At 45.4% G+C, this 115,343-nt stretch carries 101 protein-coding genes and 2 tRNA genes (1 of these 103 running past the window's edge); 53 read left to right on the top strand and 50 right to left on the bottom strand.

The window, feature by feature from the left end:
- Positions 1–68 (top strand) — tRNA-Thr (locus tag FCN51_RS00515); it begins 7 nt to the left of the window's first position.
- Between the two features lie 146 nt (positions 69–214).
- Positions 215–613, top strand: coding sequence for a hypothetical protein (locus FCN51_RS00510; protein WP_124297611.1), 399 nt, complete (start codon positions 215–217; stop codon positions 611–613).
- Positions 614–702: 89 nt separating this feature from the next.
- Here the strand turns inward: FCN51_RS00510 and FCN51_RS00505 are convergent, their stop codons facing one another.
- The 3 genes from FCN51_RS00505 to FCN51_RS00495 all read right to left on the bottom strand — a co-directional run bounded on the left by FCN51_RS00505 (position 703) and on the right by FCN51_RS00495 (position 4,722).
- Positions 703–1,038, bottom strand: coding sequence for a helix-turn-helix domain-containing protein (locus FCN51_RS00505; RefSeq protein WP_099542142.1), 336 nt, complete (start codon positions 1,036–1,038; stop codon positions 703–705).
- Between the two features lie 178 nt (positions 1,039–1,216).
- Complete coding sequence (locus FCN51_RS00500; RefSeq protein ID WP_160256010.1) at positions 1,217–2,104, bottom strand: hypothetical protein; 888 nt, start codon at positions 2,102–2,104, stop codon at positions 1,217–1,219.
- A gap of 56 nt (positions 2,105–2,160) precedes the next feature.
- A complete protein-coding gene (locus FCN51_RS00495; RefSeq protein WP_160256009.1) occupies positions 2,161–4,722 on the bottom strand; it encodes a hypothetical protein in 2,562 nt (853 codons plus the stop codon).
- A gap of 222 nt (positions 4,723–4,944) precedes the next feature.
- Between FCN51_RS00495 and FCN51_RS00490 the strand changes: the two genes are divergently transcribed.
- The 10 genes from FCN51_RS00490 (at position 4,945) to FCN51_RS00445 (ending at position 16,036) form a co-directional block, all read left to right on the top strand.
- Positions 4,945–5,640 carry a DotI/IcmL/TraM family protein gene (locus FCN51_RS00490; protein WP_160256008.1) on the top strand — a complete coding sequence of 232 codons (696 nt, stop codon included), beginning with the start codon at positions 4,945–4,947 and terminating at the stop codon, positions 5,638–5,640.
- Between the two features lie 298 nt (positions 5,641–5,938).
- A complete protein-coding gene (locus FCN51_RS00485; RefSeq protein ID WP_160256007.1) occupies positions 5,939–7,300 on the top strand; it encodes a DotH/IcmK family type IV secretion protein in 1,362 nt (453 codons plus the stop codon).
- A 10-nt stretch (positions 7,301–7,310) separates the two neighbouring features.
- On the top strand, positions 7,311–8,696 hold the full coding sequence (locus FCN51_RS00480; RefSeq protein ID WP_160256006.1) for a DotG/IcmE/VirB10 family protein: 1,386 nt from the start codon (positions 7,311–7,313) through the stop codon (positions 8,694–8,696).
- Position 8,697: 1 nt separating this feature from the next.
- Positions 8,698–10,002 carry a hypothetical protein gene (locus FCN51_RS00475; RefSeq protein ID WP_160256005.1) on the top strand — a complete coding sequence of 435 codons (1,305 nt, stop codon included), beginning with the start codon at positions 8,698–8,700 and terminating at the stop codon, positions 10,000–10,002.
- Between the two features lie 82 nt (positions 10,003–10,084).
- Positions 10,085–10,867, top strand: a complete 783-nt coding sequence (locus FCN51_RS00470; RefSeq protein WP_160256004.1) for an HNH endonuclease — start codon at positions 10,085–10,087, stop codon at positions 10,865–10,867.
- Positions 10,868–10,954: 87 nt separating this feature from the next.
- Positions 10,955–12,367 (top strand): hypothetical protein, encoded by a 1,413-nt coding sequence (locus FCN51_RS00465; RefSeq protein ID WP_124296435.1) that lies wholly within the window; start codon positions 10,955–10,957, stop codon positions 12,365–12,367.
- A gap of 161 nt (positions 12,368–12,528) precedes the next feature.
- On the top strand, positions 12,529–13,560 hold the full coding sequence (locus FCN51_RS00460; RefSeq protein ID WP_160256003.1) for a hypothetical protein: 1,032 nt from the start codon (positions 12,529–12,531) through the stop codon (positions 13,558–13,560).
- Positions 13,561–13,611: 51 nt separating this feature from the next.
- Entirely contained in the window at positions 13,612–14,382 is a 771-nt protein-coding gene (locus FCN51_RS00455; RefSeq protein ID WP_160256002.1) for a hypothetical protein, read from the top strand.
- Positions 14,383–15,109: 727 nt separating this feature from the next.
- The gene (locus tag FCN51_RS00450; protein WP_160256001.1) at positions 15,110–15,607 is read left to right on the top strand and encodes a hypothetical protein; all 498 of its coding nucleotides are present in this window, start codon (positions 15,110–15,112) and stop codon (positions 15,605–15,607) included.
- A 138-nt stretch (positions 15,608–15,745) separates the two neighbouring features.
- On the top strand, positions 15,746–16,036 hold the full coding sequence (locus FCN51_RS00445; RefSeq protein ID WP_160256000.1) for an HU family DNA-binding protein: 291 nt from the start codon (positions 15,746–15,748) through the stop codon (positions 16,034–16,036).
- A gap of 91 nt (positions 16,037–16,127) precedes the next feature.
- Here the strand turns inward: FCN51_RS00445 and FCN51_RS00440 are convergent, their stop codons facing one another.
- The 9 genes from FCN51_RS00440 to FCN51_RS00400 all read right to left on the bottom strand — a co-directional run bounded on the left by FCN51_RS00440 (position 16,128) and on the right by FCN51_RS00400 (position 25,671).
- Positions 16,128–16,535: a flagellar biosynthesis regulator FlaF gene (locus FCN51_RS00440; RefSeq protein WP_124298006.1), complete on the bottom strand. Its 408-nt coding sequence runs from the start codon at positions 16,533–16,535 to the stop codon at positions 16,128–16,130.
- 75 nt (positions 16,536–16,610) lie between these two features.
- Positions 16,611–17,360 carry a flagellar hook assembly protein FlgD gene (locus tag FCN51_RS00435; RefSeq protein WP_160255999.1) on the bottom strand — a complete coding sequence of 250 codons (750 nt, stop codon included), beginning with the start codon at positions 17,358–17,360 and terminating at the stop codon, positions 16,611–16,613.
- A gap of 47 nt (positions 17,361–17,407) precedes the next feature.
- Entirely contained in the window at positions 17,408–19,627 is a 2,220-nt protein-coding gene (locus FCN51_RS00430) for a flagellar hook-length control protein FliK (protein ID WP_160255998.1), read from the bottom strand.
- A 39-nt stretch (positions 19,628–19,666) separates the two neighbouring features.
- Positions 19,667–20,536 carry a flagellar motor stator protein MotA gene (gene motA, locus FCN51_RS00425; protein ID WP_160255997.1) on the bottom strand — a complete coding sequence of 290 codons (870 nt, stop codon included), beginning with the start codon at positions 20,534–20,536 and terminating at the stop codon, positions 19,667–19,669.
- The gene (locus FCN51_RS00420; RefSeq protein WP_160255996.1) at positions 20,536–21,660 is read right to left on the bottom strand and encodes a flagellar motor protein MotB; all 1,125 of its coding nucleotides are present in this window, start codon (positions 21,658–21,660) and stop codon (positions 20,536–20,538) included. Before FCN51_RS00420 ends, motA begins: the two co-directional genes overlap by 1 nt.
- A gap of 78 nt (positions 21,661–21,738) precedes the next feature.
- Positions 21,739–22,554 carry a hypothetical protein gene (locus FCN51_RS00415; RefSeq protein WP_236661105.1) on the bottom strand — a complete coding sequence of 272 codons (816 nt, stop codon included), beginning with the start codon at positions 22,552–22,554 and terminating at the stop codon, positions 21,739–21,741.
- Positions 22,555–22,760: 206 nt separating this feature from the next.
- Positions 22,761–23,228 carry a FliJ family protein gene (locus tag FCN51_RS00410; protein WP_160255995.1) on the bottom strand — a complete coding sequence of 156 codons (468 nt, stop codon included), beginning with the start codon at positions 23,226–23,228 and terminating at the stop codon, positions 22,761–22,763.
- The gene (gene fliI / locus FCN51_RS00405; RefSeq protein ID WP_160256145.1) at positions 23,221–24,549 is read right to left on the bottom strand and encodes a flagellar protein export ATPase FliI; all 1,329 of its coding nucleotides are present in this window, start codon (positions 24,547–24,549) and stop codon (positions 23,221–23,223) included. The genes FCN51_RS00410 and fliI overlap by 8 nt, the downstream gene beginning before the upstream one ends.
- A gap of 273 nt (positions 24,550–24,822) precedes the next feature.
- Positions 24,823–25,671, bottom strand: a complete 849-nt coding sequence (locus FCN51_RS00400; protein ID WP_099542162.1) for a DUF1217 domain-containing protein — start codon at positions 25,669–25,671, stop codon at positions 24,823–24,825.
- 144 nt (positions 25,672–25,815) lie between these two features.
- Here FCN51_RS00400 and FCN51_RS00395 point away from each other — a divergent pair, with 144 nt between their 5' ends.
- The gene (locus FCN51_RS00395) at positions 25,816–26,568 is read left to right on the top strand and encodes a glycosyltransferase family 25 protein (protein WP_310255050.1); all 753 of its coding nucleotides are present in this window, start codon (positions 25,816–25,818) and stop codon (positions 26,566–26,568) included.
- Between the two features lie 18 nt (positions 26,569–26,586).
- The gene (locus FCN51_RS00390) at positions 26,587–27,048 is read left to right on the top strand and encodes a hypothetical protein (protein WP_236661102.1); all 462 of its coding nucleotides are present in this window, start codon (positions 26,587–26,589) and stop codon (positions 27,046–27,048) included.
- A 141-nt stretch (positions 27,049–27,189) separates the two neighbouring features.
- Here the strand turns inward: FCN51_RS00390 and FCN51_RS00385 are convergent, their stop codons facing one another.
- From FCN51_RS00385 to FCN51_RS00375, 3 genes are read right to left on the bottom strand one after another with little or no spacing between them, the layout of a single operon-like run.
- Positions 27,190–27,696, bottom strand: coding sequence for a hypothetical protein (locus FCN51_RS00385; RefSeq protein ID WP_160255993.1), 507 nt, complete (start codon positions 27,694–27,696; stop codon positions 27,190–27,192).
- A gap of 2 nt (positions 27,697–27,698) precedes the next feature.
- Positions 27,699–28,034 (bottom strand): rod-binding protein, encoded by a 336-nt coding sequence (locus tag FCN51_RS00380; RefSeq protein WP_099542166.1) that lies wholly within the window; start codon positions 28,032–28,034, stop codon positions 27,699–27,701.
- A gap of 40 nt (positions 28,035–28,074) precedes the next feature.
- The gene (locus FCN51_RS00375) at positions 28,075–29,166 is read right to left on the bottom strand and encodes a flagellar basal body P-ring protein FlgI (RefSeq protein ID WP_236661167.1); all 1,092 of its coding nucleotides are present in this window, start codon (positions 29,164–29,166) and stop codon (positions 28,075–28,077) included.
- A gap of 277 nt (positions 29,167–29,443) precedes the next feature.
- On the opposite strand from FCN51_RS00375, the gene FCN51_RS00370 reads away from it, so the two are divergent.
- Positions 29,444–30,352, top strand: a complete 909-nt coding sequence (locus tag FCN51_RS00370; RefSeq protein ID WP_160255992.1) for a transglycosylase SLT domain-containing protein — start codon at positions 29,444–29,446, stop codon at positions 30,350–30,352.
- A 757-nt stretch (positions 30,353–31,109) separates the two neighbouring features.
- On the opposite strand, the gene FCN51_RS00365 is transcribed toward FCN51_RS00370, so the two are convergent.
- Positions 31,110–32,744, bottom strand: a complete 1,635-nt coding sequence (locus FCN51_RS00365) for a tetratricopeptide repeat protein (RefSeq protein WP_160255991.1) — start codon at positions 32,742–32,744, stop codon at positions 31,110–31,112.
- Positions 32,745–33,043: 299 nt separating this feature from the next.
- On the opposite strand from FCN51_RS00365, the gene flhA reads away from it, so the two are divergent.
- Both flhA and FCN51_RS00355 read left to right on the top strand, forming a co-directional pair.
- The gene (flhA, locus tag FCN51_RS00360) at positions 33,044–35,239 is read left to right on the top strand and encodes a flagellar biosynthesis protein FlhA (protein WP_309402409.1); all 2,196 of its coding nucleotides are present in this window, start codon (positions 33,044–33,046) and stop codon (positions 35,237–35,239) included.
- Positions 35,240–35,313: 74 nt separating this feature from the next.
- Positions 35,314–36,249, top strand: a complete 936-nt coding sequence (locus FCN51_RS00355; RefSeq protein WP_160255990.1) for a P-loop NTPase family protein — start codon at positions 35,314–35,316, stop codon at positions 36,247–36,249.
- A 102-nt stretch (positions 36,250–36,351) separates the two neighbouring features.
- Here the strand turns inward: FCN51_RS00355 and fliP are convergent, their stop codons facing one another.
- The 11 genes from fliP to flgG form a co-directional block, all read right to left on the bottom strand.
- Positions 36,352–37,140 carry a flagellar type III secretion system pore protein FliP gene (gene fliP, locus FCN51_RS00350; protein WP_124296493.1) on the bottom strand — a complete coding sequence of 263 codons (789 nt, stop codon included), beginning with the start codon at positions 37,138–37,140 and terminating at the stop codon, positions 36,352–36,354.
- Positions 37,141–37,193: 53 nt separating this feature from the next.
- Complete coding sequence (locus FCN51_RS00345; RefSeq protein WP_160255989.1) at positions 37,194–37,667, bottom strand: flagellar biosynthetic protein FliO; 474 nt, start codon at positions 37,665–37,667, stop codon at positions 37,194–37,196.
- Positions 37,667–38,056: a flagellar motor switch protein FliN gene (fliN, locus tag FCN51_RS00340; protein ID WP_124296455.1), complete on the bottom strand. Its 390-nt coding sequence runs from the start codon at positions 38,054–38,056 to the stop codon at positions 37,667–37,669. Before fliN ends, FCN51_RS00345 begins: the two co-directional genes overlap by 1 nt.
- Positions 38,057–38,090: 34 nt before the next feature.
- On the bottom strand, positions 38,091–38,810 hold the full coding sequence (locus FCN51_RS00335) for a FliH/SctL family protein (protein WP_160255988.1): 720 nt from the start codon (positions 38,808–38,810) through the stop codon (positions 38,091–38,093).
- 2 nt (positions 38,811–38,812) lie between these two features.
- Complete coding sequence (locus tag FCN51_RS00330; protein ID WP_236661160.1) at positions 38,813–39,934, bottom strand: flagellar motor switch protein FliG; 1,122 nt, start codon at positions 39,932–39,934, stop codon at positions 38,813–38,815.
- An 11-nt stretch (positions 39,935–39,945) separates the two neighbouring features.
- Positions 39,946–41,580 (bottom strand): flagellar basal-body MS-ring/collar protein FliF, encoded by a 1,635-nt coding sequence (gene fliF, locus FCN51_RS00325; RefSeq protein WP_124296457.1) that lies wholly within the window; start codon positions 41,578–41,580, stop codon positions 39,946–39,948.
- Between the two features lie 593 nt (positions 41,581–42,173).
- Positions 42,174–42,644: a MotE family protein gene (locus tag FCN51_RS00320; RefSeq protein ID WP_160255987.1), complete on the bottom strand. Its 471-nt coding sequence runs from the start codon at positions 42,642–42,644 to the stop codon at positions 42,174–42,176.
- A 359-nt stretch (positions 42,645–43,003) separates the two neighbouring features.
- Positions 43,004–43,552, bottom strand: a complete 549-nt coding sequence (locus FCN51_RS00315) for a bactofilin family protein (protein ID WP_160255986.1) — start codon at positions 43,550–43,552, stop codon at positions 43,004–43,006.
- Positions 43,553–43,755: 203 nt separating this feature from the next.
- Positions 43,756–44,487 (bottom strand): flagellar basal body L-ring protein FlgH, encoded by a 732-nt coding sequence (gene flgH, locus FCN51_RS00310; protein ID WP_124296461.1) that lies wholly within the window; start codon positions 44,485–44,487, stop codon positions 43,756–43,758.
- 1 nt (position 44,488) lies between these two features.
- The gene (gene flgA / locus FCN51_RS00305) at positions 44,489–45,583 is read right to left on the bottom strand and encodes a flagellar basal body P-ring formation chaperone FlgA (protein WP_310255029.1); all 1,095 of its coding nucleotides are present in this window, start codon (positions 45,581–45,583) and stop codon (positions 44,489–44,491) included.
- Positions 45,584–45,595: 12 nt separating this feature from the next.
- Entirely contained in the window at positions 45,596–46,381 is a 786-nt protein-coding gene (gene flgG, locus FCN51_RS00300; protein WP_167384165.1) for a flagellar basal-body rod protein FlgG, read from the bottom strand.
- A gap of 345 nt (positions 46,382–46,726) precedes the next feature.
- Between flgG and flgF the strand changes: the two genes are divergently transcribed.
- From flgF to FCN51_RS00265, 7 genes are all read left to right on the top strand, one after another.
- Positions 46,727–47,476 (top strand): flagellar basal-body rod protein FlgF, encoded by a 750-nt coding sequence (gene flgF / locus FCN51_RS00295; protein ID WP_124296463.1) that lies wholly within the window; start codon positions 46,727–46,729, stop codon positions 47,474–47,476.
- Positions 47,477–47,636: 160 nt separating this feature from the next.
- Positions 47,637–49,196 carry a flagellar hook-associated protein FlgK gene (flgK, locus tag FCN51_RS00290; protein WP_160255985.1) on the top strand — a complete coding sequence of 520 codons (1,560 nt, stop codon included), beginning with the start codon at positions 47,637–47,639 and terminating at the stop codon, positions 49,194–49,196.
- Positions 49,197–49,221: 25 nt separating this feature from the next.
- Positions 49,222–50,307 carry a flagellin gene (locus tag FCN51_RS00285; RefSeq protein WP_160255984.1) on the top strand — a complete coding sequence of 362 codons (1,086 nt, stop codon included), beginning with the start codon at positions 49,222–49,224 and terminating at the stop codon, positions 50,305–50,307.
- A gap of 216 nt (positions 50,308–50,523) precedes the next feature.
- A complete protein-coding gene (locus FCN51_RS00280; protein ID WP_160255983.1) occupies positions 50,524–51,039 on the top strand; it encodes a flagellar basal body-associated FliL family protein in 516 nt (171 codons plus the stop codon).
- Between the two features lie 67 nt (positions 51,040–51,106).
- The gene (gene fliM, locus FCN51_RS00275) at positions 51,107–52,168 is read left to right on the top strand and encodes a flagellar motor switch protein FliM (protein ID WP_236661156.1); all 1,062 of its coding nucleotides are present in this window, start codon (positions 51,107–51,109) and stop codon (positions 52,166–52,168) included.
- Positions 52,169–52,237: 69 nt separating this feature from the next.
- Positions 52,238–53,224, top strand: a complete 987-nt coding sequence (locus tag FCN51_RS00270; protein ID WP_160255982.1) for a hypothetical protein — start codon at positions 52,238–52,240, stop codon at positions 53,222–53,224.
- Between the two features lie 300 nt (positions 53,225–53,524).
- Positions 53,525–54,460, top strand: coding sequence for a flagellin N-terminal helical domain-containing protein (locus FCN51_RS00265; RefSeq protein ID WP_160255981.1), 936 nt, complete (start codon positions 53,525–53,527; stop codon positions 54,458–54,460).
- Between the two features lie 223 nt (positions 54,461–54,683).
- Here FCN51_RS00265 and flgC read toward each other — a convergent pair whose 3' ends face one another.
- The 4 genes from flgC to FCN51_RS00245 all read right to left on the bottom strand — a co-directional run bounded on the left by flgC (position 54,684) and on the right by FCN51_RS00245 (position 58,722).
- Positions 54,684–55,094: a flagellar basal body rod protein FlgC gene (flgC, locus tag FCN51_RS00260; RefSeq protein ID WP_099542187.1), complete on the bottom strand. Its 411-nt coding sequence runs from the start codon at positions 55,092–55,094 to the stop codon at positions 54,684–54,686.
- Between the two features lie 20 nt (positions 55,095–55,114).
- Positions 55,115–55,531: a flagellar basal body rod protein FlgB gene (locus FCN51_RS00255; RefSeq protein ID WP_281854472.1), complete on the bottom strand. Its 417-nt coding sequence runs from the start codon at positions 55,529–55,531 to the stop codon at positions 55,115–55,117.
- 45 nt (positions 55,532–55,576) lie between these two features.
- Positions 55,577–58,384, bottom strand: coding sequence for a hypothetical protein (locus FCN51_RS00250; protein ID WP_160255979.1), 2,808 nt, complete (start codon positions 58,382–58,384; stop codon positions 55,577–55,579).
- Positions 58,385–58,476: 92 nt separating this feature from the next.
- Positions 58,477–58,722 (bottom strand): hypothetical protein, encoded by a 246-nt coding sequence (locus tag FCN51_RS00245; protein ID WP_160255978.1) that lies wholly within the window; start codon positions 58,720–58,722, stop codon positions 58,477–58,479.
- A gap of 298 nt (positions 58,723–59,020) precedes the next feature.
- On the opposite strand from FCN51_RS00245, the gene FCN51_RS00240 reads away from it, so the two are divergent.
- From FCN51_RS00240 to FCN51_RS00220, 5 genes are all read left to right on the top strand, one after another.
- On the top strand, positions 59,021–59,371 hold the full coding sequence (locus FCN51_RS00240) for a flagellar hook-basal body complex protein FliE (protein WP_124296474.1): 351 nt from the start codon (positions 59,021–59,023) through the stop codon (positions 59,369–59,371).
- 20 nt (positions 59,372–59,391) lie between these two features.
- Positions 59,392–59,670: a flagellar biosynthetic protein FliQ gene (locus tag FCN51_RS00235; protein WP_124296475.1), complete on the top strand. Its 279-nt coding sequence runs from the start codon at positions 59,392–59,394 to the stop codon at positions 59,668–59,670.
- The gene (locus FCN51_RS00230; protein ID WP_160255977.1) at positions 59,671–60,531 is read left to right on the top strand and encodes a flagellar biosynthetic protein FliR; all 861 of its coding nucleotides are present in this window, start codon (positions 59,671–59,673) and stop codon (positions 60,529–60,531) included. It begins immediately after the preceding gene.
- A 6-nt stretch (positions 60,532–60,537) separates the two neighbouring features.
- Positions 60,538–61,623: an EscU/YscU/HrcU family type III secretion system export apparatus switch protein gene (locus FCN51_RS00225; RefSeq protein ID WP_160255976.1), complete on the top strand. Its 1,086-nt coding sequence runs from the start codon at positions 60,538–60,540 to the stop codon at positions 61,621–61,623.
- 161 nt (positions 61,624–61,784) lie between these two features.
- Positions 61,785–63,515 (top strand): flagellar hook-basal body complex protein, encoded by a 1,731-nt coding sequence (locus FCN51_RS00220; protein WP_124296478.1) that lies wholly within the window; start codon positions 61,785–61,787, stop codon positions 63,513–63,515.
- Between the two features lie 231 nt (positions 63,516–63,746).
- Here the strand turns inward: FCN51_RS00220 and FCN51_RS00215 are convergent, their stop codons facing one another.
- From FCN51_RS00215 to FCN51_RS00205, 3 genes are all read right to left on the bottom strand, one after another.
- Positions 63,747–65,207, bottom strand: a complete 1,461-nt coding sequence (locus FCN51_RS00215) for a methyl-accepting chemotaxis protein (protein ID WP_160255975.1) — start codon at positions 65,205–65,207, stop codon at positions 63,747–63,749.
- A 177-nt stretch (positions 65,208–65,384) separates the two neighbouring features.
- Positions 65,385–65,666 carry a DUF2312 domain-containing protein gene (locus tag FCN51_RS00210; RefSeq protein WP_099542024.1) on the bottom strand — a complete coding sequence of 94 codons (282 nt, stop codon included), beginning with the start codon at positions 65,664–65,666 and terminating at the stop codon, positions 65,385–65,387.
- Between the two features lie 235 nt (positions 65,667–65,901).
- Positions 65,902–66,801, bottom strand: a complete 900-nt coding sequence (locus tag FCN51_RS00205; RefSeq protein WP_160255974.1) for a MucR family transcriptional regulator — start codon at positions 66,799–66,801, stop codon at positions 65,902–65,904.
- A gap of 525 nt (positions 66,802–67,326) precedes the next feature.
- On the opposite strand from FCN51_RS00205, the gene FCN51_RS00200 reads away from it, so the two are divergent.
- Positions 67,327–68,082: a hypothetical protein gene (locus tag FCN51_RS00200; RefSeq protein ID WP_310255006.1), complete on the top strand. Its 756-nt coding sequence runs from the start codon at positions 67,327–67,329 to the stop codon at positions 68,080–68,082.
- A gap of 30 nt (positions 68,083–68,112) precedes the next feature.
- On the opposite strand, the gene FCN51_RS00195 is transcribed toward FCN51_RS00200, so the two are convergent.
- Positions 68,113–69,222 carry a cell division protein ZapB gene (locus tag FCN51_RS00195; protein ID WP_160255972.1) on the bottom strand — a complete coding sequence of 370 codons (1,110 nt, stop codon included), beginning with the start codon at positions 69,220–69,222 and terminating at the stop codon, positions 68,113–68,115.
- Between the two features lie 358 nt (positions 69,223–69,580).
- Between FCN51_RS00195 and FCN51_RS00190 the strand changes: the two genes are divergently transcribed.
- The 3 genes from FCN51_RS00190 (at position 69,581) to FCN51_RS00180 (ending at position 72,318) form a co-directional block, all read left to right on the top strand.
- On the top strand, positions 69,581–70,504 hold the full coding sequence (locus FCN51_RS00190) for a hypothetical protein (RefSeq protein WP_160255971.1): 924 nt from the start codon (positions 69,581–69,583) through the stop codon (positions 70,502–70,504).
- A 152-nt stretch (positions 70,505–70,656) separates the two neighbouring features.
- Positions 70,657–71,553: a 3'-5' exonuclease gene (locus tag FCN51_RS00185; protein ID WP_160255970.1), complete on the top strand. Its 897-nt coding sequence runs from the start codon at positions 70,657–70,659 to the stop codon at positions 71,551–71,553.
- A 120-nt stretch (positions 71,554–71,673) separates the two neighbouring features.
- Positions 71,674–72,318, top strand: coding sequence for a LabA-like NYN domain-containing protein (locus tag FCN51_RS00180; RefSeq protein ID WP_124296485.1), 645 nt, complete (start codon positions 71,674–71,676; stop codon positions 72,316–72,318).
- Positions 72,319–72,393: 75 nt separating this feature from the next.
- Here FCN51_RS00180 and FCN51_RS00175 read toward each other — a convergent pair whose 3' ends face one another.
- Both FCN51_RS00175 and FCN51_RS00170 read right to left on the bottom strand, forming a co-directional pair.
- Positions 72,394–73,350 carry a hypothetical protein gene (locus FCN51_RS00175; protein WP_160255969.1) on the bottom strand — a complete coding sequence of 319 codons (957 nt, stop codon included), beginning with the start codon at positions 73,348–73,350 and terminating at the stop codon, positions 72,394–72,396.
- The gene (locus FCN51_RS00170) at positions 73,289–76,372 is read right to left on the bottom strand and encodes a hypothetical protein (protein WP_160255968.1); all 3,084 of its coding nucleotides are present in this window, start codon (positions 76,370–76,372) and stop codon (positions 73,289–73,291) included. Before FCN51_RS00170 ends, FCN51_RS00175 begins: the two co-directional genes overlap by 62 nt.
- Before the next feature lie 328 nt (positions 76,373–76,700).
- On the opposite strand from FCN51_RS00170, the gene FCN51_RS00165 reads away from it, so the two are divergent.
- Positions 76,701–80,714 (top strand): bifunctional DNA primase/polymerase, encoded by a 4,014-nt coding sequence (locus FCN51_RS00165; protein WP_160255967.1) that lies wholly within the window; start codon positions 76,701–76,703, stop codon positions 80,712–80,714.
- Between the two features lie 68 nt (positions 80,715–80,782).
- On the opposite strand, the gene FCN51_RS00160 is transcribed toward FCN51_RS00165, so the two are convergent.
- The 6 genes from FCN51_RS00160 to FCN51_RS00135 form a co-directional block, all read right to left on the bottom strand.
- Entirely contained in the window at positions 80,783–81,196 is a 414-nt protein-coding gene (locus tag FCN51_RS00160) for a hypothetical protein (RefSeq protein WP_160255966.1), read from the bottom strand.
- A 67-nt stretch (positions 81,197–81,263) separates the two neighbouring features.
- Complete coding sequence (locus FCN51_RS00155) at positions 81,264–81,824, bottom strand: hypothetical protein (protein WP_160255965.1); 561 nt, start codon at positions 81,822–81,824, stop codon at positions 81,264–81,266.
- 1 nt (position 81,825) lies between these two features.
- The gene (locus FCN51_RS00150) at positions 81,826–83,049 is read right to left on the bottom strand and encodes a DNA methyltransferase (RefSeq protein ID WP_160255964.1); all 1,224 of its coding nucleotides are present in this window, start codon (positions 83,047–83,049) and stop codon (positions 81,826–81,828) included.
- A complete protein-coding gene (locus FCN51_RS00145) occupies positions 83,042–83,350 on the bottom strand; it encodes a hypothetical protein (RefSeq protein ID WP_124296569.1) in 309 nt (102 codons plus the stop codon). The genes FCN51_RS00150 and FCN51_RS00145 overlap by 8 nt, the downstream gene beginning before the upstream one ends.
- 89 nt (positions 83,351–83,439) lie before the next feature.
- Entirely contained in the window at positions 83,440–84,036 is a 597-nt protein-coding gene (locus tag FCN51_RS00140) for a guanylate kinase (RefSeq protein WP_124297636.1), read from the bottom strand.
- Positions 84,037–84,097: 61 nt separating this feature from the next.
- Positions 84,098–84,670, bottom strand: a complete 573-nt coding sequence (locus FCN51_RS00135; RefSeq protein WP_124296567.1) for a hypothetical protein — start codon at positions 84,668–84,670, stop codon at positions 84,098–84,100.
- Here FCN51_RS00135 and FCN51_RS00130 point away from each other — a divergent pair.
- A complete protein-coding gene (locus FCN51_RS00130; RefSeq protein WP_160255963.1) occupies positions 84,669–85,508 on the top strand; it encodes a hypothetical protein in 840 nt (279 codons plus the stop codon). The genes FCN51_RS00135 and FCN51_RS00130 overlap by 2 nt on opposite strands.
- 1 nt (position 85,509) lies before the next feature.
- Positions 85,510–86,127, top strand: coding sequence for a hypothetical protein (locus FCN51_RS00125; protein ID WP_160255962.1), 618 nt, complete (start codon positions 85,510–85,512; stop codon positions 86,125–86,127).
- Positions 86,128–86,302: 175 nt separating this feature from the next.
- Here FCN51_RS00125 and FCN51_RS00120 read toward each other — a convergent pair whose 3' ends face one another.
- Positions 86,303–86,914 (bottom strand): hypothetical protein, encoded by a 612-nt coding sequence (locus FCN51_RS00120; protein WP_124296564.1) that lies wholly within the window; start codon positions 86,912–86,914, stop codon positions 86,303–86,305.
- Between the two features lie 478 nt (positions 86,915–87,392).
- Here FCN51_RS00120 and FCN51_RS00115 point away from each other — a divergent pair, with 478 nt between their 5' ends.
- From FCN51_RS00115 to FCN51_RS00070, 10 genes are all read left to right on the top strand, one after another.
- Positions 87,393–88,577, top strand: a complete 1,185-nt coding sequence (locus FCN51_RS00115) for a hypothetical protein (protein WP_160255961.1) — start codon at positions 87,393–87,395, stop codon at positions 88,575–88,577.
- Between the two features lie 33 nt (positions 88,578–88,610).
- On the top strand, positions 88,611–90,218 hold the full coding sequence (locus FCN51_RS00110) for a pentapeptide repeat-containing protein (protein ID WP_124297641.1): 1,608 nt from the start codon (positions 88,611–88,613) through the stop codon (positions 90,216–90,218).
- A gap of 61 nt (positions 90,219–90,279) precedes the next feature.
- Positions 90,280–90,726: a hypothetical protein gene (locus FCN51_RS00105; RefSeq protein WP_160255960.1), complete on the top strand. Its 447-nt coding sequence runs from the start codon at positions 90,280–90,282 to the stop codon at positions 90,724–90,726.
- A 371-nt stretch (positions 90,727–91,097) separates the two neighbouring features.
- Entirely contained in the window at positions 91,098–91,982 is an 885-nt protein-coding gene (locus FCN51_RS00100; RefSeq protein ID WP_160255959.1) for a hypothetical protein, read from the top strand.
- Positions 91,983–92,035: 53 nt separating this feature from the next.
- Complete coding sequence (locus FCN51_RS00095; protein WP_124297644.1) at positions 92,036–92,431, top strand: RepB family protein; 396 nt, start codon at positions 92,036–92,038, stop codon at positions 92,429–92,431.
- 711 nt (positions 92,432–93,142) lie between these two features.
- A complete protein-coding gene (locus FCN51_RS00090) occupies positions 93,143–94,501 on the top strand; it encodes a secretion/conjugation apparatus DotM-related subunit (protein WP_124296558.1) in 1,359 nt (452 codons plus the stop codon).
- A 337-nt stretch (positions 94,502–94,838) separates the two neighbouring features.
- Complete coding sequence (locus FCN51_RS00085) at positions 94,839–96,035, top strand: hypothetical protein (protein ID WP_124296557.1); 1,197 nt, start codon at positions 94,839–94,841, stop codon at positions 96,033–96,035.
- A gap of 30 nt (positions 96,036–96,065) precedes the next feature.
- Positions 96,066–97,250, top strand: coding sequence for a polysaccharide biosynthesis/export family protein (locus tag FCN51_RS00080; RefSeq protein ID WP_160255958.1), 1,185 nt, complete (start codon positions 96,066–96,068; stop codon positions 97,248–97,250).
- Between the two features lie 2 nt (positions 97,251–97,252).
- Positions 97,253–99,568: a glucans biosynthesis glucosyltransferase MdoH gene (gene mdoH / locus FCN51_RS00075; RefSeq protein ID WP_160255957.1), complete on the top strand. Its 2,316-nt coding sequence runs from the start codon at positions 97,253–97,255 to the stop codon at positions 99,566–99,568.
- A gap of 92 nt (positions 99,569–99,660) precedes the next feature.
- Positions 99,661–99,750, top strand: a tRNA-Ser gene (locus tag FCN51_RS00070).
- A gap of 6 nt (positions 99,751–99,756) precedes the next feature.
- On the opposite strand, the gene FCN51_RS00065 is transcribed toward FCN51_RS00070, so the two are convergent.
- A complete protein-coding gene (locus FCN51_RS00065; protein WP_160255956.1) occupies positions 99,757–100,428 on the bottom strand; it encodes a RusA family crossover junction endodeoxyribonuclease in 672 nt (223 codons plus the stop codon).
- A gap of 252 nt (positions 100,429–100,680) precedes the next feature.
- On the opposite strand from FCN51_RS00065, the gene FCN51_RS00060 reads away from it, so the two are divergent.
- The 5 genes from FCN51_RS00060 (at position 100,681) to FCN51_RS00040 (ending at position 106,985) form a co-directional block, all read left to right on the top strand.
- Positions 100,681–101,394: an exonuclease domain-containing protein gene (locus tag FCN51_RS00060; RefSeq protein ID WP_124296553.1), complete on the top strand. Its 714-nt coding sequence runs from the start codon at positions 100,681–100,683 to the stop codon at positions 101,392–101,394.
- 427 nt (positions 101,395–101,821) lie between these two features.
- On the top strand, positions 101,822–102,703 hold the full coding sequence (locus FCN51_RS00055) for a thermonuclease family protein (RefSeq protein ID WP_160255955.1): 882 nt from the start codon (positions 101,822–101,824) through the stop codon (positions 102,701–102,703).
- A 282-nt stretch (positions 102,704–102,985) separates the two neighbouring features.
- Complete coding sequence (locus tag FCN51_RS00050; RefSeq protein ID WP_124297888.1) at positions 102,986–104,107, top strand: replication initiation protein; 1,122 nt, start codon at positions 102,986–102,988, stop codon at positions 104,105–104,107.
- On the top strand, positions 104,100–105,308 hold the full coding sequence (locus FCN51_RS00045) for a hypothetical protein (protein WP_310254971.1): 1,209 nt from the start codon (positions 104,100–104,102) through the stop codon (positions 105,306–105,308). The genes FCN51_RS00050 and FCN51_RS00045 overlap by 8 nt, the downstream gene beginning before the upstream one ends.
- Before the next feature lie 141 nt (positions 105,309–105,449).
- A complete protein-coding gene (locus tag FCN51_RS00040) occupies positions 105,450–106,985 on the top strand; it encodes an AAA family ATPase (protein WP_160255953.1) in 1,536 nt (511 codons plus the stop codon).
- Positions 106,986–107,877: 892 nt separating this feature from the next.
- On the opposite strand, the gene FCN51_RS00035 is transcribed toward FCN51_RS00040, so the two are convergent.
- Positions 107,878–108,171 carry a hypothetical protein gene (locus FCN51_RS00035; RefSeq protein WP_309402391.1) on the bottom strand — a complete coding sequence of 98 codons (294 nt, stop codon included), beginning with the start codon at positions 108,169–108,171 and terminating at the stop codon, positions 107,878–107,880.
- A 369-nt stretch (positions 108,172–108,540) separates the two neighbouring features.
- On the opposite strand from FCN51_RS00035, the gene FCN51_RS00030 reads away from it, so the two are divergent.
- A complete protein-coding gene (locus FCN51_RS00030; RefSeq protein WP_160255951.1) occupies positions 108,541–111,933 on the top strand; it encodes a DEAD/DEAH box helicase in 3,393 nt (1,130 codons plus the stop codon).
- A gap of 185 nt (positions 111,934–112,118) precedes the next feature.
- Entirely contained in the window at positions 112,119–112,733 is a 615-nt protein-coding gene (locus tag FCN51_RS00025) for a hypothetical protein (RefSeq protein ID WP_124297910.1), read from the top strand.
- 52 nt (positions 112,734–112,785) lie between these two features.
- Here FCN51_RS00025 and FCN51_RS00020 read toward each other — a convergent pair whose 3' ends face one another.
- Genes FCN51_RS00020 through FCN51_RS00005 form a run of 4 tightly spaced genes read right to left on the bottom strand, consistent with a single transcriptional unit; the run spans position 112,786 to position 115,221 of the window.
- Positions 112,786–113,028 (bottom strand): hypothetical protein, encoded by a 243-nt coding sequence (locus tag FCN51_RS00020; RefSeq protein WP_124296545.1) that lies wholly within the window; start codon positions 113,026–113,028, stop codon positions 112,786–112,788.
- Positions 113,029–113,044: 16 nt separating this feature from the next.
- Positions 113,045–113,671: a hypothetical protein gene (locus tag FCN51_RS00015; RefSeq protein WP_160255950.1), complete on the bottom strand. Its 627-nt coding sequence runs from the start codon at positions 113,669–113,671 to the stop codon at positions 113,045–113,047.
- 60 nt (positions 113,672–113,731) lie between these two features.
- Positions 113,732–114,442, bottom strand: coding sequence for a hypothetical protein (locus FCN51_RS00010; RefSeq protein ID WP_160255949.1), 711 nt, complete (start codon positions 114,440–114,442; stop codon positions 113,732–113,734).
- Entirely contained in the window at positions 114,439–115,221 is a 783-nt protein-coding gene (locus FCN51_RS00005; protein WP_236661153.1) for a ParA family protein, read from the bottom strand. The genes FCN51_RS00010 and FCN51_RS00005 overlap by 4 nt, the downstream gene beginning before the upstream one ends.
- Between the last annotated feature and the right edge of the window lie 122 nt (positions 115,222–115,343).

Here is a 115,343-nt window from a genome sequence, read left to right as displayed (position 1 = left end):
TAGCTCAGTGGTAGAGCAACCGCCTTGTAAGCGGTAGGCCGGGGGTTCAAATCCCTCCTGCGGCACCAAATAAAATGCCAAATACATATATAGTCTCGATTGGGAAATTTGTTTTCACCAACACTGAAAACACTTGTCTCTCGCTTGTTATGATTATAACCGAAACATTGCAGTTAAAAAAACATTTTCCATTATCATATCGAAGGGAATGCTGATGACATCCTCCACTTTATCAGCATTTCACGTAACACCTGCCGAAAACCTGCCAAGCATTATGAGGAATGGTTTAGAGCCCAGGATAGGCCCTAGATCAGAAGATCTGGGCGAAAAGTATAAAGCGATTTACCTTTTCCCTAATGTTGAGGCCATGGAAAATGCCTTAGGGAACTGGATGGCCGAAGCTTTTGATGATGATGAAACCCTCGCTGTAATTCATGTCTCCCTCCCTTCTGGCACTTTTCAGCACAACACTGGATATGAAATTGAAGTCACTGCACGGATCCCACCAGATAGGATAGAGATCATATGTGAAAATGACGCCTTATTAGACCGGGAGATGCTGAAAAAATATGATATCGAAAATGGAAACTGCCTTTTCACTAATTCACCTTAATTTATGTTGAACTTCTGTCAACGACAGCCTTTCCACCCAACAAGTGAGCAGAAAGGAAAGAAGATGTCTTTTGTCTTTATTCAATCGCCTTAAAAAAGACGATTCTTTTTTCTCGCATCACGCCGAGGTGCCCTATCTGGGACCCTGCCCAAAACCTCAACTTGAAGTCCTCGATCATTTTGGATGTCAGCAGCAAGTGGCAGGTTTTCTACTATCCCCAACGCATGCATGACAGCCGCATAGAGGCCGATACCGACATTCACGTCGCCTCCCTCTATTCGTCCCAAAGTGCCTCTTGTGGTATTCGCCTGATCGGCGATCTCTTGCTGCGAGATGCCTCGGAGAAGGCGAGCTGCTCGAATATTTTCACCAAGCGCTTTCACCGCACCAATAACAGCGACTGAGGGTGGTTGTGGAGCTGGCATACTGCAAATACCTTATGTCTTAAAGATTGAACGTTTAATGCGTGTAAATGTATCACCTCTGATGCATTAGTGTCCATAAAGGAAATCCACTTTATGCTCATATCGGCATAAAGTGGACGCACAAGGCCTGATAATATCCCCAAAACAATATCGGTTTTCGTCTTTTCAGTAGCCAGTGTTAGGGGGCAAGTGAGCGAATGAAACTCCTGATTTCACACTCTTCTCTCGGCACCCTTTTTACGCTGAATATCGTCTGGAATGAGGGCCAACCGATATGAGGGGATACAAGCATGCCATTTTTTTTGGGGGCATAGATCACTCCCCATCCCGATCGGATTTTTTCAATCAACTTGGGGGTGATGGACAGATCATGGCAGTAATCACACAAAGTGATGGGTGGTACAGGCATCATTTCCTTGCCCCCATCCACAGTTAAATTGGCCACGATGGTAGGTGGTATCACCTCTTCTGTCTCAAAACCTGCAGGCCTTGATCGAGGGAAGAAATTCCGAAATATGGTCGCTATTTTCTTAAATACGTCTTTCCTATAGAATTGCCCCTCCGCTTGCCCTCCAAAATAAAATTGAGAAATTTCAAGATCATCCAGAAAGCCAACACTTTGCAATCTGCTCAACAAATCCCTGTTGAAAAGATGCCAATTAGATGTCGGATCCGACAAGACAGTCTGACAGCCGATGTGATGTTGGGCCGTATAATCTTCCAGACCTGACTTAATCAGAAGCTCATTGGAGGATAATAAGCAAATCGTAGAAAAATCGATCCCCAACTTCTCGGCCAGCAGATAATTTGCATAGTGTGCCTGAAAGATACCACTATGACCGTCACCCGTATCAACCCTATTACCTTCATCGGCGTTTAAAATAACACCATCTAACCCCTCAATAGCCTTTTTGAATAAAGCAAGATCGTCATCATTGTTCACACCTTTAGATAGGTGCATAACGACAACCGAACTGGGACAGAATTTCAGGATGTTTATAGCCTGATCTCGAATGATATCTGGGCGCTCATGAACTGGTATCGAAAAAAGAATTCTGTTGGCCATGATTTACACCTTGCGAACGCTTAAGGATATTGAACACTTTTCGGTCAAGGCCGAAACTACGTGTGAGAAGAATGTTTGGTGCCTTTATTCTTTCCTGCCGATACCACGCCCTCAGACTTTGGCTGCTTAATTTGATTGGGCAGTATGACAGGAGTATCCTGTTCTTTCGCAGTAGAGTTATAAGCGTCCAGGTTGTCAGTATCGATCCCTAGACCTTCCAAATCCCCGTACACACCATTACTCGGCATATACATTTTCACATCATCAAATTTCGCCATTCTAGCCCCCCCTTGCGCAGTTTTGCTTGATGACTGAAGGCTGTCCACTTCTGCTGCTGGAACCATTCCCTTAGGGAGTTGAGGGGTAGAGGCTATTCTATCAACAGGATGGATATCGTCTTTGGGCGCAGTTTTATCCGTTTTATCCATCTGCGATTGGATTTTGTTGGCCTTGTTGGCCTCTGCCTCACCATCTTCCCAAATTTTTTCTATCGAATCACCTGTACCATTAACGATCGGTTGAGAGTGCTGTAATTTTGAAGGCGTATCCTGATTTTGGGTATGGGCGGCATTTGGGATATCAGCGCCTTTAATATGATTGCCGGTGTTAGAGACAGGACGATTAGCGGCAAGCTTCTGGTTCACGCTCCCACCCTTACCCCCCTCAAATTCCTCGTTGGGGTCTACTGCTGGCCGATCATCGTATTCATCAGTGATAGCTTTTTGAGGAATAGAAGATACCGGGGTGTCTACTACTGGCAAATCATCGTGTTCATCAGTGATGGGTTTTTGAGGAATAGAAGATACCGGTAACGACTGATGCTGGCCCCAGAAAGTCTTTGTTATTACGGCAAGTCCGCAGAGGCCCATACAGATAAGAAGTAATTTTTTTTGTGATCTAGACTGGAGTGGTGATGCCTTTTTATGCTTTTTCTTCTTCAGCCCATATGAATTGAGCCATGAGGGAGGAATGATTTCTCCAACCAAACCGCCATTTCGCTGCTTACCTCCGCCACCTTTATGCGAAGAGGATTTCTTGGCTTTCTGGTGATTGGGGATTACCACCCTCTCTTTGATGGATATCTCTGCTTCGCCAATTACATCTTCATCATCCTCAATCTCCCTTACTCTTATCGTGCTCGCTTTTGACATTTTTGGCTTTTCAGCGATATCAGCATTTTCTTTTAATTTTCTTTTCTTGTTAGTCTGAACTCCTTGCGCATTTTCGCATTCCCGAACCAACAATGCCCTCTGCACAGTGCTGGAGGTGTCTTGATGAGGTTTGAGGCTTAACCCCATCGACTGGGCAGATTGAGCTGCCTTAGGGCCGTGATCTGGTGACGCTTTGGGATTGGCAGCGAGGTCATTCTTTTGCCCCGCCCCCTTTAAAGGCGCACCAACCCCCATTTGCGGCGATGGCACAGTAGGAGGCATCTCTATGCCTTCTTTAGGAATGGGAGGCTGCGCAGCCCCCCCTCCGATTACAACCGAAGGTTCTGTCTCGCTTTGAACCTTGGAAGGGCTAGATTGCTTCTGCATGGATGGATGCCGCACGTATCCCTTTCCCTGTTGACCTTCAGGAAGGGATACGGGTCGGACAATGACTTTATCATCTTCAACTTTTATATTGGCAGGCGGCTCAGTAGATTTTTTAGGGTCAAAATAAACATTTATCCCCCCACTCCTTGCTACGAGCCTCATGGGATAGATTTTGGGCCTTCCATTGGGCAGTTTTGGTGCCCCGCTGAGTGGACTTTGAGGATCGGGAGCAGATGAAGGGGATGGCTCTTTTCTAGGTGACGCCCCAACGAGTTTAATCGTGGCTTTGCCGGGTGTTATTCGAGTGATTTGTGACGATGGAGATGGTGGCTTTGTTAGGCTACCCGCCGGTCGAGAGATAGTGGATGTGGCGCCAGTTGAAGGTTGATCGCCCTCCGGCTTAGGCTCCTTCCCTTTTGTCAATATTTTCGTAGGTGCAGGGATCTGTGCGCTAGATTGAACTGCTGCTGATGAACTTGCACCTGATACAGCTTTCGAAGAATTCAAATCACCCCTGTCACCCAATCCTTCAGTCCGACTTTTTATGGAACTTAAGAGACTGTCAGGCGCCACCTCTAATTCGGCATCCTTTGGGGCTGGTGAAATTTCATGCTGATCAGCCACAGGCACATGGGCCTGTGTTGGCATTTGCTCGTTAAGATCAATAACCTTCACGCGGTTATTGAGTTTCATGTTTCCAGAGCGAGCTGCCTCTACTGCGCTACGTACGCTTGATGATGCATCTTCAGGAAGAAATCGCATTATCTCATCAAGGCCAGAAAAGTCGTTGCCACTTATTGCGGGCTTTCCCATCGGTTGTGCAGAGGATACGCCTGTCGGAGGGGGCTGAATAACTCCAACACCTGCAGCATCAGTATTGTCTAAATTCTTCCCATAAGACTCATTGGCAAGCATTCTCTCTACATCCTGAAGAGAGAGATCATGGCCCATAAAATACTGATCTTTTTCTGTCATGATATGCTGCACATCATTTGATAATGGAAAGGGAGAATTATCCGTGGTCGACATATCAGTTGCTCTATCTTCCACGGAAAGCCTATCCTTTCGCGTATCAGTCATACCACCATCCCTGCCGACTATCGGGGTAAACTTCAGAAAGCCTTAATTAGCCTTCATGGAATTTTTACCATGGATAACCATAACGATCAGAATAAGGCCAGTCCAATTTGTTTAATTATGGACTTATCCATATCCATTCGTTTTACTTTCTGTGAAATTGAAAACCGCACTGTTTGCGGTAGTCCACATATTAACATAAAGTTGTGAGTAAGGGTTAGCTTAATGTCTGAAAGTAAGAAAACAAAGCAGGCACGAGGCAAACGTCCTAAATCTACATCGAAAGCAGCAGAATGGGCGCGCTCAACCCTTGCTACGCTTATGTCCAGAAATTATGGAGACACGACGGCCCTTATCAATGTAACGCGCATTGCCGTGGCTGAAGCCGGGGTAATTCTCGCCCTCATTGCAGCTCTGGTCTACACAGCTACCAGGCCTCCTATCATCCGCTATTTCGCCACCGATCCACGAGGGAAAATTACGGCTCTAGTCCCACTGGACCAACCAATCATGACTAAAGATGCCCTCTATCAATGGGTGACATCTGCTGTGATTTCGCTTTACACAAAAGATTACGTGCATTGGAGAGACCAACTAAATAGCGACCAAGAAAACTTTTCGTTAGCTGGATGGAAGTCTTTTAGAAAGGACTACGAAAAGCACTTTATCGAACCTGTTATTGAAAATAATTACATTACTTCTGCCGTCCCCACGAAGGCTGTAGTGCTTGTTGATCGTGGGGTGCGCGATGGGCGCTATGCTTACAATTTACAACTCGGAATCACGGTAACATTCGCATCAGGAATCCACGAACGCAGTTCGTCTCAAAATTACATTGTCAGTGTCCTCGTAGTGAGAGAGAGCGACACGGAGAATGAAAATGGCAGAGGTCTGGCTATAGCGCAGATTGTTACTCAGTAATCTTGTTTTGCCGCCCCGAAACAGCTTTTGATCTCAAAAAAGACAAGGCCATTTTCATTGTAAAAGGCCTTAATATTCACTTTTAATCTAAGGTTCGGGATTTTTTTCTCGAAACCTTATCAGTCAGACCATAACATTGCCTTGAATGGTTAAATTCCTGGCATATGGAATTGGATTGGATGCGATTACAGATTGATATCTATCCAGGGGATTATTTTAGAAGGGCACAGCCTTCCACAAAGGCCAGTTGTGCTAAAATAATCTATATCTTGGACTCAGTCGCAGGATCTTTGTCTATATGACAAGCCTCTATAATAACGTTCAATGTGTGTTGAACAAATATCTTCGTCAGCGCCACACAGTGAGCAGGCTTATAGCAGTGGGTCTTATGCTGCCTTTGTCCTTGCACGCAGAAGATCTTCCTGATGGCTTTCTACCGGCCTCACCGGTTTCTCCAGTATCTGCAAGAGTGGCGACATCACCGTCTCCTACACCTTCAGAAGCTGACAAAGATAGCGCCATTCACCCTGAAGATCCTACGCCTTCCCCACCAGTTCTAACGCCTTCCGCACCTTTGGAAGGCAAAGAACAAAATATGGTTCCGAACAGCACAAGGCGACCAGCACATCACTTGAATCCTTTAGAACACCCCCCTGTTCCCGGCCGAATGTCGGAGGGGGGCCGAGAAGGTGATGCTGAAACCGATGGAGATGTGCCGGGCGCAGGGAGAATAGGCCATGCCGGACTGCCTCCCGCTGTTGATGGCAGTACGGAGAATGCTTACGGAGCTTCATCACCACAGAAAATGTACGCAAATCCACCATCAGACTATGGCAATGATGGCCCCAAAGGCACTCCAGATGAGGAAGCTTTTGAAAAGACAATAAAGCAACTCGCCCCTATGAATGCCGATCAAATTAGAAAAGAGCGTTCACATATGGATACGGTGGAGAGGGTCCAATCAGAACCAGCAAATGGTGTGATCCCCACCCCTCACTCTGGAACTATATCTCTGAGCCTTAAACCCGGAGAAGCATCTCCAAGAATTGGTCTGGCTGCTGGAAATGCGACTGTCTTAACGTTCTATGACCAAACAGGCGCACCCTGGCCGATCACCTCAGTTACGTCTGGGAATTCTGATGCTTTTACTTCTTCGAAGGCAGGGCAAGTTGGGAAAACCAACATGGCGGTGATCGCCCCCAAGGCTAATTATGGATACGGAAACCTAGTAGTCACTCTAGAAGGACTTCCCGTTCCTGTAATATTTTCAGTCGTTTGCGGAAGCGGGGTTGTTGATTACAGAAAAGATATTCGGATTAGAGGCAGAGGGCCGAACGCTCAGGAAAATATAACAGAGGGCTCATCCCTGCAGCCAACCAATGATAAAACGATGAATGATTTTGTCGATGACTTGCCACCTAAAGGTGCTGTCAGCATCAAAACAAATAATCCAGAAGTCGAGGCCTGGCGCTACAAGCACGGGATTTATGTCCGCTCTCGCCTCCAAATGGTCGATCCAGATTGGATTGATGATCAAAAAAGTCCTGAAGGCGACCGTGTCTATGAAATTGATGAGAACACCCTGCAGGGATCTCCCATTCTGGAATTCCTAATAGACGGCAGAAGTGTCTACGTCGATCTAGATATCAATATGCAATAGGGCAAATCTCATGACGGAAGAAAATGAAGAAAAAAAGTCATTTGCCCAGCGCTTTATGCAGGACAAAGTCGGTATTAAAATAACGGCTATAGGCATTGCTTTTGGGGCTGTTGTGCTTGGATATAGCCATTTCGAGAGTGGCCATGTCCATAATGAACAGGTCAAATCTGACGAGGAATCCAGCACAAGACAAGTAGCCAGTATCAAGGAAAGCGGGCGGCGCAAATCTATGACGCCGGAGGACGCCAGGCTTTCTCATGAGCAAACAAGATTAGAAGTGAAAAATGCAATGAGTACTGGTGGAAGTGAAACGCCACCTGTTCTCCCACCTATCGATACGGCACAGGCCCTACCCGCGCATTTGCCTTCGGATAAAGATGAAACGCCCTCTGAAGATCCGAGCAAAGCCAAACTTCCCGAAATGCCTATGCCCGATGAGTCTCCTGGCGTTCCGATGCAGAAGAAGAATTTGGCTTCAAATGCCAATGTCCAGGTCAAACACCAACTCGATCCTGACCTGCTCAAGGCGTACGAGCATCAAGCATCCCTCCTACAAAAATCCAAATTCCCTTCCATCACCACAGTTTCATTTGAGGATCACCATTCTGACGGATCCTCTGGAAGCAAAGGAGGTATCTCAGGTAAAGAAGGGACGACTACATCTTCTGGAAGAGGAGTGGGAGATGGGCATTATCTCGACTTGAATGGCCGTTGGCATGATGAACAAGGAAGCGATCCTTGGGCAGAAGGCCACTCAAAATCTCTCGCCGATCACCCATCTAACGGTAACGGCCAAACAGATAATCCTAATAGCGATAATTCCACTGAATTCGAACTGCCAGCACCTGGGACGATGGTTTATGCTGTACTCCTCGGCGCTGTGAACAGTGATACGCCAGGTGTCGTTATCGGAGAAATTAGACAAGGGGCATTTAACGGATCAAGAATTCTTGGCTCCTTCGATTTTACTCGTGAAGGGGTCATGATCAAATTCAAAACCATGACCGTTCCCTACACTAATGAAAATGGCGTCAAAAAAGCCAAGCCGATATCAATCAATGCGGTAGCTCTAAATGAAAAAGATCTCAGCCCTGCTATGGCGACAAGCATAGATCGTCACATGCTTGAAACCTTCGCCGTCTCTTTTGCTTCTGGCTTCCTACAAGGACTGGGTCAGGCGGCAGAAAGTTCTGGCTCAACGGCAACATATGGGGTTGGTGGCACAACACTCTCAAACGCCAAACTCAGCACTACCGACCAGTTGCTTTATGGGTTTGGGCAAGGCGCAAATCAGCTTTCCAGCCAGTTCCAAAGTAAATATGGCAACCTGCGGGATACGATAAAAGTCAAGTCACAGACACCATTCGCCCTACTTTTCCTTGGTGGAGATCAATAAAATGAGCAAGAACCCTAAGAACAGAGGCTTTAATGAAGATCTGCCGGGTGACGAAGACGAGCTGAATCAGGGGGCACAAGATCGCCACCATGATGATATGGGGCCTGATGAAGTGGAAGATGAGATAACGGAAGAGGTTGTTACAAGGCGACGTCGTCGCTCCAATAAATCGAGCAGAGATGACGACGATAATGAATATGAGGATGGCGAAGACGACATCGACAAAAAAAATAAGAAAATAGTCTATATTGCTGTTGCGGCAGCAATCCTTGCATCTGGTTTGTGGTGGTCAGGATACGCAGCCAAAGGGTATCATATGATAATGGGTGGAGAAGATCCGGCTCCGACAGTAGCCCATAAATCGCCCCGGCCACATCTCGCCTCTCGCACCCAACACAAACAACCTATTCCAGATCAAGATCGGGCAGCTTTTGGCGATGGCGATACTCCTGCGGAGGCTAATCCTCAGTTAGAGCAATCTGATAGTCAGGAAAGCATTCCCGCACCACGGGGAAGACGTCGAACCACTTCCTCTGCACGCAACTCTGTTCCAAATAACACCATGGGTACAGTTGACGTTGCCGGCACAAGCCCTTCAGATATCCCCTTATCTCAACGGGCTCAAGAAATGCCCGGCTCGGAAGCCCCTGAGGCTTTCCCAACAAATACAAGACGTATTCATCCTCCCATCCCTTCTGCCGGAGGGTTAGGAAGCGCGCAAGGGCCGTCTGATCCTGATCAAATCCCCGCCAAGATTGCTTCCGCACAGCAGCCCAGCAATCAGGAAGTAATGAACAAACTCAATACTGTTTTGGAGCATTTGGATGACCTGAATAAAAAAATCGCGTCCTTGGAAGAGAAGTCCAAAAATGCAGCCAACAATGACGGGATTTCCAGTGTAAATGGCAAATTGGACGCGATAAATGGCCGGCTAAATGATGAGGAAGCCAGCATGGCCTCACTGAAAGATGCTATCCTTCAGCCTAAAAAAGCCTCCAACTTACACAAATCAGATGACGATAGTGCATCAGATGATGACACTCCAGTCATAACCACTCCCCATAAAAGCAAGAAGCATGATGCACAAAACAAGAAAATGGCCTTGCATGCACTTCGCGGATATCTTTTGATAGGTGTGTCGGAAGGGGACAACCCGTCATCTGTATTTATTCGAACCCCCGGTGGCACAGTTATGAAAAATTTGAACGATGACCTTGGGTCAGATGCAGGTGTTATCAAACAGATCAAGATGTCAGGCAAGTCATGGGAAGTTATTACGACAAAAGGCATCATACCCGCAGGTTGATTATGCCTTGATCACAGAATTCGGAAAGTCTGGTGTGTAATACTAAAAGCACCAGACTTTAGACAACTGGACAAGGTGATTTATGGCTAAGCGCAAAACTGATCAGCCACTTTTGCCACTAATCCTTTCTGTAAAAGCGGCAAATTGGCGCATGAATGACCAAGATCAGGATCATGCAGATAGAGAATTTCAGAAAATAAGAGAAAAGGCTTTGCAAAGAGACGGGTACCGGTGCCGTTTTTGTAATTTCTTCTCAAGAAAATTCCAGGAAGTTCATCATAAAGATGATGATCACCACAATAATACACTGGATAACCTTGTTACCGCCTGTTTCATGTGCCATTCAGTGCAGCATATTGGCCTTTCAGGCCACATGAAGGAAAGCGTTCTTATTTGGCTTCCTGAAATTTCTCAAGCCGCACTTAATCATTTGATCCGCTCTTGCATTGTGGCTCGTTTCACCTGCACAGAAACTCCACTTTCTCCTCCGGGAACTCCCCCCAACAGAAAGATCGCACCCTACGCAGATGGAGGAGAAATACTGAGTGCTGCAGAAAGTGTGATGGCTGCCCTACAGGATAGATCTGCTGAAGCTGCCAAACTGATAGGAACTTCAGACCCTAAAGAGCTAGGTAGCATTTTACAGGACATCGCGATCCAGAGACCGGATATTTATGAGACACGTGGTGAGATCCTTAACGGTATTCGTCTTATGAATCTTGGAAAGAAAATGTCCAATGATAAAGATGTATTGGTAGAGCACGTTAGAGCATGGATAGATCCCAAGACTAATGGCCCTTACTCTAGTGGATTAAAAGCTGATTCCTGGTCAGAGATTATGAGAGATGTCCTTGGCATCTCATAGTGGCCCTTTCTTTGAAGATTTTATTTTGTCATAATATAATATCTATGAATGGTGAGAATTGTTATGGTCGGGTCATCCCCAGTAAGATTGCATAATCAGGAAGATCTGCGTTTTGGCGCTGTCCTTTTCGATGACATCGAAAGCCCTTCTTCAGGCTGGATGTCTATAGAAGGAACACAGGTCAAACGTATTGATGACATCCACCAGATGCCAAGTGATGTTATTTTTTGGACAAACATAGCTTATGGCCCATTTTTTAGTGGCGCAGGAAGAACCAGAAGCAATCTAAGGCACGCGGAATATCTGGTGTGTAAGCCCACGGAAATTCTGGGAGAGTGGGGATACCCTGAAAACACCCCTCAGACTTTTACTCCTGTACTCATGTCAGTGATGTTTTCTAGGATCGCTCGACTAACTTTTGGTATAGCTTCGAAATGCAATCCCCAGCTTCGTATGAGTGAATTTTTCACCAATACGACATTGCAAGGTGATGTTGGAATATTCCTGCCTGAAGCTGAATTTCCAGAAGACGAAGCTGTTGAAACATGCACCGCCAATAAAGGGTTCGTAAGATTTACAGTGACTAATGGTGTGCGTGGCCCGAAAGGCGGAGCAATGATAAAACTGCGGCCTCCGCGGCTTTCATACGCTCGCAAACTATTAAACGGGATGACGCCTGTCGGTCCATTTGAATTCATCAATCCACAAGAGGCTAGTGGTGGTCGGCGGAACTTGGCCGCTTGGCTCTGTAGTCAACCGCGCCCATTTGTTGCTGAAATCGCGGTAGATGATGGCGATCCCGATTCAGCAAGCATGTACGGATATGGAAATACCACTGATCGAAAGAAGGTAATGCGAACTTGGGTAGCCGCACCCGAACTAAAAGCCCTCTTGACGATCTATAAAAAGATTTCTGTTAGAAGCGTTTGGATGGGGAAAGAGTACAAAAAACTTTCAGATACTCTTCCTGACCCAATTATGAAATTTCTAAATGCCAAAATAAGCTTCGGATCTTGGTCTGCTGGAGTGGTCGCTGAAACAATTTGGCGGGCGGCATGTGCTGGCGATATCCGGCGGAAAATGCCTGGAGAACCGCGAGCAAACACAAGTTGGCGGGGAGCATGGCTCTTCGCTGAAGACAAAGTAGAGGGATATCAGGCGGCGAAAAGCCTCTATGATTTTGGGCATGTGGTCACGATGTATGGGCCTGGTTGGCTGAATAGTGTTGTCGCGTCCGAAAATGTCGAAGACCTCATCAGAGATGGTCTAACATGTGGCCTTATACCGCCTATGGTAGACGTACCAGACAATATGATGAGAAAAGATGAATCCTTTGTATGGGGCGGGAATGAGGATGCATTGACCCTTGTAGATTGCATACTCAAGAAACGTCAGCAACTGGCATGGAATACTGATGAAGTGCGAGTTCTTCCCCCTGGAAAGGAAAGGAATGATCTTAAGCAAAAAATAATGGATGGTCTAAATAAAGGGGTACTTTAATTTTTACCCATCTAATTTTGAATGGAGTAAGGCTGAAGTTAGCATCATTCAGCCCCTCCTCTCCCTTGCATCGCTATATGATAAAATCCTCCGCAAAGACGTTTTAATCGATACATCACAGTGTCTTTCTATAATTGTGATGTGATTGCGGAGATCATGATATGACTGTTTCACAATCCCAAGCCGATCATGTTGCTGAATCGCCGACTTCGGCCGCGATCAATGAAGAAGTAAATCCGCAAACCATCACAACGCCAGAAGCAGAAACTGCAGAAACTCAAATCGCCCCTAACTCCCCATCGCCGGCGGGTAGTTCTGCAGAAAGAGTATCCGATGAGCGGGCTCGTCAGCAGATTGAACAACGTCTCCAGCAGCGTATCAATTTGATGCGCACAATGATGCTGCAAGCAACCGCACCAGAAATATCTGGGCAGACGCCTGGCATGCCCACTCCTCCCGGATCCCTAGTTAATATTCAGATGCTTAATTTTCGTCTGCCGCAATTTCGTGGGCTGGGATTAAAACGCAAACTTGCAGAACGTCGTGTCGAACGAGCTCTCGAAAACTATACGATGATGCTTTCATCGATGGATCGCATTGCATATGCAGCCAATGAATATAATAGGACGGTCTCCGAAAAATACCCTGAATATGCAGGACAACTCAAGCATTATGCCGAAGAGTATAATGTGACAGAGGATCGCATTGCCCAGATGCTAAAGGATCCGAGCGTGGATCAGGCACAGTTTGTCTCTTCAGATGGGACGATGACCCTTTCTGAAGAGATGCAACGTGTGGCGAATGACCGTGAACTCGATGGCATGCGCAAGGACATGAAAGTTGATATTGAAAGACTTGCGACTAACATGAATGATTTTACCGCATGGTCAGAACACATAAAAAACAAGCCGTCCTCTCCTGAACAGGAGGCATGCCTTACTGGCATTATGGATACGATCAATCGAGATATTCGCGAACCTATCGCCGCTATGGACACGCTTAATGCTGAAGATCCAGAAGAACCCGGCATGATAGAAAATATGCGGGACAGAATGCGGAATATGTTTACCAAGCTATTGCAGACTGTTGGCAAATTCATTGGATTTAAACCCAAAAATCCGCATTCAGGGCCTGAAGTCGCCGAAGCGCCTACTGTTGCAGAAGAAGCTCCCGCCCCCACACCCGGCGGTTAAATACCGCCAGCAGTCCATTACCTTGTTCCCGTTGGGAACAAGGGGACAAATGTGGAAAGAAGTAAACGCACAGGCAAGGAAAAGAATATGATTGTCGGATACGTAACAACAACCATGCCCAACAAGCTCCTCCATATCGCTTATACCGGACTTTCAAATTGGGATTTCGGACGAATGCTTGATATCCCAGATCCGGTGGAAATAACAAAAAGAGAACTCTCATCCTTGACGGAGGGTGTCTTTCATTTCAAATGCCCCAAAGAAACTGACTACCGTCGGATGATGACAAATTTGGGGAATGTAATCAGAAATGGTTCGACCCCTGTAGCATCGGCATCAGCTATTGCGACTGACACAAAAAACGGCAAAACGAGATTTGACAATGAATCTCTAACTTTTAGCGGTTGGGTGGATTGTAAGATCATCCCAAAGGCAATGGTGGGAACACCACGGAAGATTGAACAAGCTCAAATGGAAATTATCGCTCTAAATGAAACAATTAATGCGACAATAGGTACAGTTGATCACCCAACGAATTGGTTGGAGTTCAGCAACGACAGGAATTTGCCCAGTGTGGCTGTAGTTCTTTCGGATGAAAACAATCGCGTTGTTCGTAAGTTCTCTACTGATATTAAGATCAACACAATACAACTCCGTAACGGTAGAATGGATTATCCACAAGGCCTTATTAAATTGGAAGATATAGCTCCTGCATTGAGGGAAGCAGGAAAAATTCTGCATGATGGATTTGAAAAGCGTCAGCAAATGCGGGAAGAAATGGAAATAAAAAAAATATGGGAACAAGATGCACCTTCACCATAAGAATTCGAGATCCTAAAGAAGCCATCAAAACATAACAGACCACTAAATGATAAAGCCTTTTGTAGTTGAACAAGGCCTTCTGGCCTTGTTCCCATCTCATAATTTTACGGTTATACAATTTGAGTGTTAAATTTACGTCTTTAGAAGAGATATCATGCAAAGTCACCAACATGAGATTCCTATGCCTCAATCCATACGGATAGCGGCAACTTTATTGAACCATGTAAAACGATCTTCCTGGGCAGACAGTAAAAGACTTGTTTTTTTTCTGAGCGCAGAGCTTAAGCAGGTTGAAAAAAAAATCCGCGATGAATTGCACATTTCCTCAGAATTCATGTGCCTTCATTCATTGCTTAATGCCGTACAATTCTGCATTTCAGATCAAATAACCAGATTGGAATTCGCTAGGGGGACACAAATTAGGCTTAATGACCTAACCCTGATGCACGAAATTAAGGGGTCTATTAATGTTCTTGTTGATATGACATCACGTCTACTCATCGAGAAGATGTAGGTGTTCCCATTTAATGGATAACCCACCCTCCTCCTAATCTCTTAACAGGCACCGAGAAGAAAGGGTAAGGCGGCAGTACGATGCAGAATGGGCCGAATTTTTAGGGATATGATGAATATAAATAGGACGTTCTTGTATTGTTCCATACCCGTAAAACAAGCACCATGATATAATCATTTCATCATAAGGATTGCGAACTAGAAGAATTTGATCATGACCAGCTTCTTATATAATGGAATAACGATCCCTGAACGCATGAGACATCTTCCAATTATGGAAAATGGCATGCCTCTCCCTACATTTGCTTCCGAAGCAAAGACGATTTTACCCCTCAATCTACACACGGCCAGCGCCAGACTAAGCGCGATGGCAAACCGTCGTTGTTATATTTGTGGAGATAAGTTGCCTGACCTTGTGTCCTTTATAGGCGGCCCAGATGAAGCAATGTCCAAGCTATATCTGTCTCCACCTGTTCACCCCGAATGCGCTGACTTCATCATGCAGGCTTGTCCTGAGATCTCAGATGCATTAGCCCCCGGCAACCCAGGCTTCTTTGCCGTGAGCACAACTGCTAACTATGAATATGATGCTGAGAAGGGTGTGTTCTTAATTTCTGATGCAGAAGAAGTTTGGTGGAGCAAAGGGCAAAGGGTTCCAGGAGATGTAATGGACATACTCCATGAGCTCACACAAACCCTAAGAGCGATCTGATCTGATACGGAAATTGCACCTAATTAAACATTTCCATTGCTGCTATTGATGGTTATGTCTTGACAATTATCAATTGGCCTTGATTATGAAATTGTCTCTTATAGAGATTTAACAATTTCCAAAAGGTTTCTGATTCTTATGAATACAAAAGAACTTTGCCAGACCGTCGCTAAAAAACTTTCCTGCTCCGAACAGGAGGCAAAAGCGGCGGTAGAGGCAACTTTCGATGCTATCCGTGAAACCCTTGCTCAGGCGAGTGACGAGGGCGAAGTGTCTGTGCACGGATTTGGGAAATTTTCCGTAAAACCCACTAAAGAGCGCATGGGCCGCAATCCACGCACAGGAGAAGATATTATCATCCCTCCTGGAGCGAAGGTTCAGTTTACTGCCGCAAAAGCTCTAAAGGATGCAGTCTCTCCTGAAAAATAACGGCACTAGAGCCAACCGAGAGACGCTACGCATCTAATGCTGCTGATATCTCAGAATGGAAGGCTATCGGGCCTTCCATTCAAAAATGCACCTACATTATACAATCACCACCAGACTCAACTTCCTCATGAACTTCAGGTGCTTTGTAGGATAGCCCATCAAGCACATTTTGAGCACAGATTATTAAGGGTTTAATTGAAAGATCCTTATTCAGTATTGCTCGAATTCCATAACGCTGAGCCTGATCTGCCATCCTTACAAATAACAGCCTATCTTCATTAGGAATCCGCCCTGCATCAACCGCATTCGCTTTTTGTAGGAGACCCCACAATCTTTGACTTTTCAGGATAGCATTATTTCTAGCCTGTACAGAACTGGAGTGCTCTACGGCTTGGAGCTCCGCCAAAAGTTTGCTGAAGCACAGAGCATCCATTTCTCTATCACTCATTGCCTGAGACGCTGCGCTTTTGTAGGCATTCATACCGCGATTAGGATTCATCGATTATTTACTTTCTGCAAAGTAATATATGTGTCCTGGATATTCTTACCGGGACAAAGGCAACTCATAACTTCCTTAGGATGAAGCTGAGATCGATGAAACGGAAGAGAGCGGGACTTCAGCTTCCCCCATTTCTGCTTCCATGTCTGTTGACCCTTTTGTTATGCCGGTAATGGTGCCATTTACTGCGAAACTGACATCAGAAGTGACACCTGACGAGTTCATCGTTTTAACTGCTACACTATACGCACCATCGGAAAGTTGATTACCGCTATTGTCTGTGCCATCCCAGGACCATGTATTTGATCCATTCGAGGCTGATACCAAGTCATCCTTAACAACCTGACCAGCAGCATTAGCTACAGATATAGCCACAACCTCACCCGATGTTCCTGTAAAGGTCAATGAAGCCTTACCTGACTGTAGAGGCAGCGTTGAGGAGGAAGCAGACGCCTTTTCACCTACCAAAGCTTTGTCAGAGGTAAGTTGCCCCTCTTCATTCAAGGAAATCAATGATTCAAGGTTTTGATTGGTCTGCACCTGTTGTTCAACACCCGCGAATGTCGCCAGTTCCGATGTCATCGCATTCGTATCCATCGGACTACTTGGATCCTGATTTTTTAATTGAGTTGTAAGAAGGGTTAAAAAATTTGATTCATTGGTAGCTAGGGAAGCAAAAGCACCTGCGGAGGCAGTTGAAGCTGTGCTAGTTCCAGAGCTGCCAGCAGTTGAAATTGATGTGGCACCAGTTTTGGCAGCGCTTTCAGAGGCCTGAAGAAGTGAGGCAAGTTGCGATGTGGATGAAGTTGTCGCTGTTGTGGACACGTTAAAGCCTCCGCTTACAAAAAAACAAATTAACCATAAGCATAAGATCAGGCGGTTATATTAACTCTTCCAGATCTATGACTCACCGCGATGGCGGCCTCTTCACCTGATAAAACAGCAGGCGAACCAAACAACCTACTGGACACACTTAAATTATCGCGTGAAGGCCATTCCTCTCTATTTTTTTCTTCATCTTGGGCCGAAGCTCCTTCCCCTCCACTACTTCCCCTCCGTCCGAAGCTTTCGCTGCCGGCATCATTGGGGAAAGCCTCCTCGTTTAGATGGGAGTTCTCACTTGATGAAACCACTTCGACTTTCATGTCAGCTATATCAAGACCCGCCAAGCTTAGTGAGTCCAACAACTCAGAATGATGTCTTTTCAGTGCCTCAGTTGCTTCATGACTATCAGCCTGGAGGGTAACTGATGATACGTCCCCATTCGCTTTTTTCTCCACTCTAATTTTTACAGGAGAAAAATCATTTGATTCAATAATCATAGATAGTGAAGATCGCGTTCCAAAGGAATTTCCACTCACTGAAACAGAATTGCCTGAAATATCGTATAGACCATTATCTATATCATCATCCTCGTTACCTGAACCTAGGCTTCCACGCACAGAAGAAGCATCTTTACTGGTTCCCCCCTCCGGGCCACCGTTATTAGCGATCTCTTTGATGAAGCCAGAAGAAATAGTAGACTCAGATGAGTGGCGCTGGCTATCAGACAGTTCAACCTCGGCCAGATCATCCTTCCTATCAGAAGGATCATTCGAATATCCCCCTTCTCCACTCTGTGAATCATTTGATAATGTAGATCCAGAAATGTCAGAGGAACCTTCGGCTGTACCCGCTTGTAAGGTGGAACCATCTGAGGTCTTCCCCCCATATTGAGGCGAATAATCGTCAAGCTTATCAGTGTCGGCTTTAGCCTTAGCTAATATCGATTGGTGGATATCTGAAGTGCCTTGCCCCGCAAGATCAATTCCTGATGCTGAGCCGTTTGTAGCCAGAGAGCCTGAATAATCCGACTGCACCTCATCACTTGCATCACTGATCTCATCACCAACATCGGAGGAGAATATATGTCCTCTGCTCCACAAACCGTTAGCCACCGAATGTTTTGTCGGCTGGACTGAGACATCTTTGATTGTGATACTTCGGTCTTGACTTAGCTTGTCCTCGGAAGAAGTGAATGAGGCGCTTTTTGCTGTTAAATGGCTAGGTTCGAGACCATCTGTTGAATTAAGGTGTGAGCTTATATCAGTTTGGACTTTATCCACATTATCATTTTGGACCTGTTTTGTCGGCGTCCCAGTCGCAGTATTCAGAGGATTTGCAACTAAATTTGTTCCGCTGCTGATGCTGCTGATATCGCCATGTGAAATATTTCCCCATTGAATTGAGGTATCATCAAGACTATCTGTTGCCGATTGTGGAATTGACTTAGATTCTTCAGAAACCGTTGAAGTAATATCATCGCCACTTTCATCATTATTTTTCTTATCTATTGAGGCTTCTAACGTTCCATCGCTTTTCCCGGACGGCTTTATTGATTTTTCTATTAGAGAGGTATCGTCAGAACCAGATAAAGAATTAGATATTAAGGTAAGATCACTACCAAAGGCAAAGAAGGATGATTGGCCAGAACGGGACGAATTACCGAGGATTGCCAATTCCTCGCCATCTGAATCCGTAATAGAATTTTGGCTGCCACCCTCATCCTGACTATGCGCGCAATATTGGGGACCTTGCTCCCCTTGGCAACTAACGGCGATCGCATTTGCCAGGGAAGCAAGCAATTCTGGTGTTATCGATTGGGAAGTTATCTGCTTATCATCGTTCGGGGCATCACTTGCATCTGTTAAAGATGTAGAAGAATTGTCTGACCCTGAATTGGCACCCCGCATTGGAGTGTCATCTGTATCCGTTTTTTTTGACAAAACCTTCGCTGAAGTAGGCTCTGCCCCTTTCAAAGCGCTGATTTTTTTTAAGCTGTCGCTCTGAACAAACTGACCCTGGTCACTAGCGGCACCAGTGTCTTCTGATGGATTGTCCTCTTGTCCACTTTGCCCGCCCGATGTCGTCTCATCATTCTTTTCAACTTCGGCCGAAGTTATGGGAGATCCATTATCGATGAGAAGGTCTGAGAAAGAGCCCGACTGTTCCCCAGATTGCAAAGAAGTCTGCTTCTTAGAAGAGATCCTTGAGGGCTTGGACACAGCAGAAGAAAGGTCGGATTTACCAATAATTATGGAATTAGACACCATTGCTCATCGACCTTTCAATGTAGATACCATTCTCTGTGGTTAATTCTTGATCTCAGAGAGCATGGAATCTAGCTCCGAAAACTCAGGCATAATGTCTTCAGGTATGTCTTTTCGGCCGATTTCTGCACACACTTCAGGGGACTGACCCTGAACGAATGCCACCAAAACAGTTTTAACGATATCTTGGTACCTGGCGTCTTTCTTCACAAGCTCCTGCATCTTAGCAGAGAGAGGGGCGAAGATACCGTAAGCCATAAGAACGCCCAGGAATGTGCCCACCATAGCGCCTGCAATCATCTCACCCAGCACCGCTGGAGGCTTGCTGATTGAGGCCATAGTTTTAATTACCCCAAGCACTGCAGCCACGATACCTAGAGCTGGAAGAGCATCTGCGAGGCTCTGTAGGCAATGGGCTATATGGAGATCCTCGGAAAGATTTTTTTTGAGTTCACGTTCCATGGCAGCATCAAGAAGATAGGCGTCATCTCTTTCCACTCCCATACCGATAAGTCTCAGATAGTCGCAGATGAAATCCCTTGTACGAACATCATTCAGCACAGTAGGAACTGATTTAAAAATCTCACTGTCTTCAGGATTTTCGTAGTGCTGCTCTAGTTCTGTAGAGCCTTTAGACCTGCTAAGCTTCATCAACCTGAAAAGAAGGTTTAGCAATTGCATATAGTCTTCTTTTCCGTAACGCGCACCTTTCAATACAAGCTTGATATACGATGGGACTTGCTTGAGTGAGTCCTTTGTGTTGGCCATCACAAAAATGCCGAGGCCTGACCCTAAAATCGTCAGCAACTCAAAGGGCATTGAAGCTATGAGCGGTGCCAGTGCCCCACCCGAAGCCGCAAATGAGCCAAAAACGCAGAGAAGAGCAAAAATCAATCCACCTACGAATAGCATTAGTTTTGTTTCTCCGCCTTAATATCGCGCCCATCATGCTGTGCGGACATTGGTGCTAGTTTGTCGCGTTGTAACAAAGAAGAAGAAATCGGATTTCTCCGATGCAAAATGATCACTATGCGGCGGTTTTCTGGGGCATCTGGATGCGAGGGATCCGCCAGATTGCGATCAGCCAGTCCTGAAACACTTTCGATATTTTTGTCAGGATAGCCCGACTTCACCAATATCTCTCGGGCCTTATCAGCCCTCATTTCAGATAATGTCCAATTAGAAAGCCCAGAAGCATTACCTTTCCGCACATGATAGGCGATGCCATCAGTTTCACCGAGTATGGAGACCTTTTCAGGTAGAGGAGAGAGCCATTTTCCTATCGCTGCGAGCATGAGTGATGCTGTCTTGTTAGGTGCAACGCTTCCAGTATCGAACATTGCCTGATGATCAGTGTCGGTCAATTCTATCCTTATTTCATCTGACCCGACCTCAAATCTAAGGTTCTTCTCTACATCTTGGATATTGGGATCTTTTTGGATATCAGACTTAATTCCTTCTATAGCGACATCAATAGACTTTTGCTCTTGAATTGAAGCAGCAGTTTCAGAGCCATTTGAAAGACGATCTTGGGAAGAAGACCCGACTTTGCTTCCCAATTTGGCAGCACCTGTCTGTGGGCCACCAATCGGAATTATTGAGGGAGATCCAGGTTGCAAAATGGAAGTTAGACCACTGGTTATATCGTCTGAAGTATTTGCACCAGTAGATGGGGCACTTTGTTCCGTGGAAGATCCATCATTCGTTTTGCCGCTTCCATTTCCAGAAGAATTAGCTTCAACATCAGAGTTCTTTGCAAGCTTAATTGAAGTAGGTGACGTTAAAGGAGAGGCTTCAAGCAATGAATCTGTAGTTGCAGTGGAAGCGGATTTGTCCGCCATGGGGTTGAAAAACTGAGCAATCCCCTTTTTTTGTTCTTCGGAAGTCGCGTTAATCAGCCACATAAGCAGAAAGAAGGCCATCATGGCTGTCATGAAATCAGCATAAGCGATTTTCCATGCGCCCCCGTGATGGCCTTCTCCTCCGCCATCTTCTTTTTTGACTATAATAATTGGCCTTTGTTTATCGTTCGGCATATGGCTTAGGCTTCTTCCAATACAAATCTTTTTATTTTAGGCAGCAGACAGGCCAAGAACCGTTTACGGGGGAGGATTTTAACTTTTGACTGTCCGCCGATTATGGTTAATGCCAAGACGCACAAAGGGATTGCCAAAGAATTTGGCTCGGCCCGTATGAGAAAGGTCGATGGACATATCCAACCACACTTCACCACCGATTTGGCGCCATCTTCTGCAAAAAGTGAAATCTTCGCTTAGATAGGTTCCATCATCAGGATCAATGCTCCCATCAAAAAGGGCATAATTTCGCATCCCAGACTGGTCTTCAGCACAGTTGATCTTTTTATATTCTGTTTCAGGATATGCTTTGATCATCGCCTCTACTGCCTTGCGACTGATCATCATAAATCCAGTCCCAACAAATGGAACTTGAACCAAAGGACCCTTTTCCCAAGAGTCATGGATTTCCTTTGTCTCTCCAACGTAACGCAAGGATGCGGTCCGTTGGGCTTCCCCGGCCAGAATATTATTTTTGGTTACATTATCCCAAAATCTGTCCCGAATAGGATATGTCCCGGCGATCACATCTTTGCCGGATTTAAGCAACCTTTCCGGTGCGTTATGATCAAAGCCTATGTCTGCATCCACGAACAGAATATGAGAACAATTGGAACGATAATAAAAATTCGCTAACAGGGTGTTGCGAGCACGCGGAATCAAAGCGTCATCACCCAACGTCATCAGCGTAACAGGCACTTTGCCTGCTGAACATCCGATAACAGAAGTCATAAATTCAGTCGTGACCATTCCACCATAACAAGGTGTGGCCAAAAAAATCGTTTCTTTGTTTTTTTTCTGAATATCTTCTTCAGAAGTTCCGGCTGTAGTTGTGTGGCTGACATTGTTTTTCATGACATTCCCGGCAGACAATGATGCCGCATTATGCCTTGAGGCCAACCATTCAGGGCCTTGGCTTTAATACGAACCTACTTAATCGATACCGACCGGATTTATCATTCTCAAGGATGATCTTAATCTAAAGGTTTTAACGCAATACACTTTCCACGCAGCCAGGGCATCTGTTTTGGGAATCTTCTAAAATGGTTAAATGTTAACGACTAAACAATATTACGTCTTTTCTTCAAGAATTGAGTTCGTGATATATCGTCAATCTCAGCTTGCTGCTTTCTTTCTTGGTCTATCTTTATTTCTTGCAATTCACTTTCTATAAGCGATTTAACAGCCTCGTGAGAGGCGTTCACTCTTATTAACTCTGAACGCCTAGCCTCTGTGTTTTCTTTTGCTACTTTCAGATCATCCTGAAGTTTTTCTAATATGTCTTTCGCCTTTGGAAGCCATTCTCGATATGAAGCCTCTAATGCCTGGATGCCACTCGATGCTTCGCCTGCGGGATTGTCATATACAAAGCTTGCGTTTTCAGTAATATCCTTCTCTTTCTTAGCGATCTCAAGCTGAATATTTTTTTCCACCTGAAGGCTTTGTGCTACTTGAATTCTAGCCTTGTCCACCTCAGCCAAACGCAACTTCTCAAGAACACGTAAAGACCGTATTCGATCGCTACTCATTCATATTGCCCATTATTGGAGACATTACCGTTTGCAAGTCTAGAAAGGACTCTTCCAAACCTACCTTCTCTTTCTTAGACTGTCGAAGCATGTCCTCTATCGCAGGGGCAATTTGGATAGCCGCGTCAGCAACAGGATCAGATCCTTCCTGATAGCCACCAAGCCTGACCATATCTTTGACTTCACCCCATGCAGATAGAAGCTTCCTTGCCTCTCTTGTGAGAAGGTTTTCTTCATCTGAATTGCATCCAGGTACTGCTCTGGAAAGTGATTTCAGAACATTGATAGCAGGATACCTGCCGGATTCCGCTATCTTTCGCTCCATTACAACATGACCATCGAGAATACCCCGCACAGAATCTGCTACCGGCTCATTTTGGTCATCGCCTTCAACAAGGACTGAAAACAAAGCTGTTATTTGGCCTGCCGTCCCATCTTCCATCATTGGACCAGGCCCTGCCCTTTCCAGCAATCTTGGCAGTTCTGCAAATACACTAGGAGGATAGCCCCTTGTGGCTGGCGGTTCTCCTGCTGATAGGCCTATTTCTCTCAATGCCTGACAAAATCTTGTCACGCTATCCATCAGCAACAAGACTGACTTACCTTCATCACGAAATGCCTCTGCCACAGTTAAAGCAGCATAGGCAGCTTCTCGCCGCATGAGAGGAGATGTGTCGGAGGTTGCCACTACAACAACTGACTTGCTTAGCCCCTCCGCTCCAAGATCATCCTCAATAAACTCTCGAACCTCTCTCCCTCTCTCCCCCACAAGAGAAATGACAGCGACATCACAAGCGGTGTTGCGGGCCAACATGCCCATCAAGGTGGATTTTCCAACGCCAGAACCTGCAAATAAACCAAGCCTCTGCCCTTTACGACATGTCGTAAAAAGGTTCATGGCCTTAACCCCAAGATCAATTCTGGAGCCCAATCTTGCCCTTGTGGCCGCCAATGGAGGTTGGGCGTGTAATTTGCGTGTCCGCCCTCCAGGAGCCAGATCACCTTTACCGTCTATAGGTGTGCCGGAAGGATCTACCACCCTGCCTATCCAGGAGTTATTAACCTGGAGAGCCCCTCCAGACATTAGTCTTCTTTGTTCTGCATCATAAACTGGGAAACTGACAGAACAGCCGGCACCAACCCCTTCTAAGGATCCGAAAGGCATAACAGTCGCTAGTTCGCCTTGAAACACCACGATCTCGGCCTGAAGATCGCGACCATCCAACGAGCGAATAGTAACTCTGTCACCGATACCCGTGATGTTAAGCATTCCGCTGACTGAAGCTGTTAGACCTGACACGCTAACAACTTTTCCTGTCATCTTGGCAAATGGGGTGCTGGAGAGAGATGGATTTATGATGCCAGATAGAAATCTGATTTCTGTGTTGATCTGAGAAATCAGAGCAGAATTTTCGGAAGCTTCAGACTTAACGAATTTAGCAAAATCATCGGGGCTAAATGACTGAACAGTGTCCCCCGGAGGGGTAATAATGTCACTAGAGGCCATTTGCACCCTATCTCAGCGGTTAAAGAAGATAGGTGCGTAAGGGGGTATTAAGCCCATCACCCTCATATTCCGCACCTATCATCACCATTAGAACAACTCTGAAACCATCTCGCTTTCAGATGAATCAGTGCTGCTGTCGCCGAATAACGACAATATGTTGTTATCGTCATTTCCACCAAAAAGATCAATCATCGTATTATCTGAAGTGTCGTTATCGAGATAAGAAGGATTAACTTGAATTAGAGCGAGATATTGTTCGGCATATTTTTGAATTCCTGATGGAGATGAGAACTTTGTCATATCGACTTTTTTCGACAAAATCCTAGTTTGCTGATCATAATCCAAAGCCCCAAACTGATCCGGGTCATAGCCACTGACTACCTCAGCCACCTTTAAGAGTGTCGGATCCGACATAAGTTGGGAAATCGTTTTTATGCCACCGGCTTCCATAGTTCTGGTGAAATAGAGAGCATTCCCAACCCCGTTGTCCTGCAAATCATCGCTACTTTCATACCGAGACATCTCAAATGACGAAACTGTGGAAGCTATCATTGTTGATGTAAAGGGACTGGCAGCAGCAGTACCATGGCCACTTCCCATCGCCTGAAAAGCATCAGCAAATTTTGCCCATGTAGCATTGCTAGATGTTTTTGCCAGAGCTGTAGATGAGGTTGGATCTTGAGTGAGCAGATCCTTTTCAAGGGCTTTTTCATTGCTTAATGAGCTGAGATTGTATGCCCCCAAAACTACTTCATTGGAAGAATAGTCGCCCATCAACTGGTCAGACGTTGTGATTGTTGCGGCTTTCTTCTCAAACTCTGACACCTCACGTGCCGTAGTCGCATCTGTCTTGGCGTAATTAGCGGCTGTAGTGCTTTCGTCCTTTTCCGCCGTAAGATATTGGGTCACAGGCGATAGACCAGATATCAAAGACATTGCCTTTTTTCCTCGACTGCATGGTGAGATTGACCTGAGCACAAGCCACGCCATCATAAATGGCCTTGGACATTCCTAAAATCAGTCCATACCCTAAAAAGGTAACAAAACCATTACGCCTTCTAAGGCTTATTTGAAGACTTAGTGGCTACCGACAGAGGCAAGCTATTGATGCAAAAACATTACATAAGCCTTCTTCGCACTCCTGAACGACAGGAAAGATTCCTTCGGGTAAATGCTCATGTCAATGGATTGCTACATAGCCCTGGCATCGATGGAAAAACCCTCGACCTTGATGAAATCCGCCAAAAAGGCTTTTTGGGTGATGGTTGCGAGTTCACAATGGGCGCGGTCGGATCCGGCCTTGCTCATGTTTCCCTGTGGGGAACGATCGCCAAAAGCGGTGAGCCCGGTCATATATTCGAAGATGATGCGTTCCTCTGCAAAAATTTTGAGGAGGAAAGTCAAAGGATTATCTCTTCCCTTCCGAAAGACTGGGATATCATTCTTTGGGGGAATAATTCTGATACAAGTCTTCAATTTGAGATGATTCCTGGCATCGGCGATTGCATAGCTCACTTCTCTGAAGAACAGGTGCGGCAGGGCATTGATACGTTTCGCGATATTGATGTGAAATCTCAAGCATTTCGCCTGAAAGAAACTTTTGGGATATGTGGATACGCTGTCTCCCCAAAGGGTGCGCGCAATCTAATCGAGAGATGCCTGCCATTTACAACCACTCTACACCCACATTCATGCCTGAATAACCGCCTTATCAAGACTGGCAGTGTCGATGTGATAATGAATAAGCACTATCGGCATATGAAAGCCTTCACGTCTTTCCCGCCCCTGTGCCTGACTGACAATATCAAGTCACGTAGCCTTAACGCGAGCTGATAAGAAGGAAAAATGGATATGGCTTTCAAATCCTTCCTAGGCAGAATATCAGTTATATCTTTAGCCTTGACACTAGCCGGTTGCGGGCAGCCGGCCAAAGTCTATCTGGATAAAGGTCGCTCACTGTCACAAGCCGGGTTTGTCGCACATTATGCAGACACTACTGCTCGGTATTCGATGATGAATCTCCTCCCTCCTGGGCAGATTACTTACCGCCCGGCACCTGAGGGTGGGAATATCTATCTTTATGCTGACCCCATTGGCTGCGGCTGTGTGTATATGGGCGATCAAAATGCGTACGACACATTAAAGGCGCAGGATAAAACCATCAGTAAAAATCATTCCCAGCAGGATCCATCACTGACAGAAATGGTGTTTGAAAACCGGAGGGACACCACAGCATGGGATTGGAGTTCTTGGACACCAGCAGCAGATCCTGGCTCCAACCAACCCAAACACATGATAGGAAGCTATTGGTAATAGCGTTCTATATCGCCTTATCCCCTGTCAGCCTGACAGGGGAATGATACATGTGCATTCAATTAAAAAGATAATCGGATCCGAATACCTTTTGCTCGGCCGACAACAGGGATCTCTCGATACCAAAATTAGAGAAAATGGCTAAACTTTAGGTCTAAGAGATATCGCCAATCGAGATTTATCAAAATCTCTCCCTCCCTTGGCATTATACCCCACGGAAGCGTCTTGGGTGGCACTCTGGATAATTAGCTCCAGAACTATATTCTGGGATCTAATGGATTGACTTAGAAGCCCCCTATTGACCTCCGCCGTTTCATTAAATTCTTTGATTGCTTCCTTCAAAACCGGGGATGGATCTTCCGCGGAAGATACAGGTCTTTGCTTGTATGCTTTCAAACATTCAGACAAACCCTGAAAAGCAGCAACCTTCTTTTCTACGTCGGCTTTATATCCAACAAAGTTATTGGCTTTAAGCAGATCATTTTCATGCAGGATTATTTTTGTCGCATTCTTAAATGCATACACCAATTCGTCCTCAGGAGAGGATTCTATTCCATCTCCTTTATCGTTATCCTTTTTTCCGGTTATCGCAGATATTTTTCTTTTGCCACTCTTGATCAAACCACTAATTGATAAGCTACCGTTCATACCTACCCCTTTCCACCATGCTTTTGTCGATCAGACTGCATTTCAATCATTTTTTTGTAGACCTGATGAGCAATACCTACGCCGCCGGCATTTGAGATTTGCTTTCCAAGCTCCAACACCTGAAGGGATCGAAATTGCTTTTCAGCATTCCCCCCACCAAAAGGCCCTTTTGAGTTATCTATTGTATCGAACATCGGCTGGAGCATTTCTCCGATTGCCACGGACTCAAAATCCTTAGAAGATTTTTGGATCTTCTGCTCAACTTGCGGGGAAATTGTTTCTGGACTTGCCCTGTTAACTGAAGAGATATGGCTGACACCACTTTGAATGGGGGACATACTTAAAAACCTACCAAACCCTTAGATGTGATCGTCTGAATCACCGAACTTCAAGATCTGCCTGAAGTGCCCCGTCAGCCTTGATGGCTTGCAACACACTGATCATATCACGAGGCCCCATCCCCAAGGCATTCATACCTGCGACAAGACTAGCCAATGTGGGGCCTTCCTTAAGTATACCCAACTTGTGCCCGTTATCTGTTGTCGCATTGATCTGCGTACGAGGCGCCACTGCAGTTTGACCTCCGCCCATCGGGTTTGGTTGCACTACTTGTGGGGTTTCAGTGACTTGTATGGTCAGGTTGCCCTGAGCTATGGCCACTGTCGTTATACGAACATTGTCACCCATCACAATCGTGCCTGCAGCCTCATCGACAATCACTTTGGCCATGGTGTCAGGCTCAATGGTTAAATCACCAATTTCATATAGCGTCTGCGCTGCATTCCTTCCGGCAAGGTTAACCGCTACCGTCCTTGGATCATCTACCTTTGCGGCACCTTTTCCCAGATGACGGTTAATCACTGCGGCTATTCTGGTGGCAGTAGTGAAGTTCGGGTTCTTCAGCGCCAGATGAATAACGCCAGAAGATCCAAGAAGCACTGGAACCTCTCTTTCTACCACTGCCCCATTGGCGATATGCCCACTTGTTGGCACATTTCTTGTTACTGCAGCGGCTGCCCCGCGCGCGGAGAAGGCATTCGTTACAAGGGAACCCTGAGCAACTGCATAAACCTCTCCATCTGCAGCCTGGAGAGGCGTAACTATCAATGTGCCGCCTGTCAGACTTTGTGCATCACCTACGGCTGAAACAGTTACGTCAATACGACTTCCCCCATGGGAAAAAGGTGGAAGTGTAGCGGTGACCATAACTGCTGCGGCATTGTGAGTCTGAAGCTGTATCGCCTTATCACGAATATTTACACCGAGGCGGTTCAACATCCCTATAAGAGTTTCTCGGGTAAATAAGGTATTTGTCAGCCGATCGCCGGTACCATTCAGCCCTACTACAAGGCCGTAACCGACCAATTGGTTATCTCTGACGCCTTCATAGTCAACTATGTCTTTTATGCGCACAGGAGACGCAAAAGAGCGTTCAACACCGAACACTAAATTCAACATCACTGCTGCCATAAAAATTGATAGCATTCGCCTCAAAAACTGAGGGGAATAACGTAGGAATGACAGACTTTCGCGATGGAACATTAAGAAACCCTGATTGAGATACGTCTGGAGACCATAGGAACAAAACGGTTAAGGCTTTAACAAGTCTGATGATCTGGATAAGGCCAAAAATTTGTATTGAAAAATCCTTGGCATCAACCCTTAAAGGATATGAACCCACAAGGTACAGTTCAACATCAAAGCGAAATACTTTGGAACGAAGCGTTCGATCTAATATATCCTAGCTATGATTTGCCATCGTTTTCATAGACGTCTTCCTGACTTTCAGTGGAAAGCCTTTGCATTTGGATTTTTATCCTTGTTTGGTGCATTTGCCCCTCACACACTGCTGGCAAAATCACCTGAAGCGATGCGATGCATCGCCGCTACAAGCCAGGCTGAAAGGTCTTTACATATCCCAGATGGGTTTCTTTCCGCCATGAGTAGGGTGGAAACCAGTAAGCCTGACCCAGATGGAACACTCGCACCTTGGCCATGGACTGTAAATGCCGGAGGTGTAGGGTACCACTATGCATCCCGTGAAGAAGCTATTGAAGCTGTTTACTCATTTAAGGCCCGCGGCATCAATTCGATTGATGTAGGGTGCATGCAAGTTAATATCATGCATCATCCTGATGCTTTTTCATCACTGGAGAATGCTTTCGATCCACTGCCAAACAGCCTTTATGCTGGGCGCTTTCTAATCCAAATGTATAGCAAAATGGGTAGTTGGCCCAAGGCTGCTGCTGCATATCACTCCCAGACGCCTGGCGTTGGGGAACCTTACCAATGGAAAGTGCTCGAAGAATGGTCAAAGCCGCAGGACGGAAGAGCGAATACGGATGGCAAACCGCATCCATTCCATGAATTAAGGACTAATTTAGCTTCAATTCACCCCACAACTAAGCCTCGGCCCATGTTTGTGTCCAAGGTAGAAAAAGATGGCAATTTGGACGAAGAACAAACTCACAATAACCCGACACCTCACCCTGTTAAGATGTTCCGCCCTTTTAAGGGGAATCAGAAGTTCTCGGAAATTAACAGCCCAAAGCATTTTGATGGGCTTCAAAAAGGTCGAACACTGGCTTCATACCGAGCCATGCCGGTAAGGATCACTACAACATTCCCAGTTAACTCGCCTGTCGCTCAACCTTAAAGCCGGCGCCACAAGCCTCCCACTAACGGCCGCTTGCCTAACCTAGCACTTCACATCTTGTCATTCTCCCCGTCCTGAAGGACGAGGTTATAGGGAGCGCTTGATAAGAGGTCGGCAGGATACCAGACATATATGTCGCGTTGAATATCAATGTGATTTGAGGTCCAGTATCAGCTTTCCTCCTTTGGACACCCCAGACTTTCTCCATCCTGCAGCAATAAAGCAAAATCCCGGATTGGAACTCCTGACTGCCGCCGGATCGACGAAGGTGTAATGCCTTTTACCAGGCCAGCAGTGATCAGCGATGGCGTCAGCCTGTCGCACAAGCTCGGACGAAAGGAGCGAGCTCTCGTTTCGGAAGAGTGAGCATTCGACACCTTTCTGGCCGTCCGCCCGGTACACTGCATATCGCCAAACAAAGACAGCGTCTCCGAGATCGGTTCGGAGCACAATGTGTTCTCCCGGTCCGACAAACTGTGATTGCTTAGGGTTCCTGTTCTTGCAGGAATAGTGCCGTCGGAACAGTTCGAGACAGGATCTGTCACCATCTTTGGTCAAATACCAGAGCGGTTCATTTCCCATCCTGGCCCCCATTTCAATATTAGATTTTAATAAATTTAAACAGACAACTCTAGAGATTCAAAAACAAAATTGATCTCGAGAGCACCTGTTTACCTTTCCTCGCACACGAGAGGAGACCTCTCATCATGCAGGGAAAGGAAAAAAGAAGTGGCTAAGACCAATAATTCTTAGAGAGTTAAAAAACTGGATGCTCAGAATTTTGGAGAATAACTTGAAGAGCCTTCCCGACCTCCGCCAATACAGGCAGGAAAGAATTCTCCTGCGCCCGGAAAACTCTCATTGTTGGATACCACACAGATCTGTCACCCTTATCTCCCCACCTCCAGCAAGCATCCCAGCGACTAACCATCCAGATAGGGCGGCCGAGTGCACCGGCCAAATGAGCTGTGGAAGTGTCAACAGATATGATTAGATCCAGGTTCAGCATGATAGCCGCCGTATCTTCCATATTCTCGACTTCATTCATAATATCGATGATCGGCACCCCATGCCATTCCTTAAGCTCGGACCTTCTGCGCCCAAACTGCAAATTGTAAATTTCGCATTTACGAAGATCAGGACAATGAGCTGAGACCGCGCCCATCATATCCAACAGGGTAGTCGAACGTCTCTGATCCGCAGCAACGTCAGCAGCCTTAGTGCGCTTATCACCAGCCCAAACAATCCCGATACGGGCCAAAGGAGATGCGGAGTCAGAAGACCCACAAATATCCTTCGCCTCCTCTCTCATAATTTGGGAAAAGCGATTGCCTTCTACACCGCTAGGGAGCAAATAAGGAGTCGAATGAGGGATATTTTTCTCTGACTTGACCCCACAAACAAATGGAAGGTCAGGGATTGGGCATGAAAAATCAAATTCAGATCTTTGCGCTGACGACATTGAAGCGACATCAGATATCAACATGCAATCTGTTTGTTGGTAATTGAGTGCTATAAGGTCAAGCAACTGGATAGGAAGTGCGATTGTTAACTTAGCCCCTTTACTGAGCAACCAAGGGACAAAACGAATAAACTGGATTGTGTCACCTAACCCCTGCTCTTGATAGAGTAGAATGTGCTTTCCTTCCAGATCAACCTGATCAGAGAGACGAGGAAGTTCCAGGAACCAAAAGTTTCGGTCATTTACCAAAGGTGCACGGCGTACATATTTCTTAAACCCTTCCTCAAGTCGCCCTGCCTTGAGCAATGAGACACTGTGCCCGAATGATACAACCGGGTTTGTGGGGTCAAGTTCTAAAGCCTTCTCATAATATGGGAGCGCTTCTTCTGATCGATTCATTCTCTCCAATGCGCAGCCCATATTATTGTAAAGTGGCACTGAAACGAGAGCGTCAGATGAAGAAAAGCACGCATCTAGAACTGTGAAGGCTTCCTTCGGATATCCGGCCTCAAGTAGAGCCATCGAGATATGCTCTAAAGCAGTAACACGCAATGCAGGACACTCTTTAAAAATGGCTTGGAAGATGTCCATTGCTTCCTTTTTACGCCCCATTGCCATAAGCGCATCGGCAAGGAAAATGTGCATTTCTGATTTAGAACGAGCAAGTTCTGCCGTGCCATCTGGAGTCAGATGGATAGCTTTTTTAATAAGAGTGGCGACAATATCATGACGATTAGTATATTTAGCCAGAAGCCCGGAAGCGGAAAGAATAAGAGGGACTTCTTGAGAGGCCTGACCTACCTGCAAAGCCATCTGAATAGCTTTATGCCCCTCTCCAGCGGCAAAAAGATGTTCGCATGCGATCGTGAATTCAACGGCTGTAATCTTAACAGCCTGTTGCTTTGCTTCTGCATTTGGTTCCAATGCCACTTTTCCCATTCCTAAATTTATAGTCTAGAATTTAAGGCCAAATCCGATCTACAGCCTCATAATCCCTCCGAGTTAATACAAAGGATAAGGACTGAGCCTTAAAGACTTAAAGGACAAATATTTTTGGCCTTATTTTCCACCGCTGACAATGCCCTTATCCTTGAAGGTTATCATCAGTTCCTATAGAAATTTTCTAGATTTAAAGTCTTATGGCCTCTATTTATCCATCAAACCAATGGGTGGCGCCTGCCTCATTGGATCTTAGAGGTCATAAATTTTGCCAATGCTAGGGGTACGCTTTGAGCGACACAAATAATTCCGCTCCAGAAAAAGATGTCTCTTTCGGCAAAGCGGCAGGCATTAAATCTGCAATATTAAATCGTGCAAGAAACTTCTCGATGCTGGGAAATGTGGTCAAGAGTGGAGGTTGGAAAACCTTCGACCTTCACAGAATATTCCCAGGGACCGACATTCTTCTCGCCGGGAGTGTTTTGCTTATTATCGCAGCGATGTTCATCCCGCTGCCGATCTTCCTTTTAGACATCGGGCTGGCCATCTCAATCACATTATCAGTGCTCATCCTTATGGTCGCACTTTTTCTCGAAAAGCCACTCGATTTTACGTCTTTCCCCTCCCTTCTACTTCTGACTACAACATTCCGGCTTTCTCTTGAAATATCGACGACCAAGGCCATTCTTTCACGAGGTAATGAAGGCCCTTACGCAGCAGGTCACGTTGTTGCTGCCTTTGGCGGCCTTCTTATGGGAAATGACGTCATTATCGGAGGGATCGTTTTTTGTATCCTTATGGTAGTGAACTTCATGGTTATTACCAAAGGATCCGGGAGAATTGCAGAAGTTGCAGCCAGATTCACCCTGGACGCAATGCCTGGCAAGCAAATGGCAATTGATCAGGACATTGCCTCAGGCGCCCTAAATGAAAGGCAGGCCAGGGCCAAAAGAAAAGAACTTGAAGCCGTCAGTAACTTCTTTGGTGCTATGGATGGTGCTGCAAAATTTGTGCGCAATGATGCTATAGCGAGCATCATCATTATCGCCATTAACATTATCGGCGGCCTGGCCATTGGCGTAATCAGGTACAGCATGCCTGTCGCAGATGCAGCAAAGACTTTCACTACATTAACCATCGGGGACGGCCTTGTATCTCAGATCCCCGCCCTTCTTGTCTCACTTGCTGCAGGTATTGTTGTTACCAAAGGAAGTACGGATGAGAAAACCGATGTTACCTTGTTCAAACAACTTGGTGGCACACCAAAACCCTTAGCAATTGCATCTTTTCTAGCTGGCATATTCGCCTTTATGCCCGGCATGCCTATGGTGCCTTTCCTCATTATTTCAGGCTTAACGGCAGCAGGCGCCTGGGCCAGACACAAGGCTCCACAAGTTGACAGTGATGGTGACATCACTGAAGTAACTCCTCCAGCTCCTTCAGTGCCTCCCATCACAGATCTGCTAAAAATAGACCTCATCCAACTTGAAATAGGTTTTGGTCTATTAACTTTGGCAAACGGCGATGACTCTCCTCTTACTACCCAGATTAAAGCTCTGAGACGTCGTATCGCCCTGGAGCTTGGCTTCATACTGCCATCTATTAGAATTAAAGATGACATGGCTTTAGATAACGACACGTATTCTATTAAGATCAAGGAAATCGAAATTGGCTCAGGTCAGGTAAAACCCGGAAGATTACTCGCCATTTTACCTATGGGTGCAAATATTCGGGTTACTGTTCCAGGCGAACCTGCTAAAGAACCTACATTCAATTTGCCTGCGCGTTGGATTGAGCCAAGTGATCAAGCTAAGGCTATCGCGGAAAAATGCACCGTAGTCGAGCCCAGCACTGTTATTATAACTCATCTTTCAGAGTCCCTACGCTCTCATATGGGAGAACTTCTCACCTACCCTGAAACTCAAGCTTTGCTAGATAACTTGCCCCATTCAGAACAGAAGCTAGTAAATGACATCATTCCATCCCAAGTTTCACTGATCACAGTGCAACGTGTGCTTCAGGCGCTCCTCCAAGAAAACGTTTCTATACGTGATTTACCAAGCATACTCGAAAGCATTCAGGAAGGTGTCGCTCAAAACCTAAAGGGTATAATGGCACTTACTGGTTATGTTCGCCGTAAACTCTCACGGCAAATCAGCAGCAGTCTTACGACGCCATCAGGCTATATCCCTATCATTACCATTTCCAGAAAATGGGAAACTGATCTGATGAACAACACAACAGGTGCAGGCGATGAAAGGGTTATTGCCATGCCACCCAAGATGCTGAACCAGTTTATCACATCGTTAAAAGAAGCCTTGCACCAAGCTTCACAAAGAGAAGAAAATCCTGTTTTGATAACCATATCCACCAATAGGGATATTGTCAGGCAGGTAGTCGAAAGAATCAGCCCCTCGACACCTGTTGTATCTCAGGCCGAGCTCTATCCTCGATGTGTCACCAAAACCATCGCGACAGTTGCCTAACATCTAGCCCGATGATAACAGTTAAACATTATTGATTAGGTTTATATGCATATTCCTAAAAGAGGTTTTTAAGAATGTCTGAATCCGTGACTTCCAGCGAAATGACGCATAATGGCGGTACAGACATATCTATATCCCAGAAAAATCTGACCGCTCCATCACTTGAAACGAGTGGCAGGGATCCGAAGTGTCAGCAACCGTCAGTACTTGATAAAGACGAAGAAACTAGGGTTGATGCTCAGACTGGAACAAGAGGGGATTTAGAAGTTCCCTCTTCAGACGAACAGGATAGTCTCCCATTACCAAGCCTTATGATCGAAGATGTTCTGAAATGGCACTCCATCCCAACTCCTATTATCGAAAGCCTTGCAGGATCTGACCTCACTACTGGTATTGATCGTGTTTTAAACTTCGGAGATCTGCCGCTGAATGATGGCCGTCCTATAGCATTTTGTGGCGCATCAGGCTCAGGCAAAACACTGTCTCTCTCAAAGTTAATAGCAAACAATATATGCACGACATCCACCAACGCATTGGTCTTAGCCTGTGATAGGACACCGGGTAGCTATGCCAAGATTTCATCATCTTTGTACGGGACGTCTGCTGAAATAGTTGATGCCTGCTTTCCAGAGGCAGTAATTGAACCTTACCTAGATAATCCGGCTGGCCGACAAATCCTGATCGATCTCCCAGGTGTTTGCATCTATGCCAAAAAGCAAATGTCTGAGGTGATGGATATAGTCGACAGAACAAAGGCTCACCTTGTTCTAGTCATTCCCGCTGGGATGGATCCTGAAGAAGCCGCTGACATCTCGGCCGCGTTCATCGAAAAGGGTGCCACTCATATGATCGCAAGCCGTCTGGAACAATCAGGCAGGATAGGAAGTGTTATCACAGCCGCCGCTTGTGGTCTGTCTCTTACTTATGGGAGTTATTCATCAAGCCTAAATAAGGGCTTTTCCCTTCTTTCTCCCGGCATACTCGCAAGAAGACTTCTTAACCTCCCTTAATGCATATTGAATGCAGTTAAAAAGGGGCATGACTCAGCACATTAATTAGAGAATTGCTTTAGGAGCGAACTATTCCTAGGCGCCACATAAAGGGGGAGAATATCAGCCCCCGAAACTTCTCACCAAACCTCCCGCGACCATTTGCCAACCATCTACCAACACGAAAAATATCAATTTAAATGGCAGTGATATTGTGGCCGGTGGCAACATCATCATCCCCAAACTCATCAAGACACTTGAGGTGACGAGATCGATCACCAGAAATGGCAGGTAGAGCAAAAAACCAATCTGAAACCCCCTACTTAACTCCCCAACCATAAAAGCCGGGATGAGCACGCGCCATGGGGTCTGATTGACAACTGTAGTTGGTTGGATGTTGGCCAAATGAAAGAATGTCGTGAGATCTGTTGGTCTGGCATTTTTTACCATAAATTCTCGAAATGGTTCTGCGGCCGCTTGCAGCCCTTCCATTTCTTCAACCCGACCGTCCATTAAAGGGACAATGCCTCTTTCCCATGATTGCTCAAGCGTAGGCTGCATCACAAAAAGTGTAAGAAACATGGCCAGGCCGATCAGCACCATGTTAGGCGGAGCACCCTGAGCTCCTACAGCACTTCTCAATATGGAAAGACTTACAATAATTCTTGTAAATGCAGTCACCATAACCAATAGGCTCGGCGCAAGGGATAGGACGGTTATAAGTGCCGTAAGTTGAACAAGCCTGCTCGTCGTGCCTGCTTCACCAATACCTCCGCCTTTACCAAGATCAATATTGATCGATTGGGCGAAGCAATCAGTAGGAAACAAGAAAGCGGCACAAAAGACTGCTGCGCTTATTAAGACAATTATCGAGAAGGCGATCCTATTAAGATGCGCCTTATTTTTGTTCATTGTCACCAATTCGATCACTTGTCTTCATCTCACATTTATACAGCCGCCATCACCTAATGGAGAGGTAGACCATTATGCCCATTTGTATCATTAGAATCAGTCTTGGTAGCCTCTGGAGGGCGATCAGCATGGATAAACCCAAGACAAATATCAGTAGGTCCACCTAGCAAAATTAAAGATGTTCCTAGCTTCCCTTCACTTCCGCTTACTTCAACAGATACAATTTTTCTTTTAGGATCAATCGGTAGAACGCTGATGATCTCCAATTTCTGATCCTTGAACGATCTCCCAGCTTTTGCCTTCCAAGAGGAAAAATGTTGAATCGCCTTTGTTGCAAGGAGAAGGAGACAGACCACCAGTAAGAGTGAAAAGATAGCCCACCCGACCCCCGGCATACCCACCTCACCAGTTGATCCTTGGGGATAATCAGCAACTACAGGAAATATTATCTGCTTTGATGACCCAATCGCGTCAGGAGAACCTCCGAGATGAAAAGGAGTGACATCTTGGATCTGCGATGAAGACATCAATTATTCCCAGTCATAATTTCCGTCATATTCACTGCGATATGATCTTCATCGACAATGAGTATTTCACCACGAGCAATAAGGCGATCATTGGCATAAATGTCTGTAGACTCGCCAAGCCTTTTATTGAGCTTTACAATCGCCCCTCTACCCAACTTGAGTAGATCCTTGACGGGCATACTGACATTACCCACTACGGCCGTGATTTTGACTGGAACATCTAAAATGGCCTGTCGCTGATCGATGGCAGAGACATTTATGACTTCTTTATCCCCCCCAATCCCAGAGTCATTGGGTTCGACATCGGTTTTACCCACATCAGAGGCAAAATCTTCCAAATTGATACCACCTGCAGCATTTCCAGGGGCGGAATTTTCAGAACCAGACATGTCAAAACTCACTTCTAGTGATGGGGTTGGTTAACTAGGATGAAAGTGGAAGTTTGAGGTTGTTTAAAACACCCAAGATTTTTTTTCTCACTGACTCAAGCCAAATCGCTCTATCCAACAATATCGAATTTGCATCAGTTTTTACGGTCAATTGTCCTGTAGACAAGCCTTTTTGCTCCACAACCTCCAAATCTGGAATATCGGCCAATTTATCCTTCAAAACAAAGCTATCTACAGGCGAACATTCAACAATGATCTTGCCTTGTATTTCTTTAGCTAGGTCACGAATATCTGTGGTTAAATCTTTTTGAAGGGCTTTGCACAACTCAACACTTTGCGGATCTACCAAGTCTCTGATCACAGCAGACAAGACCGTAAGAAAGACTTTAGAAGAGTCTAAAAGACTAGCATTCCGACGATCATTTTCACTGGCTAAAGCGGATATAACGGTATGGATAGACTGAGCCATTTCGGCGCGAAGATTATTTGTTGTGTCTTCTATTCCTGCCTTGCGACCAGCTTCAAAAGCTGAACTTTTAATGCTTTCCAGTTCCTCTGGTGCCAGCCTTATTGAATGATCAACTACTGGTACTGGCTCTTCTGTAAGAGTCAGTCCTTCCTGATCATCAACAATAGCTTCACCTTTACCCTCGCCATGAAGAGATGAATTCGCATTGCCCATGGAGAAGTCAGGCAATGCGTCACCAAACATTCTCCGCCTTTTATCAATCATATTCCCTTGAATCACTTCCATGATTACTCAATCAATTCATCATCTGACGAATTTGGAGAAATATCTATTTCACCATCGTTAGACAGATCTTTGATGATTGAAATGATATAGATCTGCGCGCTCTCAGCATCCTTCATTCTTACTGGGCCAAGATTAGCGATTTCATCATCTAGAATCCCGCCTGCCCTCTTAGACATACAATCAAGGAATATTTTCTTAATATCCTTACTTGAACCTTTAAGAGCAAGAGGAAGTTTCGCCTTTGCCTCAGGATCTTTATTGATCGCGTTCATAACGCGCATCATATCCTCATGCATAAGTCTTTTAATATCGTCAAAGGTGAACTTCAGTTTGTTCACCTTCTCCATATCATCATGATTTCTTTGGCCCAGAATTTCAGTGAGTGTCGTTTCAGTCTTCCTATCGAAATTATTGAAAACCTCCGCGACAAAGGCGTAACTATCCCTCTTTGTCGAACGCCCAAAGGTAGAGACGAGATCTCTACGGAGGGTATTTTCTAAGCTTTCTAGGACATCCCGACTGACACTAGACATATGTAGGATGCGCATAATCACATCCATGGCGAAATCTTCGGAGAACTGCGTTAGCACTCTAGATACATAGGCTGGCGGAAGGTAGCTAAGAATAACTGCCACAGTTTGAGGTTGCTCATTACGCAGATAATTGGCCAATGCCGTTTCCGGCATATTCGCCATTTTCTCCCATACGCTTCGGCCAGATGGCCCACGTATATCCTCCATAATCTTTTCAACAAGATCTGAAGGGACACCTACCCGCTTAAGGTATTCTTCTGTGGTCTCATATGTTCCAACGATACCGTCTGACACTTCAAAATTACGACTGAAGTCCGCAAGCACTGCCTCAACAAGGTCGGCTTTCACCATACCCAGTTGTGACATGGCCACTGATATATCTCTAATCTCATCTTCATGTAGGGATTTGAAGATTGCTGCAGACTTCTCTTGCCCAACAGCCAGCATCAATATGGCTGCCTTTTGTTTACCTGTAATGCTGTTAAGCAGCGCTTGGGCCTGTTCAGTTATAACTGGTGGGGCTGGGAGGCTAGAAGAGTTGTCATCTACTCCAGGACCACTGGCTTGAGGCATTGATGCTTCATCAGTCATTGTCAGTGTCCTTATTTTTGGAGGCTAGAGTTTGATTTCTGTTTGTCAGGCGTCGCAAGCCATGATCGAACAATCATCACAGTTTCTTCGGGATGTTCACCGACAAGATTGCCTACCCTATCCAGGGCCTCTCGTCTCATCATCCCATCCATGCCAGCAATACCGACCTTATCCTCATGTCCTCCACCGTGAAGAGCTGATGACACAAGAGCAGCCCCTTCTGAAGCGATCTCAGAGATAAGACCATGCCTTGCCTCTCCGTCAGCTTCCCCCTCTTTCCCTTTCCGAATTATGGGGAGGATGATCATTAGGGCGGCCCCTGCCACCAACCCGATAGGAATGATCCACTTAGCGAGGTAGATCAACATATCGCGTGTGAAGATGCCGCTGCTTTCAGTTGGGAATTCGATCCCACCATCATTCCTGAAGGGCATAGAAACGACACTTACTTCATCACCCCGGCTCTTTTCGTATCCAATAGCAGCCTGAGCCAACGTGGTTAACCGCTTAATTTGCGCATCATCTAAAGGCTTCCAGACTGATTTACCGTCCTTATCCTTTTCAATGGTACCATCCGCCATCACAGCCAGGCTTATCCGTGCCACACGTGGTCTTGTCTGGCTTACAACCCGCGTTCTTTTGCCAATTTCATAATTATCAGTTTCTTCAGATTTATCATCGGAAGAACCAACCTTGTTATTTTGGCCGGCATTCGCATTTGGCAGGTTATTGGAAACGGAAGTATTCGGGTTAGCTTCGGTATTTACGCTTTTAGCTGATGAAGTCTTTTGAGAACGCAGAACCTGCTGATCTGGGTCATAAGTCTCTTCTGTTTCTCTTACATCATCAGCATTCATACTTACTGCCGCACGCACTCGCACATGGCCACTCCCAAGTGTAGGTGTGAGCATATCCTCGACGGCCTGAGCAAGCCTTTGCTCTTCTGCATGTCTAAGTTTTTCGAGGGATGACTCCTTTCCCGCCAAGCTATCTGGATCACCCGGCTTGGCCAGTACGTCACCTCTTGTGTCAACGATGGAAATATTGCCCGGCTGCAATCCTGGCACTGCCGCAGAAACCAAATTCTGTATGGCCTGGATAGCTTCAGGCGAAACTGTGCCTACTCGACCGACATCAAGGATTACACTGGCCTGTGATGGGCTTGTTTGAGTAGAAAATAGATCTCTGTGAGGAAGAACTAAATGCACACGTACATTGCGAATTCCATGAAGAAGTTTGATAGACCTCTCCAGTTCCCCTTCCATAGCTCTTGTCTCGTTAATCCCCTGTTCAAATTGTGTGCTTGTGAGAGTGCCACTTTTGTCAAAGAGTTCATAACCAACAGCCCCCCCGCTTGGCAGGCCGTCCTTCGCCAATAGGAGCCTGGCCTCGGCAACCTTATCTTTTGATACATAGATGCTATGGCCATCAGGGCCAGAAGTGCTCGGGATATGAGCCTTGGTTAAGGCGTCAACCATTTCAGCAGCTTCAGAAAGCTCTACATCTCCATAGAGAAGAGAGTTTTTATCTGAGCCACCCCAAAATGCTAGAACACCAATAGATGTCAGCAATAGAGCAGCGACAACGCCCAGAGCGGCCAGCTTTGTGCGTCCCAGACCTTTCAGTCCATCTAGTAACTTCTGCATCCAGCGACTATCTACCTACAATCCTGATTTCGGGACTACGCCAATAAGCCCGTAAATTGGGCGCTATGACGATATGATGTGGCCAATTGTTACCATCTTATTCCATGATAATGGTGCAATTCACGTAATGAAGAACAAATTACAACCCTATCAGTTTGGGCTCTTTATTTTGAAAGCATGACACTCAAAATAAAGAGCCACACGAACGGCTACTTCGGCTTGATTTTATGGCGGAGGATATTGAGTAGTCGGAGGGATCTTATCGATCGGCATATTTAGTCGTTGAGCATTTTGATCCTGCGTAAGCCCACGCGGTCCCTCATAGGTTTCACGTGCCATATTTGGGGTAAGATCTGGCCTTTCCCAACAATCAACTCCGTTCCAACTTTGTGTGCAGTAAGGTTGTGGTGGTGGCGTCCTCTCAACAGGTGTGCACCAATCCTCGCCCTCGGCAACATACCCCGCGTTACACACCCTACCTGTCAGCTTATGCCCGATATAATCAGGCGAACAGCCAGTCAAAATGCCCATTAAAGACAGAGACAATAAAATTGAGAAATTAAAGCGCCGCATGCACTATCGACCTTTTACATTCATTGTCTAGATGGAAGGAGCGGAGAAGCTGGAGATGACATCTCACCTTCTGCGGAAGGAGATGAGGAGTATCTTACCATTTGATGGCTCGGGTTTGATCGTTGATCCATTGAAGTGGATAATACTGGGTCCGATTTATGAGAATGAAAAGAACGCACGCCAATCATGTATTGGGAAACAATGTTCACCCTATCGGGCGACATGTGTGCCATGATAGCTGATAACTTCCTCGTATTCATGGCGCCTGCCATGGCCACTAGGATATGAGTTTCCATAACATCAAAAACTGAGGCTGCTTCACGAGGGGGCATATTCTCATAAATACCCACCAATCTAGCGACTGCTTCTGGGCTTATAGATTTAGCGGCCTTCTGTTCGCGGCTATAAACTTCCTCTGTCGCACTGACATTCTTCAGTCTGGCCTCGACAGCTTTTTTTGCTGATTCCAGGATGCGTTTTTGCTCTGTCACATCCCCATTTGGATCTCCATTCCCATAATCAAGGCCGGCATCTGAGGGAACCGGGAATGCTGAATCTGACTTTATATCAAGTTTCGAAGCAGAAGATGACGCATTAGAAGGGGGAATGAAGTCTGCAGTTTGGGTTCGGGCTGATGTAATCGCAACAGTTGAGCACAAGGCAGAAAGAGACGTGATTATTATGGAACGCCTTAAAGCGGGGCAATTTAATCGCATGATTTCCCGCAAAAAAAACATTCCGCACCTGCGCTCTGCAGCAATTTATTAGAAATGACAGAAAACGAAATTCTGCTTCTGCATTGGCTCCTTCCACGACTGTTAAGTCGCGGCCGGAACCAATGGATTATTTATTAGTCGTCACCAAGAGGGATGGAGAGCTCAGGTGAGTCTCCGAGGTCTCCTCCAGAAGAAACTGGTTCGTTGGGCTTTTCTTCTTCTGAGGAAGGTGAAGGCTCAACAACCTTATTCTCAGGCGCCGGGATTGGTTTACCCTGACCTTTCGATGCCGTAGCCGAAGGAGTTTTTCGTCCAATCATAATCTGAACATCACCTTCGAGGTGCGCTTCCTCAGCAATGGCGCAACCAGTTGCATTTGCCATTACCAGCTTTGCATCCATAAGACGGGCTTGCTCTGTAATAATAACGCGGCCAGCATTAGCTATAACTGATTTTGCTTCACCTTGGATGATGATTGTATCAGCATCAATCTTAGACTTTACAATTTCCCCATGGCAGCCAAGGATAAAAGTAGTCGCAGAAATTTCAGCCTGATCAACCTGACCATTGATAATAAGAGTACCGGGAACACTTCCCCGCAACTCCCGTATACTCAAACCATGCGGAATTACGCATTCCGGGGACTGTTCCTGACCTTTATCTGCGGCCTGATTTTCGCTCATAAATTCATCCAATCCGATTCATGCGCTTTTGAGCCAAAAAAAAGAAATATTGGCCATATGCCAGCACATACATGATATGACATTAGCTTTTTCATTCACAAGGATTATTAAGTCAAGGCTATTTGCTATTTTAATCCTTGCCACAAACTAACCTTCCTTGAAAAAGGCCTTGTACATATCACATGCCTCAACAGAATAATAAACTAGAAAGGCAAGACGTTATCCAAAACTTCCTGACCATATCGAGGCTCTTGCAAATGGGACAACTGCCCCCTTCCACCATATGAAATTCGAGCCTCGGCAATACGATCATGTGTGACAACATTATCTTCAGAAATATCTTGCGGCCGCACAACACCGCTAACCATTATCTGGCGCAGCTCTCCATTGATCCGCACCTCCTGTCTAGCAACGACAACAAAGTTCCCATTAGGGAGAACCTGCGTGATTGTTCCACCAAGAGTAAGTGTGACAGCATCAATACGTCGAATAGTGCCAGAGGCTGCATTGGCACTAGAACTGCTTGTATTTAGCGCATCTGCACTCGTTATATGGGAAAGGCCTTTCCCTTTAAAGCCAAGCAAACTTGGTATCCCAAAATCTTCTGAACCACTTCCTGATGCACTTGTATCGTTAGTAACATCAGCGTTGTCAGCAACTTCAACTTTTATGGTCAATAGGTCACCCACCTGAGAAGCTCTTTGATCTTTAAAGAATGCCCGACTGCCCGGCCTCCATAGGCTCCCGACTTCAGTTGGGGGTGCCTGTGTAGGCGGCATAGGCATCGTCACAGGTCTATAGTCTGGAGCCAATGTCGGATCAGATGTCTTTGTCATCCTTGGAGGGTGGCCCATCTCACTTAAATTAGAAACACCACTACATGAGGTTAAACTCAACAGGGTAAGAGCAATCCCGATTTTCAGCTTAACCTGCATCTTAATTACCCTCACCACTATCCATTATCACTTGGGAAGCCCTAAGCTTTTTAGCCTCACTAGAGTCCAGCCCGACAGCGGTAGATGTTGAATCGACAGAAATCTCGCCGTTTCCGTTTACTCGGCCCAGAAGGATCATCTTTGTTCCCATATTTATCGCATGGACCAATTGGCCTTTCCCGCCATCAGCCAAGGCCTTACCAGTCGTAGTGATGCGTATGCCAGGAGAGTTGTAAGAAATTATGACCGGATCGCCTCTATGTACAAGGATCGATCTTCTCAAATCACCCATTATTACGGGAGAACCTGAAGCGACTGGCTTTGAAAGCGACATCCCAACCACATCATCTGGCGAAGACGGGCCTGAAAGGCCTAGAGGCAACTGACCATCAAAAGCCGAATCAATATGAAAATCCGAATCAGTAAGGACATATCCTGCTGGCAGAGATCTATCATACACCATAACTGGTGAAATTTTCTTAATTTCCCCCTTTAGATTGATTGCGTCATCTTCACCATCACCTGTTTGATTGCTTCTATAGGCTGTCGCGGAAAATTGTCCGGTTTTTTTGTCCCATTTTACATCACTCACAACAAAGGGAGCCCGATCATCACTAGCCACGACAACAGGCTTTAGGCCTACGATATTAACAAGCAACGACCCTCCGGTTTCAGAAGAAGAAATCTCTTCCTTAACCAGATTGGCAAAATAGTCTTTGCCGAGAACCTTACCATCTCTGGTAAGGGTTAATGTTATAGAGGATGACTGGTCATCCCAATCGACACCATACTGATCTGCGATTGCTATAAGTTGGTAACCGCTGATTTGAATAGATTTCCCTGGTGATGGTGATGGCCCCAGCGCCCTATCCTCAGACCTTGAGATGCCATCAAAAATATCAGACAGATGTACAGTGTCTGAGTATATTTTACCTGATGACCTTAATGTTGCGGCATAAGATGCACATGATAAGCTTTCTGCAATTGAGGCCGACAAAATAAGCCCAAAAACAGCTTTTTTGAGAAAACTCATTTTACCCTGACAAAATAAAAAAGGCTCTTGCTGAGACCGTATTGACCAGTCAACTATGGTCAATACAGGCCACGATCATTTCAGGTTGGTAAGAGTTTCCAACATTTCATCTGAAGCCGTAATAGCTTTGCTGTTCATTTCATATGCACGCTGGGCCGTAATAAGATCAGTGATTTCTGTAACAGCATTAACTGCTGACTCTTCAAGGAAACCTTGCCTAATCGTGCCGAAACCAGTGCTTTCTGGAGTACCTACGATTGGATCTCCTGATGAAGTCGTTTCAGTAAAAAGGTTCTGACCCATTGCGGCCAAGCCATTTTCGTTCTGAAACGTGGTAATCTGAATTTGCCCAGCAACCTGAGATGTAGTCTCACCAGAAACTGTATATTGCACCTGACCAGTTTGGTCGATGGTGATATTTTCTGCATTGTTGGGGAGCGAGATATTCGGGGTCAGAGGATAACCGTCTGCAGTGACGATTGTTCCATCTTGTGAGAGCGAAAAAGAGCCATCTCTTGTGTAGGCATATTCGCCTGACGGGAGAAGTATTCTGAAATACCCCCTACCTTCGATTGCCAAATCCAGATCATTATTAGTCTGCTCAAGTGTTCCTTGCTCATTGATGCGATAGATAGCCGCAGTTCTCACCCCCAGGCCTATCTGGGCGCCAGCAGGAACCCGATATCCTGTATCGGAACTCATTGTGCCGACCCGGCGAATATTCTGATACATAAGATCTTGGAATTCAGTACGTCGCCGCTTAAATCCTGTCGTGGTCATATTCGCTATATTGTGCGAAATCGTTTCGACATTATTTGTCTGCGCCTGCATACCAGTTGCGGCGATATCCAAAGATCGCATCATGAGAATTTAATCCCCCCGGATGAGCCGCCTATAAGGCCTATCATATGACCCCATGCGACCAAACCATTAGTTGATATGCCCAAAAATCAGCGCCTCATCTATTTTTAAGCATGATGAACAAGACGAAAGAAAGGTTCTTATCAGGCAAGCACATCTTAGGCTAAGTGCTAAAAATACCTTTCGCAAGGCGTTTTTATTGTGCGTTAAGAGCTATCGTGCCCTATATTTGGCCGAAGAAGGCCTTTCGGATCCTGCAATAGGGCTTTTATTCCTGCCCTTTCGTCACTCTCGAATGCTATCGGGGAGAAACGGGGATCAATAAGGCGCGCTTTGGAGGCTGCTTTGGACAATACCAGTTATATCGCCCTCTCTCGGATAGACGCACTAACACGCGCATTGGATGTTACCTCCAACAATTTGGCAAACGCCAATACCGATGGCTTTAAGCTCTCTAGAGTTCAGTTCTCTGACTACCTATCGAAACAGAAAGATGCTCAAGGTACAGGGGCCGAAAAGGTAATCCATTACGCTCAGGATCGCGCCACTTACAAAGACCAAATGCAAGGAACACTTCGCCAGACTGGCAATCCCCTTGATTTGGCTCTTAACGGAGAGGGCTATTTTACTGTCAGAACGCCAAATGGCATCCGGTTGACAAGGAATGGTCAGTTCCATCGCAGCAATGACGGGACAATTGTTAATGGAGACGGAGATCCTGTTCTAGATGACCAGAATAGGAATATTGTTCTTGACCCTCAAGACCAGATACTGCCGTTAGGCGTTTCCTCTGATGGCACCATATCAACGGAAAAAGGAACCATAGCCTCCTTAAATGTTGTCGATGTTGACAATGAGAATACCCTTAAGGATGAGGGTAACCATCTCCTTAATCCGACCACGCAGACACATCAGGTAACGGCAAAGGAAGTTAGGCAGGGCATGCTTGAATCCAGCAACGTAAATGCGATTGCTGAGACCACCAACATGATCAGAATACAGCGCGCGTACGACCTTAACTTTCAACTCGTTCAAACAGAATCCACACGCCGATTGAATGCCATAGACAAGATTACCGCTGATGCATCTTCGTGACATTGAACACGTCTCAGACCTACTTATTCGAGCCAGGTAATCTTCCTGTAACCATTATCGCTCAAAATCGGCAGAATGTATCACCCCTCAAATCTCTCACCCAACGGCAGGGTCTAACCAACGCACCCCCCTTAATTCTTCCCGCGCAAAGGAAATAGCAATGGATCTCGGCCTTTCTCTGTCCATAGCCACAAGTGGTCTTCACGGCATTGATTCCGAACTCGCTGTGACATCAGAAAATGTGTCAAATTCAGGCACTGATGGTTACGTGAAAGAAACCGCCGTTGTGTCCTCTGTCGTAGCGGGGAAGGTGGGCACAGGCGTCTCAGTTGGGAACACCACCCTATCCCTCTCTGCCGGCCTTCAGAAAGCGTTGTATTCGCAGAATGCGAAGGTTTCTGCACTTACCACTATGGATAATTCACTCGCGAGCCTTTCTGCAGTGCAGGGCACCACAACTTCTGACTCGACAGACACAGACACAGATGACACTACTGGCACGCTTTCTGACAGCCTTCAGGGAGTAGCAAGTGCCATAACATCCCTCTCGGCAACCCCAACAAATACGGCCGCCCAGTCTGCTGTTATATCTGACGCAGAGACACTTACGTCACAGATCAACACTCTTTCGTCAGTTTACGACACTCAAAGACAAACCGCCGAAAATAACATCGCATCCAATGTGAGCGATGTGAACTCTAGCCTGACAACAATTGGCGAAATATCGAAAAAAATCATGCTTCTGACTGCTGCTGGGCAGGACACGGCAGATCTTCAAAACCAGCGCCTTGAAGCGATGGACAGCCTCTCCCAAAAACTCGATGTTACCTTCAATACGTCAAGCAATGGTGATGTTACTGTCCACACGACCAATGGCACTCTTCTTCCAACCCGACCAGATCAAATCGGCCTTTCTGATTCAAACACAGAACTCCCCTCCTCCTCTTGGCCTCTTACTTATGCCGCCACCACCATATCTTCGAGCATGTATTACAAGGAGGGGGATACCTCCGGCGGCATCTCAGGCATCATGCTTAATGGACAAGATGTCACCTCCGACCTTTCCGGTGGTTCACTAGGCGCCAACATCACCCTGCGCGATACAACATACCCGAAAATGCAGGCTCAGTTAGATTCCTTTTCTTACACATTGATCAACAGGTTTGATAACGCAGGTACGCCTCTATTTACCAATGGAACATCATCACCACTTTCTTCTGACACAACAAAAACCACACCGAATGGCATTGTCGGTCTTTCGTCCGTGATTTCCGTGAACCAGGACTACGTCAAAAATCCTTCACTTCTCACGACAGACAGCAACGGCAATACTGGCGTTATAACCGGTCTCACCAATATTCTTGGAGAAGCATTCGGCACTTCTTCAGATGATACATCTGGATCATTATCTTCCCCAACCTCAGGACTTGGCCCCTCAGGGGATCTCGCTACGGGCTATACTGGGAATCAAGGGCTGAGCGAACTAGCTACGTCTCTAACAACCGACCAGGCAGCTACAATCTCCAATACCTCCGCCGACCTTTCAACTGAATCCACTGTACAAACAACCCTTTCCACTAAAGTTTCATCAGTTTCTGGGGTGGATGTGAACAGTCAGATGTCAGAGATAGTGGCCTTACAGAGCGCGTATACTGCAAATGCAAAAATCGTAACTGCAGTTCAAAGCATGTTTAGCGAACTACTGGACGCTGTGAACTAACATCCAACGGGCAAGGAAACGTATTATGAGCACATCAGTGGGCCTATATGGCGCATCTGGCGCTTCAACAATACTGTCAAAAGCAATAGGTGACATTACGGAAAGACAAACGCAGGTAAGCTGGGAGGCCTCTGAAGGAACAATTTCCGAGACTATTGCCGGCCTGGATGACAACACAGAGTCGGCACTTTCCCTTAGCCCAAGAATTTCCGAAATCAGCTCTTTGTCCAGCAATATTACGGTAGCTCAGTCCAGGCTCTCTCTTACCTCCTCCGCTTACAGCAGCATGGCGTCACTGGCCCAGAACCTAGCCGCAGCAGCATTAAGCATGGAAAGCACAGAAGGCTCTTCAGGATCGGCTGTAGACGCTAATGCAACCACAGCCAGCGCCGATCTGAGCACACTAGGTGGAATACTTAACACCTCTGACGAGAACGGTTATATTTTTTCAGGGATAAACTCGACTGAAAAAACTGTAACAGATCCTGATGGTCTTGCCACGAGCAACCTTGCTACAAAAATAAATTCCATTGTTTCGGGTTTAACGTCATCAAATGCTGAAACGATATTGAGCGAAGCTACAGATGCCGCTGCCGACAACTCAGACAGTCTCACTGTGTTCAGTGCTAGTCTTTCTGTTCCGGCGGAGGACGCTGGGTCAATGGGAGTGTCAATCGTCACCGGCATAGATGGTCAAACAACTCAAATTGGAGCAGTAGCAACACAAGGATCGCAGAAAACGAGTGATTCTACTGGGTCCCCAGTTAGAGATTTAATCAGAGATATGATGATTATGTCTTCGATGAAGGGCATGTCATCCTCAACGCCGGGCTTTACAGAAATTGCGTCACAGTTACAGAAATCATTAACAAAAACTGCAAATAGCCTTATTGACGCAGGCACCAGCACTGGCGTTCTGCAAGATCAACTTACATCAAAACAAAGCAATCTTACTAACGTTCAAAATCTGCTTGAAAGCCAGATGGATACGATGGTCGGAGCGAATATGGCTGAGGCAGCAACACAGGCCTCAGACTTAAAAACGCAACTAGAGGCATCATTCACACTAATATCGGATATGAAAGATATGACTTTAGCGAACTATATTTAACCTTACTCATCTAACTGATCAGATTGCGTTAAACCTTCAAGGCGGCTAGTAAGCCTTGAAGAGAAACATTCAGATGCAAGGCTTATTCCTTTGCAGACCTTAAACCTTGCATCTGAACATTCTCTTACCCTACTATGATCTAATCAAATTTAGAGACCTGAGCCGCGGATTATTTCATGATGGCTTATGGTTGAAATGTTCTTTTCGGAGCCATTAATGAGTGACACGTTGTCCGCGGATCAAAAAGAAACTCCAGAAGGGCTTTTAGACCCCAAACCCAAGAAGAAAAAGCTTTTAATCCTTCTCCTTGGAGGCGTTGTTATTATCGGCGGAGGTGCGGGTTACGCATGGAAAAAAAATCTTCTCCCAATATCAGCCTTGAAACATGATGCCACGAAAGATGAAACAGGGGTCAAATCTCTCGTGAACCCACCGGTTGTACTGGGAATACCTCCGGCGACAGCAAACCTGGATAATGGCAACGGCAAAACAGTCTATGTAAAAATGACTGCTACAGTTGAGATCTCAGGAGCAAAGCCTGGGGACAATCTCAGTGACAAAATCCCTGAAATTCAGGATATATTCCAGACGTATCTTCATGAGACACGTCCACAAGATCTTCATGGCAACGGTTTTTACAGACTTCGGGAAGCACTTCTACGAAGATTGAGATCAGATCTTGCGCCGTTGAATGTTTCAAACATTTATATCACAGAATTTCTTACCCAATAATATCGACAATGCTAGGTATAACCATCTTCATAAATCTCATCTCTCCCCCGGTTTATTACAAGGCCTAATGATGTCAGACCAAGATAACACTGAAGATAAATCACCGTCTTTAGATCAAAGTGAAATCGACAACATCTTAGGCAACGTATTTGAAAAATCCCACACACGAGAAGAAAGCGGCATTGAAAGAATAATCAAAGCTGGGTTTGTCTCCTATGAGCGCATGCCTATGCTTGAAAACGCATTTGACAGGCTTATTCGCCTACTTTCCGCAACACTAAGAGCATTTACGAATGATAGTGTTGACATAACACTGGAGAGCATCAAATCACTACGCTTCGGTGATTATATGGAGAGCGTGCCTTCATCTTCATCATTTGGTGTGTTTAAGGCTGAGCAGTGGAAGAACCTTGGGCTTATCATAGTTGATTCCGCTCTTTCTTACTCAATAATTGACCTTCTGATGGGCGGACAACGCGGCTCAGGCACCAAAATAATTGAAAATAGAGCTCACACCCCGATAGAGCGATCTTTGATTGAAAAGCTCATCACAATCACTCTTGCGGATCTAAGCACAGCCTTTGAGCCCGTTTGCAAGATTGATTTTACATTCGATAGACTGGAGATGAGCTCAAGTTTCGCGGTAATTGCAAGACCGTCTAATGCGACCGTGGCTGCACGCTTCCATATCGACATGGAAGATAGAAGCGGCAATATGGATATAGTGATCCCGTATGCAACTCTTGAACCGGTTCGTGAAAAGTTGACCCAACAATTTATGGGAGAAAACTATGGTTCCGATTCAATATGGGGAGAACATCTTCTTGGGGAAATCATTGAAACCAATGTGACGGTATCAGCCATATTGAATGAAAAAGAATTCCCTCTCAGGGATATCCTTAGCTTGGAGAAGGGATCTACCCTAATTTTCCCTCATCAAGAGGGCACCCCTTATAAGGTTAGGCTTCAATGCGACGATACGCCGATGTTTGAAGGCACATTAGGGAAAATTAACGACAGGCTCTCGGTAAAAATTGGTGCCAGATTGATTCCTGCTGATGATGAAATAGTCAAGAAAGAGGATTTGGAAAGTATCGGAATTAACTCTCTTACGTCACCATCTTCATAAAATAGAGATATCTTTCCCCTCGCTTGAGAGAAAAGATGAATATCTAACCTTATCTAAAACAGGTGCATCATGCTTTCCAACGATATTCAAGTAGCCATTGAAGCAGTTCTTTGCGTCCTCATTCTCCTGGGACTTTTTGGTAGCCGCAGAATTAAAAAGAGCCTTCTTACTCTCAAAGAAATTCAGCCGAGCGTTGAAGCACTTATTACCCAATTAGACGCATCGGCATCTTCTGCGAATACAAGCGTCAACACTCTTAAAGACGAAGTAGCAAAAAACGGCAGGAAACTAACCTTCCTTATCCAGGACTCTTCCAATAAGATTGAGGATCTTACATCATTAAATGAAGGCGCCTCTCAAATCATGAATGAATTGAGAGGTCTATCTGATAGCGGATTATCCATCACATCAAAGCTCGGCGACCAAATTGTACGAGCAGAAAATATTCGAAAAGAACTATCTGAGGAGATTCTTCGCGGTGAAGAGGCTTCACCCCTTCTGTTGACGCCAGACATGCAAGATCAAAGCCAAGCTTCCACTCTACAAATCAATGATGACCACAATACTGAAGACACCATACCTCCCCTACCTGCACCTGCACCGACAAGTCATGTTGAGAACCCTCTTGAACAAAGCACTGTCTCCGTTCAGCCTAGCGACATGCCTCTCCCACCGAATAAACCTGACGAAGGCAAGGTAGAGGATGACCTCATTCCCTCTGGAAGCAATTCAAAGGCCATGTCTGATCTAATAGATCAGGATCTGAATGAAGGGGAAATAGTTGTAAGCCCAGACAAAAGTTTAGCCGCAGATAGCTTCATAAATACTCCATCAACATCACAAGAAGTTCAGAATACTATTGGCATTGGTACACCCGATCTTCCTGGTGCGATGGCTGATGAAATAAACAAAGATAAAGAAAACGATTTACAGGAGCCTTTAATCACAGAACACCAGACGCAGCCTAAGGGACCAGAAACTAAATTTCTCGACAAAATTCAGATCCCTGTCCCTGAAATCATGAAAAAGCCGCGGCCTTATTCATCCCCCCGGTAAAATGGGCAGAAAATCTTTTACCAAAAGCGCCTTAATGCCCCGCCCTGCCGGGTGGGGAGAAGATCAATTATCATTCGAATGAGAATGAAGTGAAAATTAGACCTATTGAAATAGGCCTTTCATTAAAAAATTTATCCTCATAAAAAAACTGAACCCCTCGTTAATATGTTTGTAGCCTTTCTGCTTTTTATTGAGACTTGTAAATTAAAACATCTTCTTTTGGTGAGTTGATGCGCCCCCCAGACAACTGGGTGTAGACCGCGGATCTGCTTCAGAAGAAGACAAGCGGAGAGCACGCAAGTGAGTCTTTCAGTTAACACAAACAACTCTTCCATGGTCGCCCTGGAAACCCTGAATTCCACGCAGTCTCAACTGTCAGCCACAGAAAACGCTGTTTCAACCGGCAAAAAGGTCGCAACGGCTGCAGATAATCCCGCTGCATTTGGCATCGCCTCCCAGATCAATGGCGACACCCAGGGCCAGGCCGCCGTTAACGATGGTCTGAGTTACGCCTCATCTGTCGTGAGCTCAACCACTTCCGCTGCCAATAACATCCTGTCTGTGCTGAACCAGGTTCAGGAAGCCGTGACCGGCCTGAAGGACAATGATTCCAGCAGCACATCTCTGAGCCAGGTCAATGAAGAACTGACCGGCTACATGAAGGAAATCGACACGATTGCACGTGACGCTACGACAAAAGGCGTGAACCTGCTTTCAGTCGGGACTGGTGACGGCCTGGGCATTACGTCCAACCAGATTTCTTACGTTACCGGCCTGCAGGGTGACACACAGACAATCACCGGCTTTTCCGCATCCATCGCATCCGACACTGGCTCAACGGGCACAATCTCTGTTCTGACTGATGCCCTTGGGCTGACAACAGGCAGCACGGCCGGCGCTGATCCCACGTCCAACGTATTCCTGACCGGCACCGGCTCTTCCATCGCCATGTCAGATACTGCAGCCAACCTGATTGACAAGGTGCAGAACGCCATCACGGCTATGACCAACGTCACATCCAAGCTGGGTGCAAATACCAACATGCTCGCTGCCATGTCCACCTATGGCGAAGCTGTTTCCGATGACCTGACTTCAGCCTCCGGCGCCCTGACTGATGCCGATATGTCTTCTGAAAGCGCCAAGCTGACATCTCTGCAGACCAAACAGTCACTGGCCATCAAGTCTCTGTCCATCGCCAACGGCGAATCTCAGAACGTGCTGTCTCTGTTCCAGTAAAAGCTGGATTAGTGCTGGTCTGAGAAAGGCCCTTGCCTATGGCAAGGGCCTTTTCTTTTGGGGTGCGTCCACTGAAAAAGATGACATTCCTGATGTCTTAGGCCTTAAGCAGGTGCGTAGCATTTGACCTGTTTTTCAGGCCCGCAAGCTCCGGCGTTCAGGCCGGTGAGCATGTCAGTTTTTAACTAATTTCCCCGGCTTACGGGGGAGAAGAATGGTGTCCTCAGTTCTTCATGAGGTTAATAGATCTTGTCAGCATAGACCTTGTAATCTGCATTGTATTTAGATTTGCCTCATAAGAATGTTGAGCATCATGAGTGTCCATTATTTCTACCATGGAGTTCACATTAGGCATTTTGACATACCCCTTTTCATCAGCGGCCGGATGAGAAGGGTCATATTTCAACTGGAAATCAGACGGATCACGACCGATCTCTTTGACCTTGACCGTTGATACACCAGTAGCCGCATCAACTTCATCTTTAAAGGTAATGGTTTTACGGCGATATGGATCTGCGCCAGGCGTTGATCCAGTGGTCTCTTCATTTGCAAGGTTCTCCGCAGCAATTCTTAATCTAGCGGATTGAACCCTCATACCTGAAGCCGAGATACCAATAGTATCTGAGAAATCCATCAAGAACCTCGCTACACGATTTACTGTGATGATGAACCAAGGGCCGTGCTGTACATGCTCATGTATCGACCATATACAGTCGTTGCAAAGCGCTGCTGGTCATTAGTGTCAGCAATTTTCCCTAGTTCATCTTCTAAAACAACATGGTTTCCATCAAGAGAAGAAGATCCGGGGATATGCTGTGATCGTGTACTCCCTCCATCATCTGACATATGCATGGGTGAAGTCTTAGCCAATTCTGGGTCTAATTGCCCCTCAACGACACCTTGAAAAGGCGATATGTCTTTTGAGACATATCCTGGAGTATTAGCATTCGCCACGTTGCCGGCCAAAACCGATTCACGGTTCTGGAGCCATTTCATTCTGCGTTCAGCTAGGGATAACAGGTCTGTCCCCCCTACCCCTCCGATTGAAGAATTAAACGAGTTATCGGGCATTTTTATAGCCTTTTGACATTATCCCAGCCTCACCAGACAGGAATTCTATGGAGAGGAGACAAGAAGCCGGAATAATCTTTCTGTATCTCCTGCAAATTTCCTATCCCCCACACGATTAGAAATCCATTCCAATGTGCCAACATCCCCTGCACGAGATGCATCTGAGGCCAAACGGAGACAAAGCAACTGCTGGTCAATGTTTAGTTCGCCTGCCTCAGGAACCCTTTTCTTTACCATAAGGATTACGTCTGACACAGCCGGGGACCATTCATCTCGCGCTTCATGAATCCTGGCCCGCATGTCGGCAGCGATATCATTCTGATCAGCTCCCAATAGATAAAGAGCAACTTCTGGCTTTCCAGATGACATAGCTATTCTGGCAGCAACACGTCCTCGGCCTTCCAATACATCTTTGGGGAGACCAGGGCTATTTGTGTTAGCCAATGCCTCAGATGCCTCATCAAACATTCCTCTCTGAATGAATGAATCCGCCAACCCTTCGCCAGCGATTGCTTTGCTTACCGGATCCTGAAACATAGGGACAGAATTTGAAAATGCCTGAGATGCTTCATCCGTAAGCCCAAGGTTCAACAGCATCTTGCCATAAGCCATCAAAACATCAGCTTTCTGAGGTCCCGGAGGAATATCGGGAAGATGTGCACGCAGCATTGCTGCATCTTTTATGAGAGAGGGCTGAACCTGACCCGATTTTAAATTTGTCGGATTTGCTTCCTGAGCTATCCCTGATAAAGCTTGGTAAACCATCGGTGTAATGTCGGGCTCAGATCTTGAAGATAATGTTCTCTGGGCTTTATCCAATGCGGCCAAGGCATCAGACCACCTTTTTGCGCGAATGTAAGCATCAGCTTGTGCCATTCGAACAGAGACCTCTCTCCCCGATAAACGGCCGTCAGGCAACAATTGAGAAAAGACGAGAGCTGCATCTTCTGGAGAAAGCAATCCTGATTTTAACCTGAGAATTGTTCCAGCTTCTACCGCCTTTTCAGAGATCGTTGGATCTTTGTCGCCTGCTAAATCAGAAAATTCAGTCAGAACGTCAGTAATAGCTTTATCGTCTTTATGCGCATCGGAAGGGATATCCCTCATTCGACTAAGCACTCTGGCAAGCTTTGCAAAGGAAGATTCTGGAACCTTATCCAGAACAAGTCGGTCTTCGGGCTTTCCATAGCGCGCGATATGTTCTGTGACTGGAGCCAATAGCACGTCTTTAAGGCTCTGTGGGTAATTCAGCAATCGATCAAAGTCAGTAGCCAACAGATGTGCTGCCTCCTCGTCATCCCCTCCTGCAGCAGCATGATACAAGCCTTTCCACATCTGCGTGGCCCGTTTGTCACCATCAGGCCAAGGGCCATCTAAAAGGGCTGCCCCATCAACATTCCCGCACATCAATTCAATAGCGCCAAGTAGGAACCTGACATCTGTTCTAAACGCCTCCTCTGGATCGTCCTCCAGGGCGACTGTCATGATCGCACGAGCATCAGGAAATGCCCCCACCCCAAATGCTGCTTTCGCAGCTTCAAGGCGCTTTGCAAAACGATCAGAAGGTTCGGAATCAGCGGCAGCGATGACCGCGGCTCTATAATTTTCCTGCAACTGATCCAATGTCTGATTTTTCAGGCCAAGCCATTTCAGATCAACATCACTGGCAAATACTGCTTCAGATGGGTCTGGAATATTTTTACCGTTTATAGAAAGTAAATCTCCCTCCGGCGTTGCCTTCATTTCCACAGTCGGAGGGGCATGATCATCGATAATAATGCCTTCCAGTGATGGCCACACATCGTAATCATGACTACGGCGCAGCGAAAGGATTCCCCCGTCGTCACTTGCAGAAGTGCCGATTAAGACGGTTCTCCCGGTTGCAGGATCTTTGATTGAGAGCACACGGCCAGGATGCCTCAAAGGGAATAGCAGTCCATCATTTGAAAGCCGTGGGTTAATGACACGCCTATCACCATAATCATTACCAGGAGGGGGCTCATCTCCCAAAATCCAGCCATTGCTTTGCTGTGAGAGGTAAAGTTGCCGCGTATCGACAAGCGGGATAGTGATAATGGTGGCGTCTGCAATGGTTTCAACCCTTAAACCTGCAAAAATACCATCTCCGCGGAGCGCAGAAGTATTCATCGGTTCAGCATTATCTACGACAATTACAAAATATCGACCACTCTGGTAAGCAGCCAACCCCATGTTGGCGGGGACGGGGATCAATATACGATGGGAAGAAAAACTGGAATTGGTGCTGTCGCTATTATCCAATCCATTTTCTGATCCTTGGCCAGGAACTGATCGCTGAGTGTTGTCGGTACTGGTATCTTTAGATTTGGTGCCAAATAGTGATGAGTGATCTGAAGCAGCAGAAGGCTCCGTTGCACGTTGAGCCCCACCCTTCCGTATGTCGTTAATGCCGACAACATGGGCACTCCATCCTTCTGGTAGCCCTTTTAACAACAAGTCTTCAGAAAGATCCTGGTTGTTCTTAATCTCACGATTTCGATTTTGCTCTGAAGCTTTTCCAGCAAGCACATGGGGTGCCACATGTTCGATTTTTTTATGATTTTTGAGCGTTTTGGACTTAGGGTGATCACTAACAGTCACCCCTTCTGGCTTAGACGCGCGCTCGATCTTGTCTTGATCTTGATTTAGCAGAGAAGATAAAGTTGCTGTCGTTTGAGCATTAGCGAAATCACTAAATGCAAACATTGCTCCTGAAAGGACAAGAGCACCACATAGACCAGATGAAAATGAAAAATCTCGCAAACCTATCTTTAGGTTAGAATGCCTGATCATTAAATGTGGCTGCTTTCTTTTCGAGACCAAAACACGAGCCAAGTGGCATCTCCAACAAGCCGAATAAGAGCTGGGCAAAGCAATACACTTTGCCCGGTTCTTTCAGCAACCTTTGAAGGTCAAATAATCTTCTATTAAGCGAGAAGATTAACAAGGCTTTCCGTGGCTGAGCCTTTCTTCTCACCCTTCGCAGAGGGTATAATCTGTCCTGTTGCATCAAACTGCATTGATGTCTCGGATCCCCCGGAATGACCAGACGAAATCTTTGCATTCCCAGCAATATGCTCTGGCTTCGAAGGCGCATGAGCTGCCGTTGCTTTATGAGAAATTGCGGCTCTCATCGCCCCTGCCAACTGTGATGCAGCAGATGTTTCTGTCATGGATAACCTCCATTTAACCATCAATCATGATGGTCAGTTTATGATCACCAAAAGTAAAGACCTATCTGGGAATATCAAAGCTAAAACACTTCTAAGGAAAAGGCTTGATGGCAAGAATTTGGTGCTCTTTTGCTGCTTATTGTCACAATAGCATTCTGTTTTAAGTTTAATGACACAAAGCAAGTCTTGCAGAAACTAAGGTTAAAATAATTTGGAAATATACTCATCAAGACCTAATACATAATCAGATCATGAAGCCAATCAGATTGATTCGGCATGAGACAGGTCAAGGCTTAATATGAGCATAGATGCAATTTCATCATTATCCTCGACGCAAGGTGGTGGCGCCTTAAGCGCATATAGAAAGGCGCAAGATCTGCTAGATCCGAGCCTTTCTACAGAACAAAATGTAGAATCATCGGGTGACGCGGTATCAAGTTTTAGCCAAGTCCTCGAAGGAGCAATATCTGGCGCGATTGCTACCGGGAAATCAGCCGAGAATCAGACCGCCCTGGCCCTTTCTGGTAAAGGCAATATGGCTGATGTGGCAGCGGCTGTAGAAGAAGCGAAGCTAAGTCTTCAAACGACAACCGTTCTTCGTGATAAGTTTGTAAGCTCCTATCAAGAAGTTATGAGAATGTCGATTTAAATTGAGAGAGTGCCGACAGCATGACTACAGGTTCTTTAGATGTCCATGAGATATTACGGCAGACTCTTATAGTTGCTGTAAAGTTAGGTGCTCCTACGCTCTTGGCTTCTTTATGCGCAGGCGTTTGCGTCTCTCTATTTCAGGCGACCACTCAGATTAGTGAACCTACGCTTTCATTCCTTCCCAAGTTTACAGCCTCAATGGCGGCTCTGATCCTTACTGGTTCGTTCATGTACGCAACTGTACATTCTTACGCTGACATGATTTTTGATCAGGTTATTAAGGTCGGAGGTTACTGATTGAGTAGCATAGCCGATTTTATAGGTAATCCTGACCTCCTTTCCCCCAACGGCAGCCTAGCGGCACTCACTTCGACATTCGTAATCATAATTTGCCGGGTGAGTGCGGTCATAATGACTAGCCCTGGGCTGGGAGATACCAGCGCGCCTAGCAGGATCAGAGCTGGAATAGCCCTAGCAACCACGGTGGCCATTCTGCCAGTCGTGAATGACCACATACAGTCTTTAGCTGGAGAAGCAATGAGGATGCCCTCCTCAGCTATCATGATAATCGCCGAAGAAATATTATGCGGGATATTTATTGGATTACTGGCGAGGCTAATAACACTATCAATTGCCATATCAATGCAAATTGTGTCCGTCTTTACCGGGATGTCCAGTGTCATTCAACCTGATAGTCAATTGGGTTCATCCAGTACAGCTATCAGTCACATGGCCAATTCTCTTATACCAGTAATCATTTTCACCACTGGGATGTACGCCCTACCTCTTTACGCTATCGTAGGATCTTATAATTTATTCCCTCCGGGCCACATTACAATGCAGATAACAGGAGATATGGCGCATAGCATATCTCAGGCCACTGGAGAGACATTTTCGATAGCAATGCAATTGGCTGCACCTTTTGTGCTTATCGGCACTCTGTGGCCTGCGATGCTCGGTGTGCTTAATAAACTGATGCCTACTCTACAGGTTTACTCCGTAGCGATGCCAGCTCAACTCCTAGGCAGTTTGCTACTTCTCGCTCTATTAATTCAGGTGGTTACTGGGACTTGGCAGGAACGAATTCAGGGTATTTTGCTTGAATTGCCTGGCATTCAGTCACTTACTAACACTCCACCTCATCCAAAGCAGAAATAACCCACAATGGCTGATGAAAATGGTGGAGGCGGTGAAAAGTCCCAGGCTCCTACAGAAAAGAGGCTCCAGACAGCTCGTGATGAAGGGAATGTTGCCCAATCAAGAGAGTTTATGCTGCTCATAACTCTTTCCGGCTTTGCCCTTGTCTTCTCTACTTATGTGGTCTCGGCTGCGCCCTCTTTCATTTCCAGTATGAAGGTTTGTCTTAATAATTTTGGGAACATCAATTCTGACCCCGCATCGCTTTATAAAGCGACCATTTCCGCTGGGCTCAACGGGTTAAAACTTGCAGCACCACTACTCATCACTGGTGCTGCTTTGCCACTAATATTCGGGCTCCTTCAGACTAATTTTCTTTTCCGCCCTCAAGCTCTTACACCTGACATTTCGCGTATCTCCCCTATGAAGGGAGTAAAAAAAATATTCGGGATCAATAATCTTGTTGAGCTTATCAAAAGCCTCCTAAAGTTAATCATCTTCGGCCTAATCTTATACGGCGTTGCCAAATCAACCGTTAGACTATCTCCTGAAGCAGAACGATGGAGTTCACAACGCCTAGCTCAGGAAATGAAGAGTTGGTTTGTCTATTCAGTTTTGCTGATCCTCGCTGTACAGTGCGTAATCACCATCTTCGATGAGCTGTGGACGAGATTTCATCGTATCTCGAAGCTAAAAATGAGCCTCCAAGATATCAAAGATGAAATGAAGCAAACGGAGGGAGATCCACTCATAAAGGCCAAAATTAGACAAATAGCCTTAAGAAGATCCCGTAGACGCATGATGGACAACGTGAAAAAATCTACCGTTGTCGTTGTTAACCCAACACATTACTCCGTGGCCATTCTATACGATAAAAATAGTAGCTCAGCCCCACAAGTAGTCGCCAAAGGTGTTGATGATCTTGCATTTCGGATTAGGGAAATAGCCAATAAGGCCAATGTGCCTATTATTTCAAACCCACCCTTGGCCAGATCCTTATATAACCTCCCTCTCGACACTGAGATACCCGAAGAATTCTGGAAACCAGTGGCAGCAATTATAGCCTATCTAGTTAAGCTAAAGACGCCTGGATCAAGACGTAATTCACTTTAAAAAGAAAGACTTTAGTAACGTTTTGTGCATCTTTTCTTGCGTTCATACATTTGCTCGTTATTTCCTTTAATAAGGACAGCAACTAAAGGCACAAATGCAGAGCCAACGCATTATTGCAGACGTGTCAGATCAGCATATCAAAGCATAAGGACAAACCCTCCATGGCAGGCGCTATTAATGCACTTACTACAGCCGTCAGCGGGATGAATGCTCAATCAGATGCGTTCACTAATCTGAGCAACAACATCGCCAACAGTCAAACGGTCGGGTATAAAGCTGATACAACTTCTTTTCAGGATTTTGTCGCTGGCAACCTTAAGGGTAACTCTGAATCTCAGGCAGAATCAGATTCTGTCTCTGCTGTGACAGTGCAGCATGTCGAGAATGAAGGGACAGCAACCGCCAGTTCTGACAGCCTTGCTCTGGACATATCTGGCTCAGGTCTTTTCAACGTCTCAAAAGCGACTGGCACGGCAACTGCCGGGGGAACCACATCATTCTCTTCTCAACAATATTACACCCGGAATGGGGAGTTCTATGAGGATAAGAATGGCTACCTTGTAAACACGTCAGGATATTACCTAGATGGTTACATGGTGAACTCCAACGGAGCACTTGAATCAAAGCTCAGCCAAATCAACGTCTCCAATGTCACATTCAAGCCTACACAGACAACTGAACTTACCCTTAATGCTGCAGTAGGCACCCTCCCCTCCAGCACCAGCGATCAGGAAACATATACTCCTCAGTCTTACACATCTGCTCCTGTAACGACTTACGATTCAAACTCCGACCCTCATAAAATTGCTGTACAGTGGACTCAAAGCTCTACCAACCCACTCGTGTGGAATGTATCTGCATATGATGCGGATGGAACAGGCACTATCGCCCCCAATAGTTATCAGGTGACTTTCGACAGTTCTGGAACACTATCCTCCATCGTTGATAACAGCACGGGCAAGACCGTAGGCTCAACGATATCCGGGGCCACTGCCGAAATACCCATAACCGCTAATTACGGGAATAATCAGTCGCAAACCATGGAACTCAATCTGGGAACCATAGGTGGTACTAGCGGAACAACAATGGCCGCCTCAGGTGGCACAGCTACCGAGAGCCAGTCCAGCGGCATGACCGTTAGCGGTACGACACTCTCCATGGCCAACGACAGTGTGATCGGCACGACAACAGGCAGCACCCAGTCATTTCTGACGGATCCGACTGAGGTCAATGGAACATATGTGTCGATGAAATGGACACAAACCTCTGCCTCTCCACCAACCTGGTCAGTGCAGGCCGTGGACCCTTATAACACTGGCACAACTTCTGATGTAAGCAGCGCATCACATACTGTGGTTTTTAACACAGACGGAACCGTTAAATCATTTGACGGCAGCGCACCTTCATCTCCACTCACAACCACGGCTACGGTAGCGGGATCGTCATACACAGTCGATCTGAGCGGCGCCAAACTTACGACAGACACGACAACAGGTTCTGATTCTAGTGCCCTGACATGTGACAGTGTAGCAAGTGGGACTTACACAGGTGTCGAAATCGAAGCTGACGGGTCAATTCAGGCCGAGTTCGACAATGGCTATACCCAACTTGTTGGAAAGGTTGCTTTAACCAACTTCAAAAACGTTGATGGATTGCAGGCTGTAGATGGGCAAGCATATACTGCAACCGCGGCATCTGGTAATGCAGAAACAGGTGTTGTAGGGGCCAATGGGACAGGAACCCTAGCTGTAGGTTATACAGAATCCTCGACGACAGATCTTACCGGTGATCTATCAGCACTTATTGTCGCTCAAGAGGCATATGCGGCCAATACCAAGACTGTGACAACAGCCGACACCCTCTTGGAAGACACGATCTCAATGAAGCAGTAAGGCTCCCCTATTTAGGATAGCCAGTCAGATCTGTCAGTCTGGCATTAAAATGAAAAGGACGCCCGTTGGCGTCCTTTTCTATTTCTTGAGCCCCGACAATTCGCCCGCCCCGTGAATGGAAGAATGGTGCAGGTTATTTAGGTTCTTGATATCTCTACGATCTATATTCGTCTGCAATTTGATAACGTGGCGACATCGAAGCCGTAAGGATCAGGCATTCTCTCACTATGTTTAAACATTAAAGTCGCTAACAAGTGAATGCATAGTTTGAGAACGCTCAGTGAGAGCCTGACAAGTAGAAGTCATACGCTTTGTCTTATTGGCAGTTTCTCTTGTAACATTCTGAAGCTCTGAAGACTCATGATGAGTACTTGTAGCACTCTTATTTTGCTTATCGACCTCATCATTGATCAATGAAACAGCGCCACTAACTGCAGAAACGTCTGCGTTGATTCCTTCCAGAAGCATCTCAGTCTTTTCCACAGAAGCAGTGGCACCTTCGATAAGCGCTTCACTCTGCCGGGCTCGGGCAGAGATATCTTCTGCAGCTTTTTTGGTTCTGGCTGAAAGCTTACGGATTTCTTCCGCCACAACTGAAAAACCTCGGCCATGCTCCCCAACTCTGGCGGCTTCAACGCTGGCATTAAGAGCTAAAAGATTTGTTTGGGTCGCGATGCCATCAATAGAATTCACTAGATCAGAAATTGTCTTCCAAGCTGCGCTGATCTGCCTCATGGCTTCACTGGCATCGTTAATATTTTTATTGCCATTCTCTGTAGCAATAGCGCATTTTTTGACAGCATCTTCTGCAGCCAAGGTTTGCTTAGAAACACTTGAAATAGATGCTTCTAGCGCTGCTGTAGCGGCTGTAATCTTTGCAATTAATTTAACCTGCAGATCTGTCTGGCTGATAACAGAATCAACATCATGCGAAATTGACGTTGCTGAATCCCCAACCAGGCCAGACGCTTCACGTATTTCAGAGACTATTCCACCGATGCCATCTTTTAAAAGATTGAATGATTTTGTAAGTCGAGGAGCCTTTTCACTTACCATTTTATCAAGAGTGACACTCATATCACCCTGAGCCACTTTTTCTATAGCCTGTGAAATAACCTCAAGAGCGGCATTTGAGTCTTTCTCAGCTTTTTCGCGCTCATCTCGAAGTTTGTCTAGATATATTGAAATAGACAAGTCCATATCTAAAAGTGCGACCTTAAGCAGCGTCCCCAAATCTTTTCCAAGACGCTCTAGATCTTCTGATTTGTTTCTTCTTGAGGCCTTTTGCGCTGCCCGCGCTGTCAACTGTTGGATAATGCAATCTAAAAGGATGGCATAACCAGCGATGTACCACTGAGGATCAAGACCAATTTTGGCATGAGTGGTGCCAATTCTAATGACATTATCAATATACTTCTTACCGAAGACGCCTGAGAGAATAGTTTCCCAGTGCTCCTTTTGCCGTAATTGCGCAGAATGCATCATTTCTTCATTTTTGAAGAAATGCCCAAGTTCCGGGGTTAAGTGCACACGTTGATAAAATTTATCGAGAGCCACATCAAGAATTGGACCAAGTTCAGAACGTAGCCGCGATAAAATCTCTCTTTCATCATCAGCGATACCTAGGAAGGATAAACGACCTGAGATTGATGTTAATTTTTGGTCGCTCTTTTCCATTGCAGAAACATGCATGCTCTGTCTCCATAAACACATTATCATTTTTGAAAGTGATTTGCGTGCAGGAGTAAAACTAAGCACGCATATTTAAGTGCAGGAAGATTGGCTTATTCTGTCGCAATTTCTGTCGCAATTATAATCACAGATAGAACAAATCTTCCTGCTGCCGGCCCTATGAGATTAGTGATAAAATCACATCCCTAGAGCACGGCGATAGATATCCAAGAGTGTTTCCTGTTCCTCAACCTCGGCCGGCTCTTGCTTCCGAAGTCTAATAATCTGCCGGATAACTTTGACATCAAAGCCGGCAGATTTAGCTTCGGTAAAGATATCCTTGATATCTCCAGCCAAAGCTTTGCGCTCTTCTTCAAGTCGTTCCACACGCTCAATAATACTGCGCAATCTATCTGCTGCAATACCACCTACTGCTGCATCATCCTCGCCAGAAGAATGAACTGCTGCATGATCTGGCATTTTTAACCCCGTAAAAAATGTTTCGACAAAATTATATAAAGCCTAATCGCATTATCAATCAAATTTTGCATATGTTTTAAATAAAATCATAAATCATTAACTTTCTGATTTTATAGTATCCTTCAAATTTGCCTTGCAGGAATAAGATCCAGTACAAAAAAAACGAGAGGGTAAAGGTTCCGCACCCCTTTACCCTCTCGCATCATAAAACCTAAGAATATTAAGAGAAATAAACTCAGGCTTCTGAAGACTCATGTTTACGGTGAGTACCAAGACCAGAACGAAGAGCTTCGACCTTTTTCATCTCGGTATATACTTCGCAAGCCATAGGATAGTTTTCTGGGAGCCCCCAATACATCCTGTAGGCCTCAGGCCGCTGACGATGAGACCGTTCGATATGACGCTTTAGCATCGTAAAGTTCTTACCACAGTGAAGGCAGGTAATAGAGTCATGCTGAATTGACTCAGCCAATGGGACTGCTGGCTTATCTGATTCAGCGATCCACTGTCCTGGCTTCTCGGGAAGATCTGGTGACATGCCCTGCACAAAATTACTTTGAGCAATATCCATCACAGATTGCCGCTTCTTGGGAGTGTGTTGAACACTTTCCACCGGCGCCTGAACTTCAGGTGCATTTTCTTTTGCTTCAGTTGCTACGGGGGCTGGAGCTTCCGCCTGTTTCGGTTCTGGTGTTGCATTTGCTTGAGGATGAACATCAGCAACAGACATCCCACTCGGGCTAGGCAAATGACCTTGCCCCTTCTCAGAAGAGGAATACTCTCCTTCACCCAAAGGTATTTCTGAAGGCAAAAGCTTTGCTATGCGTGAAATTTCAGAAATCGCACTATTCATATCATGAATAATGCCAACATCAGCAAGAGCTGAGATTAGGCCCAGTGTAGTGGCCAATCTTTCAGGGCTTTTTTCGGCAATAGATATCAGAGTAATGGTAACGTCACGAAGGCTGAAGGCCTGATTTATTATCTCATCAGGATTTTGCTTAGGCGTAAATTCCTGCTGAAATCTCATTGCCAAACGAGCAATCCCCTTTTGCGCGATCTCGCCTATGGAGGAAGTGCCGAGACCCACGACTAAAGGAGGCTGTTGGTTTGAACTTCTTTGAATTCCTGACATGTAAATCGAACTCCGTGTAAAGATGGAACCTACTATGAACACAAAAAGAGAACAAAAGGTTTCATGTGCATGATAAGATTAAGATGAAAAAGTATCAATAATGAAATTCCTCAAATTGCAGTTTGTTAGGCCAAGAGAGACGCTAAATAGCTTCTTCATTTTCAATCAGTTCATTGTTATCTTAGGATCCAGTTCATTTAAGACATGCCTAATTTGGTCTTTTGTCCAAGAATATCAGGGGAATACAAGGTGAAAGACAAAACCAAATTGTCAAAATCTCACACCCCCCTGTTATATGCTCTCCCACAGATCAGATCGACCAGAACCGCAACTCTGCTTGCTTTAGCATTTCTCACAATGGGCCTTGCCCCAGCCAGACCAAGCGAATCGCTCAAAAAGTGGGCTCAATCTCATACGATTACTGACCCAACTGTTCATGCCACCGAAAGCAAGAACGTAGAGAGAGGAAGACACTCCTTGCCTCCTCCCCCAGATATAATCTCAGCGGCACCTAAAGAGCCTGTTATGACAAGCTCTTCTCTCACCCCGCTTCCCACTTCTGCACTTCCCATTATCGGCAAGGAAGCCAACTCAGTTCCAGGCCCCCCCCCTGAAGGTTCATTTACGCCGCAACCCACATTTTCTGGTGATAAAAAGGATCTTGGCGCAAAATGGCTTCCTGCATTTCAGAACATGACGCCAGATCAAAAAGATCTATGGGGCATGCGCCATCTAACTACAAAAGATGACTTAGTTAAAATGAAGTCTAACGCGAAAGTGAAAGAGGATCACGGCAAAGAAGGTCAGATTTCTCACGTGTCTCCAGACTTGTTCCTAACTCACAAACACGGAAGCATCCAACAGAATAGAACAACCAATGCCCTGCCAGTGAACTCCTGCACAGAATCTAGAGACCTTTCTGTCCTGCTTTCCCCCCAATGCATAAAAGAGATGGATAATGAACATGCGCGTAACAGCAATGATATGACATCTTCTGATGGTGTTTTAGATGGAGAAGACAATAGGACAATGAAAAATATCATCCATCAGGACCCTTACCCCATAAACTGTCACATTTCATTTTTTCCAACTTCGGGTGAAGGCATAATCCATAATGTCAAGGTAACGACCATAAAGGCCTGCATGCTTGAAGCCGACATGGTTAGTGCCGGAAAAACAGGGCATGAGGCCGTAACAATTGATGATGAAAGCAATAGCACGCATTTTGACATAGCATGCGCACGATCTTCGCCCAATCAGATAAGCTGCAAGCCCCGTTGATGTTACGCAAACAAGAGTGTTTGCATTTAGTTACATTTTTGCGGCTTGACCCATAAGAGACATCGATAGGCTATCTATGGCCCCTTTAGCTTTTTCAAGCATGCGAACTGCATTTACACATGCTTCTCCAGCGCTCTTTGTTGGATCAATCCCTCGCAACGATGAGGCTATGATATCAATCACCTTTTGAGCTTGAGGTGGCAAACCTTTAGCAGAAATTTCACTTACATCTGCTTGCTGATTAACCTGGCCTTCCACTTCATTGTCCTTATCAATCACACCCTTAAGCGTAAGGCGCCCTTTCTTTTTGTTGATTGTGGCACCATGCACAACGGTAACCGCCCTACGGCCTCTCCCAACTGGGATAACCTCAGGCTTCTTCTGTCGAGTGTCTTTGGCGCCTGACGCTCCAGATATAGAGTTTAAACGCATCATCTGCTCCATATCTGCGATTGCCTGATTTTTTTTCTTAACCTCATCTTGCATTTTAGAATTCTGTTCGACCAGTTCCTTATTTTCTTTCTTTCTGGCAGAGATTTCCTTGCGCAATTCGGCCACTTCGATCTGCAGAATATCAAAGTCTTTTAATAAAGAGTTCTTTTCTGCAAGAGCACCCTCAACAGCCTCCAATTTTTCTTGCAATTCCAAGACAATGGGAAGTTTCATTGGATCTTTGGAGTGCTCAGGTGCACTCCGAATACCCTTAATCGGTTTAACTGCACTGGGAGTTGGAGAGTTAACCACAGGGTTCTTACGTGGCCGGCCCCTACCCCGGCGCACAATCACCGGGGCATCTACTGGGACCGTTTTCTCACTTTTTTGAGGGACTAGATCAGGTATTGCCTGTTGAGGTGCTGCCTGTGCTTTTTTGCTTACAGTCTTTGACTTTTTGGCTGTTCGTGGAGTTCTAGCTTTCTTCGAGACATTACTATTGACTGGGCTGACAAACTCCGCCCCGCCCTCACGCTGTGAGGAACTGTCATTCAGGTCAACGACACGAGATAGATTCCCCACCGCCTTTGGCGTCCTTGGCGAACCATTCTCTCCACCCTTTGAGGTTTTGGCAGCCCCTTGGGAGTAAGACCTGCGAAAGGCTTCAAGATCAAATTTCTTTTTATTGTTCTTTACAACTGCGTTCATATCACTTTGACTCTATTGCTCAGCATTGAATGCATTCTATTGATAGACATCAAATTAAGCTAATGTCACCTCTATATCGAAAACAAATAAGATTCAATGAGATTCAACGCAATTCGCATAAAACTTCATTACAATCGCAGCCTAGTAAAGATGTAAGAGTTAAAATGGCTGATTTCCGCCAAATCATTCTCCCGCAGTTCTTTTCCCCAGAGTGAAATACCTTGCCCGGCTCAAAATCATTCGCCAGAATTATCGCAAAGAATGCCATAGGCACAACCACCAAAAAAGTCAGAAAGCCGTCAAGGGGATAATAATGACTTGTTGCGATGAAATGCCTGATAACCTAGCAAATCAAACAATGAGTGCACCTACATTGCCCAAGAACGAATTATTAGATCCTTGCGCGATTGCCAGGTTCTGCACCTTCCCAATAAATTCTAAAGGGGAGATAGTAAAAGAGAGAGGCATGGTCTTTGCTCTTTCTCCGAGAAATCAATGCAACACTTATTCTGCTCTTGATGGCCAGATGATTAGTGCTGGAGATTTTTACCAAGAAGCAATGGATGGCATTGAGAGAGCATGCGGGAGACTTCCAAAAAAGAAAAATCGGAAAACAAAAATATCTAAGCAGATTATTCTCCCAATCCTTGCGATACAGTCAATTTTACTGATCATAATCTCACTCGAACTTACCCTGAAGACCAGGGTGAATCTCAACGACAATAGAGATTATCAGATATCAGAACATGCTCAGGGAATGGAAAAATTGAAATTTGCCGATCAAGGGCATCAATTAACTCCTTCTATATCCCCATACCCAATAATGAGCCCACCGCCATCATTGATGCGTCACGACAAAAAAACTTCATCACCTCAAAAAGGGAATCTTGAGCCCAACACTCAGGCCATCGATCATCTCCAAAAATCAATAGTGAGTGGAGAGCCTCTTTCACAAGATGATTATAATGCTCTCCCAAAATACCTGAGAGAAGCAGTCGATGGCGCAGGACTAGAGGTGAGCGGCAGAAAACAGCCAAAAGATCAGGCAAAAAAGAACAAAATCAGCATAATCCAAGACGATGGGGCTCAACCGGACAATAACTCCACTAGCCCCGGTGAAGATCCTTATGGGATTAGCAATATGCCTCCTCCCCAGACCACTGCTGCTACGGGGAGTTTCCATATCCCTATGCCCGGAGGCAATGATCTACATAATAGAGATGATGCTGAAAATTTTGGCCTGGGCAAATTTCCATCAGCAGTGTCAGACCGGTACCGATAATATATACTGCCCCAACAGAGCAGAGATAAATTGTCATCTCTGTTCTGAATGGTGATTAGAATTTAAAATACTTAAAGGTGTTTCCAACATATAATTTATATAATATAATAACATTATTACATTCATTGAAACATAAATTAAGAGTGCAAATAATGACAAACACTGCAACTCAAAACACCATTCCAGATGATAATGATTTTAAAGTAATACGCAAACTCAAGCCGCAAATCATCGAATACAGTGAAGATCTGCGATCCGATCCAGACATCAAACAAGCGCTATTCATTGATACCGAAACTACTGGCCTAGATAGCACTGTGGATGAAATAATTGAAATTGGTATCGTTCCCTTTCTTTATTCCAAAGCAACTGGGGGAATTATTGGATGTTTAGAGCCTTTCAATTCATTCCAAGAGCCAAGTCAGCCCTTGTCGGAAGAGATTACAGATATAACCGGCATCACCAACGAAATGCTTAAAGGTCAATCCATAAACAAAGAAGCAATTAAGAAAATAGTGTTAGAAAGCTCCTTTGTAGTGGCTCACCATGCCAATTTTGATCGACCTTTTGTTGAAAAGATAATCCCCTCCTTCTGCCAAATCCCTTGGGGGTGCTCATTGGAAGACGTACCATGGCGCCAATGTGGGCTGTCAGGCGGTCAATTGCTCTCATTAGCATACCAATCCGGCTTCTATTACGATGCCCACAGAGCAATTACCGACTGCTACGCTGGGATTGAGCTTTTGAAGATCGTGCATGACAAGAATGGCGTAAATGCTTTTCAGCATGTACTCGACAGAGGCAGAAGGCCTTACTTTAGGCTATGGGCTCAATTTACGCCTTATGAGTTAAAAAATAGCCTTAAGAAAAGGAAATATCTTTGGAATGACGGCACAGACGGAAGGCCTAAATCTTGGTACACGGACAAAATGTATTCAGAAGTTGAGAATGAGCTCTCTTTCCTTAACAAGGAGATTTATCAAAGAGAAAATGACAATGTCATTATTAGGAAAATTGAACCTAGCGATAGGTTTACTAATCGGTGTTAAGGCCAATTATGGGGCTTGCAAGGATAAAATCTGATGATATAACCGCGATTAACCTTAATAGGATGATTAGAAAATCCTGGACGGTGTATATTTTTGTTCATTAACCGAAAGAGCATTACGATGGCCAGCGGACTTAAAACAATCGGAAAAACCTGCGTATTTATTGATGGGTCAAGTCTTTATTCAACTTCACGCAACCTTAATTTTGACGTCGATTATAAAAAACTCCTTGAATACCTTGAACGTGAAACTGGCTCTCTAGTCCGCACATATTATTATGCCGCTATTGTTGATACTGAAGATTATTCACCTCTTAAGCCTTTGACTGACTGGCTATCTTACAACGGTTATTCACTTGTAACCAAAACAGCCAGGGAATTTACAGATGCAACTGGCAAGCGCCGTGTCAAAGGCAATATGGACATTGAAATCGCTATCGACATGATGGAAATGGCTCCTCATGTGGATAATATGATTATCTTCACTGGCGATTCTGACTTCAGGCGTGCAGTCGAAGCGGTGCAGCGCCAAGGTGTTTCTGTAACTGCGGTCTCATCGAGAGAGACATCCCCTCCCCTAATCGGTGATGATCTACGCCGTCAAGTGGATCACTTCGTTGAGCTTCATGATATTTCGAAACATTTTATCAGAGCAACTGATAAACGTGATAGCCACCCGAATGGTCGGTACAACGATACTTCTTTCGACCGCTCAGAAGCTCAGGTTCTACCTGCTTCTCGCAACTCCGGCCCAATCAGAATGTGATCTCTGCAGAAACCTGACAATATCATCTACAAAGGGGCACACCTTGTGTCCCTTTTTTTGTCCATAAATTCATCTTCAAATTTCTAATGATGCAGCGACTGCGCCAGGACAAATTGGCAATCTGTGAAGCTTATTATTCCCAACAAAACTATCAGGACAAGCACACAAAGCACCTCCTATTCTGGAGTTTCCATTGCTGATGCCTTCCATAAAATCAGAAACAAGGTGTTCTGTTGGTCTAAATACAAACCCAGCAAATCCCCCAGCCAAACACGCACTTAGTTGCGTATTTCCTCCGAGAGAAACTGATCTTCGAACAATATCTTCGTAATTATCACTGTCCTTTATGCATGAAATTGCCCCAAGGACATATTCTATTGGGTTAACCCCCACAGCAATCCCCCCCCGGCACCAAATTTCTTTATAATCCTCAACCTCAATTCCAAATGAACTTCTAACAATTCGAGGGAGGGTTTTTGGGGATTGCCCTGATTTCAAAGCCAACCCCACAACAGTCACAATTTTGATGAGCATGACAATGTCACGCTCATCCGTAAACTGAGCGCAAAAGCCCTCAACCCAGTCCATCGCATCATTCTGACATTCAAAAATCGCTGATGAAGCAAGACCCGCAACAGACAACATTCCTAATTGTCCGTGCCCCTTAATCGGTGAAGGCCTCAGCAGCCAACCGGCCATAGCACCTCCACCTTCAGGAGAAGGGAGAAGAAGATCCGACCAGTCTGCCAATACATCACGATATGGTAAACCTGAAAGAATGCTGATTGCAGTTGATAGAAGAAATATCGAACAGTTTCCTGGTGAGCATTTTTCCGGCCGATAAATGAAGGATGTTGAATTCATCCCCGTATAAAGGAAAGGGTGGGCCACATAGTCACCTATGACCCCCCCTAAAACAGGCATGCACACAGGTTCTCTCTGAAGGATACCTTCTTTCAAACCACATCCGCTACGCGGCAGAAGAGACGTAATACCTTTTTGCAAGTTCTTCAGCCATAAGAGCAACGACACCAGCCTTCTCCTCATCATTCTTTGCGTTACCCAGTTCAAGAGCGGCATTAATTCTTTTGTCGATAATTTCTTGTGCCGACCCCTCCGGGAAAATCTTAGCAAGCATTTCCCAAGAATTTTTGTAACCCACCTTTTCAGCAAGCAAATCCCTTAGGAGAGCGTTCCGAGGAGAAGTCTGAAGTGCCCACAATTCCTGCGGCCCCAATGAATTATAAAGAAAATGCTCATGCTTGCCGAAACGAGTTTTGATACTGGTGAATACCGGCCCTCCCCTCTTTGTGGGGCCGCCCATTTTATTGATTACTTCTTCAGCAAATTGAGAAAGATCAGCATTGCCCGCTATTGCTTTAGTCTCAGAGGCATTCCTGGTGCCTGTAATCCAGATCGAAGAGGCAAGATTTACCATCTCCTTGTCAAAATCATCTGCCATTTGAGTAGCAGCAATAACAATGACCCCGAACTTTCTTCCCACACGTCCGTCCATCACGATCTGATTTCGCGGACCTGGACACCCTTTTGTTTTATGCATTTCATCAATGCCAAGAATTTTTTTAGTTTCATTCAATCGTTGTATTCGCTGCTCATGATAATCTTGATAATCTGTTTCAAATTCAGAGATATTATCCTTAATCAAATAAAAATCGCCGGCTATGGCAAATCTTGCCAAAAGGCAGGCGATACTGGTTTGTTTTCTACCTTGCGGAGTACTTGAATCACCGCAGCATTCATCTATATCCAATGAAATAATTCGCGCTGAACCCAGATCAAATGTGCTGGGCCTGGAAAATATTTTATAGTCCCTCAGGGCTTCTGAAATAACCCTTTTAAAAGATGAAAGTAGCGGTTCGCCTGTATCGGTTAGAGTTTCACCATATAGATCTTTGATCTGGCTCATATTCGCTACGTACAGCAGATCTGCCAACATTGGGACGGCATATCTCTGAGCACGGGTGGCTATATGATACTCTTTAACGCTTTGAGCCATATAATCGACGACATCCCACCAAGTGGTGTCCTCACTGATTGGCATTTTATGAGTTTGGATTGCATCATCAACAATATAATCGCCTTTGGAATATAACTTTGGAGCTCCAGTTCTCGTCCTGTCACTCTTATTCTCATACAACTCATCAACAATCATACTCACCATACCCGTCAATGCTTCGGGCGTTCTCCCTGATGAAGCATCAGTCGCGAGCTGACATATCAAATTTACTAGCATGCTACGCTGGTGAGATGGGGGTTTTCGGCTCCCCAAAGGTGTATCACATGGATTGATAACGTTTTTTTCGTCGTACCTTAATCTTCTGTATACAGCCAAATATTCCTGCCCTGGGGGTAAATTCTCTCTGATGAGATTGATTAGCCCTTTAGATGTCGGACCATAGTCTATCAGAGCAATCCTAGGCAGCTTGAAGCCACCAACACCTGCAGTTTGTCCGGGTGACAGGCAAGCTCCCAGATTGAAGGTATTTAGGAGTACGCTTTTACCTCCGCCTGAGGAACCGACTATGAGATGGAAGTCACTGGTTGTGATATTGCCAGAAATATCGAAAGGCCACGCCCTTCCGTCTGGTGTTCTAAAAATAACGGGACCTTTTTCATATGGAGAAGAGTCTCTTTGCCAAGGTTGCAATTTCAATATCTCTTTGACCGGCCCAACTCCAAAAGGAGCAGTCGAGGCGGTACTTAAACCAAAGCATGATGACATAAAACTGGCGAGAGGATCCCCTATAGAAGTTGACACCTCGCAGTGCCCCCAACCTTCCACGACACTTTGTAACCTGCTTAGTTGCTCCTCCAATTGCCTTTCTTGGCCAATACGCGCCCATGTGCTAAACGACACATGAATACTCGCGCTTAAGACATTCTCTTTAGAGAGATATCTGCTCTTCAATTCATCAATGGCATCTTTGATCAGCTTATTCTCAGGGTTTGTTATCTGACAAATTGCAGCCAAAGTTCGTCTGAAACCCAGTCGGCCCAAGCCACCTCCGCGCATAAGAAATTTAACGCGCCACGGGAATTCTTTACCACCCATCCTCATGCGACGAATTAAGCGATTAAAGGTTTGGAGTTCTCTCGGCCCCGCTGTTAGATCCATCCCAGCATAAATGTATGATCCGATTTTAAGATTCTGCGGGTTATTTGGAGGCAGGCATTCAGCGGGCCTTGCAAACAACTGTTCATCAAGACGGGGCCATAGAAGGCCAGTAACATCGTCTTCATTGGCTGTACCGCGCCCTATAGACGATGCTTCAAACCTAGCGGATACATCTTTTGCAATTTCATCCTCGGACAACTCTTCTGCGGTTTGCCACGGAGTTGAGGGGCACCAGTCATCTGCCGTCCCCTCTCTATCAACTGCCCGCCTAATCGCTCTTAGGCCTGTTGTGACATCTAGCAGCTTCAGCCTTATCCCTGCCTCAGACAGATCTGCGCAAATCGTATCCACGAAAGACGAGTGACGATCAACCATCTTTTGTGCGGCTAAATATACTGCTTGTGCATCACTATCGGCGGGCCACCAATCTGGTGCTTGGGTATCAATTCCTATGTTTCGCAACTCTTTAGGTGACAACACGCTAGGCCTTGTCCACAAGGTCAAATATACCCTCTCATCTACAATTAGCTTACTCAGATATTTTTCACGTGCCTGTATTAGGCCCTCAAGATCCAATCCAATTCTCTCCATCACCCTGCGAGCATCAGAATAAAGACCTCCGATAAGCCCTCTAGCTGCCTCAGGATCACGCTCTATGTAAATTTCAAAATCATAATTACTGTCTTCTAGATAATTGCCGCATGTCAGTGCCATCGAATTAAGCATACTCTCCAGATCATCTGGCCCTGTCATGACTCTCGTACCATCAATCCTGATGACAGAGAGCATGCTTCCATCCTTAGCTGCGATCCAATACTTACCAGCAGTTGTCTCTAACATACTGTAAGATGACAGCGTTCGATGGAACTTTTGGTCTATGAACGATCTTAATGAAAGTACACCGGACAGAAGGCTCATATATTTTGACCCTGATTGATCATCTGATGATGCTAAGTCATTCCAAATTTAGGCTTCACCTTAGTTTAAAGGGGAAAGCCATTTTCTTGATTAAGGGTAGCGACAAGACTTCAAGTGACCAAACAAAACGATTTAGCCTTGTCATATTGCCCATTTAACCTCCCACACTCCCAATATGTCTTTAAAAAAATCAATGTTCTCATTTTGTCCGTGATGGATAGCCTTGTCTCATGCAGGACATAGACTTACGATCATCCCGTGAGATGGAACAATATGTTGGCAAGGCAAGGCTATGGACTCTAAGGTCCCCAATGGCCCAGGCACACTTATGTCCCAGCAGGACATGCCTGGGGAGGCGCTCTTTGGGAATGTCGGTAAGACAATCGCTGAGAATGGGTGGTCAATCTACCCTCAGGAACCCTATGGTGACAGACTGCCAGCGCGTCTAAATTACCGCGTCATCAAAGTTTCAGAAGACTATCAACTTGCCACCAAACTCCCTACACCTGAGTTTATTGATGCATGTGTGAAGCAATGTTCCGGGATGAATGTTGCATGTGTGCTCGGCCCAGCATCAGCCAACGCTGTTGTAATCGACATTGACGTAACTGACCCGGAGCAATCTATCGCCATTCAAAAAATGGCATTTGAAGTGTTCGGCATCACACCTTTCCGTAGGGTCGGCAGAGCCCCCAAAATGGCTCTGTTTTACCGACATCAAGATGATGATCCCATCGATAGCACATCAAGGTTCTTCTCTAAAAAGAATGATGAAGGGAAAACGGTTAAATCTGGTCAAGGTGTCGAAATTCTATCAACAGGGAAAAGCGTCACGCTTTATGGTCGCCACCATAAAACAGGACGACATTTTGTCTGGATGGGGGAACTAGACCCAATCACAGCAAGCCCTTCTGCCGCCCCGATTATTACCGCTGAACAGGTGAATGACTTTTTAGTAAAAGTCGATAATGAATTCCCGTTTCACAAAGGCGGAGACGCTTCTACCACCTTCGTTCATACAACAGATGCCAGTGGGAAACGGGTCTTTAAGCCAGCCAAACCAGGCGCTGGGACAGAATGGGTCGAGGATGACGAAGGGATCGTCATTGATGGAAGAGACCCGTATCTCAAGGCTCTAGTCACAAGCGCCTGCAGATCTCATGTTAATGAGATACTGAGCCAAGAAAAAAATATATATGACATTATCTGCTCTGAGGTAATTGATAGCTTTATCAGCACGACCAAAAGAGAAACTGGCGGGCGCTGGCAAGGGGCTCAACTCAAAAAAGAAGTCTCAAGCCGCGTCAGACGCCTTATTTCTAAAGTCCTTGATGGAAAAATCACGTTCCGGGCGAATTCTGGAAAGTCATACATTGCCTCCCAGGACATTATCCCGTCTCTTAACGATGATATCTACGATCTCTCTTTTTTGCGACCAGTAAAAACGAGAAAGCAACTCATCTCCACAATGAAAGTGGGAGAACCTGTTCCTCCAGAAGATAACGCTCTTATAGAAGATCGATCACTGGTCACAGACGACATTCAGAAAGGCATCACCTCCGCCCTAACCGCTTTTCTCTCAGATGTGTACGGATCCGCGGAGGGGCTTGCATATGAGTGCAGACAAACCAGAATCCATATCTTGAAAGCCCCGACAGGCGCAGGGAAAACCTCTCAGACCGTTCGGCGCCTTGCCATGGATCCGCGGACTTACATCCCCTACAATCCAGATCAGCAACATGATAGAGATGAGGATAATCCAGCCCCAATGCGGCCATGGGTTATGCTCCTACCCACCTACTCCAACATTGAGGAACTTCGAGCACGCGCTCAGGTGTTAAATTTAGATGGAAGCCTTCCTGATGAAGCATTGACCCTTCAGGCAAAAGAGTTCGGCCTCCTGCATGAAGACGACCCAGCTCTCTCTGCCCGGCTTACAGAATTACGCCGAGATGCTGAAAACTGCGGTGTAAAGACCATGGTCTATGCTGGCAAGGTCAAAGCTGGATGTATGCTACCGGAAAAGGTTGAGATGGTATCCCAAGCTGGATTGGGGACTGCTTCACTTTGCAAAACAACAAAAAAAAATCAGGATGGGGAAGCCGAGGAAATCAAATGCGAATTCTATGACACATGCCCAGCTATCAAGCAGCGTGATGAAATCCAGAAAAGTCACATTATTTTCACTCCCCATTCTTTTTTAGCCATGCCCATTCCTGAAGAACTTCACGATGTTCGCGGGATAGTGGCAGATGAGCGTGTACATCACCTCTTTCTCCACACAACAACACTGCACTCAACAACACTGACCACCCCTAGGAAAAGGCCTCGACTGACCAAGAAGCTAAAGGATCAGGGGGTTACCCCTGAAGATCTTCTGGCCGATCGAGATAAAATTGGCTCTATCACGCTTGATGCCATGAAATCTGGTGAATGTCCGGCTCAAGCCATTCTGAATCATCCACTGAATATCCCAGGAAGGGAAAGTGAAGGAGCTTTGCCTCTGGTCGAGAGTGCCCTAGCTGTAATGAGGAGCGCGACACAAAGGGATATTACCATCACCCCCATGTCATCCGAAGAAGATCTCCTAGAACTATGCTCTCGCCCGACTGGCAAAGAAATTCATGAGGAGTTGAGATTCTGGAAAATTGTAGAAGAAAGAGTCCATCAACTAATTCAGGATCGTCTAAAAAACGAGGGCATCAGAAAACTTGAAGCCGAAATTACAAAATATATTGCATTAGGATGGAGCCCTGCTCTCATCCACAGCCTTAAGCAACGTCTGGCCCATCAAAAATCAATCCCAAATGCGGCAAAGGGCCATAAAGATTATAGGCTCCAGCTTTTATCGGGAAATTCCGGCGCCTCTGATGGCAGCGATCTTATTCGGCTGTCCTGGAGGTCGAAACCAAATTGGAGTGGTGTACCGTTCCTTCTTTTAGACGCTTCCGCATCACCTGAAATCATCAGAAAGATATGGGGTGGCTCAGATGCTCGGATAGTCTCGCATGATGTTGTGCAAGACGTTGGCCGGTCACTAAATGTCAGAATTGTCGGCATTGTAAATGAAACCAATTCCACCTCATCCTTCATCGGTGGAGTTGATGGATCAGAGCAAAAAAGGGTCAGCCAAGCCAAAAGGCTTGATAGAACCAGGAAAGCTATTTCCGCAGTATCATCATTGTACGGGATGGGCCGGATCGTGGTAGGCACCAATATTGCCCTACGCCGGGCGATAAATTCGGGCTGGGTCTGCCCTGATAATGTCGACTGGTGCCACTTCGGCGCCATGCGTGGACTGGATATGTTTAAGTTTCATGCGGCAGCATTATCTGTAGGCCGAATGGAACCTCCGACAAGAGCAATTGACGGCCTGGCCGCTGCCTTGACTTATGATGACGAGACACCTGAAAGACCCTATGACTCACGAGGAGACGGCCTTGATGCGGAGGGCGCTCCCCTCCAGCCACCAATGGGAGAACAGCGCATAAGACATCGCAGCGGTGATGTTCGAATTATGCAAGTTCCACGCTACCCCTCCCCATGGGCGGCCATGATTCAAAAACAATATCGAGAAGAAGTACTACTGCAGTTCCTGGGGCGTCTGAGACCAGTTTATCGTGAAGGGCAACCACCTGTGTGGTTCGCTATGTCATCCATCATCCCTGAGGGGTTGATAGTGGATGACATCATTCACGTGAATGATTTTATCTTATCGAGACAGTGTAATCACCTCCCTAGCAAATTGTGGGATGCAGTAAGACGCACCGGGGGAATAGCCGTCCCAGAGGTGCTTTATGAAGTATGCCCTGACATTTTCAAAAGCGTTGAAGACGCTCGGAATGTTATGAGGAGGATGAAATTTGGTGACCCCTCCAAACCAGAACGTGAAACTCAAGGGTTTAATATTTGGCAGTGGAGAGCATTAAATGGCTCCGACAGATTGGCATATGTCCGAGGATCAGTGCCAAATCAGGAGGAGTTTCTGAAAGAAAGAATGTCGCGATTGATGATGCCCGGTTCGGATTTGAAGATGCTGCACAACGCTGTTTCTGGGCTGAACCTATTATCCAAGCCTCGTGAACCTGATAATGTGGATGCACAAATTGGATCAAGGAATGAGCGAATTGCAGAAGAGTGCCAAGATATTGACACCGCTGGTATAAGACTAATGGATGCTGAAGGGGAAATGACCATTTTAGATGGAGAGAGATTATTCCCATGGGGCAGCTCTGACAAACCCGGTAATCCATATCTTCAGGTCACTATGTCAGAAATGAAAGCCCTGATATCTTTGGAACGCACCAGAAACCAAATTGCAGCAGCGAAAACAACTCAATAGATCTAAAAGAACACTGATGGTTGCATACCTTTCCCAATATATCAGGGCTTTCATTTTTTCAGTGGCAGTCAGACCATGTTGCGATTTTCGCATCGTCTGTTGGTTAACCACATGACATTTTCGCCTTGTGGAAGAGCGTAGTCTGTCGATGTGAAATGCTCTGCATCAGTGATGTCTAGAGTCCATCCCATCATATTGTTCCAGTAAAGAGGCGCTGAATCCTTTTCTGGATCTTGACTGACAATTTCTGGATCAGGATACGAAACGATGATGTAACTGACATCTGGATGTGAATCAGTTTCAATTATGCTTAGAGATTGAGTTAACAGGTTGCGCAATGCTTGAAGCAGGTGAGTTTCTTTTGCCGACAGAGTTAATGTGGTGGTCCCACTGTCAGCATCATGCGTGGGTTTCGCTTCAGTAAGTATCCGAGAAGACAGCAGAATTGCTTGGGAGATGAGAGGATGGGTTTTAATTTTCATGCTTCTTTTCGTATCCTTCTGTCTACTTCGTAGATTTTGCTTTCACATCGTACTGCCATCTAGAAGTTCAGGAGACAAGCATATTAAATATCGTCCCCTTTTTCGGCGAAAGAAAGGGCGCAAGGTTAAGAACCTTGGGTATCTTGCCTAGATAGTGTTGGGTGTAAGAGCTAATATCGATATAATTTAAGATCAGCATCCGGCGGACGAAATTGTTCAAATCACATCTTGTAGTTTTTGTGATGATATTTTTTTCAGAAATTTCAAGTGCGCCCTTGAGAAGACAGGTCTGAAAGTCTTTAAGAAAGTTAAGGAAATGACCATCTTCGAGGGTCAAGTCCTTCCAGTGCATTGCATCCACGAGTTTTAGATGGTCGGTAGAGAATGTCTCGGCATCCTCCCCTGTTTGATGAAAAAAAGCCAATCTTACGACTGCAAGCAAATCACCTATTTCAGCGGACATTCGTGAGACATTGCTGCACCTTTCCTTATCCTTAGGATGATAAGATGCCGGGCCAAAACGAAATATCTTTGAGATTTCGACCTGAATTTCAGATATTTCTTCAATCATGCAATTGCGCAGATAGAAACGAATATTCTGCTCCATTCCATCGCCCTGACAAGCCATTTTAATTGCTTCCAACCGAGGCAAGGACATCCTCACCTTTTAGAGCAACTCCGCCTGGCTTTCTGAGAAGAACAATCCGATGTGTGTTTGTCCCCTTAGTTTTGTTCTTGACCCCCCAGATATGGGAGGTCTTGGTAAAATTTTGCTCATGAACAAAAAGAGCAAAAGGAATTAAACCAACCGTTTGTGACAAACGGATGATTCTATCATCCAATGTCTCTGTCCCATTTCTAATCTCGCCGACCTCAATAGCGGCCACCCCTCCGGGCACCAAAACACGAGACATCTCCCGCATCGCGCCAACCATCATTTGTTCCCATCCGCTTATAGATCCTGACCGCCATATCGAGGGGGTCTTCTCAGACTGCAGATCTGCGTAACTATCAATTATCCCGGCAAACCACATCCGCAGCCAGTTTTCTTTTGCATAATCAATAGTGTCGACAAAAGGAGGGCTAGTCATAACCAGTTTAACAGTCTGGCTCTCGCATAAAGAAAGGTTATCAGCAGATGATGCATCAAGTGTTGGAAAACGAGAGGCCGGCATAATTCCAGTTGCGAGAAGTCTTGCGGATTTTGCTATGATAAGCTTTTTTACATCTTTAGGCTCTGATCCCTTGCGATGCTTTGCATTGATCCGTCTTTGGGCATCTGGATAAGCCGTGCTGCCAGGGGGAAGAGTATATCGCGAAAGGAAACCCGGCGAGTGCCCGGTTAGGATGGCCATGGTTACCATTCTGATCCAGGCTTCAACAGAGCTAGACCATGGTGGAAGCCCAAGAAACCGCTCCCTAAGCATTAAAATATCGGAGAATGTGTCCTTATGAAAATAAGGCTCCATTTCATCCCATTGATGAGGATTCCGTCTTTTCCATCTGGCTAACTTCTTCTGCGATACACCCCACTGCATTTCGTCCAGTTTCTCTACCACCTTCTCCAATGAAGGTGGTTCAAGCCTTGGAGCGACAATCATAGGAGAGATAGGGTTAATATCAGAGCCGTTTACCATACGTCCCATAAGTGAGGCTTCAATCAGAGTTGTGCCTCTACCCATGAATGGATCGCAAACAATATCATTTATATCCGTCAAACGAGATATAAAGAACCTAGGCAACTGCGCCTTATAACAACCTCTATAGGTAAAAGAATGTAGGCTATTTCCTTCTTTCTGTGATGAAGTCCAGAACTCGCCATGAAAAGACGGTACCCTGCAAATGTCAGTCATCCTCTAGATGCCCAACCTTTAAGATGGTCATTTTCCATCCACTATTAAGACAGTCCTTTAAAATGTCATTTGCTACGCTTGGGCTAATCGCGTCACGCAATTCAAAGCTACAGTTCGCCTCAACCAGGCTTTTAGCGACTTTTTTCTTACACCGGATCTCCTGCGCATGACCTAACGCAAATCCGCCATAACTGGACTGGTCGAAATCAGTTGCAGATGCGACAACTTTATTTGAAGGCGAAGAAATTAAAATGATGACACCCCTGGCAGGGCCATCAGCAAGGTTTACTTCTTGTACCACGAAAAGACCTTTCAGTCCTGACCTTCCCCAACTCCATTTTCAGGAATGGAGTTGGGATTACAATGGTTTCTTAGAATTTATATATTTTGCTAAGACAAAACAAAAGGAGGCACAACTTCCTTTGAAGACGATTGTGCAATAATTCTTGCGTATTCCTTCATATCCGAAAGGCTAGGATTGGTTAAAACTAAATTTTCCTGACGCTGGTTCAGTTCAAGTTCTTGCTTAATTTCTAGGTCTATCAAAGATATTCTTTGTTCTAGAATTTTGTTAGGCAGGTTTCTTTTCTCCAACCTGCTCAAAATAGTATCCCTATCTATGGATAAGAATACGCCCATAACATACTGACCTAATTTGTCGCTCAATTTAAGAAGATTGCGATACCCGTTGATTTCGGCGACAACTACAGCACAATTCTGTGGCGAAGTAGATAAAGCATCAGACAATGCTTGCTTGGTGATGCCGTAAAAATTACCGCAAAATTCGGCCCATTCTAAGAAGCCATCTTTTTCAACAAGTTTATGAAATTGATCTTTTGAAATGAAATTGTAATCGACACCATCCGTCTCATGTTGGCGTGGATCTCTTGTGGTAGTTGAAATCACTTCTACACCGCCGAATTGGCAAATATATTTGGCAAAAGTGCTTTTCCCAGAGCCAGATGGCCCCACAATCACACATATCATAGACTATCTCCAAAGCCATTTAAGCTTTATCTAATCAAATGGCCGAAGATATAGCCTTTAGTCAATGGCTAAAAAATCCTATTCGCCTACCTACTAATCTAGCGGAAAACCAATAAAAAGAAGCTATAAGAATAGCTAAGATGATCGCTCCAATTGATATCGAATTTTCAATAAAGTCGCAAAATCCGGTAAAAGGATCATTGGGATAATGACGAGCAAACCAATCTAGATACGCATCGTTCTGGGCTAATAGAGCGAAAACTTTCTGAACGACCTCAACCTGGAGTAAATTGGCGATAAGAATTTTGGCAGTTACGCAAAAAACTATTACTGCTCCCAAATCAAGCACGCAAAACCTTATCAGATCCTCACTTAATTCTCGCTCGCCCACCAATAAGCACCCTCTTCCGTTGAAGCAGGTAGCAAAACTAATCGCGCCTTCCCTACTCCTGCATCTCCCAGAAAACATTTGCCACTTGCCGCCGTCCAAGTCCACAGATGAATTGGTATACATATCTTTTTGGAAATAGAGTTTTCTCTGGCTATAATTTACCAAAGGGCTCAATTCGCCCTCCGATAAAACTCTTGTTAGCCACCTTTCTACATTAAAAACATAAGAGAATTTACGCACCATGGCTCTTTGGCGCTTTTACGCAATACCAACCCTATTATTCATAGGCTTTGCGTGTGATTTGATAGATGAGAGATGTTTTGCACAGAGTTCATCTACTCCAGATCATCAATCCATCTCTGAAAATAACGGCGAACATCCTCGTATCCACCTTCCTTCACAAACGACCTCTTCCGCATCAATATCCGCCAGCGCTGAATCGGGTGTGATTTTATCTCGCGTATCCGATAATTTGCGGTCTTGCGCATCCAACTCGAATCCCTCTGAACGACTGCACTGCTACGATGTCGTCACTTCATCAGCTCAAATCACACCATCCTCGACTATTAAAACCGGTGCTTGGTCCCTTTCCCCGGGCGCAGCAGGGTTGGCAGCTTCCGGTTATACAAAAAGCAAGTCACGCCAAAACCCTGGCCTTTTTGTAAAATGTAGAGAGGGCATTATTTATGCATATGTGGAATTTGGTGAGAGACCATTCCCTGTAGAAACTGAAACATCAAATTTTAAGGCCATCTTATCTGAACAGCGGATGGATGGGGACAAGACCAGTAGAAACAATCTATGGAGAGCCTCCAAAGCAGGAACGGCTATAGGAGTGTGGGATAACAACGAGGCAATTAACTTTGCCAATAGCATCCGCAAAGACAAAACGCTCTCTATTAAGCTAATACCTGATTCTAATTCCCCCAATATGACTGATAGCACCAAGCAAGCAATTACAGGGATTGGATCGGACAATGACCCCGATAACAGTCATATTGTTGTTAATTTCTACACCGAAGGGGCTGATGATGCCCTAGTGCCTATTCTGGCTGCATGCAAGATAAAAACAAGGCTCTAAGATGATTCTAAACAGAAGAACCGCTCTCGCTCTATCACTTGTTATTGCTTCTGCCTTAACCGGGTGTAGTGAGGAACAAGGATCAGGAGCAGACCAGGAGATTTTTATTCACACCTCTCCTGAGGGTGGGCATTGCCTGCTAGGCAACAAGCGAGGCTCATGGGAGGTTTATCAAGCTCCAGAGCACATTAACATTACTCGGGCACGCGAGGCCCTTGAAATTAAATGCGCCAACTATCATGGGTGGAGCGGCGAAGCTAAGATCCCTGCTCATCCTTCGGCCGGAGGTGTAGCTGATGCAGTAGGTAGCTTACAGATCGATGCTGTTGATAGCGTCTTTATGGAATATCCCAAATCCATCGTCATAACGATGCGCCCTCCGGTTTATGACACATCAGGGGGAAATGATTCAGGCGGGATCACTTTAGACAGCCTAATGAACCTCCAAAAACGTAAGGAGAATGAACGTCTAGCTGACAGACCGGCCACTCCGGTTCAAAAGGAAGGACCTAAGGTTCAAAAAAAATCTAGGTCTCATTCCCTTTCAAAGGCTAAGTCTAGCAAGCACTGTGAGCCTTCAAACCTACCTCCGGGAATGATCCCGGCTAAACAAGATTGAAATAGCAGAAAGCTATCTAGGCTCCTTTCTGCCTCCTCCTAGCCAGGAGAGGGAAAGGAGCAACTTTTTGCGATTATCTACCGCCTATCGGTCTTTGATTTGACATTCTTCCCAACCTGAAGGGCGGGGCTTTACGGCACATCTGACAAGGCAAAACCTAGCAATTGCGGTTTCTCTAATCGGCCATTTCTGAATTGATTTTTTGGCATTTCGGGCAAATTCTATTTCCAGGCCCATAGGAAAGAAATTTTTGTTTGCATCTTAAGCAATCTAAGTTTTTCGGCCACTTCCGCCTTATAACTTCCCCTGCGGCTGTAACCATTTTAGTCTCTATTTTTTTCTCTTCTACATAAGAATTGCCATGCTCATTCAAGAATGCTTCAACGTTATCCGCTTCATTTCCTAGAAGGTCTTTTAACGAAGGAACCCATAGTATTTTAATCAAATCATTACGGTGCATAGACTCAAGTCTGGCCATAATGGCGTCAATGCTTCGACCCATTTCCTTAGACAATTCCAAGGCAGGCACAAGGCCGTCCTTCCTTTTCAATCGCTCTATGTTTTTTACGAGGCAATCATCCTCATCCGCGGTCCATTTTTGCCTATGGCGAGACATATCCCCTTTTATCTGAGGGAGTTTTTTTCTTGATGCCTGCGTCTGAACAGAAGATCTGGATCGATCGAGAGCCAGGGCGATCAACGCCACACTAGAGAATTTATGCCACAGCACTATTAGCGCGACATTATCCTCACTCGACCAATCTTTTCGAGGGCCAGTCTTCGCCATCGCTCCCGCCAACAAAAACTCCACCATGGAGTGTTATAAGGTTAAGGAATAAAATGACCTTAACAAAGGCCAAAAGTCATCCCAAAGCGTACTGAACAGGTCACTCGGAATAAAGGCCTTGTCTTTCAGACTTTGTCTCTTGCATAGAAATTTAGTTTAATTCCACGGATATTCTTTAGTTAGAGAAAGCCAATATGTCTCAGACTCACGGTCACATAGCCTTATCTTCAGCGGTTAATAAAGCTGGAGAGTTAGCGATCTTCGCGTCATTTAATGACACGAAGTTCGTACCAGATGGCTTTGTCCTGAACTCTGATAAAATCCTATTTACCTGTGGAGATCAGGTAACCAAATCCACTTATTACATAGAAAAAAGCTTCACGGACTTACTAAACAAAGCCCATTCGATAACTCTGGTTTATTCAACGCCAGATGATTGCCTGCATGAAGTAATCATTCCCAGAAAGGAGGCTAAGTCGTGATCCCTTTGATCAATGAGCATGATATTGGGCAAATCCAGACCAAAATGCCCCTTCTGGCTAAATTCCTTTCCAAAGGAACGAAAATAAGCGTACCAGAGGGTAAGGATTTTGTCTCATTTTTTAACAAGATTAAAGACTCTGCATCCAAGCCATCCACAAGAAAAATAGCTGCAGGCTTTGTGGTTGTTGGTATATTCTCAGCAACCCCTCTTATGGTTTTGGATCCCCAAAACAAAGATCATCTGGTCACCAAATTCATAACCCTGGATTTTCCTAAGTCTTCCTCCCCTCATCTTTCTCTGAAGACTGATAATGTCCCATTGGCCGGAGCAAACAGCAGCAAGGTGGGTAAAAGCTTACGAACCCATCTGAAATCCATAGCCACCTCCGCCGCATCAAAGGACGAGGCGCCAAAGATAGCGCGACCACTTCAGCATCAGCCGGTCAAGTCAGATGACGTTCGTCAGATTCCTCTAGACGACATTTCTCCACGGCTAAGAAAAGCGATCTCTTACGCTCATCAAACAACTGGGGTGAGTAGCCACCTTTTGGCTACTTTCTCATACCTTGAAAGCCGTATGAATCAGCATATAGGCAACACGAGGTCTTCTGCAGAAGGAGCATTCCAGTTTACTAAAAGTTCATGGTTGGACACGATTGACCATTTCGGAATGAACCATAGCCGCGGTCTTGCAATTGCAGCATCTCATATTGAACGTGATGACCAAGGGAAGCTCAAAGTCGACAGTAAAGATGCTGAGAAATTTATCTCAAAGTTGCGAGACAATCTTCCTGTTGCGACCATGATGGCCGCAGAAGCGATCAAACACAACCAAGGCGTACTTGAGAGAAAATACGGCCCTGGGTCAGATACGCTTACCAACCTATACGTTCTTCATCTCCTTGGCCCGACATCGGGGTTGAAATTCCTCAATGCCGAATTTTCTGGTGGCACAGCAAACTGCTCAGATGTTTTCAAAAGCGGCATCAAGGCTAATAGAGAGATCTTTACTAGAGATGGAAAGGTGTTGACCGTTAGAGATGCCTACAACAACATCGAGACATCTGTCATGACTGCTTCGAACAAACTCCAGGTAGCCTTCCCAGAACATGCTCATGATAGTCATCTGGAACATGAACCAGCCCCAACATCTGATTTCGAACCCTCTCCCGCACCTTAGTCTCTCTTGAGTGTTCGACTAGGAGGTAGTCATATGACATCTCAAAAGAGGCCTTTTACAATATCATTCGTTGAAGGAAGCGATAAGGCGCCCATCATAGATTTAGAAGGAAAGTTTGAAAGCTTTTCTTCTTTTGTCTCAGCTCACTCTCAAAATCTGGATTTTGCAGATTTACGGTGGACCAATCTCTCTGAAACCGATTTTAGTTTCGGACACCTGAGACATGCCGACTTGTCATACTCTAAGCTAGATGGCTGTGTATTTGATCACAGCGTTATAGATCATGCTCTGATTTGCTCTGCATCGGCGACAAAGCTAAAGGGCTCCAACTTTTCTGCGAAAAATCTAAGAGCTGAATATTCTGATCTTTCTTATTCAAATCTAGAGGATGTGGACCTCTCTGAATCCGCCCTGACAGGCATCACTCTCGATGAAGCCTCTTTCCAACGATGCAATATGAACGGCTCTGATTTATCAAGCGCCCATGGCGTAGATACAAAATTTATAGAACTCAACTTGAAAGGAACCTCTCTATCATCTTCTTTCTTTATCACTCCGATATTCAATGAGTGCACATTCAGCACAAATAAACTCAAGTCATCTTTAGAATGGAAAGATGCTCGTATGCATGGAGCTATTTGGAATAGGTGTACAGGTCACATTCCAAAGCTTTTGATGCTAGAAGATACCATTTCCAAATTATCTCTCACCGCTCTTTCTACCGGCTTCCTAGGTATGGGTACTGCTGTTGCCGCCTCAGCAACCCTTACGTCAACGACATCGCTCTCTGTCACCCCTCTCTACACTACTGCCGCCCTACTGGTTGCTAGTGGGCTTTCTGCAATTACCTCTTTACGGGCTTCAGATTCAATCTGGACAAGAGCCTCAAGGAAATTCGGAGGCATCATCGGACGTACGGCCCGCAGTGTTGTAAAAAAAACGAAGGATCTATTTAGAAAGTTGCAAGTAACTCCAAGTGATCAATGTAAAGCAGAAGATCGGCTTAACAAAATATTGAATGATACATACATTTCATTGGGAAATTCGAAATCTATTGAAGCAATTAATGCTGCCTTCAACTCTGTGAATATTGGCGATCATCGAGATGGCTTTGCGACTTCTATCGTAGATGATTTAATATCCACATATGGCACTTCATCTGACATCCTTGTCTGCAATAGCGCCGACATGACTAAACTCTCACTTGCTTTTTCAAGGCTAAAATCTGGTCAAGAATTTGGCAACACCGTCCTCGTTGATCCTGCATCCCTGTCTGCCCGAACAGGAACGTCCCCCGCCCTGATCAAGACCTCACCAGGTCTGATAGATATTTGCTACGTGAAAGATGATTCTAAGGGTCGACCGATATGCACTGTTGCCGAATATAATAAAGATGGCTCTTTGTTCGGAATGACTCTGACGACAGACGGGGAAACGGTACGGTTTAAGCCCGATGATCCAGAAACAAAGGCCTTATGCCTGCCCTCCTTAAGCAAAGCCCTTTCTGGCATGGAAGCCTCATCACTAGCCCCTGACATCAACAAAGAAGTGGATTGCAAGGACGGATCCTATACCCTTCAGGAAGCAGAGCTATCCGAAACAAGTCCAGAAACCATTACTAATGCTCCTTTCCCAGCCTAAGGCCCAACACCACAGATTATCAGAAGCAGGTTACACACCTCTTCAGGTGGGAGCTGGTTTAATGATGGTAGCCCTGCTTACCTCACTCGGTGCAGCATTGGTTTCGGAGGGGCTTAAGCTGGTTCACGAAAAAACAATTCAAGTACAGCTAGGGCAGATTGTTGAGGCCACTGAATCATTAGTCTCAGCAATTCATTCTTATGATATTTCAACGTCCGATCTCTCAGCTCAGGGCACACTTTCCCAAGAGTTCTATAAGAAAGATGGCACCCTGGCCATTCTTGGTCATGACGTAAAAATCGTGGGATATTCTGACCACACATCAATAGAAATCCCTACTACGACCATGCGAATATGTATCAGGTTACTTCTTACAGATTACGGCAGTCGGGTAGTACAGAGGTCTGCCAATTCATACTCAACCCTAAGTAGAACTGCATCTCTACCAGACGCACGCAATGCGTGCATGGATAACGACTTCAATACCGTTACCTTAAATATCCGCTAAAATCTCGCACATTCCCAATGCTATGTTCAGTGGCTTTAAGCGCCTGGATCGACACCATAACATGCCCTCATATGCAGGTTTTGGCGCTTGGGTATTAAATTTGTTCCTTGCATCCCCGAAAACTAAAATTCTCAGAAGAATCTGAATTTGCCACTACGGACAAATACATTGAGATGAGCCTTAAAAAGCGGAGCGCATGGGTTCTTACCCGGATAGAGGACAAAACCACTCCAGGCATATTTTCGATGCTAGATGGAGATGTCCCCCCTATACCCAAAAATGTCGATTGCGCATTAAGAAGGTATACAACCAGTTTCACGAATATCGCCGAAGTACCTGATAATGATTGCTTCCCCCTAAAGGATTCCCTAGTGATTTGGCTAGAAAGTCTTACTCAGGAAGGAAGAATACCTCCGCATAAATATCTAGATTGGGAAATGAACAGAATCCCATCAGAAGCTCAAAAGCTCCTTCTGGAAAATGGTATTGATGCCCTCAAATTTAGACGGCTGGATGACAGTCGGACACGGCTTGTAATTGTCGATAAGACAAAAGTTAGCGAAGCAAAGGTAAATATCTATCGGGCTGCACCAGAGAATATCTTGAAAAACTCTCTGTGCTCCGACTTAAAGACCTCTCCAAATCTGCAGATTGCTTCAGGTGACGGAAGCATTCACAACCTAAGCCTCGCCGGCCAGACATTGCAGAATGTTTGTAAGGATGCTGCTGATTTGGAGCTAAATAACACCCGCGGCTCACATATTTTGGCCATGGCGATATTCAAGTATCTGGATATCGCAGGAAGATTAGGTGGAAGCGGAACATCTCAACCAGGCATATCTGCGATCATAGATAAACAGAAAGGCTGCCCTGTCTGGGTAATGGTCAATCTTGATGACAAATTTATTGACTATCAAGGCGTGGGAAAAATCAGCGACATTTCTAAGCGGATTTTCCATGGGGAATTCGGTGAGGCAACTAACCTTACAATAAGACATGGCATTTCCCCGCACAGTCAGGTCCACAGTCCAGTTATTGAACAAGCTGAGGTTCTAAGTGCGAAGATAATCAGTGCCATGATGACACCTGAAGCATTCCAGACTTTTTGCCATATCCCTTCGGAAACTGGATTTACGTTGCTGGCGAACACATCTCAGCACCAACCCACTCATTCACTGGAGCGAAATGAGCTATCCATTGAAAAAGCATCAGTTAGTCCTGATGAAAAGCAATCATTGCCGGCGCCAAATGTTTAACTATAATTATTCTAAAAGAAAGTGGAAAATCTAGACAACCACAGGAATCTCAAATGAAAAAAAATAAAAACAAAACATCTAGAAAAAAAGTTGTTGGGTTTATACAGCCTGACCTACATGATAAAATAGAACAGATTTGCAGAAAAAACGGTATTACAAAATTACATATCATTGAATACGCGATAAATACTTTTTCTTCTGAAGTGGGAGACGATCAAAAGATAAACATAACGATCAACCGTGACCATAGAGAGGGAGGGCCATCTGCGGAAGCGAGACCTCAGGATGCCACTTGCAATCGCGGGAAATTTTTCTTTGGAGGTTGGGTTGATGAGGCTTCTCACAGCATCATAAAAGAGATGTCCCGTAAATATAACGTCAGCATCTCCTCAATTCTGGAATGGGGAGTTGGTCATTATATCGCGAATTCAAGAGAGAATTTAAATTAGAGGCAATTCCCGTTATTAAGACCCATCCACGCTTTGGGGCTTAGCCTTGAATATCGTCTGGCCGTTCGTCACTATTACAACATATATGTACCCGCCCGGTGCGCTATTGAGTGATTGTGTGAAGAAAATGGTCCTGAGACGAGAAAAAGAAAAAAAACATCTTCGGCATCTAATTTTATCCTTCTGGGTAATATGCGCTTTTATAGCACTCTTACCCCGCTCAGCTCATGCACAACAAACCCCAATTACAAGGACATGCATCCTGAGATCCGCTGATGCGTTCCACATCCCCTATCGCATTATCCTTACCTTACTACGCACAGAAGGTGGTCAATTGGGAATGGAACACCACAATGATAACGGCACTTACGATTTGGGTCCCATGCAAGTAAATAGTAGGTGGATACCTGATGTAGCGAGCTTTCATTTTGGCGGTGATAGAAAAGCGGCCTGGTCCGCAGTAAGAGATTGGGGTTGTTATAATATACTCATCGGCACTTGGGTCTTCCGCACATATGTTGACGAAGCAGGCGGCAATCTTGCGGAAGCTGTAGGTTTATACAACTCTCATAATATAATCCCGAAATTACGATATCAGAGACGGTTTGCGGCAAATTATGCGAAGTTATTTTTTGGCTCATCAAAAGTAAATAATTCGCAGGAAGCTAGATCTGCGACACCCGGATTCAACAATCAGAGGCAAAACGGATAATGGCTCCTCCCCGGCCCGGTGAAAAAGCCCCACCCCTTATGGGGAGTGAAGAAGCGGTCATTATGGTGGCCTTGCTTATTTGGCTTGCATTTATCTTTTTCTGGCCATGGGTGAGGCCGCCCTTAGAGTTTATTATTCTAGGCAATGCTGATTGGCAGTATCACCTGCTAGACAAAATACATTTATTGAGAGACGCCAACGGTCTAAAAATTGAGCATTATATAGATTATTATATGCATCACCCAATGCTCATTGGAACCGTCCCTTGGAGCACCACTCTGTGGATTGCGGAAGATATCGCCAGTTTTTATCATATGTTTTTGGCTTACGTGGCGCTGGTCGGATTTTTATTTTGGAAAACATACAAAAACAGACCAACGAAGTCTTATAAAACAGTATACAGTTTGACAGGAAAAGAACTCACAAATGTCCCCTATATTTTTAATCAGAAGATAACATTTAAACCGGCCCGAAAATTTCTTCTGGCTGATTATAAGTCTAAAACTCTATCCTTCATTGTAAAAAAAATACTCACATTAACCTTTATCTCAAGGCTTATTGAAACGAAGAAAGAATGGGTGAAATCAGGTCCCAACTTTTTCGAATACCAATCACTTGCCTGGAAAGGGACAAAATACAGCTCACAATTTGTGCCTGAATCTGCTGGCCCCGCAGAAGATCCGGCAAAAAGCCCACAGCAATGGATGAAAGAAAATGGGATAACTATTACTAATGGTGAAATCGATATAGCAAAAGCAGAACAAACTTTTAAAAGTCAATTAGGTGCGCATTGGACTGGTATTGAAAACGCACCTTACTACATGCAGGCTATAGCGATACTCTCCTGGTTAAATTACACACATAAATCAGGCAAACCTGTTGATGAATTTCGCGGCATATTGGATTTGATTCATTGCACCTCAAAGTCCCCTAAAGAGGCGGAATCTTCAACCAGAAAGCAGATGGCCAAATATTTTTCAAACAAACAACTTGTTGAGGATCTGAACAGAAGAGGCAATGCCCACGCCTTTCTAAACACAGCAATGATGGCGATATATGGCGCTGGCGGCCCTATGGCTAAATGGGGTGGCGGTGATGCTGGCGTTAACGCTTCCAGTGGCTTTAGATGGGTAAAGAAAATAGACCGGACGTTTTGGTACTGCATGAATAATGTCGGAAGAGAAGCGCATCATATAGAATGTGCTGGAGCAGTAAGCCACTTTCATGCTGAACGAGTTGAACGAAAGAGGTTAGACACGCCTTACGTGGCAAGCGCCATTGAGGGCTTAGAAATAACCGTAAGAGAAGACGGCGTCATGACCCTAGATGACTACTTCCGTGAGCGTATTCAATTTTAAGCCTTCCAACCACTTTCTGTTATTTCTGAATATGAAACTGACAAGGCTATATCCCCCTCCCCAGTGTGGGCGGAAGGGTGTGGCCTTATTTTGTCCTTGTCATTTTTAGATTAGGCTTTGATATAATAAAGGCCTTATGCTATTTATCTCGCGGAACAAAGCTTCTTTAACTTTTACATGAAACCTCGAAACGGGATTTTATCGATGAAAACATTCAATCCTCATATATCCAAATCCAAGGTTTATTTGACATAACCTTCTCAGAATACTGAAAAACCAGAAAAAGTCTGAAAATTGGCTTTTCTCCATAAGATGTCTGGATTTTAAGGTAAAATTCATGTCCGAAACGAATGTTGCTGGAAGCATATTTCCCAAAACTTCGAATCCGCCCTACACTGCACAGCGTGGAACTGAAATTCCTGTGGCCATTGAACAAAGCCAACCAAAATCATCTCAGAGCCAAAAAGGCCTTTTGCCCCCTAAGCTGTCATTCCTTAAATCCCCTCTATTTCTGACGCTAGTGGGATTTCCAAATCTATGCACCATCATCTATTTTGGGCTAATTGCATCGCCAATATATGAGTCAGAGGCGGTTCTTCGCGTAAGCAGCCCTGTTGAGCAAGCAAAATCACAATCCTCTTCGATTTCTTCTCTGCTTGGTGGCAGTCATGATTCACCTGGAATCTGGATGCTTAAAGACCGGCTAGATACTTTCGATGAGTTTAAGTCGATTAATAGCCAATACGACATTCAGAAACTCTATTCCCGAGGTGACTTTGTAACCCGCGTTGGGGGCCTTTCATCCTCATGGCGTAAAGGTACAGGCGATGTGGCGCTATGGAAGTACTATCAGCGTATTTTTGATATGGACGTTGACGAAAATACCGGTGATGCAAAATTAACAGTTACCGGGTGGACTGCTGAAGACGCTCATAATATCGCTACTGCATTAGTCCATGATGCTATCGTCAATTTGAACTATCAAGATCGTCAGCAGGATGCCGAGACCATTACTGCTGCAGAACTGGAATGCGATCGGCTTAGAAAAGCCCTCTCAGAAGATGATATCGCTATCGCTGCATGGCGGGCTCAAAGTGGCGCTTTAGACCCTAAAATTGACTATGCGTCTTTACTGGATGAAGCCTCACAGCTCAACACCAAGAGGATTGAGCTTAAAGGTCAGTTTGAAGCTATTTCCCGAAATGCGCCAAACAGCCCTTCAGCCATTTCTCTCCAGTCCCAAATGGCAGTGATAAATGGTGGCGTACAAGATTCCCTAAATAGCGCCAAGACCTTGTTCCCATCTGCTTCCACCTATGAAGGGTTAACCATCAAGCGCGAAACTGACGCTAAGCTACTTGAAGCCGCCGGCGCGGCTCTACAGCAAGCTCGTATCAATGCAGCCCAGAACCACTACTACGTTGAAATGATCGGAAGCCCGTCCAACCCTAAGTCCCCTTCTGGCCCTTACAGTCTGAAGTGGGTTTCCATCGTATTCATCGTTTCCATGATTCTTTATGCCGTTCTCGGATAAATGGCGGAATATATAAGGCGCTCATTTACTATGTTCGATAAATCCTTCCGTAAGCGGCTTTCAGTCGCCCTTGCCCTTACCACCTCTCTTTCTCTGACAGCATGCGGCACATCAATGCCCAATGCCGGCCCTCTAGCTGGGGAAATTGAACAAGCCAAGTCTGTAAGCATTGTACATGTCACTCCAGACATGGCTGCTCAGATGCAAACTGAAGCGCACGATCGTCAGCAGTCAGAAATAACTGCAGCATTAAACCATCTTGCGCTTTCCCAGGCAGCTAATGACTATCGTCTACATGCTGGTGATGACCTCCAAATCTCTCTTTGGAGTTTTTCCGAAGGTGGCGGTGGCGGTGGATTAGGGGTTGATCCTTCTCAGTCTGCCTCATCACCTACCATGGCATCGGGCATCCAAGGCACACCATTAGGTAAATTTCAGATCGATGCATCTGGTAGTGTCACTCTCCCCTACGCTGGGCGGGTAGTAGTTGCCGGAAAAACAGAAAGTCAGGCCCGATCAGCCATTATGGCTCGATACAAAGCTCTTGGCATTCTTCACAATCCAGATGTGACAGTGCGTGTCGCTGAAGGACATCAAGGTGTGCTGGTTACAGGCGCAACTGGGCAACCTCAGATCGTCCCATGGAATGCCGGAGGCGTTTCGCTATCCGAGGCTATTACACTTGGATTAGGTAACGGCACAACCACTCTCAACGAAAATAGCTCATCTTCTTCATCAAGCGACACTGCCAGCACAAACGCTATAACTGTTGCTGTCGTACGGAATGGCGTAGAGACTGACATCCCCATGTCGGCCGCCCTTGACCAAGACATCACCCTGCACCCCAAGGATAAGGTCATTATTCGCAAACGACCTGCGGTGCAGGTTACCATGCTTGGTGGGGGTATTGTAAGAAACGGACTTTTGAGTTTCGCCAAATCTCCAAGCCTTGCTGCTACTATCGCTGCATCACAAGGTCTCAATCCGAATACGGCCAATAGCACCAAGATTTTCATATTCCGCCAACACTATGGGCAAAAGCCGACACTCTTCACTTTCTCCTGGACTGATGGGGATGGCCTCGCGGCTTCACAGCTCTTCCCAATGGAAAACAACGATATTGTTTATGTTGCTGAGTCTCCCATCATACCGGTCGCTCGCGTTCTAAACACTATATTCCAAATGGCCGAACCAGCATTGATTGCGAGGCCCTGATTATGGATGCATCTAAGCCTGATCATTTAGACGCATACCCTTATCTAGCTCTGTCCGGGCTTAGCCCGGCAGAAGCACACAAGGAGCAGGAACGCATCCAGAGTTGGGAGGATCTCTCTGAATGGCTGGACAATAACACCCCGCCAGATAATACCCCTCCTCCAGACAGGACACCGATTGGTACGCCTATCATGGAAACATCCTGGAAAGCGGCCCTTCGGCGCCGCTTTTTTGATTTACAGGCTCAGGGAGACAAGCATGTAGGCGAGGATCCTGTCTGGCCTAAAGTCGTGGAACGTAGACGTCGTGTGACCACTTTGGTCTCATTGGCATTGACGGCGCTTATGACGGCGCTGTCTTCTATGATGATATCCGTACAGACTTCATCCACCCTCCTTGTGGACATTCTAATCACTCTCATGGCGATCATGAATTTCTTCATGATCAATGTTTTTGCCAAATTGATGATCGGCACGTGGCACGCTATTCGCGGGGCGAAAGGAAACCCTTGGCACCCAGCTCACACGGCCTGTAACCCACGCTCAGACGCCAAGGTCGCGATCCTATTCCCAGTATATCATGAAGATCCACATCGCGTTGTGGGCGGGATGATCGCGGTTGCAACATCCTTGTTAGACAATGTGGAGGCGGCGGGGGCTCATTACGAATTCTTCCTACTCTCGGACAGTCGCAAACCATCATACCGAATTGCTGAATTAGCTGCACTAGAACAAGCACGACAGGCCTGTCCGCAAATTAAGTTCCATTACAGATGGCGGACCACCAATGAAAATGCCAAGCTTGGCAACGTAACTGATTTCTGTCGCCGCTGGGGCAAAATATACGACTACATGCTCGTTATGGATGCTGACAGCATTATGAACGGGAAGACCATCCATACCCTTCTCCGCATGATGGAAGGCAATCACCGGCTAGGGATTCTTCAGACAAATCCTACACCTGTGATGAGAGAAAGCCTCTTTGGGCGGATGCAGCAGTTCGCTGGCGGAAGGTACGGATCCGCCTTCTCATATGCACTTCAGGCCATGCATATGGGACACGCAAGCTATATTGGGCACAACGCAATGATCCGTACTCAGGCGTTTATGGAAAACTGCCTGCTCCCAGATCTGCCCGGCAAAAAACCTTGGGGCGGTAAGCCTTTAAGTCATGATATTATTGAGGCTGCGCTCATGGCTAGAGCCGGATATGAAGTGTGGTTTCTGCCAGATATCGGGGGAAGTTACGAAGAAATACCGGCCAACATTATCGGCTTCATGGCAAGAGAACGGAGGTGGATGCAAGGGAACCTCCAGCACACGAGATTTCTGTTCATCGATGGATTAAAAAAGATCCACCGTGAAAATTTTGTAACTGGCTTTATGGGTTACTTATCTGCACCAATCTGGGGAATATTCTTGCTTATCTCCGCACCAACGATGGTGAGCTTTATTCAATCAGGGAAATTTAGCAACGAAGATATTGGCAAGATTGAAGTTCCCTCAATTATTATGCTCATAGCCTCAATAGTGTTTATGTTCGCCCCCCGCATATTGGCGCTCATTCTTTGTATCAAGCAAAAGAAAACGGCATCGTGCGGGGGAACAGTCAAATTAATTACAAGCATGGCACTTGAAACCATCTTCACTTTCTTCTTCGCCCCTCTGATGATGGCTTTCATTTCAAAGTTCGTCTGGCTTTGGGCAAAACGGAAAAGCATCTCATGGGGCACACAGCAGCGCGATGATGAAGCACTGTCTTGGTCGACCTGCATCAAATGCTTTAGCTGGACAACTGCCATTGGTATCGTGTGCACAATCGCCCTCTATGCGGAGATACAGAAGGTGCCCGCACAATCGGCCGCCCTGCTCTCAATGGCATCAGGACATCTTTTGGAGCCTATGAGCCTCTTCTTATGGTTCTTCCCAATCCTGGGCGGTCTATCGGGCAGCATTATTATTGCCAGGTTTACAAGCAGAACATTCCCCATCTTAAAGAAGATGAAGATATTCAGCATACCTGAAGAAATTGATCCGCCAGAAGAAATAAAAAACACACTAATATGGACAAAAGAACTGCAACTGCGCGTTCCAGATCCAGAAAATGAAGTTGAGTGCTTCCTTTACGCGCTAAAGGATAAATCCTTTTATCTAGCACAACGTGCGCGTTGCAGGATTAAAACTCACATATCAGCAAAGATTAAACAAAAACTATCAAAAGGCGAAAAATTAAGCCTTAAAGAGTTTATGTTCGCTTTAAATGAAAAGGCTTGTCTCGATTTACTTCATCAGTCTCATTGCGAAAAGCATAACGCCTGATAAGACAAAATAAGACAAATTTTTATAGCAGAAAGTGGTCTTAAATAACTTGACCACTTTCTATCTTTGAAATATCCCTACTTTATCAAGACGGAAGGGTGTCCGAGTGGTTTAAGGAACTGGTCTTGAAAACCAGCGTGCGGGGAACCGTACCGTGGGTTCGAATCCCACCCCTTCCGCCAAACACATCATAAAAAACCTATACTTTTCCTCATATTATCAACATCACATTTTAATGCTGGCCTGATAAGCATTTCTACTCCTGGCCTTTCTGAGCAAACTTTCGCATGTATTTCCGCTACAATAAGTTTGTCATCACTAAAAACAACTTTATTCATGCCGTCATAAAGAGCCTTTTCAAGGTTATCCAAATCTCCATCTCTTATAGAGGTAGGCCACTCGTCATTTTGACCAGGGATGTAAAAGATTGTCCCCTTAAAAAGGGGCACATCATAAGGCTTAATACCAGCCTCTAGCATCGCTCCATAGGTTAAATTATGGATCATCTTTTCGTATTCGCGAGTAGCTGTAGGAGTGATGCTTTTCATTTTCATGATAGGCCCACCAGAACCTTCTCCATCGACATTCACCCAGGCGTTCGCTTCCTGCTTCATGAATGTCCTAGCTCTAGCTTTAGGCTTCGGGATTAAAGGCAAAAATGCTTTAACGAACGGTAATTTTGTTTTGCTTTCAGTTAAAACCGGATGTCTACTTCTTTTGTGCTTTTTTAAAGAGGCCGACTTGGTGGCAACATTATCACTCTGTACGGATGCATGAAGTGTTGTGGCAGATGCAGAACGCTGAGTCTTCTGCGCATTAGAGAGATATCTCTCTAAATCTGCTTCTGTCCATCTAACCATTTAATAAACCTTGTTGGATCTGATTATTGTTAAGGCCATATTTGATATATAAAAATACCATAGGCCTTGATGACAGGTCTACGGTATAAATCCAACGCATAGCTATGATAAAAAAAATGAAGGTTGCCATAAAAATGACATCAGGGTATTCCCCACCCTTCGCAAGCCTGAGACACAATGATAAAGACCAAAATTAATCAAAAGTATCACCAGCCGAGTTAAGTCTATTTTTTTAATTTTCAGTGGATAAAAATGACGAACATTTCTGAAAATCGGAATACAGGGCGGGAAGTTGTCCTAGATACAGAAACCACTGGCTTAAAAATAGAAGACCGTGTCATTGAGCTTGGAATGATTGAACTTCAGGATAAAATACCTACGGGAAGAACATATCATATGTTTTTTAATCCTGAGGGGACGCCGGTTCATCCTGATGCTCTGGCAGTTCATGGAATTACAAATCAGTTTCTTGAGGATAAGCCTACATTCGGATCCCAGATTAGTGCGATTTTCGCATTTCTTCAGAATGACCCTATTGTAGCGCATAATGCCTCATTCGACATTAGGATGATAAACAACGAGATTAAAAGATGCAGCTCCGGGCAAAAATTATTACCCAACGAAGTTATTGATACGCTCAAAATCGCTCGTGAAAAATTCCCTAATGCCGACAATAGTCTCAACGGGCTTTGTCGAAGGTTTAAAATTAATCTCGATCGTAGGAATAGCGAGGGCCACGGAGCACTATTGGACTGTGAACTATTGGCAGAATGCTATGAGGAACTCACCATAGGCCGAAACCGCCGTATCATGTTTGATGTGCCCCTTGAAAGGGGGAATGAATATGATCATGTTACAGAAATAATCGCGCCAAAATTAAAGAAGGATAGAGGAATTGGAAGACCAAATACCCAGGAGTTAAAAAGGTGGCAAGAATTCAATAGGACGTGCGGTTTTTCTAATTAGCAAGTCTAAACGATAGATAATTCAATCAACGAGGCAAAACAGTGTTCACAAACTTCCCATCGCACATCAAGGTAAACCCAGCCCATCAATTAGATGATAGTGCCAATTGCGATGACAACACGGCCACAATACAGCAAAGTGCGTCTTCTCGCACTCTCAGCCATAGCCATGAATTGATCAGTTATCTCTCAAAAAGACTTTCTAGTTTAAGATTGGCAGGTCACGTCCTGTGCAGTTCTGATTTATAATTCTCCATGCAATAATCTTTATAGTTCGAAATATTTATTTTCGATTGGCTTGCTGGCATTCTAATCGCTACGCTTTTTAAGATCACGATGGTCGATCGAAAGCGTAGCGAAGCATGTATACTAATAAACGTATTATATCCCTACTCTGCACATCTATTTCGAGTATATGGATTGCGCTTTTGCCAATCCCTGTTCATGCGCAGTTTATGACACCATACTCAGCGTCATCCATCCAGGGATCAACGCTGCAGGATGCCAGCAGGATTAACGCTTACGGCACGTTACCTTCAACCAGTGGTTTCGGTTATGCCAATCAGTCTGGGATGGCCTATGGGCCACAAACTTCCTCCCAAAATCAACAAGTCAACCAGCACGGGGCCGAGAATTCAGACCCTGAGAATGGGCTATCCCCGGAAGAACGAAAGTTGCTTGGATTATCCGAAGCAAGTGACGATCAAGGGAAAGATCCTTGTAAAGACTCCAAAACAGGAAACGAAGTACAATCACCTGAAGATCGAACTAATGAAGCTAAAGATATGACGTATGGAGGGGGTGATCAAAAAAAGGACAAATCGGATATTGAAAAAAAATGTATAAAGAAGCAGAGCCCCAGCAATAACAAATCCAAAACCGCTTCCGCAACCAACAAAAACTCCTCAGCCAGTATTTCCATAGGGAGCGTGATTACTGGACATCCAAAAGTAATATCTGGTGATGTTATCTCGATTTCAGGGCACAACATCCATCTTGCTGGAATTTCGTCCCCTCCCCTATCAGAAATATGTCGGTCAGGAGCCACCACATGGAGATGTGGCGAAGACGCCCTATCAACCCTTGCTGACGCTTTAGGGAATGCCTCTGTTACATGCCGCATTTCAGCCTTGCCTTCAGACGTAACTGGAAAGAGCAATGCAGAGGGAGTGTGTTCCGGTTCAGATGGGATTAAAGATCTATCAACTTATCAGGTCTCTCAAGGAAATGCCTTGGCTATCAGTCCTCACTTAAAAGGGGCAATGTTTTTAGCCAAATCCAACCGTCTTGGTATATGGGTAACGCAATAGGATCGCTTCTAACTTACCTTTAGAAAGCCTTTCCCCCTTCACTTTCTAAATAACTTGCGCCGGAACCAATCCTTTCTGCCTTCGCCACTCTCTGGAGTGATATAAGTTTTGGACTACATATCGCGCTAAACTTGACTACATAAAAATAAGGCCTTTGGACTTTTAATGTTGTAATTTTCCATTTTGGCCTTGTCAAAGCCTCGGCCATATAAGATAGACCATTAAACCTTGTTAGTTGGTTATACATGGCAAGGTTAAATTGTATTTTTTGTAGGACTTATAATGGCCGGACGGAGATCTCAACCAAAATCATCTCCCATTTCATCTTCAGTGGATGGTGGACGGTTATTAAAGTCTGCTCACGTAATCATGGCCAAAGAGCGCGGCTCTTTAGAATTGCTAGATAGAAAAATCTTCAATTTCCTATTGAGCAGAACTATCAGCCGAAATCAGGATCCGTCAGACAATATCCATTCTGTGTTTGTATCTGACATTCTTAAATTTATTGGCCACACCTCTACTGACAGACTGAACCAGTCTATGGCCAGATTAGCGTCAGTAAATATTCTAATTGATTACGTTGATAACCGCGGATCGAAGCACTCCGTACTCTCTCACTATCTTTCATACGATCTCGAACATAGCGAAACAGGGCAAATCTCATTTGCGTTCGACAAGATCCTTATGCGATTTTTAGCCAACCCTAAGGTCTTTGCGATTCTGGATCTTGCTACTGTTAGAGGATTTAGAAGTGACTATGCAGCTCGATTGTATGAAATTATGGCTCTGCAGTTCGGCAAACGTCATCCAGAGTGGACTGCGACTATTGACGAATTTCGGGAGATAATGGCTGTAGGCCAAAACTACCCCCGTTATAATAATTTAAGGGCCAGAGTAATCGATCCTGCTGTGAACGAGGTAAATGCCGCGGCACCATTTAGCGTTATTATGACGGAAAAGAGGGGTGGTCGGGGCGGCAAGGTTATTGGTCTGACATTCCGCGCGGGGGCCAAAAACGCCGTTTCACTTAGCACTGTTGGTGATGTAGCCCGGCATGGCATAATGGCTAAACGGCGTAAAAATCCAGAACGTGATCCATTAACAATCGACCTTCTTTCGCGCAAAACTGACGCTGAAAAAGGGCCTTTTGATTTATCTGAGGAAACCATACGAAGATCTCTTGAAGACTACAATATTCCAGAAATTTCTGCTCCGTACGAAGAATGGAAGAGAAGCTACGACAATAGGCAGCCTCCCATTGATCCTGATTGGGCCTTCTTAACCTGGCTAGATGTCTACACCGAAAGGAACGGTGCCCAGAAGGACGATATCTTGGCGCAGGGGGATCCAGACATAATTAGCAATATTCTCGAAACTATCGGCTGCACTGATGAAGATGACTGACGACCTGAATGACACGTCTATCGCTCTCAAACGCGGTAGAGCTGCTGATTACGTACGTCAGACATTGCGTGAAATCCACATTAGCAAGCCTATGCTTGATCTCATCGACAGAATGGCTACCGCCCCTGGTCTTCCTAAAGAGATAGATGGTGCATGGCTTCGAAAAAAATGGCAATCAGAAGTCCTTTGCGTAAACAATGGGATTATCAATCTCCAGGGATTAAGCCCCGATATTGCGTTCCAGAATTGGTCTATAGACAAACTCGACAATCCACGTGGGCTACTTAGAAAATCAATTCAGAAAGCCTCACAAGAAATTCGTCATGATCACGTATCTTATTTCCAGTTCGGCCGATGGGATCAGGAAAATGCATGCGCAGAACGTATGCGTGGAAGTGAAGATGACGAAATAAGCCTCATGGCTGCGTTATGGCTTCGTCAATCTTTGCGAGAGCAATCAAAATTTCTGACCGAAATGCTTATCTTGTACTCAGGGAGGATCAGCCGGAATGGCTTGGAAAAGCAAACTCCAGATTGGTTAAAATACTCTCCTGACGAAATCCGCTGTTGGACGACCATACCTCCGACTTGCCAACCTCTATGGCTTGATCATGCCAAAACACTCTTTGGAGAAGTGTTGAAAAATTTACCGCGCAAGACAATCGAGAGAGGCGCAAATAAAAGTAGATTAGATAGAATAGATGAGGTCAGGACACTGCGTTTGAGATTACAGTCAGAACGTGTGGCCAATATGGATTTCTACAGCATGCCTGGCCCATTGGAAAAGGCCGCAAAATTAAACATTACTGCCAATGAGTTCCTACTGGCCCAGAAAATCATGTGTGATGATATATTGGATGGGAAATGCGATATTTCCATTCACCGAGACCAACCTGTGTGGATGATCTTCGCAAAATATCTTTCACAGGCTAAAGGAAAAATTGCACTCCCTGATTTCTCAGAAGTGGAAACGCGAATACACAATATATTTAACCTTGATATTGAGGAATTTATATCAGGTCTACCTCCGCTCTCTAAAGGCCTTTTTTTGCAAGGCTCTGATATCCTTACAGAGATCAAAGAATGGAGTCTTTATTTGACTTCAATTTTTCAGGTTCAGTCCGAATGGCATAACATCCCTTCGGCCCCAGATTTGGGTTTTGTCTTATGGCTCGCAAAAAAGAGATGGCCTGAAATGTGAGTTATGAGCTCACACGAAGCCCATAGTCACGACATAAAAATATAAGGATTTTAGACTGGCCAGCAAGTTGTTGATGACAACAATAATTCCACAATGTTATGATTATCTCATAGAATAATTTATATAGAGAGACTACCGATTATGGACAATTCGCCCATTCACTCTTCATCAGTTCAACTCCCCTTTTGGCTTTTATCGCCTAATCTCCAAAGTGGAGAAATTATGGCACGTCAATGTCTGAACATTATTGGCCAGGGTCACTCAATTTCTCCAACCCGTGAATCTGCCTGGAAAGTATATCTCGCTCTTACAAAGTCAAACCCTGACGCAGCCAATTGGTCAGACACGAATACTACCGCATGGTTGTTTGTAGCCGCGATAAAGGGGCAACCTGAAGCTATTACGAAGATCTCCAACTTTATCTCTGGTATGACAGAGGAAGATGTAAAGAGCTATCTTCATGCGAACCCGACTCTTTATCCCCTGCTAGGCGCCTCTATCCAAAGAGGAGAATGGAAGAAACTCAAGGCAGGGATTATCAGCAACTGGGAAACCTACCTTTCCGATACCACCGAAATGCTGAATGAAGATAGAGGATGGGAAGGAGACGCTGAATCAGGCCCTTCTGTTTCATGGGCCACAGGCAATGGCTATGACAAGGAAGTAATTAACTCTCTTGTATCTGTAGCAAAAGAAGATCCCCTCCTACAAGAAAACCTATGCGATGTTAACAAGTCACCTGCTCTTGTTGTCGTGGCAGATTTTCCGGCTCTTACGCCCCAGGCGCAGGAGGTTAAGGATCAATTTTCAAATCTAATCGGCCGGCGGCTTCCTTTTGCGGCGGATATTCCATCATTGGCTAAATTCAAGGATAATTTCCTAAGAAAGTTCCCCTGGGCACAGAATGTATGTAAGGCAGTCATGAGGCATTTGGCATTCAAGACCCGTACATCTTCTATGAGTGCATCCATTCCCGCTCTTCCTCGCCTTCTCCTCGTTGGGCCTTCCGGGGCGGGTAAAACAGCTATGTTAGAATACATTTGTGAATTGGTTTCTGTGCCAACCACTACAATTTCAGCGGGCGGGGCAAGCGATGATCGTGGGTTATCAGGAGTAGCACAAAAATGGTCATCTCGCGCACCATGTATTCCATTAGGAGCAATGTCCAATTACGGATGTTGTGACCCGGCGATCATCATCAACGAACTCGAAAAAAGCGGCAACATCAACCTCCGTAACGGAAGTGTGCAGGCATCTCTGCTAGATATGCTTCAGCCTCCATCTACCGGCTATCTGGATGCCTGTCTAAATGCGCCCATCGTCCTAGACGGTGTATCCTTTCTGGCCTCTGCAAACTCCCTACATGGCTTAGATCCGGCCATTCTCAGCCGCTTCGAAGTTATTCATGTTGCGCGACCTGACGCATCAATTGATAATTTCTGGGCTCTACTCAATGGAGTGGCTCTCCAGTATGAGGACTCCTTTTCCTCAACTGAGACCCTCACTCCGATTTTGCCAGATCAATCAGTTATTAACATATTTCGTGAATGGGTGAGTTCAAAATGTGATATCCGCGCTCTCCAGCGTGCTTATCAACTCGAACTGTCTGATCAGATTCTTCTAATGGACTCTTTAGACACAGAGGCAACTGAGGAAAAGGTTGTTTATCGCAACTGAAATCCATCATAACCTTCCCCAATCTAAAATAGAGGGGAAGGTTATTAAAGTGGGAGAGAGGATCCAAATGCTTAAATCTATTGCGCACTCTCACTGTGAGACATGTGGCGACCTTACTACCTTTCCACATGATCATCAGAATGATTTAACGGGACTTGATGACGGCCCTTTGATTTTCCCGCCACGCAACAAACCAACTCGAAAAACTGCCACGGAATTGAGAGCTATCAGGAAAAAGGCATGGGCAACCCGACGAACTAAATATGGATCATGTGGTCATAGATGATCCATATTCATCTATTTCTATTAATTTAACCCTCTACTCATTTGGGAATGATCACCGCCTTCATTATTTTGAGCGAAACTCCATCTCTCAATGCAAGGAAATGTTAATTTAGTCTCCCGTACATACTTGATCTACACAAGTTCTGCTTGGCATTGACTGCGGGTATCCATAACCAGGCCCGGAAATCAATCCATCCATAATCATGCCGCCCCATGGGGCAAAATCTTGCTGGCGCCACCCACCATATCCTCCGCCATTAGGATATTGTGATACCCCCCATGATGGAGATCCCCATGGTTGTCCGTCATCTCTTGAACGGTAGCCACCACTCTGCCACCCGTCTCCTGGTGATGGAGGGGGTGCTTCTGGCGGAGGAACCTGAGTTAGCTCACTTGTAGGAGGGCGAAACGGCTGAGGTGGTCCATCCATATACTCACTTCCACCATATGCCCCTTGAGCAAAAGAAATCGATGTAGATGTTAGAAGGACACTGAGCGACAAAATGAAGCCAAAAACTAGGTTTCGTCTCGGTTCCTTCACTGGGAATTTAGTCATCACAAACCCCTTACCGATGCCGGCCAGCCCCCAACAGAAGCAATTCCGATTTCATATTCCATCACGCAGACCTATTTTCCAGACTGGCTCACCAGCATTAGAAACGTGAATGCTGACATCATAGCCTTGGAAGGATTTCTCTGGCTGCCGATTATAGACGCTCAAAACGGATGCCACCATCATCACAAAGGTAATCATCGCACACCCTGTAGCAACGAGAAAATACGCCACACCTTGTTCAGTATCGCGTCCCTCATTCATACAAATACGCAAATTCCGCTTATAATAAACTACAAAAACCAATGTAACAAAAAACGCACATACTTTCCCTAGACAATCTAACATTACCCTTCCTCTTTATGCTTCTACTTCAACCAGTGTTTCGTGTTTCAAGAATATCCATCTAGATGAAACCACGAACTCCTTCCAAAGCCATGCCATTACAAAGTCTATCGGGAGATTAAACTTCGATAAAAATGGCCTTACCCAACCAATTAACAACATTAGCATTTATTAAATTATGAAATGATAAGGCTTATTTAAATTCCAAAGCCTAAAATCCATATGACTGCAGCCAAATCTTGCTCTACGTCGCATTTCATAAGGCCAAATTATCCCTATCCAATTTGGAAAAACCAGCAATATTATGATATATTTTCGCTCTTATTCAGATTTAGATTGAAGGCCTCTCTTTTCGAGCAGGAGAGGGAAATCATGACCAATTCATCAGGCCCCGATATTTCGGAAACCACTCAGGGCGATCCTCTGGATACCGGAACTTCATCTAAGGCAGAAGCACTCAAGGCCCTCCGTTCATGGATCGCAGTCGAAATATTGTCACCTGATGTCCATAATGACGGTAAGTGGCATGACCTAGCGACTAATTATGGTGGCAAACTATGCACCACTTCTCTTGAAAATAGCCACCTTCAAGAGACGCCAGTTCCCCTTGCTTCGGATACAACACCATGGCCATCCGAAATGTCGGAACAAATATTTCTTTCTTCCCCATCCAAAGGAAGAAAGAAGTCTCAATCTCAATCTAATGGGTCAATAGATCTATTCTCCTACGATGAAAGCAAAGGCAAAACGAGTGATATTGTTGAGCATGAGGCCCAGCAGGCACAACCATCACATAACGGCCAAAGGCAGAAGCGCAATTGGTATCATATTGTACTCGGCGCCTTACCAGCAGGACAATCTATTAAAGCTCTGAATGAAAGCTTTAATGAGTCAGAAGATACACTTCCTTCTGAACGATTGCAGCCGACTTCAGGAAAAATAATCGCCGCTACGATAATTTTGAATGAGTGGGGCCTATATGTACCTGACACCTTAGCTATTGCCAGTTTTGCTTGGGGACTGGGTAATATGCTGTCGACAGGAGATGCATCACTTCTTCCTGATTGGCGTGCAAAACAAACTTTCATCAACAGCGAAATTGAAGACATTCTAACTCAAATTGAGACTGGAGAACCGCCTCATCCACTCTCATGGTCAGACTTAATTGAAACCAGTTACATTCTCCGTGACAAACTGAAAATACCTAAGGAATTATGGCTTGGCGTACAATGTGCGATTGTTGTTGAACGTGAACGCCCACCACCTGGCGATCTATTATGCTCGCTCTACCTGAACGATCTTGAGACTGCTGCAGCAACACTTAATCGCGCTCCAACTGCATTTGCAGAATATATGGGGATTAAAAAACCCCGCGATCCTTGGAATGCGCTTAAAGACCGTTCGCGCATTTCTAATCTACTCTATCCTGGGATGTTTCCTCTTGCCAGATGGCCTGGGCCGGGCCTCCACCCACTCAACGTTCTACAGCAAGCCGCTGTTAACAACATCTGTTACAACCTATCCAGAGAGGGATTAGAGGCAGTCAATGGCCCACCCGGAACTGGCAAAACCTTCTTACTGCGGGATATTGTTGCCCACGTAATGCTCAGCCGAGCTGAACATCTGGCCATGATTAAAGATCCCAACATGGGCATCGGCCAGATAAATCTGCTCGATTTTGCGATAGTGGTTGCTAGTAGCAATAATGCTGCTGTTGAGAATGTCAGCCTCGAACTCCCGATCAGATCTAAATCCCTTGATGAATCAATATGGCTTGAACGTGGATTAGATCACTTTGGGAAGCTTGCTTCTTTTGTTCTCGACATCCCAGAAGAGAGTGATGAGGGGAATAAAGCATGGGGCGTGATTGCTGCCAAACTTGGCAATTCTCGAAATAGAAAAAACTTTTTCGAAAAATTCTGGTGGAATGAAAGTTGGGGCCTATCTAACTGGATGGCACGGGCAGCTAATCCAGATTCCATAAATTTGGTGGGTAAAAAGCCAGGAAAATTAGAAGAACATTACCCTCCCCCAAGACGCCCTGAAGCAATGGCGAGATGGCAGAAAGCCAGAGATGATTTCCAACAGGCTCTAGATCGCTGTCACAAGATCCGTGATGAACTTTCCGGTGTATGTGACACCAGAAGTATAAGGATGAAAGGTGAGATCAGCATCCCAGTTCTTACCGAACAAAACCGCCAATTCACACTAGATCTTGAATCAGCAAAAAGGGCTTGTGAGGCCGCTTCAATAGATGTTCAGATCAACATGAGTAGACTTGAGGCCGAAACTGCCAAATTGACAGCTTTGACATCCAATCGTGTATCTGAGGGCGAGAACACAAACGCACAAATCCAGCGCATTTCAAACAACATAGACCAACTACAGACTTCGCTTATTCGCTCCAGGAAGAGATATTTGTCATGCGCGACTGAGCGAGACAGGTTAATCGCCTCCATCAGGCACAATGACCGCGTTATTGCGACTGTGGGCAATGAAAAAGAACTGGAGACCAATCAAGAAGAACCACCACAATCTTCACTCGGCCCAAAGGAAGGCTTCTGGTCACTTCCACATGAGTTATTCCACGCTGGCAGCCCATGGAATGAAGGTGAATTCAAAGCTGCTAGGGATGATCTCTTTGTCGCCTCTGTTAATTTGCATCACGCTTTTGTTGTCGCTGGCGCAAGGAAAATTAGAAGCGCAATAAAATCTATAGCAACGAATCAGGCAGAGCCAAATGATTGGGGAATGTTCTTCCTCATAATACCGGTTGTTTCTACAACGTTTGCATCCATCGGAAAGACATTCAACAACCTTGGGCAAGGCTCTCTAGGTTGGGTGCTTATCGATGAAGGTGGTCAAGCAACTCCTCAAGCTGCTGTAGGCGCCATATGGAGATCTAAGAGGACGGTTGTCATCGGCGATCAGCAACAAATTGAACCCGTAGTAACAATCCCACCTAGAAGCACTGAGCTCATCTTCAGAGAGAACAAATCTGACCCTAAAAAGTGGGCCGCGCCTGAAATTTCCGCTCAGTCTTTGGCAGATAGAGCCAATGAAGCTCAAGGGCACTTCCCTACCGACAATCCTGATCTTCCACGTGTAACAGGCTTCCCTCTGCTAGTGCATAGAAGATGCGACAAGGTGATGTTCGATATCGCCAATCATCTGGCTTACGGAGGAGAGATGATACATGCGACCCAGCCTGGACCTTCGGCAATCAGAGATTTGCTTGGTCAAAGTTCATGGGTAAATATTTCAGCGCCTTCTCAAGATAAATGGGTTGAGATGGAAGGTCGTGCTGTGACCATTGCAATCTCAGGCATCTGCGAAAGACTAGAGCATATTCCTGATATCTATGTCATCTCACCATTCAGGCAGCCAATCAGGCATCTCAAACAAATGATCCGCCGAAATGCCGCCAATCAGGTCGGTTTCAAAGGCATAGATAGGCGTAAATTATCAAGGTGGGTTTCTTCGAATATCGGCACAATTCACACATTCCAAGGGAAGCAGGCAGAAGCTGTAATCTTACTTCTCGGAGCTGGAAGTGGAGCTAAATCGTCATCACGAATATGGGCTGGCAAAACCCCAAACATCTTAAATGTAGCTTCTACGAGGGCACAACGATGCCTTTATGTGGTAGGTAACAAAAGAGAATGGGAAAATGTAGGAAGCTTCAAGATAGCAGCCAAGTTTCTCCCCACTATTGATGCAAAATCCTGGCTCTCAAAAATCAAAGATGACCAAACAAATGTCTAACTCAGAATCAGAAATCTCGCATAACTTCCCGGCCGGGCCATGGAATGTTCTTGTAGTTTGTCGCAGGCTAGGCCCCCCGATAGTCGCTTTCGGAAGTCCATCTGGGGTAATATATACTCGAAAACTCAGTCATCCACACTTCAAGACAACCATCTTGAATGATATTTTTCAGAAAGAGCAAGGGAATGCCTGAGCCCAGAACGAACAACAACTTGATCATACACCGGCTGATACCACTGGAACCCTTTGGTACGCTTATCAGAGTGCGTGACTTCATTGTGGAAATGTCTGAAGGGAAATTTGGGCTGGGCGGAGGGGGAGGATGCTCCTGCGCCATCGGTGATAATATCGAGATAGACATGCAGCCACACACCTTCCAGAAGGCTGCTGAAGAGCTCCTAGATGAAAAGGCGCTCTCCTACCTAAGTTATGGCCGTGATATGTGCTGGTGGGCTTATGCGGTAGATATTGGAGGCAAGGCATTCTCCAATTTCGCTCAATCCTCTGGGAATGGAAGTATTGATGTACTTTCTGAGATCATGGAATTCGTGCTCTGCTCAGAAGGTGACACTAATATTAGCTTAAAGAAGATAGAGGAAACCCTTTCAGCCTTGGATGCTTCCTCCCAAGGTATCCGTAGTATCCAAGATGCTTCGCACGATGAGCGAATTGCTGTTGAGAAACTGCTCCGCTCGAAACTGCAAGAGGAAACGGGGCATTCCTCTCTTGTCGATGTGTCTCTCCTGACAGATTCCTCTGCCCACTATACGACCAGAATTTTCGACAAAAATTATCGTTAATAACTCTCCCCGTCCTTCAGGACGGGGTACATTCCTTTTGCTAAAACTCAGATTAAAATAACAACGTCCACCCATTTAATATTTGGGATACCCCTGGAACAACAGATACGGATTTATCCTTATCAGTCGAAGGTTTTAAATTCTTATCCGCCAAAAACAAACTTCCTGCTCCTCCAAGCCTGACCATTTGGCCCAACGATCCAGAAACTGAGGATGGGTACCCCTCCCCTTCAGGAAAGGCCAGATCACACCACTGCCCAGACATCTTTTCCATTTTCAGAAAATCAATATTCATATTAACAACCTAAAGCTTAATCATCTTGCCAATAGCCATCATCCCAATCATCCTCCGTATGCGAAGAGTGATCTTCAATAGGCCTTTCGCTTTCATTATTCGCTTTAATAGCAAGACATTCCTGAATAACCAAATCACAAAAAGCCTTACCAATTACCTTAAAATCATGTTCACATCTTTTGTGAACATAGTCCTTTTTTCCATCTAGCCTTGAGTATCGTAAATAGTCCTTATCTTCCTTTGCAGAATATCCACAAACAAGACATCCTCCTTCAGGAGCCCACCACAACCTATGCTGAAAAGCAGCGTGGACAGGATTTGCAGCATTCACAATTTCAGACCAAAAAGACCTTGCTGTATTAAAAACAGCCTCACAGACCGCCCTTACATGCGGTGTTGGCAATAATTTAATGTCACATCCCATCATGGGGCCAATAACTGAATAAGCCTTATATTCTTTGCCACTCATGAAAGTTATATCTTTTAGATCGTCTGATGCTTTAATAAACGCCTCATTAGGAGGTATACCCATAATAAAATAACGAGAAGCAATCTTTAATACCGCCTCTCTATCAAATGGAAAGACTTCATCCCATATTTTCTGAGAAATACGACTAGGCTTATTAGGCATCTGTGCCGTCATTATAAATACTTACGATTTACCCCCAAAGACTTTGGATAAGCCTTTGGGGTAATACTTCAATCAATCTTGCAGAAGTTCCCTTAAAAGTTTTTGCAGATCAGGGTTCCTGTGGACTACATCATGAAGCCTATCAAGTTCGGTTTTAGATGCACGGTTCACGCCAACTTTTGAAAGTTTCACAAAAGCAGACGCAAATTCAGCAAATGTATCTTTACCGGCAGGTGGAATAATATCTACCTGCTTACTCTCTTTACGAGATAAAGCTTTATCTTGGACACCCAGTTTTTCTAGGGTAGCCTTAATTGAACTTTCAGTAGCATCGGTGAAGTCAAAATCAGCCTGACGCAGTGCCTCTACAGAATGAGGCTCTAACTTAGAAAGCACACGTGCTGGACGTAACGCGCCCGGAACCTCAGAAGGTTTTAGCCGACCCTGCCTGACGCTCTTTGCCACTTCCATCGCGTCATAAAGTCTGGCGCGAGAAAGCGGCATATGGGGAGCAACCGAATTTTTGAAATCCGGGAAACGATCGCGCATATTCAAACACAACTCGCCAATCGAAATAATATTCTTGGTAGCTGCGTCATAAAGGATCTGAGCTGATTTGACCCCCTCCTCAATAGTGGGAGGATCCATATCAACAGCAGGCATCATACGATTTACATCGCGAACAGAACCAGGAACAGAAGGGAAATGTGTTGAACGCCCACGCTCAGATACCGTTGATGTTGCAGACCTTTTCTGCATTTTTCCAATTAGACCAGCCATCATGCCACCTTCTTTGACAGGATGTCTGGAGTTTTATTGCCGTTGAGGCCGACCTTACGCCTCAACCACAGCCACAGGGACACAAAATCAGGATCTTTTTCTCTAGCCAAATTCGACTCAGTCACTCCAAGGCCATATTGATCGGTGGAGCGGTAGACTTCCAAATCACGAATAATGATGGGGCAAACATCTCCACATTCAGCGAGCATATTGTTAGCCATATCACAGGATCTTGATTGACGCCGGACACCCATCAAAACGATTGAAGCTTTATCAGACTCATGAAGAGCATCTGCATACCATGCTTTCACCGCACGAGTATCTGTCGCCGATTGCCGGCATGGAACTAGAATAAAATTAGACCGAGAAGTCAGGCCAGGCAAAACAGAAGCGGCGTCACCGGTCTGAAAGCCAGAAGGAGTATCAACGACAATAACGTCAATTCCCTCAACATCCTTAATTTCCTGAAGTGCGGCAACCCCATCAATATAATTTGCAACTTCGACGGGGATTTCCTTCAGGTTAGTTTCTTCACCATCGGATTTCATATCTGCAATGGTTGTGTCACGAATATCTGACCATGCGCGCAGTGACATTTGCTCATCAAGATCCAACCCGACAGCCTGGAAACCATCGGCAGTAGCAGATGCCAAAAGGTTACGTGCTAAAGTGGTCTTGCCTGACCCGCCCTTGCCTGACGAAATGAGAATGACCACAGGATCACTCTTAGAGTGCATTTTCGCATTCATTTTTAGAACCAATCTTAGCCAGCCAGTTTTCACGCAAATCCCGCTTTCGCAGAATCCTTGCGATATTTAATAAACAAATCGAATTTGCTATGCAATCAAAAAATACTCATTTTTTGCGAAAACGGTTCTTCGTGTTCCCAATGAGAACACGAATT

This window comes from Acetobacter pasteurianus (assembly GCF_009914215.2).
Lineage (GTDB): Bacteria > Pseudomonadota > Alphaproteobacteria > Acetobacterales > Acetobacteraceae > Acetobacter > Acetobacter pasteurianus.
This window is presented reverse-complemented; position numbering and strand designations above follow the sequence as displayed.

Coding starts and splice junctions, on each gene's coding strand:
- FCN51_RS00475 (WP_160256005.1), top strand. CDS start 8,698: ATGAGCAAGAACCCTAAGAACAGAGGCTTTAATGAAGATCTGCCGGGT.
- FCN51_RS00400 (WP_099542162.1), bottom strand. CDS start 25,671: ATGTCTTTGATATCTGGTCTATCGCCTGTGACCCAATATCTTACGGCG.
- FCN51_RS00245 (WP_160255978.1), bottom strand. CDS start 58,722: ATGACAGAAACATCTGCTGCATCACAGTTGGCAGGGGCGATGAGAGCC.
- FCN51_RS00335 (WP_160255988.1), bottom strand. CDS start 38,810: ATGGAAGTGATTCAAGGGAATATGATTGATAAAAGGCGGAGAATGTTT.
- fliP (WP_124296493.1), bottom strand. CDS start 37,140: ATGAACAAAAATAAGGCGCATCTTAATAGGATCGCCTTCTCGATAATT.
- FCN51_RS00240 (WP_124296474.1), top strand. CDS start 59,021: ATGAGCATAGATGCAATTTCATCATTATCCTCGACGCAAGGTGGTGGC.
- fliI (WP_160256145.1), bottom strand. CDS start 24,549: ATGACAGGAAAAGTTGTTAGCGTGTCAGGTCTAACAGCTTCAGTCAGC.
- FCN51_RS00185 (WP_160255970.1), top strand. CDS start 70,657: ATGACAAACACTGCAACTCAAAACACCATTCCAGATGATAATGATTTT.
- FCN51_RS00285 (WP_160255984.1), top strand. CDS start 49,222: ATGAGCACATCAGTGGGCCTATATGGCGCATCTGGCGCTTCAACAATA.
- FCN51_RS00330 (WP_236661160.1), bottom strand. CDS start 39,934: ATGACTGATGAAGCATCAATGCCTCAAGCCAGTGGTCCTGGAGTAGAT.
- FCN51_RS00015 (WP_160255950.1), bottom strand. CDS start 113,671: ATGACGGCACAGATGCCTAATAAGCCTAGTCGTATTTCTCAGAAAATA.
- FCN51_RS00110 (WP_124297641.1), top strand. CDS start 88,611: ATGACATCTCAAAAGAGGCCTTTTACAATATCATTCGTTGAAGGAAGC.
- FCN51_RS00415 (WP_236661105.1), bottom strand. CDS start 22,554: ATGAAAAACAATGTCAGCCACACAACTACAGCCGGAACTTCTGAAGAA.
- FCN51_RS00035 (WP_309402391.1), bottom strand. CDS start 108,171: ATGTTAGATTGTCTAGGGAAAGTATGTGCGTTTTTTGTTACATTGGTT.
- FCN51_RS00445 (WP_160256000.1), top strand. CDS start 15,746: ATGAATACAAAAGAACTTTGCCAGACCGTCGCTAAAAAACTTTCCTGC.
- FCN51_RS00480 (WP_160256006.1), top strand. CDS start 7,311: ATGACGGAAGAAAATGAAGAAAAAAAGTCATTTGCCCAGCGCTTTATG.
- FCN51_RS00085 (WP_124296557.1), top strand. CDS start 94,839: ATGTCCGAAACGAATGTTGCTGGAAGCATATTTCCCAAAACTTCGAAT.
- FCN51_RS00065 (WP_160255956.1), bottom strand. CDS start 100,428: ATGGTTAGATGGACAGAAGCAGATTTAGAGAGATATCTCTCTAATGCG.
- FCN51_RS00135 (WP_124296567.1), bottom strand. CDS start 84,670: ATGGTGCGTAAATTCTCTTATGTTTTTAATGTAGAAAGGTGGCTAACA.
- fliN (WP_124296455.1), bottom strand. CDS start 38,056: ATGTCTGGTTCTGAAAATTCCGCCCCTGGAAATGCTGCAGGTGGTATC.
- FCN51_RS00090 (WP_124296558.1), top strand. CDS start 93,143: ATGGCTCCTCCCCGGCCCGGTGAAAAAGCCCCACCCCTTATGGGGAGT.
- FCN51_RS00380 (WP_099542166.1), bottom strand. CDS start 28,034: ATGTCCCCCATTCAAAGTGGTGTCAGCCATATCTCTTCAGTTAACAGG.
- FCN51_RS00020 (WP_124296545.1), bottom strand. CDS start 113,028: ATGAATATTGATTTTCTGAAAATGGAAAAGATGTCTGGGCAGTGGTGT.
- FCN51_RS00410 (WP_160255995.1), bottom strand. CDS start 23,228: ATGAGTAGCGATCGAATACGGTCTTTACGTGTTCTTGAGAAGTTGCGT.
- FCN51_RS00505 (WP_099542142.1), bottom strand. CDS start 1,038: ATGCCAGCTCCACAACCACCCTCAGTCGCTGTTATTGGTGCGGTGAAA.
- FCN51_RS00485 (WP_160256007.1), top strand. CDS start 5,939: ATGACAAGCCTCTATAATAACGTTCAATGTGTGTTGAACAAATATCTT.
- FCN51_RS00045 (WP_310254971.1), top strand. CDS start 104,100: ATGACTGACGACCTGAATGACACGTCTATCGCTCTCAAACGCGGTAGA.
- flgG (WP_167384165.1), bottom strand. CDS start 46,381: ATGCGATCTTTGGATATCGCCGCAACTGGTATGCAGGCGCAGACAAAT.
- FCN51_RS00050 (WP_124297888.1), top strand. CDS start 102,986: ATGGCCGGACGGAGATCTCAACCAAAATCATCTCCCATTTCATCTTCA.
- FCN51_RS00450 (WP_160256001.1), top strand. CDS start 15,110: ATGACCAGCTTCTTATATAATGGAATAACGATCCCTGAACGCATGAGA.
- FCN51_RS00160 (WP_160255966.1), bottom strand. CDS start 81,196: ATGAAAATTAAAACCCATCCTCTCATCTCCCAAGCAATTCTGCTGTCT.
- FCN51_RS00385 (WP_160255993.1), bottom strand. CDS start 27,696: ATGAACGGTAGCTTATCAATTAGTGGTTTGATCAAGAGTGGCAAAAGA.
- FCN51_RS00220 (WP_124296478.1), top strand. CDS start 61,785: ATGGCAGGCGCTATTAATGCACTTACTACAGCCGTCAGCGGGATGAAT.
- FCN51_RS00495 (WP_160256009.1), bottom strand. CDS start 4,722: ATGACTGATACGCGAAAGGATAGGCTTTCCGTGGAAGATAGAGCAACT.
- FCN51_RS00195 (WP_160255972.1), bottom strand. CDS start 69,222: ATGAACGCAGTTGTAAAGAACAATAAAAAGAAATTTGATCTTGAAGCC.
- motA (WP_160255997.1), bottom strand. CDS start 20,536: ATGCTATTCGTAGGTGGATTGATTTTTGCTCTTCTCTGCGTTTTTGGC.
- FCN51_RS00120 (WP_124296564.1), bottom strand. CDS start 86,914: ATGGCGAAGACTGGCCCTCGAAAAGATTGGTCGAGTGAGGATAATGTC.
- FCN51_RS00355 (WP_160255990.1), top strand. CDS start 35,314: ATGTCTGAATCCGTGACTTCCAGCGAAATGACGCATAATGGCGGTACA.
- FCN51_RS00140 (WP_124297636.1), bottom strand. CDS start 84,036: ATGATATGTGTGATTGTGGGGCCATCTGGCTCTGGGAAAAGCACTTTT.
- FCN51_RS00500 (WP_160256010.1), bottom strand. CDS start 2,104: ATGGCCAACAGAATTCTTTTTTCGATACCAGTTCATGAGCGCCCAGAT.
- FCN51_RS00510 (WP_124297611.1), top strand. CDS start 215: ATGACATCCTCCACTTTATCAGCATTTCACGTAACACCTGCCGAAAAC.
- FCN51_RS00255 (WP_281854472.1), bottom strand. CDS start 55,531: ATGCCCGATAACTCGTTTAATTCTTCAATCGGAGGGGTAGGGGGGACA.
- FCN51_RS00060 (WP_124296553.1), top strand. CDS start 100,681: ATGACGAACATTTCTGAAAATCGGAATACAGGGCGGGAAGTTGTCCTA.
- FCN51_RS00200 (WP_310255006.1), top strand. CDS start 67,327: ATGACAAGCTCTTCTCTCACCCCGCTTCCCACTTCTGCACTTCCCATT.
- FCN51_RS00370 (WP_160255992.1), top strand. CDS start 29,444: ATGATTTGCCATCGTTTTCATAGACGTCTTCCTGACTTTCAGTGGAAA.
- FCN51_RS00430 (WP_160255998.1), bottom strand. CDS start 19,627: ATGGTGTCTAATTCCATAATTATTGGTAAATCCGACCTTTCTTCTGCT.
- FCN51_RS00155 (WP_160255965.1), bottom strand. CDS start 81,824: ATGGCTTGTCAGGGCGATGGAATGGAGCAGAATATTCGTTTCTATCTG.
- FCN51_RS00315 (WP_160255986.1), bottom strand. CDS start 43,552: ATGAGCGAAAATCAGGCCGCAGATAAAGGTCAGGAACAGTCCCCGGAA.
- FCN51_RS00280 (WP_160255983.1), top strand. CDS start 50,524: ATGAGTGACACGTTGTCCGCGGATCAAAAAGAAACTCCAGAAGGGCTT.
- FCN51_RS00170 (WP_160255968.1), bottom strand. CDS start 76,372: ATGAGCCTTCTGTCCGGTGTACTTTCATTAAGATCGTTCATAGACCAA.
- FCN51_RS00165 (WP_160255967.1), top strand. CDS start 76,701: ATGTCCCAGCAGGACATGCCTGGGGAGGCGCTCTTTGGGAATGTCGGT.
- FCN51_RS00030 (WP_160255951.1), top strand. CDS start 108,541: ATGACCAATTCATCAGGCCCCGATATTTCGGAAACCACTCAGGGCGAT.
- FCN51_RS00095 (WP_124297644.1), top strand. CDS start 92,036: ATGAAAAAAAATAAAAACAAAACATCTAGAAAAAAAGTTGTTGGGTTT.
- FCN51_RS00460 (WP_160256003.1), top strand. CDS start 12,529: ATGACTGTTTCACAATCCCAAGCCGATCATGTTGCTGAATCGCCGACT.
- FCN51_RS00205 (WP_160255974.1), bottom strand. CDS start 66,801: ATGTCAGGAATTCAAAGAAGTTCAAACCAACAGCCTCCTTTAGTCGTG.
- FCN51_RS00440 (WP_124298006.1), bottom strand. CDS start 16,535: ATGAATCCTAATCGCGGTATGAATGCCTACAAAAGCGCAGCGTCTCAG.
- mdoH (WP_160255957.1), top strand. CDS start 97,253: ATGGATGCATCTAAGCCTGATCATTTAGACGCATACCCTTATCTAGCT.
- fliM (WP_236661156.1), top strand. CDS start 51,107: ATGATGTCAGACCAAGATAACACTGAAGATAAATCACCGTCTTTAGAT.
- fliF (WP_124296457.1), bottom strand. CDS start 41,580: ATGCAGAAGTTACTAGATGGACTGAAAGGTCTGGGACGCACAAAGCTG.
- FCN51_RS00390 (WP_236661102.1), top strand. CDS start 26,587: ATGGCTTTCAAATCCTTCCTAGGCAGAATATCAGTTATATCTTTAGCC.
- FCN51_RS00040 (WP_160255953.1), top strand. CDS start 105,450: ATGGACAATTCGCCCATTCACTCTTCATCAGTTCAACTCCCCTTTTGG.
- FCN51_RS00105 (WP_160255960.1), top strand. CDS start 90,280: ATGATGGTAGCCCTGCTTACCTCACTCGGTGCAGCATTGGTTTCGGAG.
- FCN51_RS00210 (WP_099542024.1), bottom strand. CDS start 65,666: ATGCCAGATCATGCAGCAGTTCATTCTTCTGGCGAGGATGATGCAGCA.
- FCN51_RS00470 (WP_160256004.1), top strand. CDS start 10,085: ATGGCTAAGCGCAAAACTGATCAGCCACTTTTGCCACTAATCCTTTCT.
- FCN51_RS00270 (WP_160255982.1), top strand. CDS start 52,238: ATGCTTTCCAACGATATTCAAGTAGCCATTGAAGCAGTTCTTTGCGTC.
- FCN51_RS00025 (WP_124297910.1), top strand. CDS start 112,119: ATGCCTGAGCCCAGAACGAACAACAACTTGATCATACACCGGCTGATA.
- FCN51_RS00420 (WP_160255996.1), bottom strand. CDS start 21,660: ATGCCGAACGATAAACAAAGGCCAATTATTATAGTCAAAAAAGAAGAT.
- FCN51_RS00190 (WP_160255971.1), top strand. CDS start 69,581: ATGAGTGCACCTACATTGCCCAAGAACGAATTATTAGATCCTTGCGCG.
- FCN51_RS00080 (WP_160255958.1), top strand. CDS start 96,066: ATGTTCGATAAATCCTTCCGTAAGCGGCTTTCAGTCGCCCTTGCCCTT.
- FCN51_RS00215 (WP_160255975.1), bottom strand. CDS start 65,207: ATGCATGTTTCTGCAATGGAAAAGAGCGACCAAAAATTAACATCAATC.
- FCN51_RS00235 (WP_124296475.1), top strand. CDS start 59,392: ATGACTACAGGTTCTTTAGATGTCCATGAGATATTACGGCAGACTCTT.
- FCN51_RS00010 (WP_160255949.1), bottom strand. CDS start 114,442: ATGATGGCTGGTCTAATTGGAAAAATGCAGAAAAGGTCTGCAACATCA.
- FCN51_RS00125 (WP_160255962.1), top strand. CDS start 85,510: ATGATTCTAAACAGAAGAACCGCTCTCGCTCTATCACTTGTTATTGCT.
- flgC (WP_099542187.1), bottom strand. CDS start 55,094: ATGGATTTCTCAGATACTATTGGTATCTCGGCTTCAGGTATGAGGGTT.
- FCN51_RS00150 (WP_160255964.1), bottom strand. CDS start 83,049: ATGACTGACATTTGCAGGGTACCGTCTTTTCATGGCGAGTTCTGGACT.
- flgH (WP_124296461.1), bottom strand. CDS start 44,487: ATGCAGGTTAAGCTGAAAATCGGGATTGCTCTTACCCTGTTGAGTTTA.
- FCN51_RS00130 (WP_160255963.1), top strand. CDS start 84,669: ATGGCTCTTTGGCGCTTTTACGCAATACCAACCCTATTATTCATAGGC.
- FCN51_RS00345 (WP_160255989.1), bottom strand. CDS start 37,667: ATGTCTTCATCGCAGATCCAAGATGTCACTCCTTTTCATCTCGGAGGT.
- FCN51_RS00180 (WP_124296485.1), top strand. CDS start 71,674: ATGGCCAGCGGACTTAAAACAATCGGAAAAACCTGCGTATTTATTGAT.
- FCN51_RS00375 (WP_236661167.1), bottom strand. CDS start 29,166: ATGGCAGCAGTGATGTTGAATTTAGTGTTCGGTGTTGAACGCTCTTTT.
- FCN51_RS00225 (WP_160255976.1), top strand. CDS start 60,538: ATGGCTGATGAAAATGGTGGAGGCGGTGAAAAGTCCCAGGCTCCTACA.
- FCN51_RS00490 (WP_160256008.1), top strand. CDS start 4,945: ATGTCTGAAAGTAAGAAAACAAAGCAGGCACGAGGCAAACGTCCTAAA.
- flgK (WP_160255985.1), top strand. CDS start 47,637: ATGGATCTCGGCCTTTCTCTGTCCATAGCCACAAGTGGTCTTCACGGC.